The organism is Streptomyces sp. NPDC001380 (genome assembly GCF_042895785.1).
Taxonomy (GTDB): domain Bacteria; phylum Actinomycetota; class Actinomycetes; order Streptomycetales; family Streptomycetaceae; genus Peterkaempfera.
Window position 1 is genome coordinate 57,672 of the sequence record NZ_JBIAWP010000017.1, and the last position, 96,735, is coordinate 154,406.

The 96,735-nt window shown below is 73.9% G+C and carries 82 protein-coding genes and 3 pseudogenes (1 of these 85 cut by a window edge); 64 read left to right on the forward strand and 21 right to left on the reverse strand.

Annotation, left to right across the window (positions count from 1 at the left end; all coding sequences use genetic code 11):
- A protein-coding gene (locus ACFY07_RS20680) for a hypothetical protein (protein ID WP_390870419.1) crosses the window boundary here: on the forward strand, window positions 1-117 show its final stretch. The gene continues 177 nt to the left of window position 1, outside the view; 117 of the gene's 294 nt are visible here — the last part of the coding sequence; the start codon falls outside the window, past its left edge; the stop codon is at window positions 115-117.
- Window positions 118-277: 160 nt separating this feature from the next.
- A complete protein-coding gene (locus ACFY07_RS20685) occupies window positions 278-949 on the forward strand; it encodes a hypothetical protein (protein ID WP_390870421.1) in 672 nt (223 codons plus the stop codon).
- A 148-nt stretch (window positions 950-1,097) separates the two neighbouring features.
- Here the strand turns inward: ACFY07_RS20685 and rpmB are convergent, their stop codons facing one another.
- Complete coding sequence (rpmB, locus tag ACFY07_RS20690; protein WP_009714771.1) at window positions 1,098-1,283, reverse strand: 50S ribosomal protein L28; 186 nt, start codon at window positions 1,281-1,283, stop codon at window positions 1,098-1,100.
- Window positions 1,284-1,548: 265 nt separating this feature from the next.
- On the opposite strand from rpmB, the gene ACFY07_RS20695 reads away from it, so the two are divergent.
- The 11 genes from ACFY07_RS20695 to ACFY07_RS20745 all read left to right on the forward strand — a co-directional run bounded on the left by ACFY07_RS20695 (window position 1,549) and on the right by ACFY07_RS20745 (window position 12,776).
- The gene (locus ACFY07_RS20695; protein ID WP_390870423.1) at window positions 1,549-3,219 is read left to right on the forward strand and encodes a DAK2 domain-containing protein; all 1,671 of its coding nucleotides are present in this window, start codon (window positions 1,549-1,551) and stop codon (window positions 3,217-3,219) included.
- 126 nt (window positions 3,220-3,345) lie between these two features.
- On the forward strand, window positions 3,346-5,589 hold the full coding sequence (gene recG, locus ACFY07_RS20700; protein ID WP_390870525.1) for an ATP-dependent DNA helicase RecG: 2,244 nt from the start codon (window positions 3,346-3,348) through the stop codon (window positions 5,587-5,589).
- A 178-nt stretch (window positions 5,590-5,767) separates the two neighbouring features.
- On the forward strand, window positions 5,768-6,295 hold the full coding sequence (locus ACFY07_RS20705; RefSeq protein WP_390870425.1) for a hypothetical protein: 528 nt from the start codon (window positions 5,768-5,770) through the stop codon (window positions 6,293-6,295).
- A 192-nt stretch (window positions 6,296-6,487) separates the two neighbouring features.
- Window positions 6,488-7,111 carry a 16S rRNA (guanine(966)-N(2))-methyltransferase RsmD gene (gene rsmD, locus ACFY07_RS20710; protein WP_390870427.1) on the forward strand — a complete coding sequence of 208 codons (624 nt, stop codon included), beginning with the start codon at window positions 6,488-6,490 and terminating at the stop codon, window positions 7,109-7,111.
- A 57-nt stretch (window positions 7,112-7,168) separates the two neighbouring features.
- Complete coding sequence (coaD, locus tag ACFY07_RS20715; RefSeq protein WP_230655016.1) at window positions 7,169-7,660, forward strand: pantetheine-phosphate adenylyltransferase; 492 nt, start codon at window positions 7,169-7,171, stop codon at window positions 7,658-7,660.
- 181 nt (window positions 7,661-7,841) lie between these two features.
- Entirely contained in the window at window positions 7,842-9,086 is a 1,245-nt protein-coding gene (locus ACFY07_RS20720; protein WP_390870429.1) for an ATP synthase F0 subunit B, read from the forward strand.
- A 198-nt stretch (window positions 9,087-9,284) separates the two neighbouring features.
- Window positions 9,285-9,896, forward strand: coding sequence for a DUF177 domain-containing protein (locus ACFY07_RS20725; RefSeq protein WP_230655020.1), 612 nt, complete (start codon window positions 9,285-9,287; stop codon window positions 9,894-9,896).
- 2 nt (window positions 9,897-9,898) lie between these two features.
- Window positions 9,899-10,072 (forward strand): 50S ribosomal protein L32, encoded by a 174-nt coding sequence (gene rpmF, locus ACFY07_RS20730; protein WP_111492989.1) that lies wholly within the window; start codon window positions 9,899-9,901, stop codon window positions 10,070-10,072.
- 20 nt (window positions 10,073-10,092) lie between these two features.
- The gene (rnc, locus tag ACFY07_RS20735) at window positions 10,093-10,899 is read left to right on the forward strand and encodes a ribonuclease III (RefSeq protein WP_390870431.1); all 807 of its coding nucleotides are present in this window, start codon (window positions 10,093-10,095) and stop codon (window positions 10,897-10,899) included.
- Between the two features lie 29 nt (window positions 10,900-10,928).
- Entirely contained in the window at window positions 10,929-11,792 is an 864-nt protein-coding gene (gene mutM, locus ACFY07_RS20740) for a bifunctional DNA-formamidopyrimidine glycosylase/DNA-(apurinic or apyrimidinic site) lyase (RefSeq protein WP_390870433.1), read from the forward strand.
- A gap of 291 nt (window positions 11,793-12,083) precedes the next feature.
- Window positions 12,084-12,776 (forward strand): DsbA family protein, encoded by a 693-nt coding sequence (locus ACFY07_RS20745; protein ID WP_390870435.1) that lies wholly within the window; start codon window positions 12,084-12,086, stop codon window positions 12,774-12,776.
- A gap of 42 nt (window positions 12,777-12,818) precedes the next feature.
- Here ACFY07_RS20745 and ACFY07_RS20750 read toward each other — a convergent pair whose 3' ends face one another.
- The gene (locus tag ACFY07_RS20750) at window positions 12,819-13,709 is read right to left on the reverse strand and encodes a CAP domain-containing protein (protein ID WP_390870437.1); all 891 of its coding nucleotides are present in this window, start codon (window positions 13,707-13,709) and stop codon (window positions 12,819-12,821) included.
- A 262-nt stretch (window positions 13,710-13,971) separates the two neighbouring features.
- On the opposite strand from ACFY07_RS20750, the gene ACFY07_RS20755 reads away from it, so the two are divergent.
- The 3 genes from ACFY07_RS20755 to smc all read left to right on the forward strand — a co-directional run bounded on the left by ACFY07_RS20755 (window position 13,972) and on the right by smc (window position 18,872).
- Window positions 13,972-14,250: an acylphosphatase gene (locus tag ACFY07_RS20755; RefSeq protein ID WP_230655034.1), complete on the forward strand. Its 279-nt coding sequence runs from the start codon at window positions 13,972-13,974 to the stop codon at window positions 14,248-14,250.
- Window positions 14,251-14,752: 502 nt separating this feature from the next.
- Window positions 14,753-14,956: a hypothetical protein gene (locus ACFY07_RS20760; RefSeq protein WP_230655036.1), complete on the forward strand. Its 204-nt coding sequence runs from the start codon at window positions 14,753-14,755 to the stop codon at window positions 14,954-14,956.
- 211 nt (window positions 14,957-15,167) lie between these two features.
- Window positions 15,168-18,872, forward strand: a complete 3,705-nt coding sequence (gene smc, locus ACFY07_RS20765) for a chromosome segregation protein SMC (protein WP_390870439.1) — start codon at window positions 15,168-15,170, stop codon at window positions 18,870-18,872.
- A 7-nt stretch (window positions 18,873-18,879) separates the two neighbouring features.
- Here the strand turns inward: smc and ACFY07_RS20770 are convergent, their stop codons facing one another.
- A complete protein-coding gene (locus ACFY07_RS20770; protein ID WP_390870441.1) occupies window positions 18,880-19,929 on the reverse strand; it encodes a phosphatidylinositol-specific phospholipase C domain-containing protein in 1,050 nt (349 codons plus the stop codon).
- 204 nt (window positions 19,930-20,133) lie between these two features.
- On the opposite strand from ACFY07_RS20770, the pseudogene ACFY07_RS20775 reads away from it, so the two are divergent.
- From ACFY07_RS20775 to ftsY, 5 genes and pseudogenes are all read left to right on the forward strand, one after another.
- A pseudogene (locus tag ACFY07_RS20775) lies at window positions 20,134-22,946 on the forward strand (penicillin acylase family protein).
- 221 nt (window positions 22,947-23,167) lie between these two features.
- Entirely contained in the window at window positions 23,168-23,359 is a 192-nt protein-coding gene (locus ACFY07_RS20780; RefSeq protein ID WP_230655041.1) for a DUF1508 domain-containing protein, read from the forward strand.
- Window positions 23,360-23,750: 391 nt separating this feature from the next.
- Window positions 23,751-24,242, forward strand: coding sequence for a sigma-70 family RNA polymerase sigma factor (locus tag ACFY07_RS20785; protein ID WP_390870527.1), 492 nt, complete (start codon window positions 23,751-23,753; stop codon window positions 24,240-24,242).
- A complete protein-coding gene (locus ACFY07_RS20790; RefSeq protein WP_390870443.1) occupies window positions 24,239-24,985 on the forward strand; it encodes a zf-HC2 domain-containing protein in 747 nt (248 codons plus the stop codon). The genes ACFY07_RS20785 and ACFY07_RS20790 overlap by 4 nt, the downstream gene beginning before the upstream one ends.
- Before the next feature lie 115 nt (window positions 24,986-25,100).
- Window positions 25,101-26,363, forward strand: coding sequence for a signal recognition particle-docking protein FtsY (ftsY, locus tag ACFY07_RS20795; RefSeq protein ID WP_390870445.1), 1,263 nt, complete (start codon window positions 25,101-25,103; stop codon window positions 26,361-26,363).
- A 145-nt stretch (window positions 26,364-26,508) separates the two neighbouring features.
- Here ftsY and ACFY07_RS20800 read toward each other — a convergent pair whose 3' ends face one another.
- The gene (locus ACFY07_RS20800) at window positions 26,509-27,225 is read right to left on the reverse strand and encodes a bifunctional DNA primase/polymerase (protein WP_390870447.1); all 717 of its coding nucleotides are present in this window, start codon (window positions 27,223-27,225) and stop codon (window positions 26,509-26,511) included.
- A gap of 542 nt (window positions 27,226-27,767) precedes the next feature.
- On the opposite strand from ACFY07_RS20800, the gene ACFY07_RS20805 reads away from it, so the two are divergent.
- From ACFY07_RS20805 to ACFY07_RS20820, 4 genes are all read left to right on the forward strand, one after another.
- Complete coding sequence (locus ACFY07_RS20805; protein ID WP_230655046.1) at window positions 27,768-29,219, forward strand: hypothetical protein; 1,452 nt, start codon at window positions 27,768-27,770, stop codon at window positions 29,217-29,219.
- Window positions 29,220-29,679: 460 nt separating this feature from the next.
- Window positions 29,680-30,984 carry an ammonium transporter gene (locus ACFY07_RS20810; RefSeq protein WP_390870449.1) on the forward strand — a complete coding sequence of 435 codons (1,305 nt, stop codon included), beginning with the start codon at window positions 29,680-29,682 and terminating at the stop codon, window positions 30,982-30,984.
- A complete protein-coding gene (locus ACFY07_RS20815; protein WP_230655048.1) occupies window positions 30,984-31,322 on the forward strand; it encodes a P-II family nitrogen regulator in 339 nt (112 codons plus the stop codon). The genes ACFY07_RS20810 and ACFY07_RS20815 overlap by 1 nt, the downstream gene beginning before the upstream one ends.
- A 248-nt stretch (window positions 31,323-31,570) precedes the next feature.
- Window positions 31,571-34,102, forward strand: coding sequence for a [protein-PII] uridylyltransferase (locus ACFY07_RS20820; protein WP_390870451.1), 2,532 nt, complete (start codon window positions 31,571-31,573; stop codon window positions 34,100-34,102).
- Window positions 34,103-34,166: 64 nt separating this feature from the next.
- On the opposite strand, the gene ACFY07_RS20825 is transcribed toward ACFY07_RS20820, so the two are convergent.
- On the reverse strand, window positions 34,167-36,731 hold the full coding sequence (locus ACFY07_RS20825) for an FG-GAP-like repeat-containing protein (protein WP_390870453.1): 2,565 nt from the start codon (window positions 36,729-36,731) through the stop codon (window positions 34,167-34,169).
- 267 nt (window positions 36,732-36,998) lie between these two features.
- Here ACFY07_RS20825 and ffh point away from each other — a divergent pair, with 267 nt between their 5' ends.
- Window positions 36,999-38,564 (forward strand): signal recognition particle protein, encoded by a 1,566-nt coding sequence (gene ffh / locus ACFY07_RS20830; protein WP_230655052.1) that lies wholly within the window; start codon window positions 36,999-37,001, stop codon window positions 38,562-38,564.
- Between the two features lie 101 nt (window positions 38,565-38,665).
- Window positions 38,666-39,187: a GNAT family N-acetyltransferase gene (locus tag ACFY07_RS20835; protein ID WP_230655054.1), complete on the forward strand. Its 522-nt coding sequence runs from the start codon at window positions 38,666-38,668 to the stop codon at window positions 39,185-39,187.
- A 174-nt stretch (window positions 39,188-39,361) separates the two neighbouring features.
- Here ACFY07_RS20835 and ACFY07_RS20840 read toward each other — a convergent pair whose 3' ends face one another.
- Window positions 39,362-40,177, reverse strand: a complete 816-nt coding sequence (locus tag ACFY07_RS20840) for a class I SAM-dependent methyltransferase (protein ID WP_230655056.1) — start codon at window positions 40,175-40,177, stop codon at window positions 39,362-39,364.
- Between the two features lie 225 nt (window positions 40,178-40,402).
- Here ACFY07_RS20840 and proS point away from each other — a divergent pair, with 225 nt between their 5' ends.
- From proS to ACFY07_RS20935, 19 genes and pseudogenes are all read left to right on the forward strand, one after another.
- Complete coding sequence (gene proS / locus ACFY07_RS20845) at window positions 40,403-41,815, forward strand: proline--tRNA ligase (protein WP_390870455.1); 1,413 nt, start codon at window positions 40,403-40,405, stop codon at window positions 41,813-41,815.
- Between the two features lie 226 nt (window positions 41,816-42,041).
- Window positions 42,042-42,638 (forward strand): hypothetical protein, encoded by a 597-nt coding sequence (locus ACFY07_RS20850; protein WP_230655059.1) that lies wholly within the window; start codon window positions 42,042-42,044, stop codon window positions 42,636-42,638.
- A gap of 350 nt (window positions 42,639-42,988) precedes the next feature.
- Window positions 42,989-43,426 (forward strand): 30S ribosomal protein S16, encoded by a 438-nt coding sequence (rpsP, locus tag ACFY07_RS20855; RefSeq protein WP_230655061.1) that lies wholly within the window; start codon window positions 42,989-42,991, stop codon window positions 43,424-43,426.
- Window positions 43,427-43,428: 2 nt separating this feature from the next.
- Window positions 43,429-43,668: an RNA-binding protein gene (locus ACFY07_RS20860; RefSeq protein WP_230655063.1), complete on the forward strand. Its 240-nt coding sequence runs from the start codon at window positions 43,429-43,431 to the stop codon at window positions 43,666-43,668.
- Between the two features lie 171 nt (window positions 43,669-43,839).
- Window positions 43,840-44,481 (forward strand): ribosome maturation factor RimM, encoded by a 642-nt coding sequence (rimM, locus tag ACFY07_RS20865; RefSeq protein WP_390870529.1) that lies wholly within the window; start codon window positions 43,840-43,842, stop codon window positions 44,479-44,481.
- Between the two features lie 9 nt (window positions 44,482-44,490).
- On the forward strand, window positions 44,491-45,321 hold the full coding sequence (gene trmD, locus ACFY07_RS20870) for a tRNA (guanosine(37)-N1)-methyltransferase TrmD (RefSeq protein WP_390870457.1): 831 nt from the start codon (window positions 44,491-44,493) through the stop codon (window positions 45,319-45,321).
- Window positions 45,322-45,453: 132 nt separating this feature from the next.
- The gene (rplS, locus tag ACFY07_RS20875; RefSeq protein ID WP_230655068.1) at window positions 45,454-45,804 is read left to right on the forward strand and encodes a 50S ribosomal protein L19; all 351 of its coding nucleotides are present in this window, start codon (window positions 45,454-45,456) and stop codon (window positions 45,802-45,804) included.
- Window positions 45,805-45,877: 73 nt separating this feature from the next.
- Window positions 45,878-46,702, forward strand: a complete 825-nt coding sequence (lepB, locus tag ACFY07_RS20880; protein ID WP_230655071.1) for a signal peptidase I — start codon at window positions 45,878-45,880, stop codon at window positions 46,700-46,702.
- Window positions 46,686-47,744, forward strand: coding sequence for a signal peptidase I (gene lepB, locus ACFY07_RS20885; RefSeq protein WP_390870459.1), 1,059 nt, complete (start codon window positions 46,686-46,688; stop codon window positions 47,742-47,744). Before lepB (ACFY07_RS20880) ends, lepB (ACFY07_RS20885) begins: the two co-directional genes overlap by 17 nt.
- Before the next feature lie 333 nt (window positions 47,745-48,077).
- On the forward strand, window positions 48,078-48,938 hold the full coding sequence (gene lepB, locus ACFY07_RS20890) for a signal peptidase I (RefSeq protein ID WP_390870461.1): 861 nt from the start codon (window positions 48,078-48,080) through the stop codon (window positions 48,936-48,938).
- Between the two features lie 546 nt (window positions 48,939-49,484).
- Window positions 49,485-50,492 carry a signal peptidase I gene (gene lepB, locus ACFY07_RS20895; RefSeq protein WP_390870463.1) on the forward strand — a complete coding sequence of 336 codons (1,008 nt, stop codon included), beginning with the start codon at window positions 49,485-49,487 and terminating at the stop codon, window positions 50,490-50,492.
- Between the two features lie 206 nt (window positions 50,493-50,698).
- A complete protein-coding gene (lepB, locus tag ACFY07_RS20900) occupies window positions 50,699-51,514 on the forward strand; it encodes a signal peptidase I (protein ID WP_390870465.1) in 816 nt (271 codons plus the stop codon).
- 85 nt (window positions 51,515-51,599) lie between these two features.
- The gene (locus ACFY07_RS20905) at window positions 51,600-51,926 is read left to right on the forward strand and encodes a DUF2469 domain-containing protein (protein ID WP_055586940.1); all 327 of its coding nucleotides are present in this window, start codon (window positions 51,600-51,602) and stop codon (window positions 51,924-51,926) included.
- A 167-nt stretch (window positions 51,927-52,093) separates the two neighbouring features.
- On the forward strand, window positions 52,094-52,510 hold the full coding sequence (locus ACFY07_RS20910; protein ID WP_230655085.1) for a YraN family protein: 417 nt from the start codon (window positions 52,094-52,096) through the stop codon (window positions 52,508-52,510).
- A 1-nt stretch (window position 52,511) separates the two neighbouring features.
- A pseudogene (locus tag ACFY07_RS20915) lies at window positions 52,512-53,501 on the forward strand (ATP-binding protein); the annotation flags it as partial.
- Window positions 53,502-53,582: 81 nt separating this feature from the next.
- Window positions 53,583-54,524, forward strand: a complete 942-nt coding sequence (locus ACFY07_RS20920; protein WP_390870467.1) for a hypothetical protein — start codon at window positions 53,583-53,585, stop codon at window positions 54,522-54,524.
- Between the two features lie 48 nt (window positions 54,525-54,572).
- Complete coding sequence (locus tag ACFY07_RS20925) at window positions 54,573-55,253, forward strand: hypothetical protein (protein WP_390870469.1); 681 nt, start codon at window positions 54,573-54,575, stop codon at window positions 55,251-55,253.
- Window positions 55,254-56,211: 958 nt separating this feature from the next.
- A complete protein-coding gene (locus ACFY07_RS20930; RefSeq protein WP_390870470.1) occupies window positions 56,212-56,475 on the forward strand; it encodes a GntR family transcriptional regulator in 264 nt (87 codons plus the stop codon).
- A 59-nt stretch (window positions 56,476-56,534) separates the two neighbouring features.
- The gene (locus ACFY07_RS20935; RefSeq protein WP_390870472.1) at window positions 56,535-58,184 is read left to right on the forward strand and encodes a DNA methyltransferase; all 1,650 of its coding nucleotides are present in this window, start codon (window positions 56,535-56,537) and stop codon (window positions 58,182-58,184) included.
- A 104-nt stretch (window positions 58,185-58,288) separates the two neighbouring features.
- On the opposite strand, the gene ACFY07_RS20940 is transcribed toward ACFY07_RS20935, so the two are convergent.
- From ACFY07_RS20940 to ACFY07_RS20965, 6 genes are all read right to left on the reverse strand, one after another.
- Window positions 58,289-58,867: a recombinase family protein gene (locus ACFY07_RS20940; protein ID WP_390870474.1), complete on the reverse strand. Its 579-nt coding sequence runs from the start codon at window positions 58,865-58,867 to the stop codon at window positions 58,289-58,291.
- Window positions 58,868-59,329: 462 nt separating this feature from the next.
- A complete protein-coding gene (locus tag ACFY07_RS20945) occupies window positions 59,330-59,635 on the reverse strand; it encodes a hypothetical protein (RefSeq protein WP_390870476.1) in 306 nt (101 codons plus the stop codon).
- A gap of 100 nt (window positions 59,636-59,735) precedes the next feature.
- Window positions 59,736-60,056 (reverse strand): HNH endonuclease, encoded by a 321-nt coding sequence (locus ACFY07_RS20950; RefSeq protein ID WP_390870478.1) that lies wholly within the window; start codon window positions 60,054-60,056, stop codon window positions 59,736-59,738.
- Between the two features lie 262 nt (window positions 60,057-60,318).
- Window positions 60,319-61,308 carry an AAA family ATPase gene (locus ACFY07_RS20955; protein ID WP_390870480.1) on the reverse strand — a complete coding sequence of 330 codons (990 nt, stop codon included), beginning with the start codon at window positions 61,306-61,308 and terminating at the stop codon, window positions 60,319-60,321.
- Window positions 61,309-61,383: 75 nt separating this feature from the next.
- Window positions 61,384-61,731, reverse strand: a complete 348-nt coding sequence (locus tag ACFY07_RS20960; protein WP_390870482.1) for a hypothetical protein — start codon at window positions 61,729-61,731, stop codon at window positions 61,384-61,386.
- Window positions 61,732-61,890: 159 nt separating this feature from the next.
- Entirely contained in the window at window positions 61,891-63,501 is a 1,611-nt protein-coding gene (locus ACFY07_RS20965) for a recombinase family protein (protein WP_390870484.1), read from the reverse strand.
- 68 nt (window positions 63,502-63,569) lie between these two features.
- Between ACFY07_RS20965 and ACFY07_RS20970 the strand changes: the two are divergent.
- The 3 genes and pseudogenes from ACFY07_RS20970 to whiG form a co-directional block, all read left to right on the forward strand.
- Window positions 63,570-64,211: pseudogene (locus ACFY07_RS20970) on the forward strand (ATP-binding protein); the annotation flags it as partial.
- 260 nt (window positions 64,212-64,471) lie between these two features.
- A complete protein-coding gene (gene dprA, locus ACFY07_RS20975) occupies window positions 64,472-65,752 on the forward strand; it encodes a DNA-processing protein DprA (protein WP_390870486.1) in 1,281 nt (426 codons plus the stop codon).
- A gap of 483 nt (window positions 65,753-66,235) precedes the next feature.
- Complete coding sequence (gene whiG, locus ACFY07_RS20980) at window positions 66,236-67,030, forward strand: RNA polymerase sigma factor WhiG (RefSeq protein WP_230655089.1); 795 nt, start codon at window positions 66,236-66,238, stop codon at window positions 67,028-67,030.
- On the opposite strand, the gene ACFY07_RS20985 is transcribed toward whiG, so the two are convergent.
- A complete protein-coding gene (locus ACFY07_RS20985; RefSeq protein WP_390870489.1) occupies window positions 66,969-68,408 on the reverse strand; it encodes a peptidoglycan DD-metalloendopeptidase family protein in 1,440 nt (479 codons plus the stop codon). The two genes, whiG and ACFY07_RS20985, sit on opposite strands and share 62 nt — an antisense overlap.
- A 646-nt stretch (window positions 68,409-69,054) precedes the next feature.
- Between ACFY07_RS20985 and rpsB the strand changes: the two genes are divergently transcribed.
- The 5 genes from rpsB (at window position 69,055) to ACFY07_RS21010 (ending at window position 73,636) form a co-directional block, all read left to right on the forward strand.
- Window positions 69,055-69,966, forward strand: a complete 912-nt coding sequence (gene rpsB / locus ACFY07_RS20990) for a 30S ribosomal protein S2 (RefSeq protein WP_390870491.1) — start codon at window positions 69,055-69,057, stop codon at window positions 69,964-69,966.
- A 145-nt stretch (window positions 69,967-70,111) separates the two neighbouring features.
- Window positions 70,112-70,948, forward strand: a complete 837-nt coding sequence (gene tsf / locus ACFY07_RS20995; protein WP_230655095.1) for a translation elongation factor Ts — start codon at window positions 70,112-70,114, stop codon at window positions 70,946-70,948.
- A gap of 182 nt (window positions 70,949-71,130) precedes the next feature.
- Window positions 71,131-71,889 carry a UMP kinase gene (gene pyrH / locus ACFY07_RS21000; protein ID WP_374228214.1) on the forward strand — a complete coding sequence of 253 codons (759 nt, stop codon included), beginning with the start codon at window positions 71,131-71,133 and terminating at the stop codon, window positions 71,887-71,889.
- A gap of 98 nt (window positions 71,890-71,987) precedes the next feature.
- Complete coding sequence (gene frr / locus ACFY07_RS21005) at window positions 71,988-72,545, forward strand: ribosome recycling factor (protein WP_230655097.1); 558 nt, start codon at window positions 71,988-71,990, stop codon at window positions 72,543-72,545.
- A complete protein-coding gene (locus ACFY07_RS21010; RefSeq protein WP_390870493.1) occupies window positions 72,545-73,636 on the forward strand; it encodes a phosphatidate cytidylyltransferase in 1,092 nt (363 codons plus the stop codon). Before frr ends, ACFY07_RS21010 begins: the two co-directional genes overlap by 1 nt.
- A gap of 231 nt (window positions 73,637-73,867) precedes the next feature.
- Here ACFY07_RS21010 and ACFY07_RS21015 read toward each other — a convergent pair whose 3' ends face one another.
- Window positions 73,868-74,158, reverse strand: coding sequence for a hypothetical protein (locus ACFY07_RS21015; protein WP_390870495.1), 291 nt, complete (start codon window positions 74,156-74,158; stop codon window positions 73,868-73,870).
- Between the two features lie 144 nt (window positions 74,159-74,302).
- On the opposite strand from ACFY07_RS21015, the gene rlmN reads away from it, so the two are divergent.
- Complete coding sequence (gene rlmN, locus ACFY07_RS21020) at window positions 74,303-75,403, forward strand: 23S rRNA (adenine(2503)-C(2))-methyltransferase RlmN (protein ID WP_230655102.1); 1,101 nt, start codon at window positions 74,303-74,305, stop codon at window positions 75,401-75,403.
- 80 nt (window positions 75,404-75,483) lie between these two features.
- Here the strand turns inward: rlmN and ACFY07_RS21025 are convergent, their stop codons facing one another.
- From ACFY07_RS21025 to ACFY07_RS21040, 4 genes are all read right to left on the reverse strand, one after another.
- Window positions 75,484-76,632, reverse strand: a complete 1,149-nt coding sequence (locus tag ACFY07_RS21025; RefSeq protein WP_390870497.1) for a hypothetical protein — start codon at window positions 76,630-76,632, stop codon at window positions 75,484-75,486.
- Window positions 76,633-76,783: 151 nt separating this feature from the next.
- Entirely contained in the window at window positions 76,784-77,533 is a 750-nt protein-coding gene (locus tag ACFY07_RS21030) for an ABC transporter ATP-binding protein (RefSeq protein ID WP_390870499.1), read from the reverse strand.
- 608 nt (window positions 77,534-78,141) lie between these two features.
- On the reverse strand, window positions 78,142-79,518 hold the full coding sequence (locus tag ACFY07_RS21035; RefSeq protein WP_230655105.1) for an aspartate aminotransferase family protein: 1,377 nt from the start codon (window positions 79,516-79,518) through the stop codon (window positions 78,142-78,144).
- Complete coding sequence (locus tag ACFY07_RS21040) at window positions 79,515-79,988, reverse strand: Lrp/AsnC family transcriptional regulator (RefSeq protein WP_374228215.1); 474 nt, start codon at window positions 79,986-79,988, stop codon at window positions 79,515-79,517. Before ACFY07_RS21040 ends, ACFY07_RS21035 begins: the two co-directional genes overlap by 4 nt.
- 256 nt (window positions 79,989-80,244) lie before the next feature.
- On the opposite strand from ACFY07_RS21040, the gene ACFY07_RS21045 reads away from it, so the two are divergent.
- The gene (locus ACFY07_RS21045) at window positions 80,245-81,675 is read left to right on the forward strand and encodes a gamma-aminobutyraldehyde dehydrogenase (RefSeq protein ID WP_390870501.1); all 1,431 of its coding nucleotides are present in this window, start codon (window positions 80,245-80,247) and stop codon (window positions 81,673-81,675) included.
- A gap of 111 nt (window positions 81,676-81,786) precedes the next feature.
- On the opposite strand, the gene ACFY07_RS21050 is transcribed toward ACFY07_RS21045, so the two are convergent.
- The 3 genes from ACFY07_RS21050 to ACFY07_RS21060 form a co-directional block, all read right to left on the reverse strand.
- Window positions 81,787-82,227 (reverse strand): Lrp/AsnC family transcriptional regulator, encoded by a 441-nt coding sequence (locus ACFY07_RS21050; protein WP_230655115.1) that lies wholly within the window; start codon window positions 82,225-82,227, stop codon window positions 81,787-81,789.
- 115 nt (window positions 82,228-82,342) lie between these two features.
- Complete coding sequence (locus ACFY07_RS21055) at window positions 82,343-83,692, reverse strand: transaminase (protein WP_230655120.1); 1,350 nt, start codon at window positions 83,690-83,692, stop codon at window positions 82,343-82,345.
- Window positions 83,693-83,875: 183 nt separating this feature from the next.
- Window positions 83,876-85,555, reverse strand: coding sequence for a PucR family transcriptional regulator (locus ACFY07_RS21060; protein WP_390870504.1), 1,680 nt, complete (start codon window positions 85,553-85,555; stop codon window positions 83,876-83,878).
- A gap of 508 nt (window positions 85,556-86,063) precedes the next feature.
- Here ACFY07_RS21060 and ACFY07_RS21065 point away from each other — a divergent pair.
- The 8 genes from ACFY07_RS21065 to ACFY07_RS21100 all read left to right on the forward strand — a co-directional run bounded on the left by ACFY07_RS21065 (window position 86,064) and on the right by ACFY07_RS21100 (window position 96,220).
- The gene (locus ACFY07_RS21065; protein ID WP_390870506.1) at window positions 86,064-87,593 is read left to right on the forward strand and encodes a gamma-aminobutyraldehyde dehydrogenase; all 1,530 of its coding nucleotides are present in this window, start codon (window positions 86,064-86,066) and stop codon (window positions 87,591-87,593) included.
- An 86-nt stretch (window positions 87,594-87,679) separates the two neighbouring features.
- Window positions 87,680-88,918, forward strand: coding sequence for a PotD/PotF family extracellular solute-binding protein (locus ACFY07_RS21070; RefSeq protein WP_390870508.1), 1,239 nt, complete (start codon window positions 87,680-87,682; stop codon window positions 88,916-88,918).
- A gap of 35 nt (window positions 88,919-88,953) precedes the next feature.
- Window positions 88,954-90,270 (forward strand): ABC transporter ATP-binding protein, encoded by a 1,317-nt coding sequence (locus ACFY07_RS21075; RefSeq protein ID WP_390870510.1) that lies wholly within the window; start codon window positions 88,954-88,956, stop codon window positions 90,268-90,270.
- On the forward strand, window positions 90,267-91,226 hold the full coding sequence (locus tag ACFY07_RS21080; protein ID WP_390870512.1) for an ABC transporter permease: 960 nt from the start codon (window positions 90,267-90,269) through the stop codon (window positions 91,224-91,226). The genes ACFY07_RS21075 and ACFY07_RS21080 overlap by 4 nt, the downstream gene beginning before the upstream one ends.
- Complete coding sequence (locus tag ACFY07_RS21085; RefSeq protein ID WP_390870514.1) at window positions 91,226-92,026, forward strand: ABC transporter permease; 801 nt, start codon at window positions 91,226-91,228, stop codon at window positions 92,024-92,026. Before ACFY07_RS21080 ends, ACFY07_RS21085 begins: the two co-directional genes overlap by 1 nt.
- Window positions 92,027-92,101: 75 nt before the next feature.
- Window positions 92,102-93,496: an NAD(P)/FAD-dependent oxidoreductase gene (locus ACFY07_RS21090; protein WP_390870516.1), complete on the forward strand. Its 1,395-nt coding sequence runs from the start codon at window positions 92,102-92,104 to the stop codon at window positions 93,494-93,496.
- A gap of 192 nt (window positions 93,497-93,688) precedes the next feature.
- Entirely contained in the window at window positions 93,689-94,597 is a 909-nt protein-coding gene (locus tag ACFY07_RS21095; protein ID WP_390870518.1) for a hypothetical protein, read from the forward strand.
- Window positions 94,598-94,696: 99 nt separating this feature from the next.
- A complete protein-coding gene (locus ACFY07_RS21100) occupies window positions 94,697-96,220 on the forward strand; it encodes a CoA-acylating methylmalonate-semialdehyde dehydrogenase (RefSeq protein WP_390870520.1) in 1,524 nt (507 codons plus the stop codon).
- The last annotated feature ends 515 nt before the right edge of the window (window positions 96,221-96,735 follow it).

Consider the following 96,735-nt stretch of genomic DNA (forward strand, 5'->3'; position numbering starts at 1 on the left):
GTGAAGCTCGACGTCGTCGACCTCCCGCTCGTCGAGGTCCTCCGCGCCCTGGTGCGCCGCGTGATCGTGGACGAGGACCTCGCCGCCGCCGTCCTGGACGACCTGCGCGCCCGGTGAGCGGGATCGACGCACGGGCGCCCCGCGCGGACGGGGCGGCCCCGGGCCGTGCACCGGAGGTGAACCCGAGGCATGGTCCGCGCGTACTCGGGGAAAGGCTCAGGAACAGGTGCGCGACCGGTCGTCCCTCCACGACCGCGGGGCATGCTCGGGAGGCGGCATGACGGCCGACGGGACAGCACAGCCGAACGGCGCCGCCGGGCGGCGCACACCCCGGTACGGCATGCCGCGCCGGGCGCTCCTGCTGCTGCTCCGGGCCTGCGGTGCGGACGGCAACCCGCTCTGCCGCCGCAACGACCGCCGACGGGCCCGGCTCCTGCTCGCCGCCGCCGCGCTCCTGCTGCTGGCGCCGCTCGCGGCCCTCCTCACCGGACAGGCCGTCCACCGGCACGGCCGCGACGCGGCGGCCGCCCGCTCCGCCCAGCAGCACCGCGTCACCGCCGTGACCCTGGCCGCGGCGGTGCCCGGGCAGGTGCGGGCGGGGCAGCGGCCGGACGTCCTGGTGGAGGCCCGCTGGGCCTACCCCCCGGGGCACGTCCGCACCGGGCGGCTCGCGGTGGCGCCCGGCACCGCGGCCGGCGCGAGGGTGCCGCTCCGGGTGGACGCCGCGGGGCGCCCGGTCCGGCCGCCGCGCAGCGCGGCCGACATCGACGCGGACGCCTGGTTCGCGGGCGTCGGCACGTTCGCCGTCCTGGCCGCCCTCACCGTGACCGGCACGGGGCTGGTCCGCAGGGCCCTGGACCGGCACGAGGCCCGGGCCTGGGCCCGGCGCTGGGCCGAGGTGGAGCCGGAGTGGTCCGGCCGCCGCCCGCACGGGATCGACGGCCGCTGACGCGCCCCGCACGGCACCGGCCGACGCGGTGCGCCGGGACCGCCCCCGCGGCGCGGGCCCCCGGCGCGGGGCCCCGGACATGCGGAAGGCCGGTCCACCCCGAGGGGTGGACCGGCCTTCCGGCGAACCGGGTGTACCGGCCTGCGCGTCAGCGCGAGACCTTGCCGGCCTTGATGCACGAGGTGCAGACGTTGAGCCGCTTCGGCGTCCGACCGACCACGGCACGCACCGTCTGGATGTTGGGGTTCCAACGACGGCGGGTGCGGCGGTGCGAGTGGGAGATGTTGTTGCCGAAGCCCGGCCCCTTGCCGCAGACGTCGCAGTTGGCAGCCACGGGAGTCACTCCAAAGACTTCAGATCAGATACGTTCCAAAACCCCGGAAGACCGCGGACCGTGGATGACGGGTACAGGGCCAAACCGAGAAGCGCCCGGACCGGCCGGGCAACCGGAGCAGCATACATCTGCCGCTCCCGTAGAACGAAACTACCACGACCCGGGCACCCGTCGGCGTCGAGCACCCGGCCGCCCCGGATAGCCTGCCTGCGGCGGGCCGCCGACCGGGGCCCGCGGACACGCGCCCGTGAGGTGAGGAGGCCCGGTGCCGGACACGCTCGACGCCCCCGCCGTGCGCACCTGGTGCCGGCTCGCGCTCGCCGCCCTGGGGCAGGCCCGCGAGGAGATCGACGCCCTCAACGTCTACCCCGTGCCCGACGGCGACACCGGCACCAACCTCTACCTCACGGTCGAGGCCGCCGCCGCGGCCGTCGACCCGCTGTTCGACCCCGTCGCCGGCACCGCCCCCGACCTCGCCGGCGCCATGCGGGCGATGTCCCGCGGCGCCCTGCTCGGCGCCCGCGGCAACTCCGGGGTGATCCTCGCCCAGCTGCTGCGCGGCATGGCCGAGGTGCTCGCCGACGGCGGCGACGCGGGCGACCACGCCTCCCTGCGCCGCGCGCTGCGCCGCGCCGCCGACGCCGGGTACGAGGCCGTCGCCCGGCCCGTCGAGGGCACCGTGCTGACCGTCGCCGCGGCCGCCGCCCGCGCCGCCCAGGAGTGCCCCGGCGGCCTGGTCGAGGTCGCCGAGGCCGCCCACGACGCCGCCCGCCTCGCCCTGGCCGCGACCCCCCGGCAGCTGGACGTCCTGGCCCGCGCCGGCGTGGTCGACGCCGGCGGCCGCGGTCTGGTCGCCGTGCTCGGAGCCCTCGCCGACGCCGTCGCCGACCACACCCCGATGGGCCCGCTGGCCCTGGGCCCCGGCCGCTCCCGGCAGCGCGAGGCCGCCGGGGCGGCCCCCGACTGCACCGGCGGGCCGGAGCCCGCGCCCTCCCGCAGCGCCCCGGCGTTCGAGGTGACCTACCTCCTCGACGCCCCCGACGACGCCCTCCCCGCCCTGCGCGCCCGCCTCGGCGGGCTCGGCGACTCCCTGGTCGTCGTCGGCGGCGACGGACTGTGGAACGTGCACGTCCACGTGGACGACGCCGGCGCCGCCGTCGAGGCCGGCGTGCTGGCCGGCCGGCCCCACCGCATCCGCATCACCCACTTCGGCGACGCCGCCCGCGCCCGCGCGGCCGCCGTGCCCCCCGAGCCCCGGGAGCACCCCGAGCCGTCCCGCCGGGCCGTCGTCAGCGTGGTGCACGGCACCGGCACCGCCCGGCTGTGCACCGAGGCCGGCGCCGCCGTCCTGCACGCCGACCCCGACCGGCCGCCGTCCAGCGCCGAACTGGCCGGCGCCGTCCGCGGCACCGGCGCCCGCGAGGCGGTCCTGCTGCTCAACGACCCCGAGCTGCGCGCGGTCGCCGGCGCCGCCGCCGACCAGCTGCGCGCCGAGGGCATACGGGTGGCCGTCATCCCCACCCGCTCCCCGGTCCAGGGCCTGGCGGCGCTCGCCGTCCACGAGCCCGGCCGCCGGTTCGACGAGGACGTGGTCTCCATGACCTCCGCCGCCGGCGCCACCCGGTACGCCGAACTCGCCGTCGCCGAGGGCGAGTCCTGGACGATGGCGGGCGTCTGCCAGGCTGGCGACGTCCTGGGACTGATCGACGGCGACGTGGCCGTCATAGGCGGCGACCTCGGCGGCACCGGGGAGGTCGTGCTCGACCGCATGCTCGCCGCGGGCGGCGAGCTGCTCACCCTGATCCTCGGCGAGGGCGTGCCGCAGCACCTCGCCGACCGGCTGGTCGCCCACGTCCGGCGGCAGCGCCCCGAGGTCGACACGGTGGTCTACGACGGCGGCCACGAGGCCGCGCCGCTGCTGGTCGGCCTGGAGTAGCGTCCCGCCGTCCGGGACGCGGCCGTCCGCTGTGCGACCGCCCGGGACGCGGCCGTCCGCGGCGTGACCGTCCGGGCACGACCGTCCGGGACACGACTGTCCGAGGCGTGAGGTGGAATGGAACCGATGTCACCGCTCGACGAACCCCTCCACAAGCTCGTCGGCGACCGCACCGCCAAGGTGCTCGCCGACAGCCTCCGGCTGCGCACCACCGGCGACCTCCTGCACCACGTCCCCCGGCGCTACGCCGAGCGGGGCGAGCTCACCAGCCTCGACGAGCTCGAGGTCGACGAGCACGTCACCGTGGTGGCCCGGGTGGAGAAGGTCACCCTCATCCCCTTCCGGCAGCGCCGCGGCAACCGGCTGGAGGTCGTCGTCACCGACGGCCGGGGCCGGCTGACGCTCACCTTCTTCAACCAGGCGTGGCGGGAGAAGGAGCTGCGCCCCGGCGCCCGCGGCATGTTCGCCGGCAAGGTCGGGGTCTTCCAGCGCACCCGGCAACTGGCCAACCCGGACTACCAGCTGTTGGACGCCGACGCGGAGTCCGGCGCCGCCGAGCGCTTCGCGGGCCGGCTCATCCCCGTCTACCCGGCCTCCGCCCAGGCGCCCAGCTGGAAGATCGCCCAGTGCGTGGAGGTCGCCCTGGACGGCCTGGCCGCCACCGGCTGGGAGGGCGTCGGGGACCCCCTCCCGCCCGCGCTGCGCGAGGACCGCGAGCTGCTGGCCCTCCCCGACGCGCTGGAGCGCATCCACCGCCCGCGCAGCCAGGCCGACGTGGCGATGGCCCGCTCCCGCCTCAAGTGGGACGAGGCCTTCGTCCTGCAGACCGCGCTGGCCCGCCGCCGCGCCGCCGACTCCGCCCTGCCCGCGGTCGCCCGCACCCCCCGCGACGGCGGCCTGCTCGACGCCTTCGACGCCAAGCTCCCCTTCACCCTCACCGAGGGCCAGCGGAAGGTCTCCGCCGAGATCTTCGCCGACCTCGCCCGCGAGCACCCCATGCACCGCCTCCTCCAGGGCGAGGTCGGCTCCGGGAAGACGATGGTGGGCCTGCGGGCCATGCTCGCCGTGGTCGACACCGGCGGCCAGGCGGCGATGCTGGCGCCCACCGAGGTGCTGGCGCAGCAGCACCACCGCTCCATCACCGCGATGATGGGCGACCTCGCCGAGGGCGGCATGCTCGGCGGCTCCGACGTCGGCACCAAGGTGGTGCTGCTGACCGGCTCCATGGGGACCGCCGCCCGCCGCCAGGCCCTGCTGGACCTGGTCACCGGCGAGGCCGGGATCGTGGTCGGCACCCACGCCCTGATCGAGGACAAGGTGCAGTTCCACGACCTGGGCCTGGTGGTCGTCGACGAGCAGCACCGCTTCGGCGTGGAGCAGCGCGACGCCCTGCGCTCCAAGGGGGCGCGGCCGCCGCACCTGCTGGTGATGACGGCCACCCCCATCCCGCGGACCGTCGCCATGACCGTCTTCGGCGACCTGGAGACCTCCGTCCTGGACCAGCTGCCCTCCGGCCGCTCCCCGATCTCCTCCCACGTCGTGCCCGCCCTGGAGAAGCCGCACTTCCTGGCCCGCGCCTGGGAGCGGGTTCGCGAGGAGGTCGGCAAGGGCCACCAGGCGTACGTGGTCTGCCCGCGGATCGGCGACGAGGAGCAGGAGGGCGGCGGGTCCGGGAAGGCCGCGAGGAAGTCCGCGAAGGCCGCCGGGGAGGACCTGGAGGACCTCGACGGCGGCGGCGCGGACGGCGAGGAGCGCCGCCCGCCGCTGGCGGTGCTCGACGTCGCCGAGCAGCTGCGCCGCGGCCCGCTGGCCGGGCTGCGGGTGGAGGTCCTGCACGGCAGGATGCAGCCCGACGCCAAGGACGACGTCATGCGCCGCTTCGCCGCCGGGGAGGCGGACGTGCTGGTCGCCACCACCGTGATCGAGGTCGGCGTGAACGTCCCCAACGCCACCGCGATGGTCGTCATGGACGCGGACCGCTTCGGCGTCTCGCAGCTCCACCAGCTGCGCGGCCGCGTCGGCCGCGGCAGCGCACCGGGCCTGTGCCTGCTGGTCAGCGACATGCCCGCGGCCACCGCCGCCCGCAGCCGGCTGGACGCGGTCGCCGCCACCCTGGACGGCTTCGAGCTCTCCCGGATCGACCTGGAGCAGCGCCGCGAGGGGGATGTGCTCGGCCAGGCCCAGTCCGGGGTGCGCTCCTCGCTCAAGGTCCTCTCGGTGCTCCAGGACGAGGACGTCATCGCCGCCGCCCGGGAGGAGGCCGTCCGGCTCGTCGCCGAGGACCCCGGCCTCGAGCGCCACCCGGAGCTGGCGGGGGCCCTGCAGAGCCTCCTCGACGAGGAGCGGGCCGAGTACCTGGAGAAGGGCTGAGTCCCGGAGGAGGGCCGGGGCCCGGAGGGCGGCCGGGCGGGGCGGGTGCGGGCGCCGTCCGCACCCGGCCCGTGCGGGGTCCGGCCTGGGCCGGTTGTCAGTGCCCGCTGCGACAATGGAGGTGTTCGGGAAGCACTCCTGCGAGTGCTCCGCCCGCGGACACCTGGGGGCACACCACATGGCATTCCGGCACCTCAACGAACTCCCGCTCGGCGACAAGGTCTTCCGCATCGAGCTCGCCAGCGACGACGACCGCGAAGTCACCCTCACCCTCACCGGCTGGCGGGAGGGCGAGTCCGCCAACCCGCTCGCCTCCGGCCGGCTCCGGCTGCCCGTCGAGGACGTCGCCTCGCTGCGCATCGCGCTCAACCGGGCCCTGCGCGCCCTGGCGATCGTCGCCGACGTCTCCGAGCCCATCCCCGACCGCGACGTCCTGCGCGAGCTCTACCCCGGCCACGGCGCCCCCTGGGTGCCCCAGCACGAGGAGGAGCTGGTCCGGCGCTTCCACGACGGCGAGACCGTCGCCCGCATAGCCGCCCGCTTCGGCCGCACCCCCGACTCCGTCCGCACCAAGCTGCGCGAGCTCGGCCACGACCCGCGCCGCCCCGAGTACTGCCCGCCCGACGGCTGCCTGTCCTGGTCGCGGTACGCCTCGCCCGGCCTGCTCGGCTCCCCCGAGCCGGCCACCGGGGCCGACGCCTCCTGACCCGTACCGGCCCGATCCCGGAGGCCCGGCCGGCACCGGCCGGGCCCCCACCGGCGTGACCCGGACCGGCCGGGGCGGGGGAGGCCCCGGACCGGCCGGTCCGGGCGCACCCGCCGGTCCGCCGGTCCTGCCGCCGCCGTATAGCGTGGAGGGAGCACCCCGCCCGTCCGCCCGTGAGGAAGCGCAAACCCGATGACCCGCGTGATCGCCGGAGCGGCCGGCGGCCGCCGCCTGGCCGTGCCGCCCGGCCAGGGGACCCGCCCCACCTCCGACCGGGCGAGGGAGGCCCTCTTCTCCACCTGGGAGTCGCTGCGCGGCACCCTGCACGGCGCCCGCGTGCTGGACCTGTACGGCGGCTCCGGCGCGGTCGGCCTGGAGGCGCTCTCCCGGGGCGCGGCCCACGCCCTGCTGGTGGAGGCCGACGCCCGGGCCGTGCGCACCATCCGGGAGAACGTCCGCGCCCTCGCCCTGCCCGGCGCCGAGGTGCGGGCCGGCAAGGCCGAGCGGGTGGCCGAGGGCGAGCCCCCGGCCGCCCCCTACGACCTCGTCTTCCTCGACCCCCCGTACGCCGTCACCGACGCCGCGCTGCGGGAGATCCTCCTCACACTCTCCGCCGGGGGGTGGCTCGCCGCCGATGCGCTCGCCACGGTGGAACGCAGCACCAGGGGCGGTGAGTTCGCCTGGCCGGACGGCTTCGAACCGCTCCGCTCCCGCCGCTACGGCGAGGGCACGCTCTGGTACGGTCGCGCCGCCGCTCCGGCCGGTGCCGCCATGCCGGGACAGGGACGTCCGGACCGGCCGGGAACGAACGGCTAGCAGAGTCGGCCCATCCTCACGGCAGAGCCGCCGGGGCCGGAGAGCGAGGATCACGTGTTGCGCCGCGCCGTCTGTCCGGGGTCCTTCGACCCCATCACCAACGGCCATCTCGACATCATCGAGCGGGCCTCCAAGCTGTACGACGTCGTCCACGTCGCCGTGCTGATCAACAAGTCCAAGCAGGGCCTGTTCACGGTCGAGGAGCGCATCCGGATGATCGAGGAGGTGACCGCCCCCTACGGCAACGTGGAGGTGGAGTCCCACCACGGCCTCCTGGTGGACTTCTGCCGCGACCGCGGCATCCCCGCGATCGTCAAGGGACTGCGGGCGGTCAGCGACTTCGACTACGAGCTGCAGATGGCCCAGATGAACCACGGGCTGTCCGGCGTGGAGACCCTCTTCGTGCCGACCTCGCCCACCTACAGCTTCCTCTCCTCCAGCCTGGTCAAGGAGGTCGCGGCCTACGGCGGCGACGTCGGCCACCTCGTGCCCGAGCCGGTGCTGCAGCGCCTGGTCAAGCGGATGGCGGAGCGCGCGGCCGAGCAGTGAGCCGGGCCGCGGCAGACGCCGGAGCGGCGGCCGGGGCCGCGCCCCGGCCGGTGCGGGCGGTTCCTGCCGGTCTGTCACCCCGCCTCCACCGCACCCGTTCCCCCGCACCCCGGCGGTGGCCGTAGAGTTTCAACCCCCCGCCCCGCCGCACCCCGGCGCACACGGAAAGACGTGAGCCACAGTGGACGTGCAGAACAAGCTCGACGACATCGTCGCGGCCGTCGAGAGCGCCCGTGCCATGCCGATGTCCGCCTCCTGCGTCGTCAACCGGTCCGAGCTGCTCGGCCTGCTGCACGAGCTCCGGGAGGCGCTGCCCTCGGAGATCTCCCGCGCGCAGGCCGTGATGGCCGACCACGAGCAGGTGGTCGCCGAGGCCCGCGCCGAGGCCGAGCGGATCATCCACGAGGCCCACGGCGAGCGGGGCTCGCTGGTCTCCGGCACCGAGGTGGTCCGCCTGTCCCAGACCGAGGCGGACCGCATCCTCACCGAGGCCCGCGCCGAGGCCGCGGAGCTGCGGCGGGAGGCCGACGACTACGTCGACAGCAAGCTCGCCAACTTCGAGGTCGTCCTCACCAAGACCCTCGGCGCGGTCGGCCGCGGCCGGCAGAAGCTGCGCCCGGAGGCCGACGCCTACGGGCAGGACGCCCTCGGCGCGCAGGGCGAGGACGGCGAGGAGTTCACGCCGCAGGCCTCGCCCAGCCCCGAGGTGGACGAGTACGTCGACGTGAAGCTCGCCACCCTGGAGACGGTGCTCAGCCGGACCCTGGAGGCCGTCGGACGCGGCCGCGACAAGCTGCTCGGCAAGCAGCCCATCGACGAGCTCGGCGCCTACCTGGCCGCCGCCGACCAGGCCCAGCAGGACAAGGACCGCGCGGCCGCCGTCGCCGCCGGGTTCGCGGCCGCCGAGGCGGAGGAGGCCGCGGTCCGCGGCACGGGCGGCGGCGAGATCGGCGAGGCGTGGTTCCGCGACCAGGCCGACGGCACCCCGCACGCCGACCCGCGGCACGGTGACCTCCAGCACACCGGCGGGCACCAGGACGGCGCGCAGCAGGGCTGGGGCGGCCAGGACGGCTGGCAGCAGCAGGACCCGTACGCGGCGGCCGCCCACGGCGGCGACCCCTACGGCGGCGGCTGGGCGCAGGGCGGCTCCGCGGAGGGCTACCCGCAGCAGTCGTGGCAGGGCCACGACCCCTACGGCGGCGGCTACGCCCAGGGCCACGACGGCTCCGGCTACCCGTCCCAGCCCGGCTACGCCCCGCAGGAGACGTACCCGGCGTACGGCTACCCCCAGCAGGTGTCGCAGCACGAGCTGCCCCCCGCGCAGTCCCCCCACCGCCAGGACGGCTCCGGCCTGGACGAGACCAGCTTCTTCGACACCAGCGTCATCGACGTGGCCCGGCTGAGGGAGCTCGGCGGCGGTCGCTGAGGCGCGAAGTTGGGGCTGGCCGGAGCGTCCGGTATCCTGACTGCTCCGGCCTGTTCGCGCCGGGGTTGTCGGCTGCCCGGGCCCCTCCGGGGGTGCGCCGCGGAGCCGCAGTCACATGAGCCGCATTGCGTCGCGCAGGGATGCGCACGCCGTAGGAAGCAGGACGTCCTGGACCGCCTCGACCACCGCGACCCCCTCGTGTTCGACACGCACGAGCTGGGCCGTCGTCCGGGCTCGATGCGCAGGGTGACCCGCACCGTCGAGGCTCCCGAGGACTTCGGCATCGACGTGATCGGCGTCCCCGCGAAGAGCCCGGTCGAGCTGGACCTCCGGCTGGAGTCGGTGGTGGAGGGCGTACTGGTCACCGGTACCGCCGCCGCCCGCATCACCGGGGAGTGCGTACGCTGTCTGGAGCCCGTCGAGGACGACCTCGAGGTGGACTTCCAGGAGCTGTACTCCTACCCGGAGGACGACCGCGCCGTGCGCGGCGCGTCCGCCGGGAGTGCGTCCGACGAGGACGACGAGGAAGAGACTTACCGCCTGGAGGGCGACCTGTTCGACCTCCGGCCGGTGCTGCGTGACGCGGTGGTGCTCGCACTGCCGCTGCAGCCGGTGTGCCAGGACGACTGCCTGGGTCTGTGCTCCGAGTGCGGGGCACGCCTGAGCGACGACCCGGACCACCACCACGATGCCGTCGACCCCCGGTGGGCGGCACTGCAGGGACTCTCCGCCGCCCCCGGCGACGAGGGTGACGGGAACGACGAGGACAGCAACGCCCGTGAGGGCGCTGCCGAGAACCAGGAGAAGTAGCCGTGGCTGTTCCGAAGCGGAAGATGTCGCGCAGCAACACGCGCCACCGCCGTTCGCAGTGGAAGGCTGCGGTCCCGGCCCTGGTGGCGTGCGACCGCTGCCACGAGCCGAAGCTCGCGCACATCGCGTGCCCGAGCTGCGGCACCTACAACCGCCGCCAGGTCCTGTCGGTCTGATCGGCGGGGTGCACGGATCGATGTCGGACGGAACCACGACCTCACGCCAGGCCGCCTCATCCGGGGCCCAGTCCGCGGACAAGGCGGCCGGGCGGCCGACCTCGACCACCAACGACGTCCTGGAAGGGCGGCTCGGGTACACACTCGAGCCCGCCCTTCTGGTACGCGCTCTCACCCACCGCTCGTTCGCGTACGAGAACGGCGGCCTCCCCACCAACGAGCGCCTGGAGTTCCTGGGCGACTCGGTGCTCGGCCTCGTGGTGACCGACACCCTCTACCGGATCCACCCGGACCTCCCCGAGGGTCAGCTCGCCAAGCTGCGCGCCGCGGTGGTCAACTCCCGCGCGCTGGCCGACGTCGGCCGCGGACTCGACCTCGGCGCCTTCATCCGGCTCGGCCGCGGCGAGGAGGGCACCGGCGGACGCGACAAGTCGTCGATCCTCGCCGACACCCTGGAGGCGCTCATCGGCGCCGTCTACCTCGACCAGGGCCTGGACGCCGCCTCCGAGCTGGTGCACCGCCTCTTCGACCCGCTGATCGAGGAGTCCTCCAACCTCGGCGCCGGCCTCGACTGGAAGACCTCGCTGCAGGAGCTCACCGCCACGGTGGGCATCGGCGTGCCCGAGTACCTGGTCACCGAGTCCGGCCCGGACCACGAGAAGACCTTCACCGCCACTGCCCGCGTCGGCGGCGAGGAGTACGGCTCCGGCACCGGCCGCTCCAAGAAGGAGGCCGAGCAGAAGGCCGCCCAGAGCGCCTGGCACGGCATCCGCGAGAAGCACGGCCTCGGAGCAGCGTCCGCCGACGGCGCCGCACCCGCCGTCTGACCGGACCGACCCGAGGACCGGACCGCCGCATGCCCGAACTGCCCGAGGTCGAGGTCGTCCGCCGCGGACTGGACCGCTGGGTCAGCGGCCGCACCGTCGCCGAGACCCAGGTCCTCCACCCCCGCGCCGTGCGCCGCCACACCGCGGGCGCGGAGGACTTCGCCGCCCGCCTGGCGGGACGCACCCTCGGCCCCGCCCACCGCCGCGGCAAGTACCTGTGGCTGCCCGTGGAGGACACCGGCTCCTCCCTGCTCGGGCACCTCGGCATGAGCGGCCAGCTGCTGGTCCAGCCGCCCGAGGCCCCCGACGAGACCCACCTGAGGGTCCGCGTGCGGTTCACCGACGGCGGCCGCGAGCTGCGCTTCGTCGACCAGCGCACCTTCGGCGGCCTCACCGTCCACCCGGCCGAGCCCGGCGACCCCGAGGCCACCCCGCTGGCCATCGCGCACATCGCCCGCGACCCGCTGGACCCCCGCTTCGACGACGGCGTCTTCCACACCGCCCTGCGCCGCCGCCGCACCACCGTCAAGCGTGCCCTGCTCGACCAGAGCCTCGTCAGCGGCGTCGGCAACATCTACGCCGACGAGGCCCTGTGGCGGGCCCGCCTCCACTACGAGCGGCCCACCGCCGGCCTCACCCGGCCGCAGACCGCCCTGCTGCTGCAGTCCGTTCGGGACGTCATGACGGCGGCCCTGGCCGCGGGCGGCACCAGCTTCGACAGCCTGTACGTCAACGTCAACGGCGAGAGCGGCTACTTCTCCCGCGACCTCGACGCCTACGGGCGCCGCGACGAGCCGTGCCGCCGCTGCGGCACCCCCATCCGCCGCGAGCCGTGGATGAACCGCTCCAGCTACTTCTGCCCCCGCTGCCAGCCCGCCCCCCGCACCGCCTGACGGTCTGTCACCCGCGTCGCCCGCACCCGCGGGCCGCATCCGCGACTCCCGGCTCCGGCCCTGCGGACGGCCGGTGGGGCGGGCCCTGCCGACGGCCGTGTCCGCGGCGGTCCGCGCCACTGCCCGGAGCGTGCAGGGCGCAGGTGCCGTCTGCCGAGTGCGCGCCTGCCGGACGGCACCGGGGGGCGCCCCGCCCTGCTCCCGCGCACTTCGCTAACGTGTGCGCGATCAGGGAGTCTGCTGGGGGAGGAGTCGCCGGTGAAGGTCCGGCCTGCACACACGACGGCCGCTGTGGCGGTGGTCGTCGCGCTGGGGGCGTTCCTGACGGGCTGCGACCCGTGGGGCGGCAAAGCGGCCGCGTACCGCGCCGGGTCCGCCTCCTCGACGAGGGCCGTCACGGCGCCGTTCGAGCGCGTCGAGGCCGACGGCGCGACGATCACGGTGGGTGCCCCCTTCGCGCCGCTCACCGTGCGCCTGTACGAGGACCCCCGCTGTCCCTACTGCGGGCAGTTCGAGCGGACGGGCGGCGGTCCCCAGCTGGCGGCCATGCTGAAGGACGGCAGGGTCAGGGTCCAGTACGTGATGGCGTCCTTCCTGGACGGCAGGCTGGGCGGCGAGGGCTCCCACCGGGCGGTCAACGCCCTGCGTGCCGCCGCGGAGCGCGGCAGGTTCGCCGAGTACCACGCCCTGTTGTACGCGCACCAGCCCGAGGAGTCCGAGGACGGCTTCACCGACGCCTACCTGCTGGAGCTCGCGGGGCAGGTCGACGGCCTGCGCAGTCCGTCGTTCGACGCGGAGGTGAAGGGCATGCGCCACCGCGGCTTCGTGGCCGCTGCGCAGGCGGCGTACGAGGAGGCCGGTGCCCCGGGCACGCCGACCATGGAGATCGCCGGGGCCCGGCTGCCGGACGCGGTCAGGGGTGCCCTGTACGACAGGGACACCTTCGCCCGGCTGATGAGGTTCGTCCAGAACCCCGGCGCCTGAGCGCCCCCGGCCCCGGACGTCCGCGCGGGGCCCGAGGCCGGCTCAGAAGCCGAAGTCCTGGGTCCACCAGGGGCCGCCGGCGCCCTCGTGGACGCCTATGCCGAGGCGCTTGTAGTCGCAGTTGAGGATGTTCGCCCGGTGGCCGGGGCTGTTCATCCAGGCGTCCATGACCTCCTCCGGCGTCTGCTGCCCGCGGGCGATGTTCTCGCCGCCGAGGTAGGAGATGCCCGCCGCGGCGGCGCGGTCCCAGGGGCTGCGGCCGTCGGGGTCGGTGTGGTCGAAGAAGCCGCGGGCGGCCATGTCGTCGCTGAAGTCCCGTGCCAGCTTGGCGAGGTGGGGGTCGGCGGCCACCGGGGAGCAGCCGGCCTTCGCGCGCTCCTGGTTGACGAGGGTGAGCACGGCGGAGGCCACGGCGGCCCGGCCGTCCGCGGACCTGCCGGTCGAGGCGGCCGTGGGGGCCGGGGCGGTGCCGGCGTCGGCCGTGGGCGCGGGTGTCGCGGTGGAGCCGGCGGCCGGGGCGTCGGCCGTGGGCGCCGCCACCGGCGAGGTGCTGGCGGAGGGCGCGGGGGAGGGGGCCGTGGGGGACGGCACCGGGCTCCGGTCCTGGTCCCGCCCGGCGGGCTCGGACGGACGGGGGGCCGGGAGGGCCGCGCCGGGGGCGGCCGCGCCGCCGGGTGCCCGGGTCGAGGTGGTGCCCGCGGCGCCCGCGGCCGTGCCGCCTCCGGTGCCGGTGCCGGGCTCGGCGACGGCGGTCTGCGCGGCGGGCGGCCCGCCCGCGACGGCGGCGGAGCCGGCCAGTGTGGAGGGCATGGGGACCAGGCCGCTGATCACCCCGCCCGCGCCGGCGGCGAGGGCGGTGCAGCAGACCGCGAGGACGGCCCGGGCCGGACCTGCGGCGGGGCCGGGCTCGCGTCCGCGGCGGCGGTGGGACACCGGTCCTGCGGGACGGGTCACCGCGGGTGCGGCGGCGGGCGCGGCATGGCGCCGGTGGCCCCCCCGGGCCCCTGCAGCGGGCTGCTGCGACTGCGGCTTGGACGTGCGCGCATGTCGGGACATGGCTGTTAGGAACCCTCCCGATCCCCCCGACCGGTGACAAGAACCGTGCTCTCACCCTTTCGGGTGATGGCAGGACTGTACAGGTATGACGGGTGGGGCCGGAGGGAACTCTCGGGGCGCCGCGCCGTAGGGTCGCCGCATGCACGAACACGTCCGGCTGACCGCATGGGTGCGCGGAAAGGTCCAGGAGGTCGGTTTCCGCTGGTGGACCCGGGCCCGGGCGCTGGAGATCGGCCTGGTCGGATACGCGGGCAACCTCTCCGACGGCCGGGTCCAGGTCGTGGCGGAGGGCGCGCGGGAGGAGTGCGAGCGCCTGCTCGTCCTGCTGCGCGGCGCCGGCACGCCGGGCCGGGTGGACGGGGTGACCGAGCTCTGGGGGGTGCCGCGCGCCGGGTACGAGGGGTTTGCGATCCGCTGAGCGCCCCTGGCGCGGCCCGCCGGGCCGCGCCGCCTGCCGGTGGTCCCGCCCCCGCCGGTGCGCCTGCCCCTGCCGGCGCCCCTGTAAGGGAGCGCAGCCGCCCGTGGGGCGGGCGGGGAGGACCGCCCGCGGGCGCCTGCCGGCCGTGCGGACGCGGACGGCTGCGTCCGCTGAGCGGCACCTGCCGTCGTCATGTGGTTGCACGGTCGGCCCGTGACGTGGTTGACTCCCCACCGAGCGGTGATCGTCCGGCCACGGGCCGTCGAAACCGCCCCCCTCGGCGTGGGTGTTCCGCCGTGCAGGTGGGCGCCGGGCGTTGCGCGCTGTGATCGTGTTGACCCGTACAGCGTTTGGTGAGACGCTGGAAACCCGCTCACCCGTACGTGTTTCCCCCGGCAGAGCTGTCACGGCAGACCTGCGAAGAGCGCGTGGCGGTGCGCACCCTTCCCCCTAGACCAGCACCTCACAAAGGTCGGTCACTCAGCGTGGAGGACCACTCATCATGGCAAAGGCGCTTCTCGGTTACGTCGGCGGTCCCGACCCGCGACTGCTCGCCGAGATGCGACGGCTCCAGCAGCGTGTCCAGGACCTGGAATCCGAGCTGAACCGGATGCAGGCCGAGAACGACGCCCTGGCTGCCGTCGCCGACGAGCAGAGGCTGCTCAGCAGCATCGACGTACCTCAGCGGGAGCCCGCCCTCACCTGATCGAACCCGATCAGGCGGCGGTGCCGCCGGGAATTGCAAGGGACGCCGGCCACCGGCGTCCCTTCGTCATTCCCCCCGTCTCCCCCGCAGCAGCTCCTGCTGCCGTCAAGATGCCCACCGGCGTCCCCCGCGAAACCGCGGGCGCCTCACCCCGCCCCGCCGTCCTCCCCCGTTACGCTCCTTGTGCGGTCCAGAGCAAGGAGAACGGCGCGTGCACCTCAAGAGCCTCACCCTGCGCGGCTTCAAGTCCTTCGCCTCCGCGACCACGCTCCGGTTCGAGCCCGGCATCACCTGCGTGGTGGGGCCGAACGGCTCCGGCAAGTCCAACGTCGTCGACGCGCTGTCCTGGGTGATGGGGGAGCAGGGCGCCAAGTCGCTGCGCGGCGGCAAGATGGAGGACGTCATCTTCGCCGGCACCGCCGGCCGCCCCCCGCTCGGCCGCGCCGAGGTCTCCCTCACCATCGACAACACCGACGGCGCCCTGCCCATCGACTACTCCGAGGTCACCATCACGCGGACGATGTTCCGCAACGGCGGCTCGGAGTACGCCCTCAACGGCGACACCTGCCGCCTCCTCGACATCCAGGAGCTCCTCTCCGACTCCGGCATCGGCCGCGAGATGCACGTCATCGTCGGCCAGGGCCAGCTGGACTCCGTCCTGCACGCCGACCCCGCCGGGCGCCGCGCCTTCATCGAGGAGGCCGCCGGCGTCCTCAAGCACCGCAAGCGCAAGGAGAAGGCGCTGCGGAAGCTCGACGCGATGCAGACCAACCTCAACCGGGTGCAGGACCTCGTCGCCGAGCTCCGCCGCCAGCTCAAGCCCCTCGGCCGCCAGGCGCAGATCGCCCGCCGCGCCGCCGTCATCCAGGCCGACCTGCGCGACGCCCGCCTGCGGCTGCTGGCCGACGACCTCGTCACCCTGCGCCACGCCGTCGAGGCGGAGATCGCCGACGAGATGGCGCTGCGGCTGCGCCGCTCCACCGTCGAGCAGGAGCTGGCGGGCGCCCGGCAGCGCGAGGCGGTGCTGGAGGCCCAGGTGCAGCAGCTCAGGCCGCGGCTGGAGCAGGCGCAGGAGACGTGGTTCCAGCTCTCCTCGCTCGCCGAGCGGGTGCGCGGCACCGTCGGCCTCGCCGACGCCCGGGTCCGGCATGCCGCGGCCCGGCCCGCCGAGGAGCGGCGCGGCCGCGACCCGGAGGACATGGAGCGGGAGGCCGCCCGCATCCGGGAGGAGGAGGCCGCGCTCGCGGAGGCGCTGGAGGAGGCGCAGGACGCCCTCGCCGAGGCCGTGGAGCAGCGCTCCGCGCTGGAGCGGGCACTGGCGGAGGAGGACCGGCGGCTCCGCGACGCCGCCCGCGCCCTCGCCGACCGCCGCGAGGGGCTGGCCAGGCTCCAGGGCCGGGTGGCCGCCGCCGCCTCCCGGGCGGCCGGGGCCGAGGCCGAGATCGGCCGCCTCGCGGCCGCCCGCGACGAGGCGGTGCTCCGGGCGGAGGCCGCCGCGGCCGAGGAGGAGCTGCTGCGGGAGCAGGTCGAGGGGCTGGACGCGGTCGACGAGCAGGCGGACGCCGACTGGGCGCGGGCGCGCCGCCGCCTCGCGGAGGCCGAGGAGGAGCAGGGGCGGGCCCGGGACGCCGTCACCGCCGCCGAACGGGAGCGCGCCGCCCTCACCGCCCGCCGCGACGCGCTCGCCCTGGGCCTGCGCCGCAAGGACGGCACCGGCGCGCTGCTGGCCGCCGGCGGTGAACTGGCCGGTGTCCTCGGCCCGGCCGCCGCCCTGCTCACCGTCGTCCCGGGGGCCGAGGCCGCCGTCGCCGCCGCGCTGGGCGCCGCCGCCGACGCGGTCGCCGTGGACGCGGTCCCCGCCGCCGCCGACGCGCTGCGGCTGCTCCGCAAGACCGACGCGGGCCGCGCCGCCCTGCTGGTCGCCGGTGCGCCCGACCCCGCCGTGCCGGACCCTGCCGCGCCGGACCCCGCCGCTCCGGCCGAAGCCGCCCTGCCCGAGGGCGCCCGCTGGGCCGCCGACCTGGTGGACGGTCCGGCGCGGCTGCTGCCCGCCGTCCGCGGCCTGCTGCACCGCACCGCCGTGGTCGACACCCTGGAGGACGCCGAGGCGCTGCTCGCCGACCGCCCCGGGCTGACCGCCGCCACCCGCGACGGCGACCTGCTCGGCGCGGGCTTCGCCCACGGCGGCTCCGCCGGCGCGCCGACCCTGCTGGAGACGCAGGCCGCCGTGGACGAGGCCGCCGCCGCCCTGGAGGAGCTGTCCGCCCGCACCGCCGGGCTGGCGGCCCGGGCCGAGGAGTCCGCCGCGCGCCGCCGCGCCCTCGCCGCCGAGGTCGAGGAGCTGACCGCGCGCCGCCGCAGCGCGGAGAAGGAGCGCTCCGCCGTGGTGCAGCAGCTCGGCCGCCTCGGCGGCCAGGCCCGCGCCGCCGCCGGCGAGGCGGAGCGCACGGCCGCCGCCGCCGCGAGGGCCGAGGCGGCACTGGAGCAGGCCGCCGCCGAGCACGCGGAGCTGTCCGAGCGCCTCGCCGCCGCCGAGGAGGCGCCCGCCGAGGACGAGCCCGACACCGCCGGGCGCGACCGGCTGGTCGAGGAGGCGTCCCGCGCCCGGCAGGCGGAGGTGGACGCCCGGCTCGCGGTCCGCACCCACGAGGAGCGGGTGCGGGGGCTGTCCGGCCGCGCCGACGCGCTGGACCGCGGCGCCCGCGCCGAGCGGGAGGCGCGGGCCCGGGCCGCCGCACAGCGCCGCCGGGCCGCGTACGAGGCGGAGGTCGCCGGGGCCGTCGCGCAGGGCGCCCGGCAGCTGCTCGCCTTCGTCGAGGCGTCCCTGCAGCGGGCGGCGCGGGAGCGCCGCGCCGTCGAGGAGGAGCGCGCCGCCCGGGAGGAGGAGCTGACGGGCGAGCGGGCGCGCGGCCGGGAGCTGAAGGAGGAGCTGGACCGCCTCACCGACTCCGTCCACCGCGACGAGGTGCTGCGGGCCGAGAAGCGGCTGCGCATCGAGCAGCTGGAGGCGCGGGCGCTGGAGGAGTTCGGCATCGAGGCGGCGGCGCTGCTCGGCGAGTACGGGCCGGACCGGCCGGTGCCCGCGCCGCCCCCGGCGGAGGGGGAGGAGCGGGCGGAGGACGACCCGGCGGGCCTGCCCCGCCCCTACGTCCGGACCGAGCAGGAGAAGCGGCTGCGGGCGGCCGAACGGGCCCACCAGCAGCTGGGCAAGGTCAACCCGCTGGCGCTGGAGGAGTTCGCGGCGCTGGAGGAGCGCCACCAGTTCCTCAGCGAGCAGCTGGACGACCTGAAGCGGACCCGCCGCGACCTGATGGACATCGTCCGGGACGTCGACGAGCGGGTGGAGCAGCTCTTCACCGCCGCATACCACGACACGGCGGCGCAGTTCGAGGGCGTCTTCGCCCGGCTCTTCCCCGGCGGCGAGGGCCGGCTGCTCCTCACCGACCCGGAGTCCATGCTCACCACCGGCGTCGAGGTGGAGGCCCGGCCGCCGGGGAAGAAGGTCAAGCGGCTCTCGCTGCTGTCGGGCGGCGAGCGGTCGCTGACGGCGGTGGCGCTGCTGGTCTCGATCTTCAAGGCGCGCCCCAGCCCCTTCTACGTCATGGACGAGGTGGAGGCGGCGCTGGACGAGACCAACCTGCGCCGGCTGATCGGGATCATGGAGGAGCTGCGGGAGTCCTCCCAGCTCATCGTGATCACCCACCAGAAGCTCACCATGGAGTCCGCCGACGCCCTCTACGGCGTCACCATGAAGGGCGACGGCATCTCCCAGGTGATCAGCCAGCGGCTGCGCGAGGAGCGCCGCGAGCGCCGCCCGCGCGCCCGCGCCGCGGCCGCGGCGCCCGGCCGGGGCGCACCCGCCGAGGGCGCCCCCGCCGGGGACGGCCCCGGCGTGCCGGCCCCTGCCGACGGCTGACGGCCGGTCAGCCGCGCGGCAGCACCAGGGACTGCACCTCCGGAAGGTGCCGCCAGTCGCTGGAGACGACGCTCGCATGGGCGGCGGCCAGCTGCTGCGTGCGGGCGCGGGCCTGCCCGGCGGCGGGGTCGGTGGCGCTGATGGCGGGGGAGACGTTCTGGGCGTCCGTCATCACCAGCAGGTAGTGGTTGCGGTCGTACCAGCCGGTGTCGGTGCCGGAGGCGTACGACGAGGCGTCGCCGTCGAAGACGGCGAACCACGGCCGGAGCGAGGCGTCGGAGTACTTCGTGCGGGGGTCGCCCGGGGCCGCGCCGTGCACGGCGGGGAAGACCTGCGCCTCGCCGATCCGGCCCGCGGCGGCCAGGTCGCGCAGGTGGCGGGCGTACTCGACGTCGGTGTGCAGGGTGTCGAAGGGGTTGGACTCCTCCACGGTGCCCGGGATGACGTCGACCAGCACCCGGCCGGCGAGCTGCGCGCGGGCGGGCCAGTTCCCGGCGCGGGCGGCCTCGTCCAGGGTCGCGTACGCGCCGCCGCCGGGCCGGGCGAGCAGGTCGGCGGGGCGGAGGACGGCGGGGCCGAGGTGGGCGGCGACCAGGGCGTCCAGCTGGGCGGGGCCCATGCCGCGGTTCGCGGCGAAGCCCTGCTTCAGCTCCAGCTTGACCAGCAGCGGGCCGCTGCCGGGGTGGGCGCCGAGCCAGACGCGGATGTCGTCCAGGCAGCTCTCCAGGTCCTTGTTCGCGCCGCCGGTGTAGAGGCGGTCGGGGGTGGCGGCGGCAACGCAGTTGTTCTTGTTCCCCAGGGGGTTGGAGTGGCTGACCTTCCACTCGTGGGTGACAGTGTCGGTCCAGGCGTCCAGTTCGACCATGCCGGTGCCGGTGTCCAGGGCCTGGGCGAGGAAGCCGAAGGCGGCGGGGTCGTAGGTGTTGTGCAGGCCGACCGTGGTGGCCGAGGCGAGGGGGAGGGTGCCGGTGTCGGCGGCGGAGGCCTGCCGGGCGGGCGCCAGGACGGCGGTCAGCGCCAGCAGCGCGGCGGCGGCGGACGTGCGGCGAAGGGTCAACGTGGCCTCCTCGGCGGGCGCCGCGCGGGCGGCGTGGGGCGGCGGTCCGGGCGGACCGCCGACGGCAGCACCGACCATCCGAGCGGATTTGAGGTGACATGACAAGCAGCTTCGTCAAACCGTTCGCAACGCTCCGCGCGCCGTCTGGGCGCCCCCCGTTGTCAGACATGCCGTCAGCAGCATTGCCCCGACGGAGGAGCAGGCATGCAACGACGCATCCGGACCCTCGGGCTCCAGGCCGCCGCCGCGGCCGCCGCCCTGCTGACGACCACCGCCCTCGCCCTCGCCCTCGCCCTCGCCCCCGCCGCCCCCGCGGCCGCGGCGGCGCCCGCGGCGGCGCCCGCGGCCCCGGCGGACCTCTGCGGCGGCGGCTGCAGCGACATCCTGCCGCCCGGCGAGAACGGCAACGCCACCCTCGCCGACATCCTCGCCCGCCGGATCCTCGGCACCCGCCCCGCCCACACCGACGACCGGCTCGGCCCCTACGCCGCCCTCGCCGACGGCTACCCCGGCCTCACCGACGACCAGTTGGGCCGCTTCTTCGGCGACGCCTCCTTCGGCGTCCCCGCCGACCAGGTCGCCGGCACCGTCCGCCCCCGCGCCGACGTCGCGATCGTCCGCGACAGGGCGACCGGGGTGCCCCACATCACCGGCACCACCCGGTACGGCACCGAGTACGGCGCCGGCTGGGCCGCAGCCCAGGACCGGCTGTGGGTGATGGACCTCTTCCGCCACGTCGGCCGGGGCGAGCTCAGCGGCTTCGCCGGCGGCGCCGCCGCCAACCGCGCCCTGGAGCAGTCCTTCTGGCAGGCCGCCCCCTACACGGAGGCCGAACTCCAGGCCCAGATCGACACCCTCGCCGCCTCCGCCCCCCGCGCCCGGCAGGCCCTCGACGACGCGAACGCCTACCTCGACGGCGTCAACGCCTACATCGACCGGGCCCGCCGCACCCGCACCTTCCCCGGTGAGTACGACCTCACCGGCCACGTCGACCCCATCACCAACGCCGGCTCCATCGACCACTTCCGCCTCGCCGACCTCGTCGCCCTCGCCTCCGTCGTCGGCGCGCTGTTCGGCTCGGGAGGCGGCGGCGAGCTGCAGTCCGCCCTGGTCAGGCAGGCCGCCCAGGCCCGCTGCGGCACGGTCGCGGGGGACCGGGCCTGGGCCTCCTTCCGCGAGGCCGACGACCCCGAGGCCGTGCGCACCCTCCACGACGGTCAGCGTTTCCCCTACGCCCTGCCGCCCGCCGACCCGCGCGGCACCGCGATGCCCGACCCCGGCTCCGTCGTCCCGAACGGCTCGTCCACGACGCCGCCGGCACCGGAGCCTCCACCGCCCCCACCGCAGCGAAGGGCGTCCTGCCCGCCGACCTGCTCACCGCCCGGCACGGCATGTCCAACGCCCTGGTCGTCTCCGGCCGGTACGCCGAGGGCGGCCGCCCGGTCGCCGTCTTCGGGCCGCAGACCGGCTACTTCGCGCCGCAGCTGCTCATGCTGGAGGAGCTCCAGGGGCCCGGCATCAGCGCCCGCGGCGCCGCCTTCGCCGGACTCTCCTTCTACGTCCAGCTCGGCCGCGGGCAGGACTGCGCCTGGAGCGCCACCTCCGCCGGACAGGACATCACCGACACCTACGCCGTGCCGCTCTGCAACGCCGACGGCTCCACCGCCACCACCGCATCCGACTCCTACCTGTGGCACGGGACCTGCACGCCCATGGAGCGGCTGGAGCGCCGGGACGCCGGGCGGCCCACCGCGGCCGACCCCACCCCCGCCGGCTCCTGCACCCTGGTCATGCGGCGCACCCGGTACGGGCTGGTCACCGCGCGCGGCACCGTCGGCGGCCGGCCCGTCGCCTTCACCTCCCTGCGCTCCACCTACCGCCACGAGGCCGACTCCATCGTCGGCTTCCAGATGTTCAACGACCCGGGGGCCGTGCACTCCGCCGCGACCTTCCAGGAGGCCGCCGGGCACGTCGGCTACACCTTCAACTGGTTCTACGCCGACTCCGCCCGCACCGCGTACTACAACTCCGGCGCGAACCCGGTGCGCGCCGACGGCGTCGACCCCGGCCTGCCCGTGCTCGCCGAGCCGCGGTACGAGTGGCGCGGCTTCGACGCCGACGCCGGCACCGCCGACCTGGCCCCGCCCGCCGAGCACCCGCAGTCCCGGGACCAGGACTCCTACGTCTCCTGGAACAACCGGCAGGCCGGCGGCTACGCCGCCGCCGGCTTCGGCGACGGGTCCGTCCACCGCGCCGACCTCCTCGACGACCGGGTGGCGGCCCTGGTGCACAGCGGGACGCCGGTGACCCGCAGCGCCCTCGTGCAGGCCATGGAGGACGCCGCCCTCACCGACCTGCGGGGCGAGGACGTGCTGCCCGGCCTGCTGCGGGTCCTGCGCCGCGCGCCCGTCACCGACCCGGCGCTCGACGGCGCCGTGCGGCGGCTGGAGACGTGGCTGGCGCACGGCGCGAAGCGCCGCGAGACCGCGCCCGGCGGCCACCGCTACGCCGACGCCGACGCGGTCCGGACCATGGACGCCTGGTGGCCGCTGCTGGTCCGCGCCGAGTTCGGCGACGGGCTGGGCGAGCCGCTGACGGCAGCGCTCACCGGCGCGCTCCAGGTCGACGAGCCGCCCCCCGGCGCGCCGGCGGCCGGCGGGGACGTCAACGGCTCGATCCCGCACCGGGGCTCCGCCTTCCAGTACGGCTGGTGGTCGTACGTCGACAAGGACCTGCGGACGGTGCTCGGCGAGCCGGTGGCCGGCCCCCTGGCCGAGCCGTACTGCGGCGGCGGCGACCCGGACCGCTGCCGGCAGGCGCTGCTCGGCAGCCTCGGGCAGGCCGCCGCGCGCACCCCGGCCCAGGTCTACCCGGGCGGCGACGGCTGCGCCGCGGGCGACCAGTGGTGCGCGGACACCGTCGTCCAGCGGCCGCTGGGCGGGATCACCGACGCCCGGATCTCCTGGCAGAACCGGCCGACCTACCAGCAGGTCGTCCGGTTCGCCGGGCACCGCTGAGCCGGGACCGGCCCGGACGGCCGCGCCTCCCGGCGCGGCCGGACCCCACCGGCGCGCCCGCGACCGACCCGCACGGCCGCGACCGACCCGCACGGCCGCGACCGGACGGCCGGGACCGCCCCGGACGGCCGGGACTGACCCGAACGACGGAGCCGGGATGCCCGCCCCCCGGCGGCGCCTTACGGTGCCGCTGGGGGGGCGACCCACGAAAGGTGAATCCCATGGCAGGCAAGTTCGAGATATACACCGACGACTCCGGCTCCCACCGCTTCCGCCTCAAGGCGTCCGACGGCCGGGTGCTCATCGTCGGCGACGCGTACGACAGCCGCGACCAGTGCCTCAAGGGCATCGAGACCATCCGCAAGCTCGCCCCCTACGCCCAGGTCAAGGACGTCGCCGCCGCCGACGCCTGACGCCGCGGGCGGGGCCGCGGGCGACGGCGCCCGCGGCCCCGCCCCCGTTCCCGCCGCCGCCCTCCCCCACCGGGCCTGCCGTCCCCCGCCCGTTTCCGCCCGGCCCGCGCCCCCGTGCCTTCACCGAACCTCCACACGCCGCCCTGAGCGGTCCGGCCCCCCGCACGCGTGAAGAGGGGGACGGCCGCCGGGCGGCCGGTCCCGTCCCGTCCGGACGCCCGCCCCGGCCCGTCCCGACCGGCCCAGGACCGACCAGGAGGCACCGGTGCGCAACCACGCCGCCGTGACCGACGGCCCGTCGCGGAGCCGGAACCGCGGCCGCGAGCGGGACCGCGGCAGGGGCCCGGGCGGCGGGTCCGCGCCGCCCGGCGCCCCGCCGCCCGGCGAGGAGCTGATGCGCTCCCTCTACCAGGAGCACGCCGGACCGCTCCTCGCCTACGTCCTGCGCCTGGTCGCCGGCGACCGGCACCGCGCCGAGGACGTCGTCCAGGAGACCCTGGTGCGCGCCTGGCGCAGCGCCGACCGCCTCGACCCCGCCGCGGGCTCGCTCCGCCCCTGGCTGGTGACGGTGGCGCGCCATATCGTGATCGACGGCCACCGCAGCCGCCTCGCGCGGCCGCAGGAGGTGGACCCGTCGCCCCTGGAGACCCTGCCCGCGGAGGACGAGCTGGACCGCGCCCTGCGCATGATGACCATCTCCGACGCCCTCGGGGCCCTCACGCCGGCGCACCGGGAGATCCTGATCGAGACGTACTTCAAGAGCCGCACGGCGGACGAGGCCGCCCGCCTGCTCGGCATCCCGCCCGGGACCGCCCGGTCCCGGGTGTACTACGCGCTGCGCTCGCTGCGGCTCGCGCTGGAGGAGCGGGGGGTGACATCGTGACGCAGGCACCGGACCGCCACGCCGACGTGGGCGCCTACGTCCTCGGGGTGCTCGGCGAGCCCGACCGGACGCTCTTCGAGGAGCACCTGCGCGGCTGCGCCCGGTGCGCCGCCGAGGCCTCCGCCCTCGGGGGGCTGGAGCCGATCCTGGCCGAGTTCGCGGAGCTCGCCGACGTCCGGGCCCTCGACGGCGCCCTCCCCGCCGTCGCGCCCGCCCCTCCCGTGCGGGAGCCCCGCCCCGGACCCGCCGCCCGGCCCCCGCTGCTCGACCGGCTCCTCGCCGACGTCTCCGCGGCCCGCCGCCGCACCCGCCCCCGGCGCCTGCTGGCCGTCGCCGCCGCGGCGGTCCTGGTCGTCGGCGGACCGGTCGTCGCGGCCACCGTCGCCTCCGGACCCCGGACGACCGCCGCCGCGCCCGTGCTCTCCGGCGAGCAGCGCACCGCCACCGACACCGCCACGGGCGTCACCGCCACCGTGGCCCTGAGCCCCAAGCGGTGGGGCACCGAGGTGGGCCTGCGGCTCAGCGGGGTGAGGGGCCCCCTGCGGTGCAGCCTGGTCGCGGTCTCCCGCACCGGGGAGCAGCAGGTGGTGCTGAACTGGCAGGTCCCCGGCAGCGGCTACGGCGTCCCCGGCGCGCCCGAACCGCTCCTCGTCCGGGGCGGCGCCGGGATGTACCGGCCGGAGCTGGACCGCCTGGAGGTCCGCACCGGGGAGGGGGGCCGGCTGGTGACCGTGCCGCTCTGACGGCCCCGCCGCCGTCCGGTCCGCGGCCCCGCCGGCCGGCTCCCCGCCGGCCGCTCCGGCCAGTCGGCCCCACCGCTGCGGCTGCGGGCCCCCGAGCACGGATACTGGGGGGGTTATGGAATACGTGATCCTTGCCGTAGCCATCGCCGTGGTCGCCATCGGTGCGATCACCGGCTTCGTCGTCAGCGGCAGACGACGCAGGACACTGCCCCCGTCGTCGCGCGTCCCGATCGGGACGCCGGCAGCCGAGCCCCGGGTCGGCGAGGACGCCGAGACCCCGCGGGACACCCCCACCCGCACCATCGACCAGGTGGACCTGCCCACGGGCACGGCGGCCCCGGAGGCCGCCCCCGAGGCGCCGCCCCTGCCCGAGGCCCCCGCCGGGCCCGAGGCGCCCGTCTCCGCCGAGGGCGCCGTCACCGCGCCCCCGCTGGAGGTGCCCGAACCCACCGCCGGGCGCCTGGTGCGGCTGCGCACCCGGCTGTCCCGCTCCCAGAACTCCCTGGGCAAGGGCCTGCTCTCGCTCCTCTCCCGCGAGCACCTCGACGAGGACACCTGGGAGGAGATCGAGGACACCCTGCTCACCGCCGACGTCGGCGTCGCCCCCACGCAGGAGCTGGTCGAGCGCCTGCGCACCCGCGTCAAGATCCTCGGCACCCGTACGCCGGAGGAGCTGCGCGGCCTGCTCCGCGAGGAGCTCGTCGCCCTGATCGGCACCGACGCGGACCGCTCGCTGCACTCGTCGCGGCACTCGGCCGCCGAGGCGGGCCGCCCGTCCGTGGTGCTGGTCGTCGGCGTCAACGGCGTCGGCAAGACCACCACCACCGGCAAGCTCGCCCGCGTGCTGGTGGCCGACGGCCGCAAGGTCGTCCTCGGCGCCGCCGACACCTTCCGCGCCGCCGCCGCCGACCAGCTCCAGACCTGGGGCGAGCGGGTGGGCGCCCGCACCGTCCGCGGCCCCGAGGGCGGCGACCCGGCGTCGGTCGCCTTCGACGCGGTCCGGGAGGGCGCCGCCGAGGGGGCCGACACCGTCCTGGTGGACACCGCCGGGCGGCTGCACACCAAGACCGGCCTCATGGACGAGCTGGGCAAGGTCAAGCGGGTCGTGGAGAAGCACGGCCCGGTCGACGAGGTGCTCCTCGTGCTCGACGCCACCACCGGCCAGAACGGCCTGGTGCAGGCCCGGGTCTTCGCCGAGGTCGTCGACATCACCGGCATCGTGCTCACCAAGCTGGACGGCACCGCCAAGGGCGGCATCGTCATCGCCGTCCAGCGCGAGCTCGGCGTCCCCGTCAAGCTGATCGGCCTCGGCGAGGGCGCCGACGACCTGGCCCCGTTCGAGCCGGGCGCCTTCGTCGACGCCCTGATCGGGGACTGACCGGGACCTGCCGGGCCTGACGGCCGGCAGGCCGCCGACAGGAGAAGAGGGCCGCCCCCGTATCCGGCACGGGGGCGGCCCTCTGCCGTGCGGCGGGCCCGGAAGGGGGGAAGCCGGCCCGCCGCGCGGGGAAGGGGGGCGCGGGTCAGGAGGCGAGCCAGGCGGCCTCGGCGCCGACCGGCTCCCGGCTGCGGTGGCAGGCGTACGCCAGGGTGCCCAGCAGCAGCCGGGCCTCCGGCGGCCGTCCGGCCGTCCCCGGGCCCGGCGGCCGCAGCCAGTGCGCCGCGCCCAGGCCGGCCAGCACCGTGGGCGGCGCGGCCACGTACGCGCCCTCGCCGTGGCAGACGAGGTCCAGCGCCGCGTCGTCCCACCCCATGCGGTAGAGCAGGTCGGGGAGCTCGCGCGCCGCGCCCGGGGCCACGAGGAACAGCGCCCGCCCGGCGGGCGAGGCGAGGACCGGTCCGAGCCGGATGCCCATGCGCTCCAGCCGCACCAGCGCCCGGCAGCCCGCCTCCAGCGGCACGTCCAGCACGTCGAAGGTGCGGCCGGCCGGCAGCAGGACGGACGCCTGCGGCACCGCCTCCCACACGGCCCGCACCTCGGCGCGCTCCGCCCACGGCCCGACCTCCAGGGCCCGGGTGGCGGCGGACGGGTGCAGGCCGGGCGCGGCGCAGTGCCGCTGTCCGCAGCAGCAGCCGTCCACGGCGGGGCCGGCGGCGCCGTTCCGCCCGCGGCCCGGGGGCGGGGCGCCGGCGGCCACCCACCAGCCCCATCGCCCGGCGTACTCGGCCGCCGCGTGGAGCGCGGTGGCGCGGGTGCGGCGCCGCGAGCCGAACCTGAGATCGCCGAACAGGATGTCCATGCCTCCCCCAACGGGTATCCGTCGCCGGTGGTTACGCGACGGTGACACAGTGTTGCCGAATCCGTGTGACGCGCGGCGCGGGCGGGCGGCGCGCAGGGCGGTCTTTCACACCATCGGCCCAGAGCGGTTTCCCCGACGCCGTTGCGGCGGTGCGCACGGATGGTGGATCGTCGGTGGCGGACGGTTCGTTGCTGCGCTGCCGGCCCCGTTCGGGCCGATGGAGTCCAGTCAATCGCGGGATGTCGGGGAAAGGTTCACCCTCAGGGGTGGCGAATGGTGGCGTTTCCCCGGCGCGTCTCCCCTGGACGGCTCAGTGCGCGTTACGTTCGGTCCACGGACCGCGGCGCTGTGTCAGTCCGCGGGTATGCCGTTGGCATAGGACAGCAGATCCTGCGAACCCTGTGCGCCCGGCCTCTGCCCCTGACGGAGCGCCGGCAGCGGACCACCGCCCCCCGGCCGATGCCGGCGGGCGCGCAGGATCACGAATTCGGCCCGCGACCGTCGGGCACGGCAGCGGGGTAACCCGGGATGGGGGCGTTCCGGTGGGAGAGAAGCAACCGAACGAGCGGTTGGCTTCCTGGTTCGCACGCAGCGGCTGGTCCAAGGGCGAGCTGGCGCGGCAGGTCAACAGACGGGCGCGCCAGACCGGCGCGCACCACGTCAGCACCGACACCTCGCGGGTGCGGCGCTGGCTGGACGGCGAACAGCCCAGGGAGCCCATCCCCAAGATCCTCTCCGAGCTCTTCTCCGAGCGCTTCGGCTCGGTCGTCACCGTCGAGGACCTCGGCCTGCGCGCCGCCGTCCCGGTGACCGGCTCCGGCGAGGTCGACCTGCCGTGGAGCGGCGAGCAGACGGTCCAGCTGATCAGCGAGTACTCGCGCAGCGACCTGATGCTCAACCGCCGCGGCTTCCTCGGCACGTCCCTGGCCCTCACCGCCGGCTCCGCGCTCATCGAGCCCCTGCAGCGCTGGCTCGCACCGGGCCCGTCCGGCTCGCCGACGCCGATCCTGGCCGCCGCCAACGGCGGGGAGCCGCACACCGGCCGGCTCTCCCCGCCCGAGCTCCAGCTGCTGGAGCAGACCACCGTGATGTTCCGCCAGTGGGACGCACAGAACGGCGGCGGCCTGCGCCGCAAGGCGGTCGTCGGGCAGCTCCACGAGGTCACCGACCTGCTCCAGGAGACGTACCCGCAGGAGACCACCCAGCGCCTCTTCCGCCTCACCGCGGAGCTCGCGCACCTCGCCGGGTGGATGTCGTACGACGTCGGCATGCACCCCAGCGCGCAGAAGTACTACGTGCTGGCGCTGCACGCCGCCAAGGAGGCCGGCGACCGGCCGTTCGGCGCGCTCATCCTCTCCGACATGAGCCGCCAGATGATCCACCTCAACCGGGGCGAGGACGCCCTGGAGCTCATCCACCTCGCCCAGTACGGCAGCCGCGACACCGCGTCGCCCCGTACGGCGGCGCTGCTCCACGCGATGGAGGCCCGCGCCTACGCCAGCCTGGGCGAGGTCAACAAGTGCCACCGCGCCGTCCGGCTCGCCGAGGACTCCTTCAGCGACGTCCGCACCGGGGAGCGCGAGCCCGACTGGATCTCCTTCTTCTCCGAGGCCGAGCTGAACGCGGAGAACGCGCACTCCTACCGCGACCTCGCCTACCACGCCAGCCGCAGCCCGATGTACGCCTCGCTGGCCGCGCCGGTGATGGAGCGCGCCGTCGACCTCTTCCGGGAGGACCCGACGCACCGCAGGTCCTACGCCTTCAACCTGATCGGGATGTCCAGCGTCCATCTGCTCCAGGGGGAGCCCGAGGAGGCGGCCGCCATGGCCCACCAGGCCGTGGACATCGCGGGCAAGGTGCGCTCGGAGCGGCTGAACACCCGCATCCGCAAGACCACGGACGCCGCGCTGCGCCACTACTCCTCCGTCGCCGACGTCCAGCAGCTGGCCGACCGCATCACCACCGCGCTCCCGGAGTACGCCTCCGCCGTGTGACCCGACGGGCGGCCCCCGCCCGCCCCGCCCCTGCGGCCCGCCGTGCGACCCGTCGCACGGCGGGCCGTGCCGTGTGCCGCGTCCGACCGCACGGTTCCGGCCATCCGCCGGCCGTCCGCCGGCCGGACCCCCGCGCCCCGGTCGCGGGGACCGCCCGGGCGCTTCCGGCCCGGCGGCCCCGCGCCCAGCATCCGGGTGGTTTCCGCGCCCGGTGCCGCTGCGCCCGCGTGCAGGCGGGGAAGAGTAGACGAGCCCCGGCCCCGGCCGGGCTGCAGTTCACCTCCGTGTAACACCGGAGTGGCGCTCGTCACTCTCGTGAAACAGCCGGACGCACCGGTCGAAACCGGCCTCCGTCACGCTCCTTGGCATCGCCGACGCCCGCGGGCAGCACGGGACGGCCCTCTCGCCCAGGAGGGACGCGCCCGGGGGCGGAGCGGCCATCACACACAAGGAGACGCCGATGCCGAAAGGCTTCGACGCGGGCGACACCGCATTCGTGCTCATAAGCGCAGCTCTGGTCATGCTGATGACGCCCGGCCTCGCCTTCTTCTACGGGGGTATGGTCCGGGTCAAGAGTGTCCTGAACATGCTCATGATGAGCTTCATCAGCCTCGGGATCGTCAGCATCCTGTGGGTGGCCTACGGCTACACCATCGCCTTCGGCGACGACACCGGCGCGGGGCTGCTGGGCAACCTCGACTTCCTCGGCATGAAGGGCATCACCGGGACCACCCTCAGCGGCTCCATCCCGGTCTTCGCCTTCGCCGCCTTCCAGCTGATGTTCGCCATCATCACCCCGGCCCTGATCAGCGGCGCGCTCGCCGACCGCGCCAAGTTCAGCGCCTGGATGCTCTTCACCGCGCTCTGGGTCAGCATCGTCTACTTCCCGGTGGCGCACTGGGTGTGGCAGTCCGGCGGCTGGATCTTCAAGCTCGGGGTGAAGGACTTCGCGGGCGGCACCGCCGTCCACATCAACGCGGGCATGGCGGGCCTCGGCGCCCTGCTCGTCCTCGGCAAGCGGGTCGGCTTCAAGAAGGACCCGATGCGCCCGCACAGCCTGCCGCTGGTCATGCTCGGCTCCGGCCTCCTGTGGTTCGGCTGGTTCGGCTTCAACGCCGGCTCCGCCCTCGCGGCCAACGGCACCGCGGGCGTCGCCTTCTTCAACACCCAGGTCGCCACCGGCGCCGCCATGATCGGCTGGCTCGCCTACGAGCGGGTCAAGCACGGCGCCTTCACCTCCCTGGGCGCCGCCTCCGGCGCCGTCGCCGGCCTGGTCGCGATCACCCCGGCCTGCGCCGCCGTCAACACCTGGGGCGCCATCGGCATCGGCGTCATCGCCGGCGCGGTCTGCGCCTGGGCGGTCGGCCTGAAGTACAAGCTGGGCTACGACGACTCCCTCGACGTGGTCGGCGTGCACGCGGTCGGCGGCATGATCGGCACCCTGCTGATCGGCGTCTTCGACGCCACCGACGGCCTCACCGCGGGCGCCGGCTTCTCCCAGCTCGGCAAGCAGGCGGTCGGCGCCTTCGCGGTCGCCGCCTACTCGCTGACCGTCTCCTGGATCCTCGCCAAGGGCATCGACCTCACCATCGGCTTCCGTGCCACCGAGGACGAGGAGGTCAGCGGCATCGACCAGGCGTTCCACGCGGAGACCGCCTACGACTTCGCCTCCGTCGGCGGCAGCGTCGCCCGCACCGCCCCGCCGGCCGCCGCCGGCACCACCGCCCCCGCCCCGGTCGCGAAGAAGAGCGAGGTCGACGCCTGATGAAGCTCGTCACCGCAGTCATCAAGCCCCACCGTCTGGACGACGTGAAGGAGGCCCTGCAGTCCTTCGGCGTCCACGGCCTCACCGTCACGGAGGCGAGCGGCTACGGCCGGCAGCGCGGCCACACCGAGGTCTACCGCGGCGCCGAGTACACCGTGGACCTGGTGCCCAAGGTCCGCATCGAGGTCCTGGTCGAGGACGACGACGCCGACGGCCTGATCGACGTGGTCGTCAAGGCCGCCCGCACCGGCAAGATCGGCGACGGCAAGGTCTGGGCCGTCCCGGTGGAGACCGCGGTCCGGGTCCGCACGGGGGAGCGGGGACCGGACGCCCTCTGACCCGGGATGCCCCACCCGGACACCCCCGACCCGGACCCCCGACCCGGCCGGCCCCTCCGCTCCGAGGACCGGTACGGACGGGAGGGACCGGTGCAGGGGGCGCCGCAGGGGGGCACCGTACGGACGAGGACGAACGAAGGGGAGGCGGACTCGCGGCCGGGGACACCGGCCGCGGGTCCGCCGCCCGCGTATCAGGCGACACCGCCGCGACCCGCCCCGGGAGCGGCACGACGGACGGGGACAGCACAGTGACCGCGCCGGAGACAGCACCCCACACCCCCCGCACCCCCGCACCGGACGGGGCGCCCGCCGACCACGGCGCCGCCCGGCAGCGGCTCCTCGCCGACCCGGGACTGGCCGGCGTCCGCCGCCGCGCGGTCCTCGCCCGCCTCACCGACCACTGGCTCACCGGCCTGCTCGCCGACGCCGCGGCGGCCGTGCGCAGCCCCTCGGCGGCCGGCGAGCGGCCCGCCCCGGTCGGCGTCGCCCTGGTCGCCGTCGGCGGCTACGGCCGCGGCGAGCTCTCCCCCCGCAGCGACCTCGACGTCCTGCTGCTGCACGACGGCACCACCTGGGGCGGCGGGATCTCCTCCCTCGCCGAGCAGCTCTGGTACCCCGTGTGGGACAGCGGCGTCGCCCTCGACCACTCGGTGCGCGACCTCGCCGCCGCCCGCGAGGTGGCCGCCGACGACCTCAAGGCCCAGCTGGGCCTGCTCGACGCCCGCCACGTCGCGGGCGACCCCTCGCTCACCGCCGCCCTGCGCTCCGCCGTCCTCGCCGACTGGCGCGCCGGGGCCGCCCGGCGGCTGCCCGAGCTGCAGGAGATGTGCCGGGAGCGGGCCGAGCGCCACGGCGAGCTGTCCTTCCTCCTGGAACCGGACCTCAAGGAGGCCCGCGGCGGCCTGCGCGACCTGGTCGCCCTGGACGCCGTCGCCGCCTCCTGGCTCGCCGACGCCCCCCGCGACGGCCTCGGGGAGGCCGCACAGCGCCTCGCCGACGTCCGCGACGCCCTGCACCTGGTCACCGGACGCGCCACCGAGCGGCTCAGCCTCCAGGAGCAGGACCAGGTGGCGGCGCGGCTCGGCCTGCTCGACGCCGACACGCTGCTGCGCCAGGTCTACCGGTCCGCCCGCACCGTCGCCTACGCCTCCGACGTCACCTGGCGCGAGGTGGGGCGGGTGCTGCGGTCCCGGTCCCGCCGCGGCCGCCGGACCCCGCGCCTCGCCTTCCCGTTCAGCGGCACGGGCCGCACCTCGGGAGCCGTCGCCCGCGGCGCCGTGGAGCGCCGCCCGCTCGCCGAGGGCGTGGTGGAGCAGGACGGCGAGGCCGTGCTCGCCCAGGCGGCCCGCCCGCTCCAGGACCCGGTCCTGCCGCTGCGCGCCGCCGCGGCGGCGGCCCAGGCCGGCATCGCCGTCGCCCACGCCACGGTGCGCCGCCTGGCGGCCGAGTCCCGCCCGCTGCCGGTGCCGTGGCCCGACGAGGCCCGCGACCGGCTGGTGGCGCTGCTGGGCGCGGGCGCCGCCTGCCTGCCGGTGTGGGAGGCGCTGGAGGCCGAGGGCCTGGTGACCCGGCTGATGCCCGACTGGGAGCGGGTGCGCTGCCGTCCGCAGCGCAACGCGGTGCACCGCTGGACCGTGGACCGCCACCTGGTGGAGACCGCCGTCCGCGCCGCCGCCCTCACCCGCCGGGTGGCCCGGCCCGACCTGCTGCTGGTGGCCGCACTGCTGCACGACATCGGCAAGGGCTGGCCCGGCGACCACTCGGAGGCGGGCGAGGTCATCGCCCGCGACCTCGCCGTGCGGATGGGCTTCGACGCGGACGACGTGGAGGTGCTGGCCCTGCTGGTCCGCCACCACCTGCTGCTCGTCGACACCGCCACCCGCCGCGACCCCGACGACCCGGCGACCGTGGAGGCCGTCACCAAGGTCGTCGGCAGCCCCCAGAACCTGGAGCTGCTGCACGCCCTCACCGAGGCCGACGCGCTCGCCACCGGCCCGGCCGCGTGGAGCGCGTGGCGGGCCTCCCTGGTGAACGACCTGGTCGGGCGGGCCGCGGCCCTGCTGGCCGGCGGGCCGCCCCCGGCGCCGCCCGCCGCCGAGCCCGGCGCGGAGGAGGAGCGCCTCGCGGTCGAGGCCGGCCGTACCGGCGGTCCGGTGCTCTCCGTACGGGCCCAGCTGCAGCGCCCCGAGGAGGAGGCGGGCGGTCCCGCGGGGGAGCCCCTGGGGGTGGAGCTGACCCTGGCCGTCCCCGACCGGCCGGGCCTGCTCGGCACCGTCGCCGGGGTGCTCGCCCTGCACCGCCTCACCGTGCGGGCGGCCTCCGTCCGGGAGCTCGACCCGGTGGGGGCCGGCCCGGTGCTGCTGCTGTCGTGGACGGTGGCGGCCGAGTACGGCGACCTGCCGGAGGCGGCGCGGCTGCGGGCCGACGTCCGCCGGGCGCTGGACGGCGGCCTGGACGTCGCCCGGCGGCTGGCCGAGCGCGACGCGGCGGCCCCCCGCCGCAGGGGCGCCCCCGCGCCGCCGCCGCGGGTCACGGTCGCGCCGGGCGGCTCGTCGGTGTCGGCCACTGTGCTGGAGGTCCGCGCCCAGGACGCGCCGGGCCTGCTGCACCGCATCGGCCGGGCCCTGGAGGACACCGGCGTGCGGGTGCGGACGGCGCGGATCAGCACCCTGGGTGCGAACGCGGTGGACGCCTTCTACGTCACCGACGCCGAGGGCCGGCCCCTGGACGGCGCCCGCGCCGCCGGGGTCGCCGCCGCCGTGCAGCGCGCCCTGGCCTGACCCGGACACGGCTGCGCCCCCGCCCGGTGGCTCCGGGCGGGGGCGCGGTCGCGCGGGGGCGGGCTCAGCCCAGGATCGCGGACGAGCCGAAGCTGCCGGTGCCCATCTGGACCTTGGCGCCGAAGGTGCCGTTGCCGTTGCCCGGGTACAGGTAGAGGGAGCCGGTGGTGAAGCGGATCAGCAGGTCGGCCTTGCCGTCGCCGTTGACGTCGCCCACGGCGGCCAGCGCGTTGGCGGAGGTGAAGCCGCTGGTGCTCAGGGTCCTGCGGGCGCCGAACGTGCCGTTGCCCGCGCCCGGGTACAGGTAGAGCGCGCCGGCGGAGGTGCGGCCCACCAGGTCGGCCTTCCCGTCGCCGGTGACGTCGCCGTGGCCCACCAGCTGGCTCAGGCCCTGCAGGCCGGAGCCGACCTGGAAGCGGCCGCCGAAGGAGCCGTTGCCCTTGCCCGGGTACACCCAGACCGCGCCCGCGCTGTCCACGCTCAGCAGGTCGGGGTTGCCGTCACCGGTCAGGTCGCCGGGCGCCACGATCTGCCGGACCGTGGACCAGCCGGAGGCGAGCTTCGCGTTCGTCCAGCTGCCGCTGCCCGTCCGGTGCCGCCAGTAGAGCGCGCCGTCGCTCGACCGGCGCATGACGAGGTCGGAGAGGCCGTCCCGGTCGAGGTCGGTCTGCACGGCCTTGTCGTAGTACTGCCAGCCGGTGCCCGCCGACGACCGGGACGTCATGGCCGCGCCGAGGTAGGCGTAGGTCTGGCCGGTCGTCGAGGAGGTGCGGACCAGCAGGTCGGCCTTGCCGTCGCCGCTCCAGTCCGGGTCGGCGCCCACGGCCGGGACCTTGACCGCGGCGGTGGCGGAGGTGCTCACCGTCCTGTTGAGGTGCACGGCCCGGACCGCGACGCTGTGCGTGCCGGGCGTGAGGGTGAGGGCGGCGGAGCGGGCCGTATTGGTGACGGTGGCCGCGGTCTTCCCGTCCACCAGGACCTCGAAGTGGTCCATGAGGCCGGAGGCCCAGCTCTCCGACCAGGAGACGGTGGCCTTGCCGGAGGTGTACCAGGTGGTGCCGGACGGCACCGCCCCGCTCATCCCCGTGACGACGGGCGCGGGCGCCGGACCGGTGGCGTAGCCCCGGAGCGAGCCGAGCTGGCCGTACAGGGCGTCGCCGGGGCACTGGGTGTTGAAGCCGTCCCGGTGCGCGGAGATCGCCCTGAAGGTGTAGGTCTGCCCGCTGGTGAACGAGGTGCCGAAGTAGTTCTTCTGGGTGGCCGCCGTCTTCAGCTGCACGCTGTCGCCCGGCTTCACGCCGTACATGGCGAGCTTCCAGTCGGCGAGCGTGGCGATGGCGCCGAGCACGGTGTCGGAGACCTTGGTGCTCGTGTAGGTGCCGAGCACCGCGACGCCCATCGTGTCGACGTTCCAGCCGTAGGTGTGGGCGCCGAAGGCGGGCAGCCGCCCGCCGTCGTCCGCGCCGTCCCAGCGGCCCTCGAACACGGTGCCGCACTTGTCGACCAGGTAGTTGTAGCCCAGGTCCCGCCAGCCGTTGGACGTGACGTGGTACGCGTAGTCGGCCTGGACCAGCGCGGCGGAGCCGTTCGGGTTCAGGGGGTCGGTGCTGCAGGTGTAGTCGTTGGCGTCCGTCGTGTGGTGGACGAACACGGTCCGCACGCCGCCCGAGGAGTAGCACGGCAGCGTCTGGTCGCGCAGCGTCTCGTCGGCGCCCCACTGGGCGCGGCTGACGACGGGGGGCTGCCGGACCGGGGAGGCGGCGGGCGCCGGCATCGTCGCCGTCGTCCCCTCCGAGGTGCAGTCGGAGAGGGCGGGACCGGTGCTCGCCGAGCCGGTGGGGGTGCCGCTCGCCGAGCCGCTCGCGGTGTCGGTGGGGGCGGCGGTGCCGGTGGCTGCGGCGCTGTCCGTCGCCGTGGCGGCGCCGGTCGCTGCCGCGGTGTCGGTGGCCGTGGCGGTGGCCGTGGCGGCGGCCGCCGTGTCCGTGGCGGCGGCGGTGTCGGTGGCCGCGGCGGTGTCCGTGGCGGTGTCCGTGGCGGTCGGGTCCGCCGCGAGCACCGCGCCCGCGGGCTCCGCGTCCCGCAGCACGGCCCCCCGGGCCTGCGCCGCGGGGGAGGAGCCCGAGCCGAGGCTGCCCGAGGCTATGGAGTCCAGCCGCAGGCCAGCCGGAAAGCGCCCTGCGCCGCCGGCGGTGACCCGCAGTTCGACGCCGTCGGACGGACCGGTCCACAGCGGCTCGGTGGCGCCGCGGGCCCCGCGGGCGTCGCCGCTGCCCGGGTCCGGCGCGGTGTCGGTGGTCCCCAGCTTCCTCCAGGCGGACCAGGTGCCGGTGCCCAGCGCCCGGGTGCGGACCTCGACGGTGCCCGCGGAGCGGACCTTCGGGTCGTCCCAGCTGACGCCGAGCATGTTGAACGGTTCGGTGGTGCGCCGGGTGAGGCCCCGGACCGGGGCGCCGCCCGCGGACCGGGCCAGCGCGGCCAGCGCGGTGCGGTGGATCTTCGGCGCGACCGGGTGGTGGACGCCCTTCGCGGCCTGCGGAGGCCGCGCGTCGGTGCCGGCGAAGGCCACGGCGGTGACGCCCGCCCCTCCCAGCAGGACGGAGCCCAGCCCCAGCCAGACCCTTCCCTTCATCCCCAGCGGTCTGTGCGCGTGTGTGGTGCGCGGTGTCATGCCCGTCCTCGTGTCGGTCTGTGCGACGTACGGCGGTGCTCACTCATCGTGCGGCGGCACGACGGATGACAGATGACGGCGGAGCCTATCGGTCCGTGTACGGAACGGCGCAAGCGGGTTCCCGCAGCGGACCTCCCGGGGCGCAGTGGGTCCGGCCGGGACGGCGGCCGGATACCCTGGGGGCGACGACCGTACCCGTACCGACGCCACGAGGGACCCGCGACCGACGTGTTCGACACCCTTTCCGACCGCCTCGCAGCGACGTTCAAGAACCTCCGGGGCAAGGGCCGCCTGACCGAGGCGGACATCGACGCCACGGCCCGTGAGATCCGCATCGCCCTGCTCGAGGCGGATGTGGCCCTCCCGGTGGTCCGGGCCTTCATCAAGCAGGTCAAGGACCGGGCGCTGGGCGCCGAGGTCTCCCAGGCGCTCAACCCGGCGCAGCAGATCGTCAAGATCGTCAACGAGGAGCTCATCGCGATCCTCGGCGGCGAGACGCGGCGGGTGCGCTTCGCCAAGCAGCCCCCGACCGTGATCATGCTCGCGGGTCTCCAGGGCGCGGGCAAGACCACCCTGGCGGGCAAGCTCGGCCACTGGCTCAAGCAGCAGAAGCACACCCCGCTGCTGGTGGCCTGCGACCTCCAGCGCCCCAACGCGGTCAACCAGCTCAAGGTCGTCGGCGAGCGTGCGGGTGTGCACGTCTTCGCGCCGGAGCCCGGCAACGGCGTCGGCGACCCGGTGCAGGTGGCCCGCGATTCCGTCGCGTACGCGCGCGGCAAGCAGTACGACGTCGTCATCGTCGACACCGCCGGCCGCCTCGGCATCGACGCCGAGCTGATGCAGCAGGCCGCGGACATCCGCGAGGCCGTCCAGCCCGACGAGGTCCTCTTCGTCGTGGACGCGATGATCGGCCAGGACGCGGTCACCACCGCCCAGGCGTTCCTCGACGGCGTCGACTTCACCGGCGTGGTGCTCTCCAAGCTCGACGGCGACGCCCGCGGCGGCGCGGCCCTGTCGGTGGCCCACGTGACCGGCCGTCAGATCATGTTCGCCTCCAACGGCGAGAAGGTCGACGACTTCGACGCCTTCCACCCCGACCGGATGGCCTCCCGCATCCTCGGCATGGGCGACGTGCTCACCCTGATCGAGCAGGCGGAGCGGACGTTCTCGCAGGCCGAGGCCGAGAAGATGGCCTCCAAGCTGCGCGGCGGCGGCAAGGAGTTCACCCTCGACGACTTCCTCGGCCAGCTCGAGCAGGTCCGCAAGATGGGCTCCATCTCCAAGCTCCTGGGGATGCTGCCGGGCATGGGCCAGATCCGCGAGCAGATCAACAACATCGACGACCGCGACGTCGACCGCGTCGGCGCCATCATCAAGTCGATGACGCCCGCCGAGCGCACCGACCCGAAGATCATCAACGGTTCGCGGCGCGCCCGTATCGCCAAGGGCTCCGGCGTGAGCGTCACCGAGGTCAACAACCTCGTCGAGCGGTTCTTCGAGGCCCGCAAGATGATGGCCCGCATGGCCGGCGGCCAGGGCATCCCCGGCATGCCCGGGATGCCCGGCATGGGCGGCGGTCCCAAGCGCCAGGCCAAGAAGCAGGGCAAGGGCAAGGGCAAGCAGCGCTCCGGCAACCCGCTCAAGCGCGCCGCCGAGGAGAAGGCCGCCGCCGAGCGGCGCGCCGCGGGCGGCGCCGCAGCCCAGCCCGGCGGGGCCTTCGGCCTCGGCGCCGGCCAGGGCCCGGCCGACTTCGAGCTGCCCAAGGAGTTCAGGGACCTGCTGCCCCCGCAGTGACGGCCCCGCGGCGGCCCGGACGGCCCGCCGCACCCCGCCGGCGGCCCGCCGCACCCGTGAACCGGGTGCGGCGGGCCGCTGGCGTGTCCGATGATGGACCCGTGCGAGTGACCATCCGAGCCCCCCGGCCCTCCGACGCCGAGGCCTACGCCGCAGCCGTCCTGCGCTCCGCCGAGCACATCGGCCCCTGGAACCCGGTCGAGGCGGACCTCCCCGCCCTGCTCCAGCGGCAGGGCCCCGCGCTGCGGACCTTCCTGATCGTCGACACCGCCGACGGCGGCCTGGCCGGCAAGTGCAACGTCGCCAACATCGCCCTCGGCCGCTTCTGCAACGCCTCGCTGGGCTACGACTCCTACCTGCCCTACGCCGGCACCGGCCGGATGACCGAGGGCCTGCGGCTGGTGGTCGACCGCTGCTTCACCCCCGAGCGCGCCGGCGGCCTCGGCCTCCACCGCCTGGAGATCAACGTCCAGCCCGACAACGAGCGGTCCGCCGCCATGGCCAAGCGCCTCGGCTTCCGCCTGGAGGGCTACTCGCCCCGGATGCTGTACATCAACGGCGACTGGCGCGACCACGAGCGCTACGCCCTCACCGCCGAGGAGTGGCCGGGCCTGTCCGCCTGACGGGCCCCGCCGCCCGGAGCGCGTCCCGCCGTCCGGGCGCCCGCCGCCCGTCCGCCGTCCGTTCCGCCGCGCCGCCGCGCCGCCGCGCCGCCGCGCCGCCGCGCCGCCGCGCCGCCGCGCCGCCGCGCCGCCGCCCCGGTTCCCGGCCGCACGGCGCGGCCGGGGCCGGCACCGTCAGAGCGCCTGGGCGACCACGTACCGGAAGACGTTGGCCATCCGCACCGCCCCGCCGTCCCGCAGGTACGGGTGGAGCGCCTCCGTGAGCTCCTTGACCACCAGGGCCTCGCCCGAGTACTCCGCCGCCGTGTCGTAGACGCCCGTGGACAGCAGGCCCCGCACCGCGCTCTCCAGGTCCGGGTAGGCGAACGGGCACGACACCCGGCCGCTGCCGTCGGGCCGCAGCCCGGCGCCCACCACCAGCGACTCCAACTTCCCCGGGGCGCTTAGCCCGAACGGGTCGTACCGCCGCCCCCCGCGCCCCGCGGACGGGGGAGGGGCGAGCCGCCGTGCCACGTCCAGCACGCCGGCGCTCTCGCAGCGCTCGGGCGGCCCCCACGTCGCCAGGACCACGTGCCCGCCCCGCAGGGTGAGCCGGGCGGCGCTGCGCACCAGCTCCTGCGGATCGGCCGCGCAGTACAGGTTCTCGAACGCCGTGACCAGGGAGTGCGTGGTGGGCGGGGGGCCCTCCGGGGCCGCGTCGCGGTGCACGTCGGCGAGCACCCTCAGCCGCCGGTCCCGCGCCAGGGAGCGCAGTTCGCCCTCGGGCTCCAGGCCCGCGACCTCGGCCCCCCTGGCGGCGGCCAGCAGCAGCGCCAGCCCCGAGCGGCAGCCCAGGCCGAGCACGCTGGTCGCCGGGCCGACCTCCAGCCGGTGGTACACCGCCTCGTACAGGGGCACCAGCATGCGCTCCTGGATCTCCGCCCAGTCGCGCGCCCGCTGCTGCGCCCGCGTGAGCTCCGGGGCCGTGCTCCTCACCTGAGCTGACGCCATCCTGCGGCCTCCCATCCGGTCCTTCTGCCGCGGCGCACACCGCGGCACCCGTGGACCCCCGTCGTGCTCCCGAGACCCCCCGCGTGCAGACCCCCCGGATACAGACAACCCCCGTCGCGGCCCGGCGTCCAGAGGAGTGGGGGAGGCGCGCGGGCGCGGCGGTGGTGCGCCCCCGCCCGTGCATCGATTCACGGTCGGGCGCGCGGGCCCCGTACCATTCGCCCCATGGCAAAGGCTCCCGTGCTCACCCCCCAGGCGGACGACTTCCCGCGCTGGTACCAGGACCTGATCAACAAGGCCGAACTGGCCGACAACGGCCCGGTGCGCGGCACCATGGTCATCCGACCGTACGGCTACGGCCTGTGGGAGCGGATGCAGCAGGAGATGGACGCGCGCATCAAGCGCGCGGGGGCCCAGAACGCGTACTTCCCGATGTTCATCCCGCAGTCGTACCTGACCCGCGAGGCCGAGCACGTCGAGGGCTTCGCCCCCGAGCTGGCCGTGGTCACCCACGGCGGCGGCAAGGACCTGGAGGAGCCGGTCGTCGTCCGGCCCACCTCCGAGACCATCATCAACGAGTACTTCTCCAAGTGGGTGCAGAGCTACCGCGACCTGCCCCTGCTCATCAACCAGTGGGCCAACGTGGTGCGCTGGGAGCTGCGGCCCCGCGTCTTCCTGCGCACCACCGAGTTCCTCTGGCAGGAGGGCCACACCGCCCACGCCACCTACGAGGACGCGCGCGCCTACGCCTCGATGATCCACACGGACGTCTACGGCGACTTCATGGTCAACGTCCTCGGCATCGACGTGGTCCTGGGCCGCAAGACCGCCCGCGAGCGCTTCGCCGGCGCCATCAACACCCTCACCCTCGAGGGCATGATGGGCGACGGCAAGGCCCTGCAGATGGGCACCAGCCACGAGCTGGGCCAGAACTTCGCCAAGGCCTTCGGCACCCAGTACCTCTCCGGCGAGGGCCACCAGGAGCACGTCTGGCAGACCTCCTGGGGCACCTCGACCCGCATGGTCGGCGGCCTGATCATGTCCCACGGCGACGACAACGGCCTGCGGGTCCCGCCGCGCCTGGCGTCGGTCCAGGCCGTCGTCCTCGCCATCAAGGGCGACGACGCGGTGGTCGCGAAGGTCCGGGAGATCGGCGCCGCCCTGGAGGCCGCCGGCGTCCGCGTCGCCGTCGACGACCGCACGGACGTCCCGTTCGGCCGCCGCGCGGTGGACTGGGAGCTCAAGGGCGTCCCGGTCCGCATCGAGGTCGGCCCGCGCGACCTGGAGGCCGGCACCGCGATGCTGGCCCGCCGCATCCCCGGCGGCAAGGAGCCGGTCGCGGTCGACGCGCTGGCGCAGCTGGTGCCGTCGGTGCTGGAGGAGGACCAGGCGCTGCTGCTGCGCCAGTCGCGGGAGCGCCGCGAGGCCCGTACCGTCGACGTGGCGTCGGTCGACGAGGCGGTCGAGGCCGCCGCCACCGGCTGGGGCCGCATCTCCTGGGCCGACCTCGGCCCGGAGGGCGAGGCCAAGCTCGCGGAGCAGGGCGTCAGCGTCCGCTGCCTGGTGGCCGCCGACGGCTCGGTGCCCGAGGCCGACGACCAGCCCGGCAACATCGCGATCGTCGCCCGCGCCTACTGACCGGACGGATATCGTGTACGGCCCGCGGTCCCTCCGTGAGGGGCCGCGGGCCCACCCCTTCACCCTCCGTGTGCGTCCGGCGGGGCGCACAGGACAGGAGTTCGACGTTGTATCAGGTGCTCGGCAGGCGCCTACGCCCAGGTCGGGGCGTACCCGCCGGTAGGCGGGAAGTGCGATCGCTGCTCCGCGGACGGAACATCCGACCCCTCTCCCTCGTTGGCATAGCGTGAGCACGACACAGCCCCTCGTCCTCGCGGCCGAACTTGCCGCCGCCTGGAGCGACATCCAGCGCCACCACCCGGACCTGCCCGACCTCGCGGCCCCCGAGTCGCTGATCGGCGAGTCCTCCTCCGCCTGCGGTACAGAGCTCAGCTTCGAGCGGCTGCTGCACGAGGCGGCGCACGGACTGGCGGCCGCCCGCGGCATCCGCGACACCTCGCGAGCCGGGCGCTACCACAACCGGCGCTTCCTCGCCATCGCCGACGAGCTGGGCCTGGCCCATCCGGTGGAACCCCACCCCAGCAGCGGCTTCTCGCTGGTGACCATGCTCCCGGAGACCCGCTCCCGGTACGCGGACACCATCGAGCGCCTCGACCTCGCCCTCGGCGCGCACTCCGAGGCCGTCAGCGGCGAGGGCCGCGGACGCGCCTTCCGCGGCCCGGCCACCCGGCACGGCTCCTCCGGCGGCGGCGTCCGGGTCAAGGCCGTCTGCGGCTGCGGGCGGAACGTCCGGGTGGTGCCCTCGGTGCTCGCCCAGGCGTCCATCGTGTGCGGCGCCTGCCAGCAGCCGTTCCGGATCGCGGACCCGGCCCAGGAGTCCTGAGCCGGACGTTCCCGGGGTCCCGGCCCCCGGGAACGTCCGGACGTGCGGGCGCCGCGGGTGCGCGTCCCGTGCCGGCGCGGGCCCGGATGCGGGCGCGGGGGCGCCGGATGCCCGGCGGCACCGCGGCGGACCGGACCGCGGCGCCGCGATGACGCACGGCCCGGGCCGCCGGGCCCCCGTCCGGTCCGGAGGGCGGCCCGCACTGTGGCACAATGGGCAGCTGAGTACTCGGCAGCCGAGCAGGACCCCTCTCTCCTCCGGCTGGCGTGTCAGTCGGGCAGCCGGCGTCCACAACCCCACGTGGCGCGCGCGGCCGCTCACCCACGTCAAGACCAGGAGACCCCACTCCAGTGGCAGTCAAGATCAAGCTGAAGCGTCTGGGCAAGATCCGTGCCCCGCACTACCGCATCGTCGTCGCCGACTCGCGCACCAAGCGCGACGGCCGCGCCATCGAGGAGATCGGCGTCTACCAGCCGACCTACGACCCCTCGAAGATCGAGGTCGACTCGGAGCGCGCCCAGTACTGGCTGAGCGTCGGCGCGCAGCCGACCGAGCCCGTGCTCGCCATCCTCAAGCTCACCGGCGACTGGCAGAAGTTCAAGGGCGAGCCGGCTCCGGCCCCCCTGAAGGTCGCCGAGCCCAAGGTCGAGGACTACAGCCACCTCTTCGCCAAGGCCGTCCAGGGCTTCGAGGACAGCACCACCGGTGCCGCCATCACCCCGAAGGCCAAGAAGTCGGACAAGAAGGACGAGGCCGCCGAGGCCGAGACCGCGTCCAGCGAGGCCTGAGGATGCTCGAGGAAGCCCTCGAGCACCTGGTGAAGGGCATCGTCGAGAACCCCGAGGACGTCCAGGTGCGCTCGCGCAACCTGCGCCGGGGCGCCACCCTCGAGGTCCGGGTGCACCCCGAGGACCTCGGCAAGGTCATCGGCCGCGGCGGCCGCACCGCGCGTGCGCTCCGCACCGTGGTCGGTGCACTGGGCGGCCGGAACGTCCGCGTCGACCTCGTCGACGTCGACGACATGCGCTGAGCCGCACGGCCTCTCCGCAGGGCCGGCCGGGACGCACCTCGTCCCGGCCGGCCCTGCGGCGTTCGCCCCTCCCTGCGCCGGGAGCCCCGCAGCAGGGCCGCCCGGCGGCCGCCCCGTAGACCCACCAGCGTGCGGACCCGCGCACGCAGACCCACCAGGAGCGCGATCACCGTGCAGCTCGTCGTCGGCAGGATCGGCCGTGCCCACGGCATCAAGGGGGACGTCACCGTCGAGGTGCGCACCGACGAGCCGGAGCTCCGGCTCGCGCCCGGAGCCGTCCTGCTCACCGACCCGCCCTCGGCCGGCCCGCTCACCGTCGAGTCCGGCCGCGTGCACAGCGGGCGGCTGCTGCTGCGCTTCGAGGGCGTCGGGGACCGCAACGCCGCCGAGGCGCTGCGCAACACCCTCCTCATCGCCGAGGTCGACCCGGCCGAGCTCCCCGAGGACCCCGACGAGTACTACGACCACCAGCTCGTCGGCCTCGACGTCGTCCTCCGCGACGGCACCCCGGTCGGCGAGGTCACCGAGGTCGTCCACCTGCCCTACCAGGACCTGCTGAACGTCCGGACCGCCGAGGGCCGCGAGGTGCTGGTCCCCTTCGTGGAGCGGATCGTCCCGGAGATCGACCTGGAGGAGCAGCGGGCCGTCATCGACCCGCCGCCCGGCCTGATCGACCCCGACCGGGCCGAGGTCGCCGGCAGCCGCGAGGACGGCCGGGACGCCGACGGCGGGACGGGTGACGGCGCTGGTGCGGACGGGTCCGGTGCCGACGGGGCCGGCGGCGGCGCCGACGGCACCACCGGGCGGGAGTGACCGGCGCCCATGCGCATCGACGTCGTCACCATCTTCCCCGAGTACCTCGAACCGCTGAACGTGTCGCTGGTCGGCAAGGCCCGCGCCCGCGGGCAGCTCGACGTCCACCTGCACCACCTGCGGGACTGGACCACCGACGTGCACCGCACCGTCGACGACACCCCCTACGGCGGCGGCCCCGGCATGGTCATGAAGCCTGAGCCGTGGGGGGCCGCGCTCGACTCGGTCGTCGAGCAGGGCGCGAAGGAGGCCGGTGAGGGGGCCGTGCCCACCCTGGTGGTGCCCACCCCCAGCGGCCGCCCCTTCACCCAGGCGCTCGCCCAGGACCTGGCCGCCGAGCCGTGGCTCGCCTTCGCCCCCGCCCGCTACGAGGGCATCGACCGCCGCGTCATCGACGAGGCCGCCGACCGGATGCCGGTCGTCGAGGCGTCCATCGGCGACTACGTGCTGGCCGGCGGCGAGGTCGCGGTCCTCGTCATGGTCGAGGCCGTGGCCAGGCTGCTGCCCGGCGTCCTCGGCAACGCCGAGTCGCACCGCGACGACTCCTTCGCCGCCGGCGCCATGGCCGACCTGCTGGAGGGCCCCGTCTACACCAAGCCCGCCGAGTGGCGCGGCCGGACCGTCCCCGAGGTGCTGCTGAGCGGCAACCACGGCCTGATCGCCCGCTGGCGCCGCGAGCAGGCCTTCCGCCGGACCCTGCGCATGCGCCCGGACCTCGTGGGCCGCTGGGACAAGGCCGCCTTCGACAAGCACGACCGCCGGGCGCTCGACGCCCTCGGCGTGGCCTGGGACGACGCGGCCGGCCGATTTCGGCCCGGACCGGACGGTGTGGAACAATAGACCGCTGCTGCGTGGCGTTGCCCCTGCCACGGGGGGAACACCGTCCACCGGGACCCGGTCCCGGCGAGCAGCACCCTCCCGATCCTTCCGAATTCCGTGGGTGACCCGTGGCGCCCATGATGGAGAGTCCCGATGAGCAACCTGCTCGACGTCATCGACTCCGCGTCGCTGCGCGACGACGTCCCCGCCTTCCGCCCCGGTGACACCCTCAAGGTGCACGTCCGGGTCATCGAGGGCAACCGCTCCCGTGTCCAGGTCTTCCAGGGCGTCGTCATCCGCCGCCAGGGCGCGGGCGTCCGCGAGACCTTCACCGTCCGCAAGGTCTCCTTCGGCGTCGGCGTCGAGCGCACCTTCCCGGTCCACACCCCGATCGTCGAGAAGATCGAGGTCGTGACCCGCGGTGCCGTCCGCCGCGCCAAGCTGTACTACCTGCGCGACCTGCGCGGCAAGGCCGCCAAGATCAAGGAGAAGCGCGACCGCTGAGCCGGACCGCGCACGCCCCCGGCTTCGCCCGGGAGTGGGGACCACCCGTTCGAGGCCGGATAGGCTTCGCCCGATGAGCACCCACGAACCCCTCGCGGACCGCGACGGCACGCCCTCCCCCGACCGGGGCGACGGGCGGCCGCCGCGGTCCGCGGCCGTTCCCGGGGCCTCCGACGGGGACCGGACCGCGACCCGCGCCCGACGCGGCCAGGGCCGGCCGAACCGCTGGAACCGGTGGATGGCGGTCCTGGTCTGCCTGCTGCTGCTGGGCCTGGTCAACGCCTCCGTGGCCCAGCCCTACGCCATCCCCTCCCACTCGATGGAGGGCACCCTGCAGGTGGGCGACCGGGTCCTCGTCGACAAGCTCGCCTACGACTTCGGCGGCCGCGTCCGCCGCGGCGACGTCGTCGTCTTCGACGGCCGCGGCTCCTTCCTCCAGGACGACGCCGCCCCCGGCGGCCTCGGCGCCGCCCTGCGCCAGCTCGGCTCCTACCTCGGCCTCACCTCCCCGTCCGAGACCGACTACGTCAAGCGCGTCGTCGGAGTGGGCGGCGACCGCGTCGTCTGCTGCGACCGGCAGGGCCGGATCACCGTCGACGGCGTGCCGCTGGACGAGTCCGGGTACCTGTTCCCGGGCGACACCGCCTCCTCGGTGCCCTTCGACGTGGAGGTCCCGGCCGGGAAGCTCTGGGTGATGGGCGACCACCGCAGCGACTCCCGGGACTCCCGGGACCACCTCGGCGAACCGGGCGGCGGATTCGTCCCCGAGGACAAGGTGATCGGTCGGGCCGACTGGGTCGTATATCCCTTCGGGCACTGGCGGCACCTCCGGCGCCCCGGGGCGTACGACGCGGTGGACGCGGCAGGGAGGAGCGGTCGGCATGGGGACCAGGGGTAGGCCGCGGGTCGCCGACCCGCCGCCCGGCGGGGGGTCCGCGCCCGACCGGACGGCCGCCGCCGCCGTCGGCTCCGGCTCCGGCTCCGGGGCCGACGGTCCCGGGCGCGACGGCAGGCGCCGCCGCAGCTCCGGCCTCAGCCGGGCCGAGCGCCGCCGCATCGCCCGCCGTGCGGCCCGCCGCCGCAAGCGCTCCTTCCTGCGGGAGCTCCCGGTGGTCGCGGGCGTCGCCCTCGTGATCGCCCTGCTGCTGAAGACGTTCCTGCTCCAGGTCTTCGTGATCCCGTCCGGGTCCATGGAGGACACGATCAAGATCGGCGACCGGGTGCTGGTGGACAAGCTCACCCCCTGGTTCGGCAAGGAGTACCGGCGCGGCGACGTGGTGGTCTTCCGCGACCCCGGCAACTGGCTGCCGCCCGACGAGCGCAGGGCCTCCGAGGACGGGCCGGTGGTCCGCGGCGTGAAGCAGGCGTTCACGGCCGTCGGCCTGCTGCCCTCCGACAACGAGGGCGACCTGATCAAGCGGGTCATCGGCGTCGGCGGCGACACCGTGGCCTGCTGCGACCGCAGCGGCAGGCTCACCGTCAACGGCACGGCCGTGGACGAGCCGTACGTGGCGCCGGGCAACCCGGCCTCCCGCATCACCTTCAAGGTGGCCGTCCCCCGCGGCAGGCTCTGGGTGATGGGCGACCACCGCGACCTGTCGGCCGACTCGCGCTTCCACATGACCGACTTCGGCAACGGCACCATCCCGCTCTCGAACGTCATCGGCCGCGCCGTCGTGGTGGCCTGGCCCGTCCCGCGCTTCCACCGGCTGCCCGAACCCGCCTCGCTCTCCGTCCTCCCCCCGCCGCCCGGCAGCGTGATCGGTGCGGCGGGACCCCTCCCGGCCGCCGTCCCGGACCCCGGCGGCCGCGTCGGCGGGTCCGCGCAGCCGGACGCCGCGAGGCCGGATCCCGGGGAACCCCCGCTCGTTATGGGTGTGGCGGGGGCGCTGCCCTTCGCCGTCCGCCGGTGGCGCAGGGGCGCCACCCCTCGCGGCTGAACGGCGGTCCCCGCCGTGCGTGGCTGACGGCGGGCCACCTCTGCGGGTGGTAGAGAGGGTGGGGTGCGCGGTGCGTGGTCGTGCCGGGTGCCTTGGAGGTTGCCGGTGTGCGGTGTGCGGTGTGCCGTGCAGGACCGGGAGCAGGCGGTGCCGCGGGGCGGTGCCGTATTCGGCGTGGGCGCGGGTGCGCCTGCAGTGCAGGGAGGAGATGTCGTGGGGGATCTGGTGACCGGCGCCCGTTCGGGGGCCGGTGGGCCCGAGGACCCCGGCAGCCGTACCGCGGGCTCCGTGGACGACCCGGGCGGACCGCCGAGCACGGAGGACGGTACGACCATGTCCGAGCATCCGCAGCCGGACCGCGCGCCGGAGCCGGAGAAGCCGGAGCGGGCGCGGCCCGGGACGAAGCAGCGGTCCTTCTGGAAGGAGCTGCCGATCCTGGTCGGCATCGCGCTGGTGCTGGCGCTGGTGATCAAGACCTTCTTCGTGCAGGCGTTCTCGATCCCGTCGGAGTCCATGCAGAACACCCTGCAGAAGGGCGACCGGGTGCTGGTGGACAAGCTGACGCCGTGGTTCGGCGCGGAGCCGGAGCGCGGTGAGGTCGTCGTCTTCAAGGACCCCGGCAACTGGCTCGGCGACGAGCCCGTGGAGACCTCCGGCGGTCTCGCCGGCGGCCTTCAGAAGGTCCTCGGGTGGGTCGGTCTGATGCCGTCGGCGGACGAGAAGGACCTGATCAAGCGGGTCATCGGGGTCGGCGGCGACACCGTGGAGTGCCACGGCAGCGGGCCGGTGGAGGTCAACGGCAAGGCGCTGGACGAGCCGTACGTCTTCCCCGGCGCCCCCGCGTGCGACCCGGACAAGCAGTTCACCGTGAAGGTGCCGGACGGGCGGATCTGGGTGATGGGCGACCACCGCAACGACTCGTCGGACTCGCGCTTCCACATGGACGAGCCCGGGGGCGGCACGGTGCCGGTGAAGAACGTCGTCGGCCGGGCCTTCGTCGTCGCGTGGCCGCTCGCCCGCTGGGCGACGCTGCCGGTCCCCGGCACCTTCCACCAGCCGGGCCTGTCCGCCGCGGGCTCCCTCGTCCCGCCGGCCGCCGGGCTCGCCGGTGCGGTGCCGCTGACCCTGCTCCTGCGCCGCCGACGGGCCGCCGTGCCCGGGAGCGCCCCGGAGGGGGCCGGTCCGGAGGCGTAGCCGCGGGGCTCCCCGGCAGAACGGCAGAACGGCACGGCGGCACGGGCCGCGGCGCCGCCCGGACACCCCCGGGCGGCACCGCGGCCCGTTCCGTGCCCGGTGCGGGCCCGGCGGGCATCCGGTCCGTCCTGCCGTTCCGGGTCACCGGGCCACCGTCCCCCGGCGCCTCCTCGGGACCGGTTCCCCCGTCCCGCCCACGCCGCGGTCAACATCTCGGTCAACCCCTCCGGCCCGGCGCCGTGAGGCCGGATCCCGGGGAACCCCCGCTCGTTATGGGTGGGGCGCGGCCCCGCCCTCCGCCGTCCGCCGCGGGCGGAGGAGCGCCCGTCCCTGCGGCCGGACGGCGGCCGCGCGCGGGCCGGGCGGACGGTTCCCGCGGGTGGTGGAGAGGGTGGGGTGCGCGGTGCGTGGTCGTGCCGGGTGCCTTGGAGGTTGCCGGTGTGCGGTGTGCGGTGTGCCGTGCAGGACCGGGAGCAGGCGGTGCCGCGGGGCGGTGCCGTATTCGGCGTGGGCGCGGGTGCGCCTGCAGTGCAGGGAGGAGATGTCGTGGGGGATCTGGTGACCGGCGCCCGTTCGGGGGCCGGTGGGCCCGAGGACCCCGGCAGCCGTACCGCGGGCTCCGTGGACGACCCGGGAGCCGGCGGACTCGCGGTGGAGCGGACCTCCGGTGCCGCAGCGGGAGCCGCCGCCGGGACGGACACCGCCGGCCACGGAGGGCCGGACGGCCGGTCCGGTCCGGGGGAGGCCGGGCGTCCCGGGAAGGGCGCCCGGAAGCCGGGGCAGCAGCGGTCCTTCTGGAAGGAGCTGCCGATCCTGGTCGGCATCGCGCTGGTGCTGGCGCTGGTGATCAAGACCTTCTTCGTGCAGGCGTTCTCGATCCCGTCGGGGTCCATGCAGAACACCCTGCAGAAGGGTGACCGGGTGCTGGTGGACAAGCTGACGCCGTGGTTCGGCGCGGGGCCCGAGCGCGGCGAGGCCGTCGTCTTCCACGACCCGGGCGGCTGGCTGCCCGAGGAGCCCGTGCAGCGCGGCAGCGGCGCGGTGCGGGGGCTGCAGAAGGTCCTCGGGTGGGTCGGTCTGATGCCGTCGGCGGACGAGAAGGACCTGATCAAGCGGGTCATCGGGGTCGGCGGCGACACCGTGGAGTGCCACGGCAGCGGGCCGGTGGAGGTCAACGGCAAGGCGCTGGACGAGCCGTACGTCTTCCCCGGCGCCCCCGCGTGCGACCCGGACAAGCAGTTCACCGTCAAGGTGCCGGACGGGCGGATCTGGGTGATGGGCGACCACCGCAACGACTCGTCGGACTCGCGCTTCCACATGGACGAGCCCGGGGGCGGCACGGTGCCGGTGAAGAACGTCGTCGGCCGGGCCTTCGTCGTCGCGTGGCCGCTCGCCCGCTGGGCGACGCTGCCGGTCCCCGGCACCTTCCACCAGCCCGGCCTGTCCGCCGCGGGCTCCCTCGTCCCGCCGGCCGCCGGGCTCGCCGGTGCGGTGCCGCTGACCCTGCTGGTCCGCCGCAGCCGCCGCAGCTGCCGCACGCGGGCCTCGGCCTGACACCGTCCCGGGTGACCGTCCGTGACCGGAATGCTCCGCCCCGGCCCTTGCGCGGGCCGCGGTACCGGCGAGTAGTCTGCTCGGACGTGCCGCGGCCCGCCCGTCCGTGCGCCCGCCGGCCCCGGTACGGCTGTCGAGGCGGCCGCCCCGGGCGGTCCGCGGGAGGACGCCGGACCCCGGGGCTCGGCCGAGCTGGGACGGTGCCCATGAGCAGGACCGCCGGTGAGACCGCGGGCGAGGCCCCCGGGACGGCCGGGCCGCAGCCCGCGACGACCCCCGGGACCGCCGGTCCGCAGCCCGCGCCCGCCCCGGCAGGGGCGCCCGGCCGCCGGCTGTCCGCCGTGCTGCAGGGCGTCGTCATCGCGCTCGGGCTGGTGCTCATGGTCGGCGGCTTCGGCGTGGTCGCCGTCGGCTACCGCCCCTACAGCGTGCCCACCGACTCCATGGAGCCCACGGTCCGTCCGGGCGACATCGTGCTGGCCCGCACGAGCGACGGCAAGGACGTCGGCCGCGGTGACGTCGTGGTCTTCCGCGACTCCGGCTGGGGCGGCGCCCTGATGGTCAAGCGCGTGGTGGCCGTGGGCGGCGACACCATCGTCTGCTGCGACGCCCGGCAGCGGATCGCCGTCGACGGCACCGCGATCGACGAGCCGTACCTCGCGCACGGCTACAACGCCGGCAAGTTCTCCGTGAGGATCCCGCAGGGGCGCCTCTTCCTCATGGGCGACAACCGGCTGGGATCGCTCGACTCCCGCGTCCACCTCGACCAGGCGTCGGGCACCGTGCCCGCGAGCGACGTGGTCGGCCGGGTCGAGGGCACCGCCTGGCCGATGGCGCGGATGGGCGGCATCGACCGCACGGCCGCCTTCGACGCGGTCCGCGGGCCGGGCGCGGCCTCCGCCCACGGCCCGCTGGTCCCGGCCGCCCTCGTCTCGGCGGCCGGTGCCCTGCTCGTCCTGGTGACCGCGGCGGTCGGCCCGGCCGCGGAGCTGCTCCGCAGACTGCGCCGCCGGGCCCGGTAGGGCAGGTGGCGGCCCCGCCGCGGCCTCCGCGGACCCGCCGGTGGTCCACAATGGGAGGACGCACGACAGCTAAGGGGACGTGGGGATGAGTGCCGAGGACCTCGAGAAGTACGAGACCGAGATGGAGCTCAAGCTCTACCGGGAGTACCGCGACGTCGTCGGCCTCTTCAAATTCGTCATCGAGACCGAGCGCCGCTTCTACCTCACCAACGACTACGAGCTGCAGGTCCACTCCGTGCAGGGCGAGGTCTTCTTCGAGGTCTCGATGGCCGACGCCTGGGTCTGGGACATGTACCGGCCGGCCCGGTTCGTCCGCAAGGTGAGGGTCCTGACCTTCAAGGACGTCAACGTCGAGGAGCTCGCCAAGACCGATCTGGAGCTGCCCTCCGACGAGGCCGGCTTCGGCCGCTGAGCCCCCGGGCCGGCTCCGGCCCGACCCCGTCGCGTCAACCCGGTCCCGCCGGATTCACCCCTGAGGGTGGGCGCCGTCCTCCACACCCCCCGGGTTCTCCACAGGAATCCGGCCCTCCGCCCGCGTCCGCCCCGCCTCCGGCACGCTCCGTGCCGGAGGTGACCGCCGTGACCCACCCACGCACCGCCCTCGGCCGCTACGGCGAGGAGGTGGCCGCCCGCCGTCTGGCGGAGGCAGGCCTGACCGTCCTGGAGCGCAACTGGCGCTGCCGGGAGGGGGAGCTCGACATCGTCGCCCTGGAGGGCGACACCCTCGCCGTCTGCGAGGTCAAGACCCGCCGCGAGAACGGCTTCCAGCAGCCCGCGGAGGCCCTCACCGAGGCCAAGGCCGAGCGGCTGCGCAGGCTCGCCGCCCGCTGGCTCGACGAGCGGTGGCCGGTCCACCTCTCCCGCCTCGCCGCGGCACCGCCCGGACCGCCCCGCCCCGCCGCCCCGCCGCCCGGCGGCGTCCGCATCGACCTCATCGCTGTCACCGGCCGCCGCCGCGGCGCCGCCCTGGTCGAGCACCTGCGCGGGGTGGTGTGACGTGGCCTTCGCCCGCACCTGCTCGGTCGCGCTGCTCGGCGTCGACGGCGTGGTGGTCGAGGTCCAGGCCGACCTCGAACCCGGGGTCGCCGCCTTCACCCTGGTCGGCCTCCCCGACAAGGCCCTCACCGAGGCCCGCGACCGGGTGCGCGCCGCCGTCGCCAACAGCGGCGAGAGCTGGCCGCAGCGCAAGCTCACCGTCGGCCTCAGCCCCGCCTCCGTGCCCAAGAGCGGCAGCGGCTTCGACCTCGCGGTGGCGTGCGCCGTCCTCGCCGCGGCGGAGCGGCTCGACCCCGACCGCATCGCCGACCTGCTCATCGTGGGCGAGCTCGGCCTCGACGGCCGCGTCCGGCCGGTACGGGGCGTGCTGCCCGCCGTCCTCGCCGCCGCCGACGCGGGGTACCGCGAGGTCGTCGTCCCCGAGCAGACCGCCTCCGAGGCGGCCCTCGTCCCCGGGGTCTCGGTCCTCGGGGTGCGCAGCCTGCGCCAGCTGGTCGCCGTCCTCACCGGCGAGGCCGTCCCCGACGAGCCGCCCGACCGGGACGCCCCCGGGCGCCCCGACCCCCTCCTGGCGGGGCTCGCCCTCCCCGGCACCGGCGTCCGCGGCCTCGCCGGGACACCCGCCCACCGCCGCGACATGGCGGACGTCGCAGGCCAGTACGAGGCCCGCCGCGCCCTGGAGATCGCCGCCGCCGGCGGCCACCACCTCTACCTCAAGGGGCCGCCGGGCGCGGGCAAGACCATGCTCGCCGAACGGCTCCCCGGACTGCTGCCGCCGCTGAGGCCCGAGGAGGCGCTGGAGGTCACCGCCGTGCACTCGGTCGCCGGGCTCCTCCCGCCCGGGCGCCCGCTGATCGACACCGCCCCCTACTGCGCGCCCCACCACTCCACCACCATGCCCGCCGTCATCGGCGGCGGCAGCGGGCTGCCCCGGCCGGGTGCGGTCTCCCTCGCCCACCGGGGCGTGCTGTTCCTGGACGATCGGAGGGAACCAGAATGACGCCGAAAGATCATGAAGTGGCCTCGCGGCGGCTGCAACCGCCCGAGGCCCGACACCGAAGAGGCAACTTCGATGTTCGTGCATCGTAACCGGCATGCTCACGGCTTCACCACGATGCCGAACGGCATCCTTCGTCACCCGCGTCTGTCCCTCACCGCGCGCGGGCTCCTCGGGCACCTGCTGAGCCTGCCGGACGGCAGCCGAGAGACCATCCAGACCGTTGCGGAGAAGGTCTCCGAGGGGCGCCTGAGGGTCCGCAAGGCTATGGCCGAGCTGGAGGCCGAGGGGTACGTGCGGCGCGTCCGCCAGCAGGACCCCGAGACCGGCACGTGGACGACGGCCGTGCACGTCTCCGACCTTCCTGTGACCGAGGTACCGAGTGACAGGATCCTGACCGTCGGTTCACCGGCCGGTCGGGCCGTCGGCCGCTCTCCCAAGGGAGTAAAGAACCCTGGTGAAGAACCCTCCCCGAAGCGCGTGGCGCCGAAGGCGGCCGAGAAGGCCGCTGAGACGGCCGAGGGCGGGCGGGGGGATGCTCCGCAGACGGAGACGGCGCCTACGGCGGAGATCGGCCGCGCAGCGGCCATGCTGGGCCGTCTGGGCGCCTATGAGGCGAAGCTTAGCCTGTCGGCCGCCGACTGCCTGTCCCTGGCGCCCCTGGCCGCCCGGTGGCTCGACCGTGGCGTGTCCGAGCTGGAGATTCGCAACGTCCTGGCCGCCGGTCTGCCCGCGTCCGTGCACGCCCCGGCGAAGCTCGTTGCCAACCGCCTCGAAAGGAAGCTCCCGGCCCCCCGGAAGACCGTCGAGGCCGTCGCCCTGGCCGAGTGCGCCGAGTGCGGCCTTCCGCTTCCCCGTGGCCAGCGCGCGGGCATCTGTGGCCGCTGTGCGGGTGTAGCTGTCCCCGCGGATTCTCCCTCCGACGTGACCGACTGGCGGTCCTCTCTTCGCCGCTCCGGCGTCATCGCGCCGAGTCTCGGCCGCGCGAAGGTACGTGCCGCTCTGTCCCGGGCCTGAGCCCGAACCCTGCCGACTTCCCCTCGCCGCTCACCCGGAGAAGCCTTCATGTCTGTCTACCCCTGGTACGCCCGTGCCGCCGCAACGGTCGGTCGTCCCGTCGTCCTGGCCGCCGCCCTGGCCATGTCCGCCCCCGGCGAGTACGCCTTGGCCCGTCTCGCCGGATGGGCCCCGGCCGTTGCGTGGCTCATGCCGGTAACGCTCAGCGTCTACGCGGGCGTTGCGGCTGTCATCGCTGCAACGCGACCCCGAGGCGCGGCGGGACGCGTCTCGGCCGTAGTCGGTTCGCTGGCCGCCCTCGGCCTGGCCCTGGCGGCTCAGATGGTCGCCCACCTGATCGAGACGGGACACATGGCGTCGGGTGCCTGGCTCGTGGCCGCCACGTCGGCCGTGCCACCGGTGGTTGTTGCCCATCTTCTTCACTTGGCGTCTCCGCCCCAGGGAGAGCCGCAGCCGGCCAAAGAGCCGGACGGACGGGGCGAGCTGGAGACGACTCCTGAGCCGCCCCAGGAAGCCGACAGTGACCCTGCCGTCCTGGCGTTGCTGTCCGCGCCCGAGGAAGCCGGGAACGTCGTCCCGGTTGCCGTGGCCGAGACGCTGACCGGGGTACCCGCGTCCACGATCCGCACGTGGTTGTCCCGTGGACTGATCCAGCGTCGGGGACGCCGAGGACGTGCCGTCCTGGTGGACGTGCGAGACGTTCGCGCCCAGCGCCCCGAGACGGCCTGAGCCGTTGTAAGCCTTGGCAGTTGACGAGAAGCCCCGGCCATCGGGCCGGGGCTTCTGTATGCTGCGACTGTGGGCACCGCAACTTGCCCTCCAGTGCTGAGTAAGGCTGACTCCTCGCGCTCCGGCGAGCGTGAGGAAGCCGAGACTCTGGAACACGAAGCCGTGTCGTATTGCGGTAGTTGCAAGAAGCACCGCATGACACGAGATCTTGATTCGCCGGGCAAGCATCTCGGTTCAGACCATCGTTTGGGTGGTCGGACCGAGGCTGCCCGCCGCCGGACCGGCCGCCCCCAAGGGGAAGGTTTCTCGGTCCCAATGGATGCCAAATGGGCTCTGGCCATCGTCTGCGCGCTGTCTGGACTTGCGTACATCACGCGCCAGGTGCCTCACTTCTGCCGAGAGCTGATCAAGGCCATCCGCGCCGTGCGCGCAGTCGTCCGGGAGCTGAGGGGTGAGACTTCAGGCTCAGCCGACCGTGAGCCCGAGGATCGGCCAGAGCCTGACTCCGACGAGAGCACGAGCCGTCGGGGTGACAAGACTGAACGCGTTGGGTAGCTGAAGCGGCCCCAAAGACGCCAGAAGGCCCCGGCCTCTACGAGGAAGCGCCGGGGCCTCTGGGGGAGGGCCTACTGATCGGCTGTTTCGGCTCTCTCGCGGTGCTCAGGCGCGCATCGAGGGCACTCGCAGGGCGGGAACGCCAGCGAGTACGGGTCTGCTATTTCGCCGTCTCCGATGGTTCGTCGCGGCCCCCAGGTGCGGCCGCTGTCTCGGCTTACTCGAAGGGTCATACGATCGGGCATGTCGGCGCTCCTATGTAGCGTCGGCCGGCCCCGGGGTGTTCGCGCACCGCCGGGGCGCTTCGCAACTCAACTGCACCATACTGCTCTATGCCGCTTCATAGGGCGGCATGCCGCTACCTCCTGCTGCGAGGTGCTGTGTCCCGATCTACGTTCGATGCATGGCAGAGTCGCCCGTGGACCCGTCGGCACCCGAGTACGTCTATCGGCAGGTTGCTGATCACATCGCCGCCGAGATTGCGGCGAGGACGCTTCGTCCCGGCGCACGGCTACCGGGGGAGCGCGCCTTGGCCGAGCAGTACGGCGTTGCCGTCGGCACAGCTCGTCGCGCTATCCAGGAGCTGCGAGACAGGGGGCTGGCCGTCACGCTGCCAGCCAAGGGGACCTTCATCGCATCGCCAGAGGATCGATCCGGCGGCAACTAGGGGAAGAAGATCGCGCATCGTACGTGCGCCAAGCATGGGTGCTCTGGCAAGCTTCCGTCATGGCGACGAAGCAGAGCGACGGCGAGTGGCGTAACAAGCTCTTCTACGGGGACAACCTCGGTTTACTTCGCGAGAGCATCCCGTCGGGATCGGTCGACCTTGTCTACCTTGACCCGCCCTTCAACTCCAACCGCTCATATAATGTGCTGTTCAAGCAGAAGAGCGGAGAAGAGTCGCCGGCCCAGATTGAGGCTTTTGACGATACGTGGACCTGGAATCACGAAACCGAGGCTCTGTTCATCGAGCTCGTCAATGGTGGTTCCACTGTCCGAGTGGCAGAAGCTCTTGAAGCTATGCGCAAGCTTCTCGGCGATAACGATGTGCTTGCCTATCTGGTCATGATGACTGCGCGGCTCGTAGAACTGCATCGGGTCCTTAAGCCCACCGGATCGCTGTATCTCCACTGCGATCCAACCGCGAGCCACTATCTCAAGATAGTGCTAGACGCTATCTTCGGTGCCGCTCAGTACAAAAACGAGATTGTTTGGCGCAGGACGTCCACGGTGAAGGGTAATTCCGGTCAGGGCGCCCGCCACTTCGGGCGCAACTCCGATAGGATTCTTTTCTACACCAAGTCTGACCAGTATACCTTTAACCAGATCTATCAGCCGTACTCAGATGAGTACATCAGGGAAAAGTTTAGCTACGTCGAAGAAGGTACCGGAAGACAATTTCAGACGGTAAGCATGCTGGGTCCAGGGGGCGCAGCAAAGGGAAACCCGTTCTATGAAGTTCTTGGTGTCTCCCGCCACTGGAGATACAGCAAGAGCGAGATGCAAAGGCTGATTGACGAAGGGCGAGTGCATCAAAGCAAACCCGGAGTGGTTCCCCGGCGCAAGTACTATCTTGACGAGGGGAAGGGCGTTGAGCTCCAGGCCCTTTGGGCGGATATTGACGCCCTAAACTCCCGGGCCATCGAGCGTCTCGGGTATCCGACTCAGAAGCCTTTGTCTTTGCTGGAAAGAATTATCACGGCAAGCAGTAATCCGGGCGATGTCATCCTTGACCCATTCTGCGGCTGCGGCACTACGATCGATGCTGCACAGAAGCTAGGCCGACGTTGGGTTGGGATGGACATAACTACGATCGCTATCGACCTGATTGACTCTCGCTTGCGTCACATCTTTGGCGAGTCCGTGGCCGAGGGGTATGAGATTCTCGGCATCCCCACGGAGATGGATGGTGCCGCGACGCTGTTCGCTCGATCGCCCTTCGAGTTCGAACGTTGGTGCGTCATGCAGGTTAATGGCCAGCCGAATGAGAAGCAGGTCGGAGACAAGGGCATTGATGGAGTGATCCGTGTTGCCATTGATGCCAAGGGGAACTCTCATCGTGTCTTGGTTTCCGTTAAAGGCGGAGCCACAAATCCTGGCCATGTGCGCGACCTGATAGGGACAGTGGCGTCAGAGAAGGCAGCCATGGGCGTCTTCATCACGATGAAGAAGCCGACGAAGGCCATGATCGAAGCAGCCAACCGCTCGGGCGTGTACACCTCCCCCTTCAATGGTAGCCAATACCCTAAAGTCCAAATCATCACGGTTGAAGAGTTGCTTCAGGGTAAGAAGCCGAACCTTCCGGCAACTCTAAATCCGTACTTCCAGGCTCAACGCCGATACGATGACAATTTCGAGAAGGTTGCACTCTTCTAGCTGCTCACTCGCAAGGCGCTTTTGCGTACGATAGGCCCCCGCTTTGGGCGGGGGCCTATCGTTTGTTCGCTGTTGCTCCAATGGCTGGAGACGCCGAGGGGGCCCTACTGGCCCAGGTGGCGGTACAGAGTCGCCCGAGAGACCCCGAGGGCCTTGGAGATCGCGCTCACGCTTTCACCCTTTGCCTTCCTCGCGCGGGCAACCGCCAGGACGTCTTCATTCACCACAGACGGCCGGCCACCGGTCCGACCCTGAGCCTTTGCCGCCTCCAGGCCAGCACGAGTTCGATCCTTGATCAGGCTTCGCTCAAACTCGGCCATCGCCGCGATGATCTGGAAGAACAGGCGCCCATCGGCAGAGGTGGTGTCCACGGCGCTGAGGGCGCCGGTAACGACCTTGAAGCCGATCCCGCGCTGTGCGAGGCCGTCAACGATGGTCACAAGGTCGATCAGGGACCGGCCGAGGCGGTCGAGCTTCCATACGACCAGCGTGTCCCCAGCCCGCATGTAGTCGAGAACGGCAGCCAACTCGGGGCGGTCGGTGTTCTTGCCCGAAGCCTTGTCCTCGAAGACGCGGGAGCATCCTGCCGCCTTCAGTGCGTCCCTCTGAAGCTGTGCTTCCTGATCGTCAGTCGAGACGCGGGCGTAGCCGATGAGGTGACCGGTCGGGGTGTTCGTCGTCATGCCTAGATCGTCTCACAACTCGTCTCAAAACATCAAGCCTCGAAAGGGGGTTGTGAGACGGGTTGTGAACACCCGAAGGGCCGTCTCTCGGCCTCCTGGGCGCGCGTCTCACAAACCATCGTTTTTGAACACCTCGAAGGGCGGCCCCGTGTGGAGTGATGAGGAGTCATCCGGAGCCATGCGACGAGGAGTCGCTACGAAGAGTTAAGGTCCGTCACAGATTCCCACCAGTTCGGGCTAATCTGCGGCCGTGCGAGGCGAGGGAAGGACGCGGGTCCGGGGAAGGCGTCCGAAAAAGTTTCGGACCCCCCTACCCCCTGACGTTGGTCGGATGTTGCCCACAGTTGGGCTCTGAGGGCCGTTGTGAGCGCCCGAGAGAGCCGCCGGTCTCCGACCATCCGTAGGGAGCACAGAAGGGCCGGAGAACGTCTCTCCGGCCCCTCGCCTCAGCCTGCCAGTGTTCTACTCGGAGACTCCGTGTGTGCGGTCCCACTCGGTTACGTCCCATGCATCGACGCGGACAACGCGCGTCTGCCACCCGGCATGAGTAAAGGCCGCACTGACGGCCTGGCTGGCCATCTCGGCCACGTCCCCAAGGGACGGGGCCTGAACCGTCATCGTCACCTCGGTCCGACCATCCCAGAACTGCGCCGTAGGCGCGTACCTCAGAAGATCCCCAGTCACCGCATCCAGCGCGTCGGCCGCGCTGTCTCCGGACAGGTTGCGCCCGTCATGGGCAACCCTGACGATGGCCTGATACTCGGGCACCGTTTAAACCCCCTGCACCATCTAGAAGCGGAGAAGGGGCGCGCGTGAGCGGCCCCTTCGAGGATTTGATCATACAGCCATCGATGACTTAGAACGGCTCCTAGGCCGTTCTGTTCCCTCGGCTGTAGTTGCACGGCCCGCAGGCCGGGCGAAGGTTACTCAGGTTATTCGTTCCGCCTCGGCTGAGCGGAACGATGTGATCGGCGGTACCCGCCGGCCGAAGATTGCAGAGAGAGCAAAGCGGATTGCCCGCGAGGACAATCCGCCTGTTCCGTCGATACTCGGCGTTGTACCCGCGCTCGGCCGGAGACGGCCGCACGCGAGCCTTCTCGCGCATACGCGCTCTAGCCTTGGCGCAAGGCTCACAGCGTGAGCCGAGCGAGTAGAGCCGCTTGCAGCGGCCACACATAGACATAGGCATAGCTACTCCTGATCGGCGCCCCGCGATCGAGCGGGGGCGCCTCTTCTATTGCTTTGGTTACTTGGCCTCGGCTTCCGCCCGGCCAAGGAAGACAGATAGCGCGCCCCGATCGAGGGGGCGCGTAGTGATAGTCACCACCTGGCCTTCGTTCCTCGGCCAGGGGATTGATAGAGAAGTGGTTGAGTGGGTGTTGGGGGTGGAGCCTGCGACACCCCCTTAGGGACAACACAACAACACCCCAACACCACAACGCCCGGCGGTTTCAGGCCGCCACGGCCAACGCCCAAGAGTCACCGTCACCACGGGTCAACATGGCCCCGTAGGCGCGCTTGCTGGAAAGGTTGCTCGAATAGGTCGAGGCCGCCCCGCCGAACCTGTCAGCGAGGCTTTGAGCCGTCTTCCTCACTCCCATGCCCTGGCAGTCCGAGACGACGTAGGCCGCTATCACCGCGTTCTTGTCCAGCGTGGCCTTATCGCGGTCGCGCCGCTTAGCTTCCCCATCGGCCTTTACCGCCTCAGCATCCTGGCGGTCGACTACGGTGAATCGCGCACCGGTCCCGTGCTCCAGGAGCACGGTGTGAGGCTCCACATGGTTGCCTGAGAAACGCAGGCTCAACCTGCCCCGACTACGGGACACAAAACATCTGTGCCGCACCGACTGAGAGATAGCTGAGGAGCCCATCGGGAGATTACTCTTCCCCCTCTCTCCCGACTTTTCAGAGGAGTGTCCCACGATGACTACAGGGATGCCGGCCCGAGTGAACATGCGGACGCCCTCGAAGAAGTCCCGAATGGCTCCATCATCGTTCACGCTACCTCCGGCGGCCTGAGTCAGGTTGTCGATCACAACGAAGTTGAAGCCGCCTCGAATGATCTGCCGGTAGAGCGATTCCCACATGGCACGGGAACGCATCACCGGAAGCTGAAAGCAGCGTACAGGCAGGTTCACGCCCTCAGGGACGACAGTCTGAATTCGCTGGCCGTACTCCGCGGCTGCTCCGTCGTCCGTGGCACAGATAGCGACGTTCCAGCCCCGCGACTCGATTCCGCGACCAAGGAAGTCGCGGCCCATGGCGAGCGATGCGATCAGGGCGGAAACGATGTATGACTTACCGACCTTCGCCTCCCCGTAGAGCAGAGTGGAGGTAGCGGAGATCATTCCATCGATGATGAAGTGAGCCTGCGTCTCGGCAGCTTTCACCATGTCTTTCCAGTCAAGAGGGGAGAAGTCAAACTCGGTCTCGGCAGTCAAAAATTATCTCCTCAGGCATGAGAAAGCCCCGACTTGCGTCGGGGCTGAGGTTGAACGGTGTGGCCGCTTGCCGGCCTACTGCTCTATAGATTCGAGGAAGGCCGCGGCCTGGCTGTACTCCTCGGCCAGGCGCCGCAGCTCGACCGAGGACAGGCCGCCCATGCCGGGGTATACCGGGAGCCGGTAGCCGCCCTGGCCGTCGGCCAGGAAGTATTCGACGCCTCGGGTCACGGTCCCGTCGGGCTCCAGGCCGTACACGTCGGCCGACAAGCCGAGGCTGCTCCTCGCGGTCGGTACCGCCACCAGGACGTTGCCGCCGTCGCTCATGTCCTCCCAGTAGTACGCCGTCCCCTTCTCGGCCGTCGAGGGGTCGAAGACGGGAAGCGTCTTCGCCTCGGCAGGAGTCAGGTCGTCATACGCCACGGCATCCCCTAATGGTGTTTAAACGCGCCGCCCTCTTTGGGCTGGCGCCGTCCTCACCGCTGTTCTACCGCGCACAGGGTGGCGGTTTCAAGGAGAGTCATCCGAGCGCAGTGAGACTCCGAAACGTGTAAACGCTCAGGGGCGTTCCTCGGTTGCCCGCTACTCGTCGCCAAGCCGCGCCAGATGGCGTAGGGTCCTCACAGCCTCAATCTCCATCACGATGCGCTTTCCGGAAGGGTCGCCGTTCGCTGGAACGAAGCTGAAGGATCCATCTGGAATCACCGGCTCAGGGTGCACGATGGCACGTACTCCCGCTTCCCGAAGCTCCTTATTCCGCTCCTTATGCGAGGGCAGGCGGTCCCAGCGGTCCCGATACGTCTCTCCCGTCGGCTCCTCGATCCACTCGTCTTCGCGCTCGGGAAGAGCGGCTAGAGACTCCTCCTGTGCTTCGAGCTTGCGCCACATGTTGCGGAATTCCTCCTTGCCCGCCTCGGATGAGTAGAGGCCGGCACGGCGATCCTCCATAAGTTCCTTCATGGCTCGCCGTACGTCTGCCTTCTCGGCCGAGTAATCAGCCCCAGGAACGAGAACCTTCCGCACAATCTCATCATTGCCGACGATGCTCAGGAAAGTGCTGATAACGGTCTCTTCGAGTTCTTCGGCTTTGATCGAAGGAAGAGAGCAGGAGGTGCCCGAGCGGGCCCGCTTCCCGCACCGGTAATACATGCCCCCTCGGCCGCGGTTCCGATAAAGAGGATCGCCGCAGACGCCGCAATAGGCGACACGAAGAAGCGGGGAACCGCCCTCCCGGTTCCCGGCCTTCTTGTTACTGTTCTTATCTAGAGCAGCCTGTAGCTGTTCCCATTCGGTGCGAGAGAGAATCGGCTCTGCCCGCTGAAGCGGCAGACCGTCCTCTCCGCGAACTATGCGAGTGATTTTTTCTTTCTTGCCTGCGACCATGACAGTTTCTGTCATCTCCGCATGGCCAAGAAGCGTGTGTGAGCGGAGCATCCTTATGAGATTCCCTACGCGCCACTCGGCACCCGAAGCCTCTTTCCCTGCACGGAGACGCTGAGCGTCCAAGGGGACCGGAAACCCCTGCTCGTTCAACCAGCGACAGACGCTGTTGGTCGAGGCTCCTTCAATTACCTTCTTGGCAATGGCCTGCATTACTTCGGCTGTCTCAGGATCGACCTCAAGGCGCCACCCGTCACCTGCATCATTCTTCGCGGGGCGATAACCATATGGCACGAAGCCGCCTCGCCAACGCCCCTTGCGCATCAGATGGGTATACGAAGAGCGTGCGCGCTCCTTAATCGACTCTAGCTCGCCTTCCGCCAGGGAACCGAGGATATTAACGAAGATTCGCCCCACGGGGGATTGAACGTCGAACTTCTCGGAAGTCGAGGCAAGTAGCTTGCCGTTCTCCACGCACCATTCAATCAAGGTATTTAGATGAATGACGCGCCGAGAGAATCGATCGAGTCGCCATGCGGCCATGATGTCGAAGTCCCGCGCCCGCGACTCCTGCCACGCTCGACGCTCCGCCTCAACGGTGGGGTTCGTGCCGATGGTCGCCGGTAGCCACTTGCCCAGTTCGGGGCGAAGCCACGGCGCGACGCCGCCGGACACGTCCACGTCTTCAGCCCACCCGACGACCACGTGTCCTTCCTGGTCGGCCCACGTGGTGATGTACTGCCGTTGCCGAGCTATCGACGTGCTGTCGTCCCTGTCTCGGGACAGGCGGACCACACCGAGGACCCTGGCCACTCTGTAGCTCTCCTCCTATATAGGGGCAACGTCCGTAGTGCTGCCCCGAGTGGCGTCAATCTACTTGACTGGACGAGGCCCCCGAGTTCCCCGTCCGCGTGCTGGACGCCCTGCGGCAGCCGCTGGAGTCCGGCGAGGTCGTCGTGGCCCGCGCGGCCGGGTCGCTGCGGCTGCCCGCCCGCTTCCTGCTGCTCCTCGCCGCCAACCCCTGCCCCTGCGGCCGCTGGTCGCGACGGGGGGAGGGCTGCCAGTGCACCCCGGCCATGGTCGGCCGGTACCAGTCGCGCCTCTCCGGACCGCTGCTGGACCGGGTGGACCTCCAGGTCGAGGTCGAACCGGTGACCCGGGCGCAGCTCCTGGAGCGCGACATCGCGGCCGAGTCCACCGCCGCCGTCGCCGCCCGGGTCGCGGAGGCCCGGCTGCGCGCCGCGGCGCGCTTCGACGGCACCCCCTGGCGCGGCAACGCGGAGGTGCCCGGCCACGAGCTGCGCACCCGGTGGCGGACGACACCGGGCGCGCTGGACGACGCCGAGCGCGAGATGCAGCGCGGCCTGCTCACCGCCCGCGGCCTGGACCGGGTGCTCCGGGTCGCCTGGACCGTCGCCGACCTCGCCGGCCACGGCCGGCCCGACCGCGCCGACGTGCGCACGGCCCTGGTGCTCCGGACCGGTGTCCAGCGCGGCGCGCCCCTCGGCGGCCCGTTCCGGTGACCGGCGGCGGGCGGTGGGAGGCGTCGGCCGCCACCTGTCCGCACGGGTTCCGCGGCCCGCCCGCGGATCCCGGTCCCAGCGGATCCGGCTCCCCCGACGAGCCGGGCCGCCCCCTCCAGGGAAGGAGTGAAACGGTGACCTCGTCCGACCAGGGTCCTTCCGACCAGGGTCCTTCCGACCAGGGTCCTTCCGAGCAGGGCCCCTCCGAGCAGCGTCTTTCCGGCCGGCGCTCTTCCGGCCGGCACCCCTCCGAGCAGGGCTTGTTCGGCCCGCCCCCGTGCGGGTACGCCCCGCCCGGGCGGACCGCCGCCGGCGCCGACGCCCCCCGGCACGCCGCCGACCCCGGGCACCCCGCCGGTCCAGGGCACGCCGCCGGTCCTGGCCCGGCCGTGCCGTCCGGTGCCGCGGACGACGGCGAGCGGCTGGCCAGAGCCGCCATCACCCGCCTCGCGGAGCCCGGGGACCCCGCAGTGGGGCAGTGGATCGACGACCTCGGCGCGGCCGGGCTGCTCCGCCTCCTCCGGACGGGCGGCACACCTCCCGGCGCCGCCCCCGCCCGCATGGCCCGCTACCGGGCGCGCGCTGCCGGGATCGACCCGGCAGCGGACCTGGAGCGGATCCGTGCGGGAGGTGGCCGCTTCGTCGTCCCCGGCGACGCCGAGTGGCCGACCCAGCTGGACGACCTCGGCGCCGCCCGTCCGGTCGGCCTCTGGACGGCGGGCGACGCCTCCCTCCGGCTGCTGGCCCTGCGGTCCGTCGCCGTCGTGGGCGCCCGCTCCTGCACCGCCTACGGCGCCCACGTCGCCGGGGAGCTCGCGGCCGGCCTGGCCGAACGCGGCTGGGTGGTGGTCTCGGGCGCCGCCTACGGCATCGACGCGGCGGCCCACCGGGGCGCCCTGGCGGCGGGAGGCCCCACCGTCTCCGTCCTCGCCTGCGGGGTCGACGTCGCCTACCCCCGGGGGCACGCCGAGCTGATCCGCCGCATCTCCCGACAGGGGCTCCTGGTCAGCGAACTGCCTCCGGGGGAACACCCCAACCGCTTCCGCTTCGTGCTGCGCAACCGGGTGATCGCCGCCCTCACCCGGGGCACCGTGGTCGTCGAGGCCGCCCTGCGGAGCGGAGCGCTGAGCACCGCCCGACGCGCCCGGGACCTCAACCGGCTCACCTGCGGCGTCCCCGGACCGGTGACGTCGGAGCTGTCGTCGGGTGTGCACGCCCTGCTGCGCAGCGGGGCGGCGGCGCTGGTCACCGATGCGGCCGAGGTGGCGGAACTGGTCGGGGGCATCGGCGCCGACCTGGCCGACCCCCGGTGCGGGCCGGTGCTCCCGCACGACCTGCTGCCTCCGCAGGCGCGCCTGGTTTTCGACGCCCTGCCGGCCCGCGTCGACGGCGCCCCGGTCGAGGCTGTCGTCCGCGCCACGGGCCTGCCGCCGGACGACGTGCTGCAGCGGCTCTACGAGCTGGCGTCCCTGGGCTTCGCGGAGCGGTCGGGAGCACGCTGGCGGGCGCGCACGACCCGCGGGGACGACACGGCCGGGTGACACGGGATCCCCCGATCGGTATCGAACGCAACACCGTACGGCGTCCGGGCGGGGGTAATCCTCACGGTGCCGCCGCACCGGCGCCGCAGGCCCCGTTCCACCCGTCCCACCTGCGGATACCCCGCCACCGGATCGGAGGACGCATCGGGCTCGGTAGCTCTCGGCACTGGTCCGATCACGCTACGCTCACCACGACTTCCATACCGGCACACGACTCGGCAGAACGGCGCACAGGGACGCATGCCCACACACATTCCCCGGCGGAGAGCCACCGGCGGCGACGGGACCCTCACGGCCCCGGCCGCGGGGACGGGGCCCGCCTCCGAGATCCACTCGGCGGCCGGGACCGCTGCCGGCGTGCGCCGCCCCGGGACCGCACGCAGCGGGCAGGGGGTCTCCGCGCCGGCGCCGACACCGGCATCCGCGGCCGCCGACGAGGGCCCCGGCGTCGGCGCCGGTCAGGCGGAACCGCCCAGACCGCCGGTGGCCCGGCGCGGGGGGAGCGAGAAGAGCGGTGAGCGTCCGGCCCTGGAGCAGTTGTGGCGCTCCTACAAGTCGACCGGCGACGGCCGGCTGCGCGAGCAGCTGATCCTGCACTACTCGCCGCTGGTGAAGTACGTGGCCGGGCGCGTGGGGGTGGGGCTCCCGGCCAACGTCGAGCAGGCGGACTTCGTCTCCTCCGGTGTCTTCGGGCTCATCGACGCCATCGAGAAGTTCGACCTGGACCGCGCGATCAAGTTCGAGACCTACGCGATCAGCCGGATCCGCGGCGCCATCATCGACGAGCTGCGGGCGCTGGACTGGATCCCCCGGTCGGTCCGCCAGAAGGCGCGGGCGGTGGAGCGCGCCTACGCCACGCTGGAGACCCGGCTGCGCCGCACGCCCCACGAGCCCGAGGTCGCGGCGGAGATGGGCATCCCCGTGGAGGACCTGCACGCCATCTTCAGCCAGCTCTCCCTGGCCAACGTCGCCGCACTGGACGAGCTCCTCCACCCGGTGGGCGGGGGCGGCGACGGGCTGAGCCTGCTGGACACCCTGGTGGACACCGCCGCCGACGACCCGGAGGAGGTCGCCGAGGGCCGTGAGCTGCGCCGCCTGCTGGCCGGGGCGGTCAACACCCTCCCCGAGCGGGAGAAGACGGTGGTCACGCTCTACTACTACGAGGGGCTCACCCTCGCCGAGATCGGACAGGTCCTCGGCGTCACCGAGAGCCGGGTCAGCCAGATCCACACGAAGGCCGTCCTGCAGCTGCGCGCCAAGCTCTCCGACGCGCGGTGACCCGCACCGGGCTCCGGCGGCCCGGGGGGCCTGGGCCGGGGTGACCCCGAGCCCGAGTCCGGATGACCGCAGGCTCCGGATGCCGCCGGGAGGGGATCCGGCTGTCCGGGGAGTCCGCAGATCCGGGAGCCGGAGGCCGCCGTCCCCCGCGTCCGCACGGTGGGCGGGTGCGGGAGGCCCGGATGGCCGTCCGGGCCGTGCCGCGGGACGCGCCGCAAGCCGCGCGCCCCGCACCACCCGGCGCTCCGCTCTCCACCCCCGGGCCGCTCGTCGAGCACCGCACGGGTGCACCCGCCCTCCGCAGTCCGGCGTCCCCGGGCGGCTCGCCACCACCGGCTCCCCCGAACCCCGTACCGCGGCCGCGGCCGCGGTGGACCGTCTCCGGGGCGGCCCGCGGACCGGTGGCGGCCGGCTCGGACGGGAGCAGCCTCACCGTGCCCAGTCCCAGCAGGGCCAGCGGGTCCAGGTAGCGCCGTCCCCGCAGCAGCCCCCAGTGCAGGCACGCCACCGTGCAGTGGCCGTCTCCCACCTGCGGCGGTCCTCCCGACTCCGGCGGTCCTCCCGGTCCCGGCGGCCCTCCTGTCCGCGGCGGCCCTCCCGGTTCGGGCCGCGGGTCCCCGGCCCGGGGATCACCCGACCACCGGTCCGCCGCCGGACGGGCGGCCTCGAGCCGCCCGACGACCTCCCCCGCCTCGACCCGGGCGCCAACCGGCAGGACGGGCTCCACCGGGAGGTACGTCGTCCGCAGGGGCGGTTCGCCGGTGCCCGGGTGGACCACGGTGACCGCGCTCCGCCCGCCGACCCGTCCCGCGAAGGCGACCGTCCCCGCGGCGGCCGCCCGCACCTCCGAGCCCTCCGGCGCCGCCAGGTCGGCCCCGCGGTGCCCCGCCGCCCAGGGCAGCGGGGGCGGACGGAAGCCCTGCAGCACCCTGACCGGGCCCGCAACCGGCCAGGCCCGTGCGGCGTCCGCCGGGACGCCGCCGGCCGCCGGGGAGGCGGCCCGCCCGCGACCGGCCGCCGCCCCGGCCGCGGTGTGCGGGAGCGCCGTGCAGAGGGCCAGGACCGCCAGCACGCCCAGGAGCGCCAGCAGTGCGCGGTCCGGCGCGGGAGGCCCCGGCGGCCCGCCGCAGCCGGCGAGGGCGCTCCGGTGCGGCAGGGCCCCGCGTCCCGCTGCGGTCCCGCGCCGGGGCGCCGCGGTGCCGAGGAGCGGTACGGCCCTGCGGGGCGGGCCCGCACCCCGGCGGGCACCGTCACCGGGACGCGCCCCCGCACCGTGGTGCGGGCGGGCGTGGTGGTGCGGGCGGGCATCGGGCCGCGGCGGGCCGCCGTTGCGGGGGAGCGGGCTGCGGGCTGTGACGGTGTGCCGGACAGCGGTCATGGCGGCACGCTGCCCGCACCGGCGCGGTTCCGCCACCGCCCGCCCCGGACCTGTGGACAGGCCCCGGCCTGTGGAGAACCCCGTCCCCCGCACGGATGACCCGCGCCCGCCCCCGTACGTGCCCGCCCCCGTACGTGCCCGTCCCCGTACGCGCCCGCCCTCGTACGCGCCCGTCGCTGTACGGACCGCCCCCGCCGCCTTCGCCCCCCTCGCACCCCTCGCTCCCTCGGCCCTTCCGGAGCCCCCACCCCGCCTTCCGGGCCGTACGCGGCTCCGGCCGTCCACCCGCCCGGCCAACCCGCCGCGCCCGGTTCCCCGCCCGTGGCCGCCCGCCCCCCGGCCACCGCGCCGCGCTGAGTCGCCCGGGGTGCCGCGGGTCCCGTACACTTCTGTCGCGACCCGGCGTGCCGGGTCGACTTCGCACGCCCCGCCACCGATGCGCCAGCACGCGGCTCGCAGTCCGCGTCAGCACGGTGCGAGTGCCGCTCGGTCCGATGAGCCGGGGTGCGGCATAAGCCGCACCCGGTCCCCACGGCACGGCACGGCCGGGGCGTCAGGCGCGGCGGCCGTCCCGGCCGCCGCGGACAACCGAGCCCGACCCCGGCCGCCACGGCGCGCCGGGGGAGCGATCCGAGGAGTACGGCACATGGCCGTCGTCACGATGCGGGAGCTGCTGGAGAGCGGCGTCCACTTCGGTCACCAGACCCGCCGTTGGAACCCGAAGATGAAGCGCTTCATCTTCACCGAGCGCAACGGCATCTACATCATCGACCTCCTGCAGTCGCTGAACTACATCGACCGCGCCTACGAGTTCGTCAAGGAGACGGTCGCCCACGGCGGCAGCGTCCTCTTCGTCGGCACGAAGAAGCAGGCCCAGGAGGCCATCGCCGAGCAGGCCACCCGCGTGGGCATGCCCTACGTCAACCAGCGCTGGCTGGGCGGCATGCTGACCAACTTCTCGACCGTCTACAAGCGCCTGCAGCGCCTGAAGGAGCTCGAGGAGATCGACTTCACCGACGTCGCGGGCTCCGGCCTCACCAAGAAGGAGCTGCTCGTCCTGCAGCGCGAGCACGAGAAGCTCGAGCGCACCCTGGGCGGCATCCGCGACATGCAGCGCGTCCCGAGCGCGGTGTGGATCGTGGACACCAAGAAGGAGCACATCGCGGTCGGTGAGGCCCGGAAGCTCAACATCCCGGTCGTCGCCATCCTCGACACCAACTGCGACCCCGACGAGGTCGACTACAAGATCCCGGGCAACGACGACGCCATCCGCTCCGTCACCCTGCTGACCCGCGTGATCGCCGACGCCGTGGCCGAGGGCCTCATGGCCCGCTCCGGTGCCGCCGGCGGCGCCAAGGCCGAGCCGGGCGCCGACCAGCCGCTGGCCGACTGGGAGCGCGAGCTCCTCGAGGGCGAGAAGAAGGCCGACGAGGCCCCCGCCACCGAGGCTGCCACCGAGGCCCCCGCCGAGGCCGCGACCGAGGAGGCCGCCCCCGCCGAGGCCGCCACCGAGGCCCCCGCCGAGGAGAAGCCGGCCGCCGAGGGCGAGCAGGCCTGACGTTCCGCGGTCGAGGGGTACGGCGGTCGCCGCAGCATGCTGCGGCCCGCCTGCCCCTCGCACCCGTGCCGGGGCCGGCGGCGACCCCGCCGGCGCCCGGCGCCACCCCAGCAGACACGCGAGACGCGAGAAGAGATTCACAACCATGGCGAACTTCACCGCCGCGGACGTCAAGAAGCTCCGTGAGCTCACCGGCGCCGGCATGATGGACTGCAAGAAGGCGCTGGACGAGGCCGAGGGCAACGTCGAGAAGGCCGTCGAGCTCCTCCGCATCAAGGGCCAGAAGGGCGTGGCCAAGCGCGAGGGCCGCGACGCCTCCAACGGCGCCGTCGTCTCCCTCCTCGAGGGCGGCAACGCCGGCGTGCTGGTCGAGCTGAACTGCGAGACCGACTTCGTCGCCAAGGGCGACAAGTTCGTCGAGGTCGCGAACACCATCGCCGCCCACCTCGCCAAGGCCGCCCCGGCCGACGTCGAGGCCGCCCTCGCCAGCGAGATCGAGTCCGGCAAGACCGTCCAGCAGTTCGTGGACGAGGCCAACGCGACCCTCGGCGAGAAGATCGTCTTCCGCCGTTTCGCGCAGTTCGACGGTGACGGCTACGTCGCCGCCTACATGCACCGCACCTCCCCGGACCTGCCCCCGCAGGTCGGCGTCCTCGTCGAGCTCGACAAGGAGAACGCCGAGGTCGCCAAGGACGTCGCGCAGCACATCGCCGCCTTCGCGCCGAAGTTCCTCTCCCGCGAGGACATCCCGGCCGAGGTGCTGGAGAGCGAGCGCCGCGTCGCCGAGGCCACCGCCCGCGAGGAGGGCAAGCCCGAGGCCGCCCTGCCGAAGATCATCGAGGGCCGCGTCACCGGTTTCGTCAAGGAGAACGCCGTGCTGGAGCAGGCGTTCGCCAAGGACAACAAGAAGACCGTCCAGAAGGTCCTGGACGAGGCCGGCGTCACCCTCAAGCGCTTCGCCCGCTTCCGCGTCGGTGCCTGAGGTCGTTCCGGCGTCCTGCCCCTAGGGTAGAGAGCGGAACACGTCGAACAGCCCCTCCGCGTGTCCGGAGGGGCCGGTTCGGCACCATAGAACGACGAGGAGGCCATTGCCGTGCAGGTGTGCATACCTGTCCCCGCGGCGGTGGCCTCCTCATCTGTACGTGCTCGAGGAGGAGTCGCACCATGCAGATGACCGGACAGGAGACGACCGGGGACGGCGTACGCCGCCGCGTGCTGCTCAAGCTGTCCGGCGAGGCGCTCGCCGGGGGAGGCGGCCTCGGCGTCGACCCCGACGTGGTGCACGCCATCGCCCGTGAGATCGCGGCCGTGGTCCGCGCCGGCACCCAGGTCGCCGTCGTGGTCGGCGGCGGCAACTTCTTCCGCGGCGCGGAGCTCCAGGTCCGCGGCATGGACCGGGCCCGCTCGGACTACATGGGCATGCTCGGCACGGTGATGAACTGCCTCGCCCTGCAGGACTTCCTGATCAAGGAGGGCGTGGAGACGCGGGTGCAGACCGCCATCACCATGGGCCAGGTCGCCGAGCCCTACCTCCCGCTGCGCGCCGTGCGCCACCTGGAGAAGGGCCGCGTGGTGATCTTCGGTGCCGGTATGGGCATGCCCTACTTCTCCACCGACACCACCGCCGCCCAGCGGGCCCTGGAGATCCACGCCGAGGCCCTGCTCATGGGCAAGAACGGCGTGGACGGGGTGTACGACTCCGACCCCAAGGCCAACCCGGACGCGGTCAAGTTCGACGCGCTGGAGTACTCCGAGGTGATCGCCCGCGACCTCAAGGTCGCCGACGCGACCGCGATCACCCTCTGCAGGGACAACGACCTGCCGATCCTGGTCTTCGAACTCCTCACCGAGGGCAACATCGCCCGCGCGGTGCGGGGTGAGAAGATCGGCACGCTGATCAGCCGCGGGGCGGACAGGGCCTGACCGCCCCGGGCGGCACGGCGCAAGACGACGTTACGGACCCCTGGCCCCGCCATCCGGGCGCGGGAGGGGGCGAGCAGGGAACCGGACAGGAGCAGACTGTGATCGAAGAGACCCTCCTCGAGGCCGAGGAGAAGATGGAGAAGGCGGTCCAGGTCGCCAAGGACGACTTCGCCGCCATCCGCACCGGCCGTGCGCACCCGGCGATGTTCGCCAAGATCACCGCCGACTACTACGGCGCCCCGACGCCGATCAACCAGCTCGCCTCCTTCTCGGTGCCCGAGCCCCGGATGGCCGTCGTCACCCCGTTCGACAAGAGCGCGCTGCGGGCCATCGAGACCGCCATCCGCGACTCCGACCTCGGCGTCAACCCGACCAACGACGGCTCCCTCATCCGCGTGGTGTTCCCGCAGCTGACCGAGGAGCGCCGCCGGGAGTACATCAAGGTCGCCCGCCACAAGGGCGAGGACGCCAAGATCTCCATCCGCAGCGTCCGCCGCAAGGCCAAGGAGGCCCTGGACAAGCTGGTCAAGGACGGCGAGGTCGGCGAGGACGAGGTCCGCCGCGCCGAGAAGGAGCTCGAGGACGTCACCGGCCGCTACGTCGGCCAGGTGGACGAGCTGCTCAAGCACAAGGAAGCCGAGCTGCTCGAGGTCTGATGAACCACGCCACGACTCCTCCCGGCGGGGCGGCCCCCGGCTCCGGGACCTCCCCGCAGGGCCCCGACGGGCCCGACCAGCCCGGCCGCCCCGCCGCAGGGGTCGCGGCGTACGCACCGTGGGCCGGCCCGCAGCCGCCGGCCCCCTCCGCCCTGCCCACCGACCTCGCCGAGCACCGTCCCGGGCAGGAGAACGCCGTGGCGCCGACCGACCACCACCCGTCCAGCGACGACCCCTCGGACGGGAACCCGCCCGGTGCCGCGGCGCAGCCCGCCAAGCCCCGCGGCGGACGGAACCTGCCCGCCGCGATAGGGGTCGGCGTCGGCCTGGGCGCCGTCATCGTCGCCTCGCTCTTCTTCGTCAAGGCGCTCTTCCTCGTCGTGGTGATGGCGGCGGTCGGCATCGGCGTCCGGGAGCTCACCAGCCGCCTGGCGGAGCGCAAGGACATCCGCACGCCGCAGGCCGGACTGGCCGTGGCGGGCGTCGCGATGCTCGCTGCCGCCTACGCCCTCGGCACGGAGGGCTCGGCGGCGGTGCTCGCGCTGACCGCGCTGGGGGTGCTGGTCTGGCGGATGAAGGAGCCGCCGCCGGACTACCTGCGGGACGTCACCGCCGGCATCTTCACCGCCTTCTACGTGCCCTTCCTCGCGACCTTCGTCGCCCTGATGCTGGATGCCGACGACGGCCCGTGGCGGGTGCTCCTCTTCCTGATGGTCACCGTCTGCAGCGACACCGGCGCCTACGCGGTGGGCTTCCGGTTCGGCAGGACCAAGCTGGCGCCGCGGATCAGCCCCGGCAAGACCCGCGAGGGGCTGGCGGGCGGCATCGCCCTGTCCATGCTGGCCGGGGCGCTCGGCATGCAGTTCCTCATCGAGGGAGGCGCCTGGTGGCAGGGGCTCGTCCTGGGCGCCTGCGCGGCGGTCACGGCGACCCTCGGCGACCTCGTCGAGTCGATGATCAAGCGCGACCTCGGCATCAAGGACATGGGCACCCTCCTCCCGGGCCACGGCGGCATCATGGACCGCCTGGACTCCCTGCTGCCCACCGCGCCGGTCACCTGGCTCCTCTTCACCGCCTTCGTCGGGGCCTGACCCCGCCGCCCGGCACCCCGCACCGCGCTGCTCCACGGCGGCCCCGGCCCTCCCGGCCGGGGCCGCCGCCGCGTCCGGGATCCGACGTCGAGCAGGACCAGGGGGCCGCTCGGGCACATCGCGGGCGGGCCCAGGACCTGCCCGGGCTGCCGCCAGGCATACAACCCCTTGCCATGCTCGATCCCGGCCCGGACAGGCCGCCGGCCAAAGGTCGCGCCAACGCCCTCACAGTCACGTACCTCCGCAGTCCGGGCACGAAGTACGCGGGCGGCCGATGCTTGCAGTGTGGAGGTCCTGGACGTCACCAGCGGGTATCCGGGCGATGGTGACCAGGCCAGTCTCGGAGTCGGGCGAAACCTTGCCCGTCATCTCGATCCCGGTCTGCTCCTCACGTGAGGCGTCCGCGAGCACTCTGAAGACGTACTGCTCCTCCTCCTCGGAGTAGGCGTCTGCCCAGACGTGCACCAGCCCCCCGCTCGCCAGGCGTACGTGCCAGAGCGACGGCGTATCCAGAAGATTCACGGCCACAGAGTAGGGCCATCGCTCGTGGGGCCGTCTGTGGGCCGTCCGGGGACGGCCAACGATGACAGGAGCTGACCGAGGCCGACCCCCCCGCCCCTTGTGTGGCCTGGGTCGCATCCGTGGATCTGCGACACTGGACGGACCATGCCTGCACCCGGAGAACTCACCTTCGTCGCGCCGCGCGGCGCCAAGCCGCCCCGCCACCTCGCCGACCTCAGCCCCGCCGAACGCAAGGAGGCCGTGGCCGAGCTGGGCGAGAAGCCGTTCCGCGCGAACCAGCTGTCCCGCCACTACTTCGGCCGGCTCTCCGCCGACCCCGCCGAGTGGACCGACATCCCCGCCGCCTCGCGCGAGAAGCTGGCCGGGGCGCTGCTGCCGGACCTGATGTCCGTGGTGCGGCACGTCTCGTGCGACGACGACACCACCCGCAAGACCCTGTGGAAGCTCTTCGACGGCACCCTGGTCGAGTCGGTGCTGATGCGCTACCCGGACCGGGTCACCATGTGCATCAGCTCGCAGGCCGGCTGCGGCATGAACTGCCCGTTCTGCGCCACCGGCCAGGCCGGCCTCACCCGCAACCTCTCCACGGCCGAGATCGTGGAGCAGATCGCCGCGGGCATGCGCGCGCTCCAGGCGGGGGAGATCCCCGGCGGCCCGGCGCGGCTGAGCAACGTGGTCTTCATGGGCATGGGCGAGCCGCTGGCCAACTACAACCGGGTGGTCGCGGCGATCCGCCGGCTCACCGACCCCTCGCCCGACGGCCTGGGCCTGTCGCAGCGCGGCATCACCGTCTCCACGGTGGGCCTGGTCCCGGCCATGAACCGGCTGGCCGACGAGGGCATGAGCGTCCGTCTCGCGCTCTCCCTGCACGCGCCCGACGACGAGCTGCGCGACACCCTCGTCCCGGTGAACACCCGGTGGAAGGTGGCCGAGGTGCTGGACGCCGCGTGGCACTACGCGGACCGCTCCAACCGGCGGGTCTCCGTCGAGTACGCACTGATCAAGGACATCAACGACCAGGCGTGGCGGGCCGACCTGCTCGGCCGCAAGCTGAAGAACCGCCGGGTCCACGTGAACCTGATCCCGCTCAACCCCACGCCCGGCTCCAAGTGGACCGCCTCGCGCCCCGAGGACGAGCGGGAGTTCGTCCGCCGCCTGGAGGCGCACGGCGTTCCCGTGACCGTCCGCGACACCCGCGGCCAGGAGATCGACGGCGCCTGCGGCCAGCTCGCCGCGGCGGGCTGACCCCGGAGTCCGGTCCCGTCCCGTACGCAGACGGTCCGGCCCGGCCCGCACCGACCGGTGCGGGCCGGGTCGTACCCGTCTCAGCGCAGGGCCGCCGCCGTCAGCGCGGCGGCCCCGGCGGCGGCGAGCAGCAGCACGGACCCGGCCGCGCCGGCCCGTACCAGTGCGGCGCGCCGCAGCAGCCCGGTACCCGCGCCCATCCGCCGCACGAGGTCCAGCCGGGGGACCCGGGCGGAACGGGCGCCGACGAGCCGTACCCCGGCCACCGCGACGGCGCACAGTCCCACCAGGGCGGCGTCCGCCACGGGCAGCACGCCGCCCGGTCCGTGCCCGGCCGCCCAGCGCTGCCCCGCGGCCACGGCGGCCCCTGCCAGGACGGCGGGGAGCCCCAGCGGGACGCCGAGCCGCACGGCCTCGGCCTGCAGCCCGCGGCCCGCCAGCAGGCGCACGGTGTACGGGCGGCCCGCGACGAGCAGCCGCCCCGCCGCCGCCAGCAGCAGCGGAGCGGTGAGGACGAGGCCCAGCAGGGCCAGGACCCCGCCGGCCGCCCCGGCCGTGGTGGCGGTCCCCAGCCCGGCGGGGAGGTGGAGGCGGCCGCCGCCCCCGTGCCGCCCGTAGAGCTCCAGTGCGGCGCCGACCGCGACGGCGGCGGGTGCGGCCGCGGCGCGCAGCGGCCCGAGGGACTGCACCCCCCTCTCGGTCCGCTGCCCGGGCAGGGTGTCGCGGAGGGGCCCGGCCACGACGGCGGCGGCCGCGGCGACCAGGGGGACGGCCAGCAGCAGGGTGAGCGGCGCCGCGGCGGGCAGCCGCGCGCCCATGCCCACCTCGGGGGCCAGCTCGGCCCCGGCGATGTCGTTGCGCAGGACCAGGAAGCCGACCAGCGCCAGCAGACTGCCCGCAGCGCAGGCGAGCGCGGTCTCGCCCGCGACGAGGAGGCGGATCCGCAGGGGGCCCGCCCCGGCGGCCGTCAGGCCGGCGACGCGCCCGGGCCGCCGGTCCGGCAGGGCGCGGGCGCACGAGGCGGCGAGCCAGCCGGTCGCGGCGAGGGCGGGCAGGCACCAGCCGAGGCGGGCGGCCGAGACCGCTACGGCGGTTCCGGGCGGGTCGACCAGGGCGCGGCCGAGCGCCCGCAGCAGCAGGGCCGCGGTGGCGGCGGCTGCCGCCGCGGTGAGGATCCAGCGACCGAGGTCGAGGACCCGGTAGCCCCGGGCCAGGCGGAGGTAGAACACCGGTGGGCGGCTTCCTTCCGGGTCCGGACGCCCCGACGGGCGGCCGTGCGAACGCTGCGTCAGGCAGGAGTGGCGGATCGGGCGTTGGGGTCGGGCGGTGGGGTCGGGCGGTGGGGTCGGGCGGAACTGCGGGCGGTACGGGTGCGGCGGGTCAGGCGGGTGCGGCCGCCGCCGAGCCGGCGGCCTCCGCGAGGGGGGCCGCCGGCTCGGAGAGGGCCCCGTCCAGCAGGGCCACGGACCGGTCGGCGTGCCGGGCCTGCCCGGGGTCGTTCAGGGCCAGCACCAGGGTGAGCCCGTGGGAGCGGGCGGCGGTGCCGAGCACGCGCAGCACCTGCTCCCCGGCGTCGCGGTGCAGCGGTGCGGTGGGGTCGTCGGCGAGGACGAGGCGGGGCAGCGGCGCGAGGGCGCGGGCGACCGCGACCCGCTGCCGCTGCTCCTGGGTCAGCTCGGCGGGCCGCAGGCGGGCGCAGCCGGCGACGTCGAGCCGCTCCAGCCACTCGGCCGCCGCGGTGTACGCGGCGCGGCGGCCGGCACCGGCCAGGAGCAGCGGCAGGGCGGCGTTCTCCCGGACGGTCAGTTCCGGGACGAGCTGCGGCTCGGAGCCGACCCAGCCGACGTGCTCGCGGCGGAGCCGCTCCCGTTCGGTCCGCGGGAGGGAGTGGAGCGGCCGTCCGGCGAACCAGACCTCGCCGTCGTCCACGGGCAGCAGTCCGCCGAGGCATCCGAGCAGGGTGGTCTTGCCGGACCCGCGGGGGCCGGTGACCGCCAGCACCTCCCCCTGCCGCACGGTGAGGGAGACGCCGTGCAGCGCCGCCGTCCCGTCCAGGGACTTCAGCACGCCGGACGCCCGGACCAGGTCGGCCTCCGCGGGCGGGTCGGCCTCCGCGGACGCGCCGGCCACGCCGGCTTCCCCGGGCGCGCCCTCCGAGGGTGCCCCGGCCTCTCCGCGCGCCCCGGCCTCAGCCGGTCCCGCCGGCGCCTCGGGTCCCGTCGGCGTCTCGGCCTCCGCGGCTGCGTCCGCGTCCTCGGCGGGTGCGCCGGCCCCGTCCCCGGGCGCGTCGCCCTTGCCGGGCCGGGGCGCCCCGCGCTTCGTGCCCTTCGGGCGCCTCCCGCGCCTCCCGTTCCCCGCGGGCGTGCCGTCGCCCGCGGGGGTGGCGGCACCCTCGGGCGGGCCGCCGTCCGCGGGTGCGTCGCTGTCCCCGGGCACGTCGCTCTCCGGCGGGGCCGCTGTCAAGAGAACCTCCGGCTCTAGGTGTGGGATGCCAGGTTAGAGGGCCCAGGACACGGGAGGGTCGCGGCACACGATCCCCATGGCATCCAATCGGATATATCAGACCGTCGAATGCCCCTGCCCGCATCCCGGTGCGCCCGGATGCAGCAGGGGGCGCCGGGAGGCCGCGGGCCGGCCGGGGGTCCGCCGGGAGGTGCCCCGGACGCACCGGGGGCGGTCCCCGGCGTACCGGGAACCGCCCCTGGCGGAGGGTGGGACAGAGAGTCCGCGTGCGATCGTCAGATCTTGGTCCACGCCTCGGTGAGGGTGGCCCGCAGGATCTGCTCGATCTCGTCGAAGGTCGACTGGTCGGAGATCAGCGGCGGGGCCAGCTGGATCACCGGGTCGCCGCGGTCGTCGGCGCGGCAGTACAGGCCGTTCTCGAAGAGCTTCTTGGAGACGTGCCCGTACAGGACGCGCTCGACCTCGTCGTCGTTGAAGGTCTCCTTGGTGGCCTTGTCCTTCACCAGCTCGATGCCGTAGAAGTACCCGTTGCCGCGCACGTCGCCGACGATCGGCAGGTCGTGCAGCCGCTGCAGGGTCGACAGGAACTTGTGCTCGTTGTCGAGCACGTGCTGGTTGAGGCCCTCGCGCTCGAAGATGTCGAGGTTGGCCAGCGCCACCGCCGCGGAGACCGGGTGGCCGCCGAAGGTGTAGCCGTGCAGGAAGGTGTTGTCGCCCTTGTAGAACGGCTCGGCGAGGCGGTCGGAGATGATCGTCGCGCCGATCGGGGAGTAGCCCGAGGTCATGCCCTTGGCGCAGGTGATCATGTCCGGCTGGTAGCCGAACTTGTCGGCGCCGAACATGGTGCCCAGGCGGCCGAAGGCGCAGATGACCTCGTCCGAGACGAGCAGCACGTCGTGGCGGTCGCAGATCTCGCGCACCCGCTGGAAGTACCCGGGCGGCGGCGGGAAGCAGCCGCCGGCGTTCTGCACCGGCTCCAGGAAGACGGCGGCGACGGTGTCCGGGCCCTCGAAGAGGATCTGCTGCTCGATCTGGTCGGCGGCCCAGCGGCCGAAGGCCTCCGGGTCGTCGCCGTAGAACGGCGCGCGGTAGATGTTGGTGTTCGGTGCCTTGTGGGTGCCCGGCACCAGCGGCTCGAACGGGGCCTTCAGGCCCGGCAGGCCGGTGATGGACAGGGCGCCCTGCGGGGTGCCGTGGTAGGCGACGGCACGCGAGATGACCTTGTACTTGGTCGGCTTGCCGGTCAGCTTGAAGTACTGCTTGGCCAGCTTCCAGGCGGTCTCGACCGCCTCGCCGCCGCCAGTGGAGAAGAAGACCTTGTTGAGGTCGCCGGGCGCGTAGTGGGCGAGGCGCTCGGCCAGCTCGATCGCCTTGGGGTGGGCGTAGCTCCACACGGGGAAGAAGGCGAGCTCGGCGGCCTGCTTGGCGGCGACCTCGGCCAGCTCGCGGCGGCCGTGGCCGGCCTGCACGACGAAGAGGCCGGCGAGGCCGTCGAGGTACTTGCGGCCCTCGGAGTCGTAGACGTAGGTGCCCTCGCCCCTGACGATGGTGGGGACGGGGGCGTTCTCGTACGACGACATCCGGGTGAAGTGCATCCACAGATGGTCGTAGGCGGACTTCGAGAGGTCCTTCTGGTCCGGGTTCGCGGTCATCTGGTGCCCCAGGTGTAGGTCTGTTTCCGGAGCTTCAGGTAGACGAAGCTCTCGGTGCTCCGCACGCCGGGTAGGGCGCGGATGCGCTTGTTGATCAGGTCGAGGAGGTGCTCGTCGTCCTCGCAGACCAGCTCGGCCAGCAGGTCGAACGAGCCTGCGGTGGCGACGACGTAGTCCACCTCGTCCAGTGCGGCCAGTGCGTCGGCGACGGGGTCGATGTCCCCCTCGACGTTGATGCCGACCATCGCCTGCCGCGCGAACCCGACCGTGAGGGGGTCGGTGACGGCGACGATCTGCATCACGCCCTGGTCGAGCAGCTTCTGCACGCGCTGCCGCACGGCCGCCTCCGACAGGCCGACGGCCTTGCCGATGGCGGCGTACGGGCGGCGGCCGTCCTCCTGCAACTGCTCGATGATCGCCTTCGATACTGAGTCGAGGGGAACGCTGCCGTTCCGGTCGCGGTTGGCCACGGCCACCACTCTGCCCGATCGACCGCCTGTTCGCAAGGGAATCCGTTGCCGATCTTCGATTCGGGCACTGATTCCATCGTTCTTGCCGTTCGGGTATGTCGATACCGTCGGCCCCGCCGCTAGGGTGGGTCGCGTGCGCGGCGGCCGTGTGCGCGAGCGGCGGTACCGTCCGTCCGCAATCCGTACATACTTCAGTGCACCGTGCACCGCCCGGTGCGGCCACCCGGCGGCCCGGGCACGACTCGAGGAGAGGTCCGTGAGCGATCTTCGCGCGCTGCGCAACCACATCAACGGCGAGTTCGTCGACGCGGCGGACGGCCGCACCCTCGACGTGGTCGACCCCGCCACCGGCGAGGTCTACGCGACCTCCCCGCTCTCCGGCCAGGCCGACGTCGACGCTGCCATGGCCGCCGCCGCCGAGGCCTTCCCGGCCTGGCGCGACAGCACCCCGGCCGCCCGCCAGCTCGCCCTGCTGAGGATCGCCGACGCGGTCGAGGCGCGGGCCGAGGAGCTGATCGACGCCGAGTGCCGCAACACCGGCAAGCCCCGCGAGCTGACCCGCTCCGAGGAGATCCCGCCGATGGTGGACCAGATCCGGTTCTTCGCCGGCGCCGCCCGCCTGCTGGAGGGCAAGTCCGCGGGCGAGTACATGGAGGGCCTGACCTCCTTCGTGCGCCGCGAGCCGGTCGGCGTCTGCGCCCAGGTGGCACCGTGGAACTACCCGATGATGATGGCGGTCTGGAAGTTCGCCCCCGCCATCGCGGCCGGCAACACCGTCGTCCTCAAGCCGTCCGACACCACCCCGGCCTCCACCGTGCTGCTGGCCGAGATCATGGGGGAGATCCTCCCCAAGGGCGTCTTCAACGTCATCTGCGGCGACCGCGACACCGGCCGCCTGATGGTCGAGCACCCGACCCCCGCCATGGCCTCCATCACCGGCTCGGTCCGCGCCGGCATGCAGGTCGCCGGCAGCGCCGCCAAGGACCTCAAGCGGGTCCACCTGGAGCTCGGCGGCAAGGCCCCCGTCGTGGTCTTCGAGGACGCCGACATCCCCGCCGCCGTCGAGGGCATCTCCGTCGCCGGCTTCTTCAACGCCGGCCAGGACTGCACCGCCGCCACCCGCGTGCTCGTGCACGAGGACGTCCACGACGAGTTCGTCGCCGCCCTCGCCAAGGCCGCCGCCGAGACGAAGACCGGCGGCGTCGACGAGGAGGACGTCCTCTACGGCCCGCTCAACAACGCCAACCAGCTCGCGCAGGTCTCCGGCTTCATCGAGCGCCTCCCCGCCCACGCCAAGGTCGAGGCCGGCGGCAGGCGCGTCGGCGACCGCGGCTACTTCTACGCCCCCACCGTCGTCTCCGGTCTGCAGCAGGACGACGAGATCATCCAGAACGAGGTCTTCGGCCCGGTCATCACCGTGCAGAAGTTCTCCGACGAGGAGCAGGCCGTCGCCTACGCCAACGGCGTCGACTACGCGCTCGCCTCCTCGGTGTGGACCAAGGACCACGCCCGCGCCATGCGGATGTCCAAGGCCCTCGACTTCGGCTGCGTGTGGATCAACACCCACATCCCGCTGGTCGCCGAGATGCCGCACGGCGGCTTCAAGAAGTCCGGCTACGGCAAGGACCTCTCCTCCTACGGCTTCGAGGACTACACCCGCATCAAGCACGTCATGACGGCGATCTGACCCGCGCCCCGACGCCGGACGGCCCCGGGAGGCAGCTGCCTCCCGGGGCCGTCCCCGTTCTTGTTCCTGTTCTCGTCCCCGTTCCCGGTCGCGGGTGCGGGCGCCCGCGCCTCAGCCCACGTCCCACAGGAACCGGTGGGTGTGGATGCCGAAGTACGGGAACGTCTCGACGCCGGTCACGCCCTCGATCGGCCGCACCACGTCGTTCACCAGGTCCAGCAGGTCGCCCGGCTGCCCGCACACCACCTCGGCGAACAGGGCGTAGGGCCCGGCTGTCAGGACCATGTAGACGACCTCCTCGCGCTGCGCCAGCGCGTCCGCGACCGCCCGCGGGTCGCCGTCCACGGCGATGCCGAGCAGCGCCATCGACTGGCGGCCCATCGCCATCGGGTCGGTGACCCCGACGACCTGCACCACCTTGGAGTCCAGCAGCCGCTGCAGCCGCTGGCGGGCCGCGGAGGCCGACAGGCCCACCTTCGGCCCGAGGTCGGCGTAGGCGATCCGGCCGTCGGCCTGCAACTCCTTGAGGATCGCCCGGTCGATGTCGTCCACGTGTCCCCGTCCCCGTTCGTCTCGGTGGTCCTGTGCGGCTCCCCGCCGCGGCACCGGCGCCCGCCTGCCGGGCGCCGGTGTGCTGCCGAACTGTACCCACGGCCCTCCGGCCGGGTCAGCCCGCCAGCTCCTCCAGGGCCGCGTGGAAGACCTCGGTGTGGGTGTCCACGTCGGCCTCGGTGGTGTCCGGGCACATCAGCGCCATGTTGTGGAACGGCGTCATGAGGATGGACCGGTTGGACAGGTAGACGTGGAGGAAGTCCTCCAGCTCCGCGTCGGCGCAGGCCGCCGACTCCGTGCCGGTCCGCGGCGCCGGGGAGGCGAAGCGGTACTCGGTGCGGGCGCCGAGCCGGCTGACCGACCAGGGCAGCCCGTACGCCTCGATGCCCTTGCGCACGCCGGCCTCGAACCGCTCCGACAGCGCGCACATGCGGGCGAACGCGTCGTCGGTCAGCACGTGCTCCAGGGTGGCGCGCATCGCCGCCACCGACAGCGCGTTGCCCGCGAGGGTGCCGCCGACGCCGCCCATGTCCACCAGGTCCAGGTCGTCGCGGCCCAGCAGCCGGTCGGCCAGCTCCGCCGACAGGCCGTATGCGCCCGCCGGGATGCCGCCGCCGATGGCCTTGCCCACGGTCAGCACGTCCGGCTCCAGCCCCCAGGCCGCGGTGCAGCCGCCGGGGCCGGCCGACAGGGTGTGCGTCTCGTCGTTGATCAGCAGCGTGCCGTACCGGCGGGTGAGCTCCCGCACGCCCTCCAGGTAGCCGGGCTCGGGCAGCACGATGCCGATGTTGGTGAGCGCCGGCTCCATGAGGACCGCCGCGACGTCGCCGTGGGCCAGCTCCCGCTCCAGGCCCTCCAGGTCGTTGAACTCCGCGACCCGGCTGGTGAGCGTCACGTCGCAGGGCGCGCCGACGTTGCCGGGGCGGGAGGCGCCGCGGCCGTCCTCGCCGACGACGATCAGCGACTCGTCGACGCTGCCGTGGTAGCTGTAGCTGTTCACCAGGATCTTCGAGCGCCCGGTGACGGCGCGGGCCAGCCGGATCGCCCAGCGGTTGGCGTCGGTGGCGGTCAGCGAGAAGGACCAGCGCTCCAGGCCGAAGCGGCGGCTGAGCTCCGCGCCCACCCACTCGGCGTCCTCGGTGGGCAGCATCGCGGTCGCGCCGCCCTGCGCGCGGTAGCGCCGCTCGACCGCGTCGGCGACCGGTGCGGGGGAGTGGCCCGCCATGGCGCCGGTGTCGCCCAGGCAGAAGTCGACGTACTCGTGGCCGTCGATGTCGCGGACCCGCGCGCCGCGGGCCCCCTCCAGGTAGAGCGGGAAGGCGGTGGCGCTCTTGTTCATCCAGGTCATCGGCACCCGGCCGAAGAGGTGCTCGGCGCGCTGGTACGCGGCCTGCGAGCGGGGGTTGCGGCGGGCGCTCTCGGCGGTCTCCCGGGCGAGCAGGGTCTGCAGGTGTGCACGGTCCATGGGCGGCACGGTACGCCCGAAAGAGTTGCGCGGACAAGACAGGGCGATCGATTCGGTTGCGGCGGAGCATGTTTCGATCGTTCTGGAAGTGTCGGGCCGTCAGATCGTCGGCCCCCGGACCGCCGCGCCCCGCCGTGCCGCCGTGCCGCCGGGCCCGTGGGCCCCTGCGCCGCCGTGCCCGGGTCAGCGGCGCACCGCGTCGAGCGCCAGCAGCGCCACGTGCAGCGACAGGCACGACTCCACCTGGTCGAGGTCCACGCCCAGCACCCGCTCCACCCGGTGCAGCCGGTCGTAGAACGACGGCCGCGACAGGTGCGCCGCGTCCGCCGCCGCCGACTTGTTGCGGCCCTGCTCCAGGTAGGTCCGCAGCATCGCCGTCAGCTGCGTGCCGTGCTCCGCGTCGTACGCCAGCAGCGGCCCCAGCTCCCGCTCCACGTACGTCTGCAGCCGGGCGTCGTCCCGCAGCAGGTGCAGCAGGCCGCGCAGCCGCACGTCCGGCAGCCGGTAGTACGACGCGGCGCGCCCCCCGGGCAGCGGGGCGTCGTGCAGGGCGGCGTCCGCCACCTGCGTCGCCTCGACGAGGGTGCGCCGGGCGTCCCGCACCGACCCCACCGACGACCCCACCGCGACCACCGGCGCCCCCTCCGGCGCCGCGCCCCCCGCCCCCGCCCGGCCGGGCCGGCCCCCCTCGCCCAGCAGCCGCTCCAGCGCCGCCGCGAACCCGTCCAGGGAGGCGTGCTCGTCGTCGTGCGGCCCCAGCGCCACCAGCAGCCCCACCCCGCCGTCGTCCAGCGGTCCCACCAGCGCCGACATCCGCCGCTCGCGCACCGCCGCCGCCGCGGTCTCGGTCAGGTCCCGCAGCCGGGCCTGCGCCTCCAGCGCGGCCGCGGCCGGCCGGCCCCGCTGCCGCAGCACCACGCCCACCAGCCGCCGCCCCTCCAGCGGCACCCCGAGCGCCTGGGCGCGCAGCGCCACCTCGGAGACGGTCAGCGCGTGGGTGAGGATGCCCGACAGCAGCGTGCGGTGCGTCTGCCGCTCCAGGCTCTCGCGGTCCCGCACCAGCAGCCGGCCCAGCGCCAGCGTCGCCGCGCCCCGCTCCAGCAGCACGGTGTGCCGGTGCGGCAGCTCCTCGGGCAGCGGGCCGGGCTCGCCGGCCAGGACCAGCCGCCCCCAGTCGTGCCCGCGCGCCCCCACGGCGGTGACCAGCCAGCCGGTGCGCGGGTCGTACCCGGTGCGGCCCTCCGGCCGGACCCCGCGCGAGCGCCGCTCCCAGTCCTCCAGCAGCGCCTCCGCGTCCCGGCCCGCCGCGTCGTACGCCAGCACCTGGTGGGCGAGGTTCTCCAGCACCGCCGGAGCGCCCGCCATCCGCGCCACCTGCCGCACCACCTCCGCCGGTTCGGCGCCCTCCACCGCCAGCTCGTTGAAGGTCTGGTGGACCGCCTCCGAGCTGCGCAGCTCCTCCAGCTGCGCGTTGACCACCAGGGCGTGCACCGCCTCGGTCACCGCCACGAACCGCAGCTCCCGGCGGAGCGCCACCAGCGGCAGGCCGTACTGCTCGGCGGCCTGCACCAGCGCCCGGGGCAGCGTGTCGAAGTACCGGCGGCCGAACTCCACCACCAGGCCCGCCGCGCCGACCTCCGACAGCTCGCGGACGTACCGGGCGAGGCCCTCGCGGTCCTCGGGCAGCGCGATGCCGGTCGTCAGGACCAGCTCGCCGCCCTGGAGCATGCCCGCGATGTCCGGCAGCTCGCTGACGTGCACCCAGCGCACCGGGCGCTGCAGCCGGTCCGCCCCGGCGACGACCTGAGGCATGCCCCGGCGCACGGCGTCCAGGTCGAGCACGCGGGCGACGGTGGGGAACACGGCTGCCTCCTGTCGACGGCGGGCGCCGCCGGGGTCCAAGGTGTCAGCAGCATCATGCAACGCGGCGGCCCTCCCTCCGCCCGCCGGACGCCTTGCACTCTGTAAGGCCTCCGCCGCCCGGGCTGCCGCCCTGTCCCTTGCCGCCGTGCGCCGCGCCGGGCAGGGTCGGCGGGGTCGGACGTGGCGGGAGCCACGACCGGGCGCCCGATTCCGTCGCGTAACCAAAAGGCAACAACGGAATCCCTTGTCGGTGGCGACGGTGTCTTGCGATGATCGCGCAATCCCCGCCACCGGCCGGCGCACGGTTCCGGTGCCGGCAGGCGGCGAGGAGGCCGCGCCCACCGGACCCGCGCGGCCGGACCCGCGCCCCGGGCCGGACCCGGGCCGGAACCGGGACCGGCCCGAGGCCGGGACGCGCCCGCAGCCCGCCTGGGCCGACCGGTCCCCGCCCCCCGGGGACGCGACCACCCGGCAGCCCACCCGGCGCAGCCCAGCGCATGGAGGAACCATGGACCCGACGACCGCGGACCCCCGCTTCGAGGACGGAGCCCAGTTCATCGCCGGCCGCCTCACCGAAGGCACCGGCGACCGCCCCTTCGACGTGGTCAACCCGGCCGACGGCAGCACGGTCCGCCAGGTCCGCCTCGCGTCCGCCCGCGACGTCGACGAGGCCGTCGCCGCCGCCCGGGCCGCGTTCCCCGACTGGTCCCGGGCCACCCCCGGCGCCCGCGCCGAGGCGCTCACCCGCCTCGCCGCCGTCCTCGCCGACCGCTCGGACGACCTCGCCCGCACCGAGACCGCCCAGACCGGCAAGCCGATCAAGCTCTCCACCGAGTTCGACGTCCCCGGCACCGTCGACAACACCGGCTTCTTCGCCGGGGCCGCCCGCAACCTGGAGGGGAAGGCCGCCGGCGAGTACTCCGGCGACCACACCTCCTACGTGCGGCGCGAGGCGATCGGCGTCGTCGGCTCCATCGCCCCCTGGAACTACCCGCTCCAGATGGCCGCCTGGAAGATCCTCCCGGCGGTCGCGGCCGGCAACACGGTCGTCCTCAAGCCCGCCGAGCTCACCCCCCTCACCGCGCTGATGTTCGCGCAGGCCTGCACCGAGGCGGGCCTGCCCGACGGCGTCGTCAACGTCGTCACCGGCGACGGCCGCACCGCCGGCGAGCACCTCGTCTCCCACCCCGACGTCGCGATGGTGTCCTTCACCGGCTCCACCGCCGTCGGGCGCCGCGTCGCCGAGCTCGCCACCCGCACCGTCAAGCGCACCCACCTCGAACTCGGCGGCAAGGCCCCCTTCCTCGTCCTCGACGACGCCGACCTGGAGGCCGCCGTCCACGGCGCGGTCGCCGCCTCCCTCATCAACACCGGCCAGGACTGCACCGCCGCCACCCGCGCCTACGTCCAGCGGCCGCTGTACGACGCCTTCGTCGAGGGCGTCGCCGAGCTCTACGGCCGGGTCCGCCTCGGCGACCCGATGAACCCGCACACCGACCTCGGCCCCCTCGTCTCCTTCGCCCAGCGCGACCGCGTCGCCGCCTTCGTCGAGCGCGCCCGCGGGTACGGCGCCGTCATCGCCGCAGGCGGCGAGGCGCCCGCCAAGGGCCACGACGGCACCGACCTCACCCTCGGCGCCTACTACCGCCCCACGCTCGTCACCGGCGTCCCCCAGGACGCCGAGATCGTGCAGAGCGAGGTCTTCGGCCCCGTCCTCGCGGTCCTCCCCTTCGACTCCGGCGACGAGGGCCTGCGCCTCGCGAACGACACCCCCTACGGCCTCGCCGCCTCCGTCTGGACCCGCGACGTGCACCGCTCCCTGCGCGCCACCCGCGAGATCGCGGCCGGCTGCGTCTGGGTCAACGACCACATCCCGATCATCAGCGAGATGCCGCACGGCGGCTACAAGGCCTCCGGCTACGGCAAGGACATGTCGCAGTACTCGCTCGACGAGTACACCGAGGTCAAGCACGTCATGTACGACACCACCGCCGCCGCCCGCAAGGACTGGCACCGCACCGTCTTCGGCGACAGATGACCGAGCCGGCCGGCCGCCCCGCACGCCCCCGTACCGGGGCGGCCGGCCCTCTTCCGCTCCTCACCCCCACAGGAGGGCTGCACCCCATGGATCCGTTCGACGGACTGCCGGACCCCGTGCTCAAGGCCTGGCGCCGCAGTGCGACATCCGGCCGCGCGGCCCTCACCCGCCGGTCGCTGCTGCGCACCGCCGGGCTGGGCGCCGTCGCGACCGCCGCCCTCACCGGCTGCGGCATCCCGGCCGCCTCCCAGGCCTCGTCCGGCACCGCCGCCACCGAGGACCACTCCGCCGAGGAGAAGGTGCTCAACTTCTCCAACTGGCCCCTCTACATCGACGTCGACGACAAGGACAAGAACCGCCGTCCCACCCTCGACGCCTTCACGAAGGCCACCGGCATCAAGGTCGCCTACACCGAGGACATCGAGGACAACGACGACTTCTTCGGCAAGGTCCAGGCCCAGCTCCGCGCGGGCCAGGACACCGGCCGCGACCTGATGGTCCTCACCGACTGGATGGCCGCCCGCGTCATCCGCCTGGGCTGGGCCGAGACCCTCGACGCCTCGAAGCTCCCGCACGCCTACGCCAACCTGTCCGCGCAGTACCGCAACCCCGACTGGGACCCCGGCCGCACCCACTCGTACCCCTGGGCCGGCATCGCGACGCTCATCGCCTACAACAAGAAGGCCACCGGCGGGAAGGCCGTCACCAGCGTCGACCAGCTCCTCACCGACCCCTCGCTCAAGGGCCGCGTCACCCTCCTCACCGAGATGCGCGACACCATGGGCCTCACCCTGCTCGACATGGGCAAGGACCCCGGGAACTTCACCGACGACGACTTCTCCGCCGCCGTCGCCAAGGTGCAGAAGGCCGTCGACAGCCACCAGGTCCGCGCCTTCACCGGCAACGAGTACGCCAAGGACCTCGCCAGCGGCAACATCCACGCCTGCATCGCGTGGGCCGGCGACCTCGTCCAGCTCAAGGCCGACAACCCGGACATCGAGTACGTCATCCCGGAGGCCGGCTACCTCGCCTCCACCGACAACATGCTCATCCCGCGCCGCGCCCGCCACAAGGCCAACGCCGAGCGGCTCATCGACTGGTACTACCGGCCCGACGTCGCCGCCGAGCTCGCCGACTACGTCAACTACTTCACGCCCGTCGACGGCGTGGCCGAGGCCCTGCAGAGGATCGACCCCGAGGCGGCGAAGAACCCGCTGATCATCGCCGACAAGGCGATGGCGCGGAGGAGCCACGCCTTCCGCGCGCTCAGCGAGGCCGAGGAGAAGAAGTACCAGGGCGCGTTCGCCAAGCTCATCGGCGCCTGACGGCCACCGGCACACGAGGGACAGCGAGAGAACTGATGACAGAGCAGCACACAGCCGAGCAGGCCGGCGACGGACGGACGCCGGACGTCCCCGCGACGGAGACGCCCGCGACGGAGGCCCCCGTGAAGGACGGCGCCGCCGAGACCCCTGCCACCGAGGCCGCCCCCGCCGCCGAGGCCCCCGCGAAGGCCGCCCCCGCGCCGGGCGCATCGGCCGGGACCGCACCGGAGGCCGCCGGGCAGGACGTCCACCTCACCGGCATCTCCAAGACCTTCGGCGACTTCACCGCCGTCCGCCCCCTGGACCTCACCATCCCGGCCGGGTCCTTCTTCGCCCTGCTGGGCGCCTCCGGCTGCGGCAAGACCACCACCCTGCGGATGATCGCAGGCCTGGAGGACCCCACCACCGGCGCCATCGTCATCGGCGGCCGCGACGTCACCGCCCTGCCGCCCTACAAGCGGCCGGTCAACACCGTCTTCCAGAACTACGCCCTCTTCCCCCACCTCGACATCTTCGAGAATGTCGCCTTCGGCCTGCGGCGCCGCGGCAGGAAGGACGTGAAGAAGCAGGTCGACGAGATGCTGGAGCTCGTCGAGCTGGGCCCGCTGGCCCGCCGCAAGCCCCACCAGCTCTCCGGCGGCCAGCAGCAGCGCGTCGCCGTCGCACGCGCCCTGATCAACCACCCCCAGGTCCTGCTCCTGGACGAGCCGCTCGGCGCCCTCGACCTCAAGCTGCGCCGCCAGATGCAGCTGGAGCTCAAGCGCATCCAGACCGAGGTCGGCATCACCTTCGTCCACGTCACCCACGACCAGGAGGAGGCCATGACCATGGCCGACACCATCGCGGTGATGAACGCGGGCCGCATCGAGCAGCTGGGCGCCCCCGCCGACCTGTACGAGAACCCGGCCACCACCTTCGTGGCCAACTTCCTCGGCCAGTCCAACCTCCTCGCCGCCGCCGTCACCGGCCGCCAGGGCGCCGACCTGCTGCTCGACGTCTCCGGCACCCGGCTGACCCTCCCCGCCGCGCGCGCCGCGGGCAACCGCGACCGCCTGCTCGTCGGCGTCCGCCCCGAGAAGCTCACCCTCACCCACGCCGACGACGCCGCGACCGTCGCCGAGGGCCGCAACCGCATCACCGGCACGGTCCTGGACGCGAGCTTCATCGGCGTCTCCACCCAGTACGTGGTGCGCGCCGCCTGGGGCCAGGAGATCGCGGTCTTCGAGCAGAACATGGAGCGTGACACCCGCATCGCCCCCGGCGCGGAGGTCGTCCTGCACTGGAACCCCGCCCACGCCTTCGCCGTCGACGCCGACCAGGACGTCCACGCCGGCCAGGAGGAGGCCGTATGACCTCCCACGCCACCGCCGTCCTCCCCGGCGCGGGCGCGCCGCCGGAGGCCGGCGGCCAGGGGCCCGTCCCCGCGGCCGTCGGCAGGGCGGCCCGCCGCCGGCGCCGCATCCCCTACCTGCTGCTGCTCCCGGGCCTCGCCTGGCTGCTGGTCTTCTTCGCGCTGCCCACCGTCTACCAGGCCTCCACCTCCGTGCAGACCGGCTCCCTGGAGACGGGCTTCCGGGTCACCTGGCACGTCGCCACCTACTGGGACGCCCTGCGCGAGTACGGGAGCCTCTACGGCTGGTCCTTCGTGTGGGCCGCCATCGCCACCGCCCTGTGCCTGGCCCTCGGCTACCCGCTGGCGTACACCATCGCCTTCAAGGCCGGCCGCTGGCGCAACGTCGTCCTGGTGCTGGTCATCGCACCGTTCTTCACCAGCTTCCTCATCCGCACGCTGGCCTGGCAGACCATCCTCGCCGACGGCGGCTGGGTGGTCCGCACCCTCAACGCGGTCCACCTGCTCGACGTCACCGACGCCCTGCACTGGACCCGCGACCACCGGCTGATGCAGACCCCCCTCGCGGTGGTCTGCGGCCTGACCTACAACTTCCTGCCGTTCATGGTGCTGCCGCTCTACACCTCGCTGGAGCGGATCGACCCCCGCCTCCACGAGGCCGCCGGCGACCTGTACGCCCGGCCCTTCACCACCTTCCGCAAGGTGACGTTCCCGATCTCGCTCCCCGGCGTGGTCGCGGGCACCCTGCTCACCTTCATCCCGGCCTCCGGCGACTACATCAACGCCCAGCTGCTCGGCGGCGTGCAGGACAAGATGATCGGCAACGTCATCCAGAACCAGTTCCTCACCCAGGTGAACTACCCGCTGGCCGCAGCGCTCTCCTTCATCCTCATGGCCTTCATCCTGGTCATGATCAGCCTCTACATCCGCAAGGCCGGGACGGAGGACCTCGTCTGATGGCCGCCCCCCTCCGGTGGCTCCGCCGCCACCTCGTCGTCATCGCCGCAGCCCTCGTCCTGGCCTACATGATCATCCCCAACCTGGTGGTGATCGTGTACTCCTTCAACAAGCCCACCGGGCGCTTCAACTACACCCTCAACCACTTCTCCACCGACGCCTGGCAGCACCCCTGCGACGTCGCCGGCATGTGCGACGCCCTCGGGCTCAGCCTCCAGATCGGCGTCTACGCCACCGTCGGCGCCACCGTCCTCGGCACGATGATCGCCTTCGCCCTGGCCCGCTACCGCTTCCGCGGCCGGCCCTTCGTCAACGCGCTCATCTTCATGCCGATGGCCATGCCCGAGATCGTCATGGCCGCCTCCCTCGGCACGCTCTTCCTCAACACGCGGGTCGAGTTCGGCTTCTGGACGATCCTCATCGCCCACATCATGTTCTGCCTCAGCTTCGTGGTGACCGCCGTGAAGGCCCGCGTGGCCTCCATGGACCCGCGCCTGGAGCAGGCCGCCCAGGACCTCTACGCCACCCCGACGCAGACCTTCCTGCGCATCACCCTGCCGCTGGCCGCCCCCGGCATCGCCGCCGGAGCGCTGCTCAGCTTCGCCCTCTCCTTCGACGACTTCGTGATCACCCAGTTCAACTCGGGCTCCACGGTCACCTTCCCGATGTTCGTCTGGGGCTCGGCGCAGCGCGGCACGCCCGTCCAGGTCAACGTCATCGGCACCGCCATGTTCCTCACCGCCGTCGTCCTCACCGCCGGCGGCCAGTGGATCGCCAACCGGCGCCGCGCCCGCGCCTGACCGGAGCGGGGCCGGCCGCTCCCGGCCGGCCCCGCTCCCGCACGTCCCGACCCGCCAGAGAGCAGTTGATAATGCATGGATCCCGCCTCCTCGCTTAAGGACGCCCGGCCCACCCCCTTCTGGCTGGAGGACCCCGGCCGCCCCGAGCCGCTGGCGGCCCTCGTCGGCGACACCCACTGCGACCTGCTGGTCGTCGGCGGCGGCTACGCCGGGCTCTGGACCGCACTGGTCGCCAAGGAGCGGGACCCCTCCCTCGACGTCGTCCTCGTCGAGGGCCACGAGACGGGCTGGGCCGCCTCCGGCAGGAACGGCGGCTTCTGCGCCGCAAGCCTCACCCACGGCTTCGGCAACGGACTCCAGCGCTGGCCCGGGGAGCTCACGCAGCTCGAGAAGCTCGGCGCCGCCAACCTCCAGGCGATCGAGGACACCCTCGGCCGGTACGGCATCGACTGCGACTGGGAGCGCACCGGCGAACTCGACGTCGCCACCGAGCCCTACCAGCTCGACTGGCTCCACGAGGTCGCCGAGCAGGTCGCCCCCTACGGCGTCGGCCTCACCGTGCTCGACGCCGCCCGGGTCCGAGCCCAGGTCGACTCGCCCACCTTCCTCGGCGGCGTCTGGGACAAGGACGGGGTCGCCATGGTCCACCCCGCCAAGCTCGCCTGGGGCCTGCGGCAGGCCTGCCTCGGCCAGGGCGTCCGGATCTTCGAGCACACCCGCGCCACCGCCCTGGAGGAGAACGGCAGCGGCATGGCCGTGCGCACCTCCTACGGACGCGTCTTCGCCCGCCGGGTCGCCCTCGCCACCAACGCCTTCCCCTCCCTCCTCCGCCGCGTCCGCCCCTACGTCGTCCCCGTCTACGACTACGCCCTGATGACCGAGCCGCTCGACGACGCGCGACTCGCCTCGATCGGCTGGCGCAACCGGCAGGGGCTGGGGGACTCCGCCAACCAGTTCCACTACTTCCGGCTCTCCGCCGACAACCGGATCCTGTGGGGCGGCTACGACGCCGTCTACCACTACCGCGGCCGGGTGCGCAGCGAACACGACCAGCGCCCCGAGACCTTCCGCAGGCTCGCCGGCCACTTCTTCCGCACCTTCCCGCAGCTCGAAGGCGTCCGGTTCACCCACGCCTGGGGCGGCGCCATCGACACCTGCACCCGCTTCGCCGCCTTCTACGGCACCGCCCACCGCGGCCGCGTCGCGTACGCCACCGGCTACACCGGCCTGGGCGTCGGGGCCACCCGCTTCGGCGCCGAGACCGTCCTCGACCTGCTCGCCGGGGAGCGCACCGAGCGCACCGAGCTGCGCATGGTGCGGGAGAGGCCGCTGCCCTTCCCGCCCGAGCCCTTCCGCTGGGCCGGGATCGAGCTCACCAAGTGGTCCCTCGACCGCGCCGACCGGCACGCCGGGCGCCGCAACCTCTGGCTCAAGGCGATGGACCGGCTCGGGTTCGGCTTCGACAGCTGAGCGGTTCCGCGCCGTCCCCCCCTCGGCCCGTTCAGCGCCGCGCCGTCCCGCCCGCCCGGGCGGGACGGCGTGTGCCGTCCGCCCCCCGGTTCCGTCCTGCCCCGCCCGTTCCGTCCTGCCCCGCCCGTTCCGTCGTGCCCCGCCCGTCCCGGCCTGTCCCGCACGTCGCCTTCCGCGCGGGAGACTGACCCCATGACAGCAGGGGACGCATCCGGACACCCGGACACCGCCGAGCAGCCGTACGCCACCGCGCAGCCGGAGGCGGCGCCGCCCGGAGAGGCCCTCACGCCGGACCAGGCACGGCTGCTGGAGGCAGCCCTCCCCGTCTGCGCGCTCCACCGCCTCGCACTCGCCGGCCCCCGGGCCCTCCGTGCCCACGGCCTGCGCCCCGCCGTCCTCCGCCCGGCGGAGCTCGACCTGGCCACCGGCGAGTCCACGCCCCTCGGCACGATCACCGCGGACCTCGCCCGCGCCTGGCACGACGCGGGGTACGTCGTGCGCCCGCAGCACCCGGACACCGCCCTGTTCGCCGGCCTGGTGGTCACGCCGCCGGGCCCGGGCGACGCCGGCCCCCCGCTCGCGGTGTCCGGCGGCGGCGTCGCGGGCCCGCCCCCCGTCACCGTGTCCGTCGCCAAGAGACCGCTGGCCCACCCGCCGGTCCCGGTCGAGGTGGAGCCCGGCCTCACCGTCCCGGTCGTCTCCCGGGACGACGCGGCCTGCCTCGTCCTCACCGCGGCGGCCGAGCGGACCCTGCCCGACGACCTCCTCGCCGTGCACGCCCTGACCGCCTGGGTCGGCGACGCCGCGATGCCCGCCATGGCCCGGGCCTTCGACGACGACTTCCACCCCGCTGCCCTGGCCGAACGCCTCGGCCGGCTCGCCGCCCTCGACGACGAGGTCTACCTCGCTCTCGGCGCCGGCCCCGAGGAGGTCGACGCCGCCAAGCGCTGGGCGCTCGCCTGGGTGCAGGACACCACCCTCGACCTCCTGGAGGGCCGGGAGGACCCCGACTCCTACTACGACCACCCCGACACACCCGGCGCCGGAGCACCGGAGGGGGCGGACGGGGCGGACGGGGCGGCGGACTCCTACGGCCTGTAAGGCGCACGGCCGATTCGCCGCCACGCTGCTCGTTGAGCGCCGCCGCCGTCCGCCGGACACTGGACACAGCGAGGCACCCGACTCCGGAGGCAGACGACCTTGAGCAAGCACATCACCCACTGGATCGGGGGCGCCCCGGTCGCGACCGCCGGCACCGCACCGCGCCGCGGCGACATCTTCGACCCGGCGACCGGCAAGGTCTCCGGACAGGTGGACTTCGCCGGGATCGCCGAGGTCGACCAGGCCGTCTCCGCAGCCGTCGAGGCCTTCGCCACCTGGCGGCACACCTCGGTCGCCCGGCGCGCCCAGGTGCTCTTCGCCTTCCGCGAGCTGCTCAACGCCCGCAAGGACGAGCTCGCCGCGATCATCGTCTCCGAGCACGGCAAGGTCCACTCCGACGCCCTCGGCGAGATCGCCCGCGGCCTGGAGGTCGTCGAGTACGCCTGCGGCATCCCGCAACTCCTCAAGGGCGGCTTCACCGAGCAGGCGTCGACGGGCGTCGACGTCTACTCGATCCGCCAGCCGCTCGGCGTCGTCTCGGTCATCTCGCCGTTCAACTTCCCCGCCATGGTGCCGATGTGGTTCTTCCCCATCGCGATCGCCGCCGGCAACACCGTGGTCGTCAAGCCCTCGGAGAAGGACCCCTCCGCCGCCAACTTCCTCGCGGAGCTGTGGAAGGAGGCCGGGCTCCCCGACGGCGTCTTCAACGTCGTCCACGGCGACAAGACCGCCGTCGACCGCCTGCTTGAGCACCCCGACGTCAGGTCCGTCAGCTTCGTCGGCTCCACCCCCATCGCCCGCTACGTCTACGAGACCGGCACCCGCTACGGCAAGCGCGTCCAGGCCCTCGGCGGCGCGAAGAACCACATGCTGGTCCTCCCCGACGCCGACCTGGACCTCGCCGCCGACGCCGCCGTCAACGCCGGCTTCGGCGCGGCCGGCGAGCGCTGCATGGCCGTGTCCGTCCTGGTGGCCGTCGACCCGATCGGCGACGAGCTGGTCGAGAAGATCAAGCAGCGGATGGCCACCCTCAAGGTCGGCCCCGGCTGCAACGGCGACTCCGACATGGGCCCCCTGGTCACCGGGCAGCACCGCGACAAGGTCGCCTCGTACCTGGAGTCCGGCCTCGCGGACGGTGCGGAGCTCGCCGTCGACGGCCGCACCCACCCGGTCGCCGAGGCCGACGCCCACGGCGGCTCCACCGCCGACGGCTTCTGGCTCGGCCCGACCCTCTTCGACCACGTCAAGCCCGGCATGTCCGTCTACAGCGACGAGATCTTCGGCCCGGTGCTGTCGGTGGTGCGGGTGACCTCCTACGAGGAGGGCCTGGAGCTCATCAACGCCAACCCCTACGGCAACGGCACCGCGATCTTCACCAACGACGGCGGCGCCGCCCGGAAGTTCCAGAACGAGGTCGAGGTCGGCATGATCGGCATCAACGTGCCGATCCCGGTTCCCGTGGCCTACTACTCCTTCGGCGGCTGGAAGGCGTCCCTCTTCGGGGACACCCACGCCTACGGCGCCGACGGCGTCCACTTCTTCACCCGGGGCAAGGCCGTCACCCAGCGGTGGCTCGACCCGTCCCACGGCGGGATCAACCTCGGCTTCCCCACCAACAGCTGAGCGGGTCCCGGTCCCGGTTCCCCGTCCGACTTCGGCCCGGCAGGCCGCCGCACGCGCCCTCGCGCATGCGGCGGCCTGCCGGTTTGCATGCGGGGGCCCGATGCCCGTAGAGTTCCACGGTCGCTCGGCAGGGAGCACCGGACACGCGTCTGCGCGGACGGTCCCGGAGCGGCCATCTCCCCGATCCACCCCCTCCACGTACGCGAGTGCAGCGACGGCGTGTGCCGTCCGCTCCGGACTCGCATCGTTCTCCGTATTCGCGTGCGAATGCGGCACGTGCGGCGGGTGCGGAAAAGGGAAATGCGGCGGGTTTGGACCTCGGGTCCGGATTCGCTAGAGTCTGACCTCGCCGGCGGGGCCCGAAAAGGCCAGGTCGGCAGGCTTTCCGGAGTCGGAGGGCGCGGAACGGCGAGGCAGGGATCTGCTAGAGTCGGAAAGCGCCGGAAGGCGAAGGAAAGAACGCAGGAACCCCGCCGGCGGGGGTCAGCGAAGCGGAGAGAGACACTCCGCGGGTC

Excerpts from the sequence above, each read along its gene's own strand:
- rnc (WP_390870431.1), top strand. The coding sequence starts at position 10,093 with ATGTCGGACGGAACCACGACCTCACGCCAGGCCGCCTCATCCGGGGCC.
- rplS (WP_230655068.1), top strand. The coding sequence starts at position 45,454 with ATGAGCAACCTGCTCGACGTCATCGACTCCGCGTCGCTGCGCGACGAC.
- recG (WP_390870525.1), top strand. The coding sequence starts at position 3,346 with ATGTCACCGCTCGACGAACCCCTCCACAAGCTCGTCGGCGACCGCACC.
- rlmN (WP_230655102.1), top strand. The coding sequence starts at position 74,303 with ATGCCTGCACCCGGAGAACTCACCTTCGTCGCGCCGCGCGGCGCCAAG.
- ACFY07_RS20815 (WP_230655048.1), top strand. The coding sequence starts at position 30,984 with ATGAAGCTCGTCACCGCAGTCATCAAGCCCCACCGTCTGGACGACGTG.
- ACFY07_RS21010 (WP_390870493.1), top strand. The coding sequence starts at position 72,545 with ATGAACCACGCCACGACTCCTCCCGGCGGGGCGGCCCCCGGCTCCGGG.
- ACFY07_RS21090 (WP_390870516.1), top strand. The coding sequence starts at position 92,102 with ATGGATCCCGCCTCCTCGCTTAAGGACGCCCGGCCCACCCCCTTCTGG.
- lepB (WP_390870461.1), top strand. The coding sequence starts at position 48,078 with ATGTCCGAGCATCCGCAGCCGGACCGCGCGCCGGAGCCGGAGAAGCCG.
- ACFY07_RS20705 (WP_390870425.1), top strand. The coding sequence starts at position 5,768 with ATGGCATTCCGGCACCTCAACGAACTCCCGCTCGGCGACAAGGTCTTC.
- tsf (WP_230655095.1), top strand. The coding sequence starts at position 70,112 with ATGGCGAACTTCACCGCCGCGGACGTCAAGAAGCTCCGTGAGCTCACC.
- mutM (WP_390870433.1), top strand. The coding sequence starts at position 10,929 with ATGCCCGAACTGCCCGAGGTCGAGGTCGTCCGCCGCGGACTGGACCGC.
- ACFY07_RS21075 (WP_390870510.1), top strand. The coding sequence starts at position 88,954 with ATGACAGAGCAGCACACAGCCGAGCAGGCCGGCGACGGACGGACGCCG.
- ACFY07_RS20930 (WP_390870470.1), top strand. The coding sequence starts at position 56,212 with ATGGCAGAGTCGCCCGTGGACCCGTCGGCACCCGAGTACGTCTATCGG.
- rsmD (WP_390870427.1), top strand. The coding sequence starts at position 6,488 with ATGACCCGCGTGATCGCCGGAGCGGCCGGCGGCCGCCGCCTGGCCGTG.
- ACFY07_RS21085 (WP_390870514.1), top strand. The coding sequence starts at position 91,226 with ATGGCCGCCCCCCTCCGGTGGCTCCGCCGCCACCTCGTCGTCATCGCC.
- ACFY07_RS20950 (WP_390870478.1), bottom strand. The coding sequence starts at position 60,056 with ATGCCTATGTCTATGTGTGGCCGCTGCAAGCGGCTCTACTCGCTCGGC.
- ACFY07_RS20780 (WP_230655041.1), top strand. The coding sequence starts at position 23,168 with ATGGCAGGCAAGTTCGAGATATACACCGACGACTCCGGCTCCCACCGC.
- ACFY07_RS20840 (WP_230655056.1), bottom strand. The coding sequence starts at position 40,177 with ATGGCGTCAGCTCAGGTGAGGAGCACGGCCCCGGAGCTCACGCGGGCG.
- ACFY07_RS20755 (WP_230655034.1), top strand. The coding sequence starts at position 13,972 with ATGCACGAACACGTCCGGCTGACCGCATGGGTGCGCGGAAAGGTCCAG.
- pyrH (WP_374228214.1), top strand. The coding sequence starts at position 71,131 with ATGCAGATGACCGGACAGGAGACGACCGGGGACGGCGTACGCCGCCGC.
- ACFY07_RS20905 (WP_055586940.1), top strand. The coding sequence starts at position 51,600 with ATGAGTGCCGAGGACCTCGAGAAGTACGAGACCGAGATGGAGCTCAAG.
- trmD (WP_390870457.1), top strand. The coding sequence starts at position 44,491 with ATGCGCATCGACGTCGTCACCATCTTCCCCGAGTACCTCGAACCGCTG.
- ACFY07_RS20685 (WP_390870421.1), top strand. The coding sequence starts at position 278 with ATGACGGCCGACGGGACAGCACAGCCGAACGGCGCCGCCGGGCGGCGC.
- ACFY07_RS20860 (WP_230655063.1), top strand. The coding sequence starts at position 43,429 with ATGCTCGAGGAAGCCCTCGAGCACCTGGTGAAGGGCATCGTCGAGAAC.
- ACFY07_RS20985 (WP_390870489.1), bottom strand. The coding sequence starts at position 68,408 with ATGACCGCTGTCCGGCACACCGTCACAGCCCGCAGCCCGCTCCCCCGC.
- rpsB (WP_390870491.1), top strand. The coding sequence starts at position 69,055 with ATGGCCGTCGTCACGATGCGGGAGCTGCTGGAGAGCGGCGTCCACTTC.
- ftsY (WP_390870445.1), top strand. The coding sequence starts at position 25,101 with ATGGAATACGTGATCCTTGCCGTAGCCATCGCCGTGGTCGCCATCGGT.
- ACFY07_RS20760 (WP_230655036.1), top strand. The coding sequence starts at position 14,753 with ATGGCAAAGGCGCTTCTCGGTTACGTCGGCGGTCCCGACCCGCGACTG.
- ACFY07_RS20920 (WP_390870467.1), top strand. The coding sequence starts at position 53,583 with ATGTTCGTGCATCGTAACCGGCATGCTCACGGCTTCACCACGATGCCG.
- ACFY07_RS20800 (WP_390870447.1), bottom strand. The coding sequence starts at position 27,225 with ATGGACATCCTGTTCGGCGATCTCAGGTTCGGCTCGCGGCGCCGCACC.
- ACFY07_RS21070 (WP_390870508.1), top strand. The coding sequence starts at position 87,680 with ATGGATCCGTTCGACGGACTGCCGGACCCCGTGCTCAAGGCCTGGCGC.
- ACFY07_RS21095 (WP_390870518.1), top strand. The coding sequence starts at position 93,689 with ATGACAGCAGGGGACGCATCCGGACACCCGGACACCGCCGAGCAGCCG.
- ACFY07_RS21080 (WP_390870512.1), top strand. The coding sequence starts at position 90,267 with ATGACCTCCCACGCCACCGCCGTCCTCCCCGGCGCGGGCGCGCCGCCG.
- lepB (WP_390870459.1), top strand. The coding sequence starts at position 46,686 with ATGGGGACCAGGGGTAGGCCGCGGGTCGCCGACCCGCCGCCCGGCGGG.
- proS (WP_390870455.1), top strand. The coding sequence starts at position 40,403 with ATGGCAAAGGCTCCCGTGCTCACCCCCCAGGCGGACGACTTCCCGCGC.
- ACFY07_RS20935 (WP_390870472.1), top strand. The coding sequence starts at position 56,535 with ATGGCGACGAAGCAGAGCGACGGCGAGTGGCGTAACAAGCTCTTCTAC.
- lepB (WP_230655071.1), top strand. The coding sequence starts at position 45,878 with ATGAGCACCCACGAACCCCTCGCGGACCGCGACGGCACGCCCTCCCCC.
- lepB (WP_390870465.1), top strand. The coding sequence starts at position 50,699 with ATGAGCAGGACCGCCGGTGAGACCGCGGGCGAGGCCCCCGGGACGGCC.
- ACFY07_RS20925 (WP_390870469.1), top strand. The coding sequence starts at position 54,573 with ATGTCTGTCTACCCCTGGTACGCCCGTGCCGCCGCAACGGTCGGTCGT.
- ACFY07_RS20825 (WP_390870453.1), bottom strand. The coding sequence starts at position 36,731 with ATGAAGGGAAGGGTCTGGCTGGGGCTGGGCTCCGTCCTGCTGGGAGGG.
- ACFY07_RS20810 (WP_390870449.1), top strand. The coding sequence starts at position 29,680 with ATGCCGAAAGGCTTCGACGCGGGCGACACCGCATTCGTGCTCATAAGC.
- ACFY07_RS21035 (WP_230655105.1), bottom strand. The coding sequence starts at position 79,518 with ATGACCGCGAACCCGGACCAGAAGGACCTCTCGAAGTCCGCCTACGAC.
- ACFY07_RS21065 (WP_390870506.1), top strand. The coding sequence starts at position 86,064 with ATGGACCCGACGACCGCGGACCCCCGCTTCGAGGACGGAGCCCAGTTC.
- ACFY07_RS20940 (WP_390870474.1), bottom strand. The coding sequence starts at position 58,867 with ATGACGACGAACACCCCGACCGGTCACCTCATCGGCTACGCCCGCGTC.
- ACFY07_RS21055 (WP_230655120.1), bottom strand. The coding sequence starts at position 83,692 with ATGGACCGTGCACACCTGCAGACCCTGCTCGCCCGGGAGACCGCCGAG.